The following is a 115,343-nucleotide window of genomic DNA, read 5'->3' as shown; positions in this document are numbered from 1 at the left end:
CGTGCAGGAGCACGACCAGGGGGCCATCGCCTTGCTCGGCGATGTGCAGCCGAACGCCGTTCACGTCAACCATGCGATGCTGAACCATGCGTACGAGCGTACGTGCCGTGATCTTCGGGCGGCGGCGCCGACACCGGGCCTGACGGGCACGCAACGGCCCTTCCCACGGTCTGAACGTCGCGGCAGCCGCTATCGGCACAGCCCCAGCACTACCCGGCCGACCCCAGCCGTGCGGTGAGCGCGTACCGGCCCACTACGCGAATCCGCCGTTGCTGAAAAGGAGTTGGCCGTTGATCCACTGACCCTCCGGTGAGCAGAGGAAGTCGACGAGGTGGGCGGTGTCCTGCGGGGTGCCGAGACGGTCGAGGGGCGTCTGGCGGAGCATGTGTGCGCGCCCTTCGTCCGTCATCCATCCGGTGTCCACCGGCCCTGGGTTGATGACGTTGGCCGTGACACGGAGGTGGGCGAACTCGTGCGTGGCGGCCAGGGTGATGCGGTCCAGAGCGCCCTTGCTCGCGCCGTAGGGGAGGTTGCCGACGGTGTGGTCGCTGGTGAGGCCGATGATCCGGCCGCTGCCGGGGGCGGCGGTGAACCGTCGGCCGTACTCGCGGATCAGCAGCCAGGTGGCGCGGGCGTTGACCGCGAAGTGCCGGTCGAAGCTTTCGACGGTGGTGTCGAGCAGCCCGGAGTCGACCGACTCGCAGTGACACATCACCAAGGCCGTCACGGGACCCAGGCCGCGTTCGACCTCGTCGAAGACACGGGCCGGAGCGTCCGGGTCGGCAAGGTCCGCCTCGACGGCCGTGGTGGCGGCACCCTGCTCGGCGAGGAGGTCGGTGATGGCTGAGGCCGCACCGGGCTCGGGGCCCCAGGGCATGCGCTCGTCGTAGGGAGTCCAGTAGGTGAAGGCGACGTTCCAGCCGGACGCCGCCAGCCGACGCGCGATGCCCGCACCGATGCCGACGGTGCGTCCCACCCCGGTGATCAGGGCGAGCGGGCGGGCAGTCGGGGCGCCGGTGCTCGTCATCATGGTGCGAGATCGTTCATGACGGGCACCGGATCGGCAACCGCCTTTTCCCGGGGGCAGGTCAGGAAGCCGGTGGCGGCGGGGATCCCGTACCACTCGTGCCCGGTGGACATAGGGCCGCTCGTGCGGTGCGGGTCGGCGACCCGGAATGCGATGAGGTTCCGCGGGACGGGCCGTCATCATTGAGCCATGGGGACTGTGACAGCGTTGTACCGGTATCCGGTGAAGTCGATGCTGGGCGAGGCCGTGATCGCCGTGGCGGTCACGGAGGGCGGGCTGTCCGGGGACCGGGTGTACGCCGTGCTCGACGAGGCGGGCGCGGTGGGCAGCGCCAAACACCCTCGAAAGTGGGGGGCGTTGCTGCGCTGCCGGAGCCGACTGGATGAATCCGGCGTGGTCCGGGTCGTGCTGCCGGACGGCAGTGCCGTGTCGGTGGAAGACCCCGACCTGGATCTGCGGCTGTCCAAGTTGCTGGGCCGCCAGGTGTTCGTCTCGGCCGCCGTACCGGAGCACGGCAGGCTGGAGCGCGCCGTGCCCGCATACGAAGGCGGTGTCCCGGAGGTTGTGCGGGAGTCGGCAGCCGTCGACGACACCGGGGAGAGCATCACGACGGGCAGCGTCGCACCCGGGACGTTCTTCGATTTCGGCCAGGTCCACCTCGTCACCACGGCGGCCCTGGCCCGGATGCGAACCGTGTACCCCGCCGGGGACTTCGACGCGCGCCGCTTCAGGCCGAACCTGGTCGTGGACACCCATGGAGCGCCGGGTTTCCCTGAGGACGCCTGGCTGGGGTCACGGTTGCGCGTGGGGGAGGCGCTGTTCCGGGTCGTGGTGCCCACGCCTCGCTGCGTGACACCCACGCTCGGCCATGACGAACTGCCGCCGGACCCCGGCATCATGCGTGCCGTTGCCCGTGACCACCGCATACCGGTGTTCGACCTGGGTCGGCTTTCGTGCCTCGGCGTGTACCTGGACGTTCTTGAAGCGGGGACGGTCCGAGTGGGCGACTCGGTCACGTCCCAGGAGGCCTCGTGACCACGTGCGGAACAGGTGAGTCCCTCAGTGGGGGTGAGCTGTCTGTGAGGGGTTCGGTGTCGCTGGTCGCAACGAGACGTTGAGCGGCAGATCTCGGTGGAAGACGGCCATGGCCCGGCCGGGGCCGTTGTAGTCGTCGACGATCTTCGTATCGAAGCCGAGGCTGCGATGGAAGGCGATCGAGCCGGTGTTCTCGATCGACGTGATCGCCTTCAACCGCCGTGCACCGTGACGTTCCGCCGCTTCAGCGAACGCCGTATACAGACGACGCCCGAGACCGGTGCCACGGGCGTCGTCCCGCGTGGCGATCAGATGTACGTACCCGGTGCCGTCCGGGGTGACGAACCCGAAGACGTACCCACGGATTCCGTCCTCGGCTCGGGCGACCAAGCAGGTGGAACCGAACTCCTGCACCAGTGCCAGAAGGTGCAGTGACCGAAGGTCGCGTTCGCCCCAGTAACGGGGGTGATCAGTCAGGACCTGGTGGAAGTCGGCCACCTCGGCCGATGCGATGTGTATCCCCATGATGACGATCATGGCAGGCGCTCCGGTCATCGCGGTGGGGCCACATCGGTGAGGTCGCACCCTGCCGTCGTCGTCCATGCGGCCGAGCGCCGCGCGCCCGGATTCGGTGAATGGCACCAGCTTTGTTCGCCGGTGTCCGGCTCATGAGGCACAACCGCGGCGACGTGGCCGCCTTCGAACGCGCGGTCGTCCAACTGCCCGAGGTGGTTCACGTCCATCACGTCACCGGCAACTACGACTACCTGCTTCAGGTCGAGGTCGCCGACCTGCCCGCCTACGAGGACTTCCACGCCAACCGGCTGGCCGACCTTCCCGGCGTCGCCACGGTGAGCAGCTACGTCACCATGAAGACGCTCTCCACCCACACCCCGTGAGTGCCGGGTCCTCATCCGGCCGACAGTGCGCGCTCTGAGGCATGACGTGGCCACGGCACAAACGATCCACTCAGGTACCCGCGGCAGTGGCGACCACCGCGTCGGCCGCGGCGAGTGCGTCGGCGACCAGGTCGGCCGTGTCCTCCGTGCCGGCGGCCAGCCGGACCAGGCCCGGCGGAACCGAGGCGGCGATCTGGTCCTCGTCGAGCATTCCCCGCCACATGGATGCGGGGTGCACGGCCAGGGATTCCACTCCGCCGAGGCTGGCCGACCGGCGGGCGTAGCGCAGCCGGCCGAGGAACGCGTCGGCCGCCTCGAAGCCGCCGGTGAACTCGATGCCGAGCACCCCGCCGAACCCGCTCATCTGGCTTGCCGCCAGCTTGTTCATCCTGGCGCTGCACGTCATCGGCTGGTTCACCCTCGTGGCGATCGTGGCCCCCGAGCACTACAGCCTGGGCAGCAAGACCTTCGGCATCGGCATCGGCATCACCGCCTACACCCTGGGTATGCGGCACGCCTTCGACGCGGACCACATCGCCGCCATCGACAACACGACACGGAAGCTGATGAACGAGGGGCAGCGGCCGCTGTCGGTCGGCTTCTGGTTCTCGCTCGGCCACTCCAGCATCGTCTTCGCGCTCGCCTTCCTGCTCTCCCTCGGCGTGAAGGCGCTGGCCGGACCGGTCGAGAACGACGACTCCACGCTGCACAGCGTCACCGGCTGGATCGGCACGACCGTCTCCGGGACATTCCTCTACATCATCGCGATCACCAACCTGATGATCATGGCGGGGATCTGGAAGGTCTTCCGGCAGATGCGCTCCGGCCACTTCGACGAGGCCGCGCTGGAGGAGCAGCTCAACAAACGCGGGTTCATGAACCGCATCCTCGGCCGGCTGATGAAGTCGATCACCAAGCCGTGGCAGATGTACCCGCTGGGCCTGCTCTTCGGCCTCGGTTTCGACACGGCCACCGAGATCGCCCTGCTGGTGCTCGCCGGCTCCGGCGCGGCGTCCGGACTGCCCTGGTACGCGATCCTGTGCCTGCCCGTGCTGTTCGCCGCGGGCATGTCGCTGCTCGACACGATCGACGGCTCGTTCATGAACTTCGCGTACGGCTGGGCCTTCTCCAAGCCCGTCCGCAAGGTCTACTACAACCTCACCATCACCGGCCTGTCGGTCGCCGTCGCCCTCATCATCGGCACCGTCGAACTCCTCGGCCTGATCGCCGAGAAGGCCGACCTGCACGGCGCCTTCTGGGACTGGGTCTCCGGCCTGGACCTCAACGTCATCGGCTATGTCATCGTCGGCCTGTTCTTCGCCACCTGGGCCGTCGCCCTGCTGGTGTGGAAGGTCGGCCGGATCGAGGAGAAGTGGACGGCGGGACTGGCCCAGCCCGGCGAACAGGGAGCCGAGTAGATCTCGGGTCGACGCGGCGCCACCTCCCAGGTCGGGGGCGGCGCCGCTTACTTTTGCAATGCTCGGGTGGCCGAGTCCTCGACGACGGGCGCCGGGATGACAGGGCTGACCGTTTCCCCTCGTCGGCCACGCTGACGGGCGGCCCGCGGCTGCGTACCGTTGCAGAAGGCGCCGTTCGCGGGACCGACGGGGGAGACGCTTGTGTCCACAACTGAGGAGCCCTGGGACGAGTTGGCGGGGGACAGCGGCCCGGTGCCGCACGCGGTCGCCGCGTCTCCGGGCCCCCGCCGGGGCGATGCGCAGCCCGCGCCGGCCGCGCCGGCCGAAAGTGCCCCGCTGTCGACGCTGCCCTCCTCCGTCGAGACCCCCTCCGCGGCGGTACTCCTACTCCTTGGGGTCGCCGTGCTGGTGTGCACGTCCCTACTCCTGGCCGTGGCGATCGCCGCGTCCGCCTTCCGCTACGCCTGGGGGCACGACTCCGGGACCGTCGGCCTCAACGTGTTCGCCTACGGGGAGGTGTTCGGCGTGGCCACGCTGCTCTATGCGGGGTTCGTCCTGCTCGCCGGCCTCGGCAGGAACAGGGCCGGGGTGACCGCTGCCGACGGGGTGATGGGCTGCTCCTTCCTGCTGCTGATCCCGGTGGCCGTGATCGGCTTGGGCTTTCCACGGCTGCTGGGGCCGGTGGCCGAGTGGGGCGAGGCGTTGGCCCGCTGGGCCTTGTGACCACCGCACGCGGTCGCCGCCGCGAACATGCGCCACCTGGGCAGCCGCGGCTCGGCGACGGTGCGGACGGGATCACTGCCTCAGGCGGGTTCCGGGCCGGTAGGCAGGTCTGGAAGGATCTCACGGTGACCGGCACCGATGACGCCACCCGACAGACGCTTCTCCGCCGCGGCTTCGTCCTGGAGTACGTCACGCTCGGCTGGAACGTGATCGGCATGGTGGTGCTCGCCGTCGCCGCGGTCTCGGCAAGGTCCGTTGCGCTGGCCGGGTTCGGCCTGGATTCTCTGATCGAGATCGGCGCCTCCACCGTGGTGATCTGGGAGCTGTCCGGTACCGGCGAGGAACGCCGACGCCGTGCCCTGAAGCTGATCGGTGTCGGCTTCGCGCTCCTGGCGGTGTACCTGCTCGTACAGTCCACCGGGGTGCTGGCCGCGGGCCTGCGGCCACACCACTCGCCCCTGGGCATCGGCTGGACCGCGGTGACCGCCGCGGTGATGTTCACCCTCGCCGCCGGTAAGACCCGCACCGGCACCGCGCTGGACAACCCGGTGCTGAAGACCGAGGGCCGGGTCACCCTGATCGACGGTCTGCTGGCCGCCGCCGTGCTGCTCGGCCTGCTGCTCAACTCACTGGCCGGCCTGTGGTGGGCCGATCCGGCCGCCGGGTACGTGCTGGTCTACTACGCGCTGCGCGAGGTCAAGGAACTCCTCTTCGGCGTGCACTGACGGCCCGGACCGAACATCAGCACAGTTCGGCTACGCCGCCCGACGGGCTCATGTGCGGCCCTCCTCCGGCCTCGGTAAGCGCGTCCAGCGTGCGGTGGACCGTGGCCGGATGGGCGGCGTTCCGGCCCGAGCCAGTTGCGCGCAGGCTTCCGCGGGGGAGAGGCGCGAGCAACAACGGAGCGGCGGGTGAAATGTCCGTGATCTGATCGGCCTTGCTCACCCCACAGCGAAAGCCCATCCGTGCCGCCTGGCTGATCACCTCTGCCAGCAGGGCGGACTTGCCGATGCCTGGCGGGCCCTGGAAGAACAGAACCCCGCCTTGGTCGGTTCGTACCGTGCGCCGCAGCAGCTTGAGACCTGACGTGATCTCCGCCGTCCGGCCCCGCAACACGACCTTCGTCATCCGAACCTCCGCACAATTGGACCGCGTGGCCCCGGCCGACGGCAGCTTGTCCCGATTATGCGAGCATCCTAGAGACAGCCTGAAGCGTGTGGCGCAAGGCCGTGATCAGGCAACCCGAAGCGCGCCGCAACAGCCCCGGTCACGCCGCAACAGCCCCGGCGAGGCCGTCCGCGGTGAGCGGCTCCTTCAGCACCCAGCGGTGCCCGAGGTGGGCTCTGGCCACGCTCCTGAGCCGCTGCGGCGCCACCGCACAGGCGACCCCGCTGAAAGCAATTTCTTCGCGTTAAGCTGAGTGTCATGAGTCCCCGAGCCTCCGTGCGCCCCGGCGGGCGCAGTGCGCGCGTCCAGCAGTCCGTCCATCAGGCCGTACGGGACCTGGAGGCCGAACGCGGCCGCGACGCTCTGACCGTTCCCCTGATCGCGACCCGGGCCGGGGTCACTCCTTCCACGATCTACCGGCGCTGGGGCGATCTGCGTGAGCTGCTGTCCGACGTGGCGGTGGAGCGGCTGCGCCCGGACGCGGCCCCTGCCGATCAGGGCAGCCTGCGCGCCGATCTGGAGGCGTGGGTCGAGCAGTTCGCGGAGGAGATGTCCGCGCCGACGGGGCGCACCTACATCCGCGATGCCCTCCTGGGCGATCCCGAGCAGGGCAATGCCGCCCGCTGCTCCGACTACGCCGCCGAGCAGCTCACTGCCATCAGTGTGCGGGCCGCCGGCCGCGGAGAGGCGGTGCCCGGGGTGGAGGCGCTGCTGGACGCCGTCGTCGCTCCGTTGATGTATCGCATCCTGTTCCGTCCCTCGGACATGTCGGCCGCATATACGCACGGCCTGGTCGCCGCGGCACTCGATCGGCGCTGAGGGGGCCGGAGTCGCGCCCGGGAGCGCAACGTCAGCGCATCCAAAAGCTAAGGGTTTGCGTTAGATGGAGGGCGGGTCTAGCCTCACTTAAAGCTAAGCACTTGCCTTAAGTCGGAAGACCTCATGCCCAGTGCCACAGCCCTACCGTCCCGTCCCCGTCCCCGCCACCTGCCTCGCCTCAGCCGCAGCGGCGCCTTCGCACTGCACACCTCCGTGCTGGTCGGCCTGCTGGCCGCATCCAGCGCTCCGACCCCGCTCTACGCCGAGTACCAGGCGCAGTGGCACTTCTCCCCGCCCTGACGGTCACCGTCGTCTTCAGTGCCTACGCGCTCGCGCTGCTCACCGAGGCCGCGTCCATGGCCGTCTTCACCACCGCGCAGGGGGTGACGGAGCTGATCGCCGCCCGGGTCGTACAGGGGCTGGCCACCGGTGTGGCCACCGGTGCCGCGGGCCTGCTGCTGCCCCCGGAGGCAGCCTGGCTGCGTCCCGACTTCGCCGACGTCGGCACGCTCCTACTGGCCAGCCACACCTTCGCCGTGGAAACCGGCGGACTGCGCATCCTCGTCGACACCGGGATCGGTAACGGCAAGACGCGCGCCAACCCGGCCTGGAACGGCCTCGGCACCGACTACCTGCAGCGCCTGACCGACGCCGGATTCCCACCCGATTCCGTGGACCTCGTCATCACCACCCACCTCCACACCGACCACGTCGGCTGGAACACCCATCTCGTCGACGGAAACTGGCAGCCGACCTTCCCTCACGCCCGCTACCTCACCAGCCGCACCGAATGGGGCCACTGGGCCAGGGCCGAGATGGACGAGGCGCGTCGCCAGATGTTCCGCGACTCCGTCGACCCCGTCCGCGACAGCGGACAGTACGACCCCGTGGACGTTCCCGACCAAGGACACGAGGTGGCCGACGGGATCCGGCTCGTCCCGGCCCCGGGTCACACCCCCGGGCAGGTCGCCGTGGAATTGCGCGGCACCGACCGCGCGGCCCTGATCACCGGCGACAGCATCCACCGCCCGGTACAGCTGTCCCACCCCCACCTCACCAGCTGCGTCGACACCGACGCACAACAGGCGGTGCGCACCCGAGCCCGCCTCCTGGAGCAACTGGCCGACACAGACAGCCTGCTGCTCGGCACGCACTTCCCCGATCCGACCGCCGGCACAGTTCGAAGCGACGGCGGACGCTTCCGGCTGTACCAAGAGCCAGGCACCGAGACCGAAGGGACCTACTAGTCCTGGGAAGACCAGCCCTCAGGGGACGGCAGGGCAGGAGAAGGTGAACCCGCACGCATTGCCGCTCGACGACTTCGCAGCCGAGGTCGTGGACTCGCTCTCACAGGACCCCACCCCTGACGAGATCCTGGTCGAGCGGGTTCTCGTGCACCGCTGGGCTGAGCGCGACGGCACGTACGACGACCTCGTCGCACAGCGTTCCCAGGCCCTGGCCATGCTCCCCGGCCGCCAAGGCTGACACACCCGTTCACCTGGCCTTGTGCACGAGTTTTGGTATTGGTCCGGTGGCGTTGGAATCGCCTGGCTGCCTCCAGGCGGATCGGGGCACCGGCGCCGGCCACCGGTTGGCTTCCAGCGCGAGCAGGAGGCCGCGCTGGGCAGCCGCACCGGCATCATGCCGGCCTCTCGGCGTCGCTGCTCCCTGCGCTCGTCAGAATCGCGCTCACGACGACATCGAAGAGGTGATCGGCACGTGGCGCGGACGCGGGTTGATCGTTGAGCCATGCGAGCGCCCCGGCCAGCGCGTACAGGTCGGTGCCGTCGATGTCGGTTCGCGCCGTGCCTTCGGCCTGGGCGCGGGCGAGGAGCCGCGTGCCGGGCGCGCGCATGGTGACGCACGAAGAGTGAAGTGCGGACTGCGTGTCCTCGATGGCGGCCATCATCAACGCCACAACGCCGCGATAGTTGTGCGCGCATCCGATGAAGTCGCGCAGCCACGAGACCAGCGCGTCATCGGGCGAGCTCGACGGGAAGGTGACGGAGCAGCGTCGCGAGCCCTACGTCGGACTCTGCGTGCGATGTCGCGCATCGACGCATCGGCGCCTTGCTCGGTGATGACGGCGCCCGCGACTGCGAGCAGGTGGTCGCGATTCTTCCTGGCGTCGGCCCGCATCCGCCCGCCCCTCCCGGCTATCCGGATCGGCGATCCACTTGACTATCCGGATCGATGGTCCATATATTCGGATCAGTGGTCCGGGTATGCGGATCACTGATCCGAATAAGCCTATCCCGCGGCGCGGGCAGGAGGAAACGATGACGACACACACGATGAGGGCGATCCGGCTGCATGAGCACGGCGGCCCTGAGGTGCTGCGTTACGACGAGGTGCCGATTCCCGTGCCGGGGCCGGGTGAGGTGCTGGTCCGCGTGCACGCGGTCGGCATCAATCCTCCGGACTGGTACCTGCGCGACGGGCTGAGCAACCTACCTCCGGAGGTGAGGCCGAAGTTCGACCTGCCGGTGATTCCGGGGACGGATGTGTCGGGCGTCGTCGAGGCCGTCGCTGCGGACGTGGAGGGCTTCTCCGTCGGTGACGAAGTCTTCGGTCTCCTGCGCTTCCCCAGCTTCGACGGCCAGGCGTATGCCGAGTACGTGGCCGCGCCCGCGTCGGACCTCGCACGCAAGCCGGCCGGCATCGATCACGTGCACGCAGCCGGGGCGCCCATGTCCCTGCTGACGGCGTGGCAGTTCCTGATCGAGCTCGGACACGATCACCCCTCGCCCTTCCAGGCGGCGCAGCATCGCCCGGTGGCACTCGACGCCGACACGACGGTGCTCGTCAACGGCGCCGCGGGCGGCGTGGGGCACTTCGCACTGCAGCTGGCGAAGTGGAAGGGCGCACGGGTCATCGCGGTGGCATCGGGTGCGCATGAACCGTTCCTGCGCGAGCTCGGCGCCGACGAGTTCATCGACTACACCAAGAGTCGTCCCGAGGAACTCGTCAACGACGTCGACCTCGTTCTCGACGCCGTCGGTGGCCGCGACAGCAGCCGCTTCCTGCGCACGCTCAGGCGCGGCGGCGCCCTGTTCCCGGTGTTCTTCGGCGAGTTCGACGACGCGGAGACCGCGAAGCTGGGCGTCACGGTCTCGGGCACCCAGGTCCGCTCGCACGGCGCGCAGCTCGCCGAAGTGGGTCACCTGCTCGAAGCGGGCACGGTCCGTGTCGCGATCGACAGCACGTTTCCGCTCGCGGATGCCCGGGCGGCGCACGAACGCGCCGCCCGAGGGCACATCCAGGGCAAGATCGTGCTCACGGTCGCTCAGTAACGAACGAGCCGTTTCGCAGGCGCGTCAGGCGGTCGTCCTCGGTCCGCCGCGGGAGATCACCGAGACGGTCGCATTCCTGATGCCTGACGACGCCGCGGGCTCCGCCCTCACAGCGCACGCCGGGTGGTCGCTTGCGCTGACCGCGCCCCATCTTCCACCCGACAACCGAGCACGAGAGAGGCATGACATGACGACAACTGCGGCTATCGGCTGGGGAAGCAACCACCTCGACGCGACGCCTGCGGGAGAGGTGAATCTCGACCCCGCAGGACAGCTCGCCGTCCGGCAGACGCTGGCACGCTACGCCTTCGCCCTGGACCACGGAGACCTGGTGGCGCTGGAGGGCGTCCTGACCGAGGACACCACCTGGACGGCCACAGTCGCCGACGAGACGGAGATCGGCCCGTTCGTCGGGCGCGCCGCGGTTCTCGACTTCGTACGGGGTGCGACGGAAGCGCAGACCGATCAGCGAAGGCACAACCTGACCAACATCGTCTTCCGCCGTGCGGACGCCGACACGGCAGTGGTGTGGGCCTACCTGACGCTGACGTCGAACGCGGGCGGGAACCCGACCGTGGTGACGACGGGCTTCTACACGTTCACGCTGCAGCACGCCGAAAGCGAGTGGCGTATCGCGGACCTGCTCATCGGTCTGGACAGCGAAGGCTCATGAAACCGTTCGATGATGTGGTTGATCGCGAGATCGTTGGAGAGGGTTGTCCGACAGTGCCTAGGGTCGGTTCAACGTCACCCGGAGCGTCGTCACTCCATCGGGGTGTGGGCCAGATCGCCACACCATCCGCGCCTCGCGGAAGAGTTCCGCTTCGTCGCTGCGCCCTCATCTGCTACCGCCGCTACACCAACTGAGCCGATCTTTAATTGGTTTGTCGCAGGCCGGCTCGGTCGGATAGGAAGCTTGCATGCTAAAGGGCAGCAAGGTCGGGCTGAGGGCCCGGCACGAGGACGACATCCCGGTCCTGCGGGCCGAGCTCTACGACGACGTGGTCAACGGCTCGCGGGCCGAAGGCCGGCCGTGGCGGCCGATCACGCCAGGTTCGAAGGACTCGCGGCTCGTAGTGGACGACAAGGAGCAGGGGCTCGTCCCGTTCTCCGTGGTGGAGCTGGAAGGCGGCACGCTGGTCGGCACCGCGACGCTGTGGGGCATCGACAATCACAACCGGTCCGCGCACATCGGGTTGGGGCTGCTGCCGTCCTCGCGCGGCAAGGGCTACGGCACCGACGTGGTCGCGGTGCTGTGTCACTACGGTTTCGTCGTGCGCGGCCTGCAGCGGCTGCAGATCGAGACGTTGTCGGACAACGCCGCGATGCTGCGTTCCGCCGAGCGCAACGGGTTCGTCCGCGAGGGTGTGCTGCGCTCCTCGGCCTGGGTGTTGGGCGAGTTCCTGGACGAGGTGCTGCTCGGGCTCCTCGTCCAGGACTGGAAGCCGGACTCGAAGGGTTAGTGCCGCGACAGGCAAGGGCGGGTCGCCACGTGGGAAAGGGTGCAGGAGACCCTTGCCGCCGTGGGCCACTCCGACGACGTCTTCGCATACGCACGTGATGGCGAAGACGTCGTCTGGACGCGGTACTACGACGGGGCTCAGCACCACGGAGACACGGCACATTCCCCATACGACCTCGCACGCGGGTCTGGTCAGACTCGAACACGGCGTCAGCCGTCGTCAGCCCTCGATCGCCATCCGAACACCAAGAAGGACCAGCACGGTGCCGGAGACCCGCTCGAGGCGCCGGCGTACCTCGGCTCGGGAGATGATCTTCTTCATTCGACCGACGAACCATACATACAGTCCGTAGTAGCCGACCTCGAAGACGGCCCAGACGGCCGCCAGGCCGATCATGGTGGGCAGATGAGGGGCGCCTGCGGGCACGAACTGTGGCAGGAAGGACATCGCGAACACTGCGGCCTTGGGGTTCGCGAGGTTCAGCAGCAGGCCCGAGCGGTACGAAGCCCAGCCCGAGCGCACTGCCTGTGCATCCTGGCTCTCCTCTTGTCCATGCCCGCCACGGGCGTCCAGCAGCGTCTTGATCCCGAAGGCGACCAGAGTCACGGCACCGGCGATCCGCATGGTGTCGTACGCCAACTGGGAGGCCGCGAGCAGTGCGGTGAGCCCGAGTGCGGCAACGGAACCCCAAATGAAGACGCCAGTCTCGTTGCCCAGCACAGTGAGGAAACCGGCACGCCGGCTGCGCAGGGACTGCCGGATGATCAGCATCGTGCTCGGTCCGGGCGAGGCCGCGATCAGGGTGCAGGCGCCGAGAAAGGCGAGGAGGGTGCTCAGCATGCGCCCCATCGTGGAGTCCCACCGCCGAACGTGTCCATAGGCCCCCGCCTGGGCGGACACGGGCCTGCCGCCGACCCGCAGGAAGAGGTCCTCAAGTTCTGCCGCCCACAGCCCAGTTCCAAGATCCCCGATCACACTCGGACCCTGGAACAGCGAACCGCTGCTGCTGGAGTACTAGGAGCAGCCGGGTACGGAGCTGGGGTTACCACAGTTGTTGGGCTGGTTAAGGGCGACGGGACTGACGATCCGCGTCACCGTGCCGCTGGCCTTGAAGATGCCGCCACCGTCTGCACCCGTTCCCAGCGCCCGGTTATTGGTTACCAGGCTATGGGTGAGAGCCACCGTGCCGGAGCCCGTATTGAAGATGCCGCCACCGCGGGAGTTCGTGCCGTTGGTCGTGTTGTCGGCGACCAGGGTGTCGGTGAGCTTCACCGTGCCGGAAGTATTGAAGATGCCGCCGCCCTGCGCATTGGAACCGGTGGTGGTGTTGCCAATGACCTCGCTTCTCTTCAGCGTCATGGTTCCGGCTTGCGCGATGCCGCCGCCCTGCGCATTGGTACCGGTGACGTCGTTGTCGGTGAGTCGGGTGCGGGTCAGCGTCACCGTCGTGCCGACGGCGGCGGCGATCCCGCCAGCCAGGATGGTTGCGTGGTTGCCGGTGATCCTGCTTCTGTCGACGGTCGCCGTGCCGGAACCTCCGAATGGGCTGACGAACACGGCCCCGCCGGCACTCGCCCTGTTGTTGTGGAGCGTGCTCCTGTTGACGCTCACCGCGCCATTGTCATTGTCGATGGCCCCACCGTAGGTGTCGGCGGTGTTGGTGGTGAGGCTGGTGTCGTTCAGCGTCAGTGCGGGACCGGTGCCACTGAGCCAGATGGCACCGCCCCGGCCGTTGCCAAGGCTGTTGGACGCGTGACCGTTGCTGAGGGTCAGGTTGTTGAGAGTGAGGTTTCCATTGGTGCCGTCGATTTCGAAGAAGCGGAAATTGGCCGCGGTTGCGGCTCGGGTGATGGTGTCGCCGCGTCCGTTGATCGTCACCTTATTCTTGATGACCGGCAGTCCGTTGTCGTCGTTGGGCGGTGCGGCGTCGGTGAGGGTGTAGGTGCAGCGGGGCCTGAGGTTGACCGTGCCGCCCACCGTGGCGACAGCGCCGATCGCGGCTTGCAGATCGCTCTCACTGCAGCTGGTCACGTTCACAATCAGCGCCTGGCTGGTGGCAAGACTGGTTTTGCTTGCCTCGGCGGGGGGAGTGCCGACCACTGGGTTGGTAGGCGCCGTAGCCGACTGCGACACGCCGAGTAGGTCCGGACCCGGTGTGGCAGCGTGTGCGGTGGCGGGCGACGTGACGACGCCAAAAGCGGCGAGGGTGAGTCCCATGGGAATGGGGGCGAGATGAGAGATGCTCAGACGCATCGGGGCTCCTTCTGGCGTATCGCGAGTGTCGTTCCCGTAAGTGGTACCGGAACACCGACAGAAATGATTCATGTCGGATCAATCGGCGGGAGGGCAACACGCCCAGCTACTATGACAATTCAACCGAGAGAACCTCGCCTGAATAGCCGTCAGTGACACACCGCACGCGCACTCACGGCGGCAGCCAGTTCCATTCCGACACCATTCGATGACGGTGCACTCGGAAGTGCTGAGCGTGATTCGCCGGGGTAACGATGCGTCAACCGTAACCAAAGTCCAACACAACCTGGATTCCAGAAGGCGGTTCGCGTGACGAGCGCCGCCGTCGGCTCTACTTGGCCAGCGAGGCCATGGCAATCGGCCACAGTGGCAGCGCCGCGACCATCGGGCGTCTGTTGCGCGGCCCGGGTTTCAGCCTGCTGGGCACCGTCAAGACCACCGAAGGCGCCAGCCATCCTGACCGCGCTGCCCAGTTCGCCCACCTGAACGCCACGGCCGCCGCCTTCCTCGACGACGAGCAGTCGGCGCCGGTCACCTCCTGCCCGAGCCCGCCGGCATCGGGCCGCCCCTGCTGCACCGCCTACCGCTAAGCGACAGCGCGTGACCCCATGGCCCCACTACAGTGGAGGGGCGTCCCTGCGGGCGCCCCTTGCACTTCTGCACCCCAGAGGCACCGCTCCCGCCGGGCCCGGTTGGGTTCCGTGTCGAAGGGGTCCTGTCGGCCGTCGCTCCGTACGCCAGGGGTGCGGGTGAAGAATCCGCGGGCTTGCGAGGACCAGCTGAGCAGGGACAGCGCGTGCTGCGGACGGCCGCCAGCAGCCGTCCATCGGCGTACGGGTGGTTCAGCCGTGCCGTGTCGGGCTTCGCGAGGCTGAACTGGTAGCTGGCCACGGATGTGTGGCCGAGCTCGGCCACACATCCGCCAGTGTCGACAGGCGGTCGGCGGCCCAGTTCGAGACGCCGATCCGGCGTGCGTGTCCGGCCTCCACGAGCCTCACCAGGGTGTCCGCGAGTTCCGCGACGGGCCGGGCGGGGTCGTCGCGTGTGCCGGTGGCGGCGTGGGAAGGCGGGCCTGGGTACTGCCTGGGGAGGCCGGGAAGAAGGGAGAAAACAACCATGCCGTACGCGGAGGTCAACGGTGCCCGCCTCTACTTCGAGGACAGTGGTGGTGAGGGCCCGGTCGTGGTCTTCAGCCACGGCAACCTCATGGACCGTGACATGTGGGTGCATCAGAGCCAGGTCCTGGCCGGGGACTTTCGGGTCGTCGTGTGGGACGAGCGGCTGCACGGCCGGACCGAGGACGACGGTAAGACCTACACCTACTGGGACTCGGCCGCCGACTTGATCGGGCTGCTGGATCACCTGGGCGTGCGGCAGGCGACGCTGGTGGGGCATTCGCAGGGTGGCTTTCTGTCGATGCGGGCCGCTTTGCTGGCGCCTGAGAGGGTCAAGGCCCTGGCGCTGATCGACACGACGTCGGTCGCCTGGCCGCTCGAGGCGCTGGCGCAGATGCGTGGTGTGTCGGAGGGATTCCGCGGCGCGGGTCCGGAGGCAGTGGCCCCGGTATTGCTGGGGATGCTGCTGGGACCGCCCGCAATCCACGATCAGTGGTTGGCGAAGTGGAGGGCACAGCCGCGTGAGCGGCTCGCCGACGCGGTGCAGGTGCTGATGGGGGTGGATGACATCACCGGCTGGCTCGATGAGATCACGGTGCCGGCCTTGGTCGTCCATGGCGACGCGGACCAGCCGATCCCGTACCCGTTGGGCCAGGCACTGGCCGAGAAGATCCCCGGTGCCCAGGAGTTGGTCACCGTGACCGGGGCCGGACACACGCCGAACCTCACTCATCCCGACCGCGTCAACCCGGCGTTGGCCGGCTTCCTTCGCCGGTATGCCTGACGGTCCCACACCCCCATGCGTGGAACCTGCGGCGGCGGTCAGTGCGGCGCCGCTGTCCTCTGCCCGCGGAGCATCCTGGCGGACATTCAAACGCGGGTCTCATCACCCGCCATTTCAACTGTTCAACAATCCGCACGACATCCCATTCTGAGAGGAACGATTAGTGGCGGACCATTGAGCGTTGTTCAACCTGAATTCGCTGGTCGTGGGGCTGGCGTGGGCAGGGGCTGAGATGCTCGTGCCGGTCGTGGGCGTGATCGGTAGCAGGTGATCATCCGGCACATTCCCGGTTCGCCGGAATCGCGATGCCCGGTCTGGAGTGCCTCGTAGGCTCCGAGGAGAGCCGGGGCCGTTGGCGGCGGGGTTCGGTCAGCTGCTTTCCCGGTAGTTCATGAACCAGTGAGTGTCGAAATAGCGGGTCATCGTGAACGGGTGGTTCGGATCAGTGAGTATGCGGCAGACGAACTCCGCGGCCTGGCAGTCGAAGAGGTCGTCCTCGCCGTCGAAGGACCGGACCACGACGGGCCAGCGGTCGGGGTCCTCACTGTCGGCCTTCCAGCAGTACAGGTCCTCGTGCTCAGTGCCCGCCCAGATGAGCAGACCGTCCTCCCTGAGACGCGTCCACGGCTCCTGGTTCAGGTCCAGGTATCCGTCGAAGGCGCCCTCGCCGAACGTCTCGACCATGCGCTTGTAGTCGCTCGGCAGCTCGCTGCCCAGACGCGACTCCACCTCCGCCCAGTCCACGTCCGGCCGCTGGGAGGGCTGTGTCCATCCGGTGATCCGTCTGAGCCGCTCCATCCAGTCGACGTCCTCGTCCGGAGCGACCGCCAAGGGTTCTGGCACCTCCCTGTGAGCGACCACCAACATCGGCCGCTCGGCCCCCTCGTCGTCCCGCGCCGTACCCGTGCCGACCCACTGATCCGCGTACGCCCACGCCCTTATCTTCACGGCCCGGTCCTCGAAGGGGACGAGAAGAGCCGCGCCCCTGGACTCGTCGACCGTCGGATCGGTGAAGCCGTCGAGGACAAGGGTGCGCGCGGCGCCGTACCTGCCGTCGAGCAGGTCGGCCAGGTCCTGCGGGTCCAGGTCGCTGGGCAGGTACATGTAGCTGTCTCCCGGGCCGAGTTGGGCCAGCAGGTCGTTGACGGTCGCTTGCGTGAGCTCCATGGCGGACAGTGAAGCGCACCGCACCGACAATAGGCATCGTCCAACCTAAAGCTGAAGGTCACGGGGCTGGAGTGGGCCGAGGCTGGGGTGCTCGCGCCAGCCGCGACGCCTTAACTTCGCGGCATTGGGTGATCGCCCGTCCTCGTTCAACCTCGGCATTCGTCAGCACGAGGAGGGCCCGCAGGAGCGTGGCCGCGTGGCGGGCGTTCGTGCGGATTTTGGTGAGGATTAGTTCTTCAGGTCGGCGAAGCCGTGCTCGTTGGCCGCGCGCTCGCGGCTGATCAGCTTGTTCGCTTCCTTCTGAGCGGTGCTGAGGGGATGGCCGCGGGTAGCTTTGCGGCCGGTGATGATCACTGGGTCGTCGGGATCATCGTCCAGGCCGGTGAAGCCGAGATCCGTCAGCGCCCCGTGGCCGACTCCCCGCAGCTTGGCTGATCTTGTTGTGCCGGGCGGTGGTCACCTCGCTTGAGCGGCCCGGCCTTGCCGCCGAGATCCACACCAGGTTGTCGCGCTCGTCGGTCAGGCCGGGAAACAGCAGGCCATGGGGCTTGTGCTTCCCGCTGAGTTCGGCCGGTTGGCATCCCCGATTCGCCTGCGAGTACGGACGAGAGTGCCGTCGAGCAACACAACGACGCCACGTTGCCGCCCCCCGAGTGTGCCATGCGCCTGTACCCGCGAACAGCACCCCATGGCCGGGTGCGCCCGGTCCTGCGCCGACCGTGCTGGTCTACCGCACCCAACCGCCCCACCCACGCAGAGATGGATCCTCGTGAGTGCCATTAGCATCGGTCAGGCCGTCGTCCTCGGAGTCGTCGAGGGAGTGACCGAGTTCCTCCCCGTCTCCTCCACCGACCACCTCAAGATCACCGAAGGGCTGATGAACATCCCGGTCGACGACACCTCCGTCGTCGGCTTCACCGCGGTCATCCAGGTCGGCGCGATCGCCGCCGTCCTCGTGTACTTCTTCAAGGACATCGTCCGGATCGTCTCCGCCTGGGGGCGTGGACTGCGCAACCGGGAGGAACGCCAGAACCACGACTACAAGTTCGCCTGGTGGGTCATCTACGCGACCATCCCGATCGTCGCCGTGGGCCTGGCCGCCAAGCCGCTCATCGAGGGATCCCTCGCCTCCCTGTGGGTGGTCGCCGGATCGCTGATCGCAGGCAGCGGCCTCATGTGGGCGGCCGACCAGATGGGCCGCCACAAGCGAGGCGAGGACGACACCACCCTCAAGGACGCCATGTCGGTGGGCAGTTCACAGATCCTCGCCCTGCTCTTCCCCGGCTTCTCCCGCTCCGGCGCCACCATGTCCACCGCCCTCACCGCGACCTCGACCGGGTGGCCGCCACCCGGCTCTCCTTCTTCCTCGGCATCCCGGCCCTGACCGGCGCGGGCCTGTACGAACTCAAGGACGCCGTCGGTGCCGGGGTCGGCGCCGTGCCGCTCGCGGTGGGCACGGCCGTGTCCTTCGTGGTCGCTTACGCTTCCATCGCCTGGCTGCTGAAGTTCGTCGCCGGGCACTCTTTCAACGCCTTCGTCATCTACCGGATCATCATCGGCACGCTGCTCCTCGCGCTGCTCGCCACTGGAGCACTCACCGCCTGACCAATCCGTGACTGGATGTAACGACTGATACATTCCTCCGTGTGACTATCGATTGGGCCGCTGTGCGCTGGGTGGTGCTGCTGGTGCGGCTGCCCAGCGGTCCCTCCCGCCACCGCGTCGCGGTCTGGCGGGAGCTGCGCCGGATCGGCGCGCTCTCCCTGGGCCAGGGCACCTGGACCGTCCCCGACGTACCGGTGTTCGCCGACGGCCTGGCGCGCGCGGTCGAGCTTGCCGACCGGGCCGGCGGGGAGGTCGTGACCCTCGATGCCTCTGGCCGCACGCCCGCCGATTCCGCACACCTCCGGTCGCTGTTCGCCGCTGCACGCCAGGAGGACTGGGCGGAGTTCCTCGCCGACTGCGGCAAGTTCGAAGAGGAGCTGGCCAAGGAGATACGGATCGCCAAGTTCACGCTTGCCGAGTTGGAGGAAGAGGAACACTCCTTGGAGCGGCTGCGGCGCTGGCATCGCGATCTGACCGCCCGGGACGTGTTCGGCACGGCGGACGCGGCCGAGGCCACCGAGCGCCTCAAGCAGTGCACGGCCGCCTGTGAGGACTACGCGGAGCGGGTCTTCCGTGCCCTGCACGAGGCACCGGAGCAAAGCGGATGACCCAGGCTCCGGAGGTGCGGACCGCGCCCGCCCGGCAGATGTGGCCGCTGTACGCCGCCGGATTCACCACCGCCTTCGGCGCCCACGGCATCGCCGCCAACCTCGGGGGCTTCTCCGACGACGCGGTCACCTCGCTGATGGTGCTGGGTGGCTTGCTCGCCCTGTACGACGGGGCCGAGGTGCTGCTCAAGCCTGTCTTCGGCACCCTCGCCGACCGCGTCGGCGCGCGCCCGGTGCTGCTGGGAGGGCTCGTCGCGTTCGCCGCCGCCTCCGCCGTGTACGCGGTGGCGGACAGCCCCGGCTGGCTGTGGGCGGCGCGCCTGGGCCAGGGCGCCGCCGCCTCCGCCTTCTCGCCCTCGGCGTCCGCGCTGGTCGCCCGCCTCAACCCGGCGGCCAAGCACGGCCGGGCCTTCGGCAGTTACGGCTTCTACAAGTCCATCGGCTACACCCTCGGCCCGCTGCTCGGCGGGGTGCTGGTGTGGGCCGGGGGTCTACGGCTGATGTTCACGGTGCTGGTGGTGCTCGGCGCGGCGGTCGCGGTGTGGGCCGCGCTCGCCGTCCCCGTCGTACCTCCGCTGCCCAAGGCCCGGCAGACGGTCCTCGACCTGGCCCGGAGGCTGACCCATCCCGCCTTCCTCCGCCCGACGGCGGCACTGGCCGCCGCGACCGCCGCTCTGTCGGTCGGCGTGGGCTTCCTGCCCGTCTCCGGCCGGGCGGCCGGACTGGGCACGGTCACCACCGGGGCCGCGGTGTCGGTGCTCGCCGCCTGCGCCGCGATCGTCCAGCCCCGCGCCGGTCGGGCCCTGGACGGCGGCCGCCTCACCGCGCGCGGCGGCATCACCGTGGGGCTGCTGATCACCGCCGCGGGTCTGGCCTGCGCGATGCTGCCGGGCCTGCTCGGCGTGCTGTCCGGCGCGGCCCTGATCGGCGTCGGAACCGGCCTGATCACCCCCCTCGGCTTCGCCGCCCTGGCCGCCTCCACTCCCACCGAACGGCTCGGCCAGACCATGGGCGCCGCCGAACTCGGCCGCGAACTCGGCGACGCGGGCGGCCCGCTCCTGGTCGCCGCCGTCGCCACGCTCACCACCCTCACCCTCGGCTACGCGGCACTCGCCGTCCTGCTCGCGATCGGCCCGGCACTCGGCCTCGCACGCCGCGCCTCTCGATGCCGCTGACCGGCTCTCAGCAGGGGATGTCGAGCGTGACCGTGGCCCCGTGAGGGGTGTTCTCGGCGTGGGCTGTGCCGTTGTGCGACGCGGCGACCGCGGCCACGAGGGCCAGGCCCAGTCCCGTACCGGGCGTGGTGCGGCTGGCCTCGGCCCGGCTGAAGCGGTCGAAGGCGTGCGGGAGGAAGTCCGGTGGGAAGCCGGGGCCCTGGTCGGTGACGGACAGGCGCAGGCGGCCGTCGTGGGTCTCGGCCTGCAGTCGGATCGCGCCGCTGCCGTGGCGCAGGGCGTTGTCCAGGAGGGTGCCGATGGCCGGTTCGAGCCAGCGCGGGTCGACGTGGACGGTGGCGCGGTCGTGTTCGACGGTGAGGGTGCGTCCGTCGCGTTCGGCGGCTGTCCGGTACGGGGCGCAGGCATCGTCGAGGAGGTGGCCGAGGCCGGTCTCAGTGCGCTGGATGCCTTCGCCGCTGCCGAGCTGTTCGAGGTCGAGGAGGGCGTTGGCCAGGGTGATCAGGCGGCGCACCTCGGTGTCGACGGAGCGCAGCGTGTCGGTGAGTTCCTCGGCGGTGCGCGGCCGGTGCAGCGCGACGTCGAGTTCGGCGCGCATCAGGGTGAGCGGGGTGCGCAGTTCGTGGCTGGCGTCCGCGATGAACTGGTGCTCGCGGGCGGCGGAGGCTGCCAGCCGGTCGAGCATGCGGTTGAGGGTGTGGCCGAGCCGGGTGATCTCGTCGTCGCGGTCGGTGGGTACTTCGAGGCGCAGGTCCTGGGCGCCGTCCGCGCTGTTGGCGAGGGTGGCGGCGCCGCTGCGGTAGCGCTCGACGGGGCGCAGGGCGGCGCGGGCGGTGCGGTAGCCGACGTACGAGGCCGCCAGCAACGTCAGCCCGGAGGCGAGGGCCAGTTGGGCGAGGAGCTCGCGCAGTGCCTCGTCGCGGTGGCCACGTTGGACGGCGGCGACCACGATGCGGGTCTGTCCGTCGGAGGTGACGCGCTCGGCTCGCAGCCGCAGGGTGCCGTCGGTGATGGGCAGCAGAGCCCCGATGTCGCGCCGGACGGTGGCGCCGCGTGCGACGGCTTCGCGTTCGGCGGGCGTGAGGAGCAGCTGATCACGGACGGTGTCGCTGGAGCGCAGCACCCGGCCGTCAGAGGCAAGGACCTGGTGGAGACTCCCGTCGGGACCGGTCGGCAGGCCCGCACCGGTGCCGACGGCCCGGTCCAGACTCTGCTGGTACGTGGCCAGGTCCTCGTCGAGCTGTCCGTCCAGGGCGGCTTCGACCCGCCAGTAGACCAGGCCCGCGGCCCCGGCCAGGACGAGGGACATGGCGAGGGCGACGGCCAGCATCAGGCGGGCGGCGACGGGCAGGCGCTGGAATCGTGCGGGCAGGCGCCCGGACCGTGTCACGGAGCGGTCTCCAGGCGGTAGCCCCGGCCGCGCAGCGTCGTGATGGTGGTGCGGTCGAAGGCCCGGTCGACCTTGGCGCGCAGCTTGGAGACGTGGACGTCTATGGCGTTGCTGCGCAGGTCTGTCTCGCCGTCCCAGACCTCGTTGAGGAGCTGCAGCCGCGAGACCACCCGGCCCGCGTTCTCCATCAGTACGTGCAGCACGGCGAACTCCCGCCGAGACAGGTCGAGTTCGCAGCCGCCCCGCCAGGCCCGCTGCTGCTCGGGGTCGAGGACGAGGTCGCCGATCCGGAGGCGGCCCGCGGGGTCGGCGCGGCGGCGTGAGATCGCGCGCAGGCGGGCGAGCAGCTCCTCCATCGCGAAGGGCTTGACGACGTAGTCGTCGGCGCCGGCGTCGAGCCCGGCGACCCGCTCGCTCACGGCGCCGCGCGCGGTGAGCAGGATCACGGGGACGTCGACGCCCTCACCGCGCAGGGTGCGGCACACCTCGACGCCGTCCATGCGGGGGAGCATGACATCGAGGACGACGGCGTCGAGGCGGGGATCGCGGGCGGCGGCGAGGCCGGAGGGCCCGTCGTATCGGCCTTCGGCCGTATGGCCGGACTCGCTGAGGTAGCGGACGACCAGATCGGTCAGGCGGGTCTCGTCGTCGACGACCAGGTAGTGCATGACGGTCAGGCTAACCGGGCGCGAGACCGCCCTGACGCCGGGCATCGAGAAGCCTTCATGGTCTGTTCATGCGCCATCCCTAGCGTCCTTCGTGTCGCGGTGCTTCGCGGACCGGGGCAGGTCCGCCGCTTGGCGCGCCGCCGGGAAGGAACTGCCATGCACGCGCTGGATACGGTGATATCGGTGCTCGCCGCCAAGGGGATCACGAACCAGATCGCCCCCATGGACCTGATCACGCGAGGCGGGCTCGACGTCATAGCCCTGCTGATCCTGGTCGGCTGGCTCTACCGGCGCCGCCGCAGCGCACCGGAGATGCCGCTCGTCCTGACCGCGCTGAACATCGGCCTGTTCGCCGCGATGGGCGTGATCAGCGCGGGCAAGTTCCCGACCGGGGTCGGCTTCGGCCTGTTCGGCATCCTCTCCCTGGTCCGGCTGCGCAGCGCGGCGTTCACCCTGCGGGACGTCGCCTACACCTTCGCCGCGCTGGTCATCGCCCTGTGCACCGGGCTGCCGCAGCGCGCGGGCTGGCTCGTCATCGTGCTGAACGCCCTCGTGCTCGTGGCGGTCCTGGTGGTCGACGACCCGCGCACGTACAACCCGACCCGGGTGGTGAAGCTCACCCTCGACCGGACCTACCCCGACCAGGCCGACATCCTGTGGGACGTCGCGGCCCGGTTCGGCCAGGTGCCCCTGTCCGTGGACGTCGACGAGGTCGACTACGTACGCGAGACGACCCGGGTCTCGGCCCACTACCCGGCCGAGCCGGGCGAGCCCGCGACCGTCACGGAGATCTCCGCCGTCACGGAGGTCGACGTCCCCGCGGCACGGGACGCCGGGAGGACGCTGTGATATCCGCCGCCTCCTTCGCCACCGCACTCGGTCTCTCCCAGTTGCCCGGCGCGACGCTCGCCGAGGTCGACGCGGCCGCCGCCCTCCAGCACCGCACCGACCGCAAGTACCTCGTCCCCCTCGACCGCACCCGCCGGTTCGTCGAGCAACTCGCCGACAGCCACCAGGTCCTGGACCTCGACGGACGCCGTACGACCAGCTACCACAGCACCTACTTCGACACCCCGCGGCTCGGCGCCTGGCGCGCCCACGTCCAGCGGCGCCGCCGCCGCTGGAAGGTGCGCACCCGGCTGTACGCGGAGGACGCACTGTGTCGGGTCGAGGTCAAGACCAAGGACGGCCGCGGCGCCACGGTCAAGCAAGCGCTGACGGTCCCGGCAGCGGCGTACGGCCAACTGGACGCGCAGGCGGCCGAGTTCGTGGACAAGGTACTCGCGGGCGCCGCGATCCCCGTCTGCGCCGCGGAGCTGTCTCCCGCCGCGGAGATCCGCTACGTCCGTGCCGCCCTCGCCGACCTGCAGCACGGTACTCGCGTCACGCTCGACGGTGTCCTCACCTGCCACCAGGGCGACGGCGACCGCACGGTCGCGCTCGACCCCGGCCATGTCCTCGTGGAGACCAAGGGAGGCGTCGGCCCCGCTCCCGCCGACCGGCTGCTCCTGCGCCTCGGCGCCCGGCCGGTGTCCCTCAGTAAGTACATCGTCGGGCAGGCGCTGCTGACCCCCGGCCTTCCCGACAACGACGTACGCCGTCTTGCCCGCAGCCACTTCCTGACCGGCCCGCATACGGCGCCGGCCAAGCTCCTCGAAAGGGACCACGCCGCATGAGCGCTCTGCGCAGCATCAAGTGGCCGTACGCCGTCATCGCGATCCTCGCCGTCGCGGCCGCCTCCTTCGGCCTGCTGCGGCCGCAGCTGACCACGGCCTCGGCCTCCGCCAAGAAGAATCCCGGTGCGACGGAGCGCATCAAGGAGAACCCGCCGCCCACGCTCTTCACCGACGCGGCGATCACCCCGCTCGGCACCCAGGTCACCGCCCAGCACAAGAAGGCCGACGACCTCTTCGCCCGGTGGAAGGCACAGCACGGGACCACACGCGACGACAAGGCGTTCGCCGCCTGGGCCGCCCGGCAGATCCCCGCACCGCCGTCCGCCAAGGCCCGCACCGCCGAACTGCACCAGGTCCAACAGCTCGCCAAGACCCGTACTGCCCGCGGGAAGAAGGCCGCCACCTGGCTGGAGCTCTACGGCAAGAAGGACATCTGGAAGCTCTACCAGCACGACCAGCGCGAACTGATCCCCGCCGCCCAGGGCACGGCGGAGAAGGCCCAGCTCAAGTCCGCCCTGAAGGTGGCCAAGACCATCAGCGACCAGCTCGCCGCCCGTGACAAGCAGCCCGCCCCGTTCGTCCTCGACCCGACCCTGCGCCCGGACAAGCACATCAAGGCAGGCGCCAAGGGCCCGTACTCCTACCCCTCCCGGCACGCCGCCCGGGCCGCTGCCGCGGTCACCGTGCTCAGCTCCCTCGCGCCGCATCGCGCCGCGGACTACCGGTGGATGCAGGACGAAGTCGTCTACTCCCGCGTCTACATGGCCGGCCACGTACCGAGCGACATCCTCGCGGGCACCCTGCTCGGCGACCTCATCGGCGACTACGAGATCGCGGTCAGCGGGAGCTGACTCCACTTGCCCCCTTCGGGGGACAGGGCAAGCGGAGGGCCCGCGGCGCCCGTATTCCCCTCGCACCCACCCGGCCTGCATCGCCGGGTGGGTCACCAGAGGGTGGTGGCCCCGCCCGTGATCAGCCCGAGTGCGGCGCAGATACCGAGTGCCTTGCTGGTGTCCCAGCTGTGGGCGGGACGGCGTGACAAGGGGGCGGGGGAGGAGGAACGCGAAGGCTCGGGATAGCCGGAGTCTGTCCGGCTGACGGTGTTTTTTCGGTTCTACGAGCGGACTTCATCAGATGAATGCGGCCGAGGGGAAAGGGCTTACGGGCGCGAGTGCGCCCGTCGAGGCGGCTCCGCGTGGGACCGACCGGCCTATTGGGGAGCGTCGGTACCGGTGTTCGGCCTGATCGTCCCCAGGACTCGGCTGCGCAGAGGTTCGGTCGTGAGTGAGTCGGCAAACTGCCAGGTGTAGTTGGTGACTTCCTCCTCCTGCAGTTCGACGGCGGTGTTCCCGGTGCGGAAGAGGAACCGGAAGTCGAAGTGCTGGTGCGCATCCTCGCCCTTGACAGGGTTGGCGGGGATCGGGTGGGCGTCGATGTGCAAGGGGATGCCACTGTCGAACCGGACCTGGTCGGCGGCGATGCCCGTCGCCTCGGCGAGCTCGCGCAGCGCGGCGTCCAGGAGAGAGGTGTCGGAGTCCTCGACGTGGCCGCCGGGGAAGAGCCAGGTGCCGAGGGCCTTGTGTTCGATCTGGAGGATTGGGCCGTCGGGACGGAGCAGGATCGCGCCGGCGGTGGCGTGGCCGCGGTACTTCTTGCGGGAGACGATCGAGTCGGCGGCCTCGTCGAGCACCTCGGTGAGTACCGCCAGCTGGTCCTTCTCGTCGGGACGCTGGGTGAGGTAGGCGTCGAGGGTGTCGCGTACGTGCTGTGTTGTGATGGGCATGGTGCTCCTCACCGGTTGAAATAGTTGAGCCACGTCGCGGCGATCGTGCTCCGGTCGGTGGCGTCGGCCTCGTGCATACCGGGGTCGAGGTCTCCTTGGGTGAGCATGCGGATTCCGGCGAGTATCTCGGCCTGCACGAGGTGGATGAACGGGCCCACGCTGGCGCCGTGGAGGAAGTTGACTGCGTTGCCGTCGTTGAGCAAGTAGAAGTAGTGGCCGGTGGTTCGGTAGCGGGTGACGTGGTCACCTGTGGGTGTGCCGGTGTAGATGTCGGGCAGGCCGTCGAGGTCGAGTTCCTCCTCGCTGCTGGTGACCGTGGCGACGTATGCCCCGTTGCGCAGGGCCGAGAAGTCCTCACCGCGGAGGGACACGGCCCCGGTGGCGCACAGGACCAGGCCGGCGCCCATGAGCGCCGCCTCGCGATCGCGGGCGACCGTGAACCCCTGCGACAGCGCCTGTGCCCGGCGAACCGGGTCGATGTCGTACACGGTGACGCGTACGGCTTTGGCGTGCAGCAGGCGGGCGATGCTGGAGCCGAGTTTGCCGAAGCCGATCACGAGGGCGTGGCGGCCGTTGAGGATGTCGCCCTGGTCGCGCATGAGGGCCTCGGTGGAGAACACCACCGACTGGCCGACGAGGAAGTCTTCGGGGTCCTTGAGCGGGGAACGAGCCACGGAGACAACCGGGCAGGGCAACTTGTCGTGCTCGGCGTAGCGCTTGTGGCCGTTCTCGGTGTCTTCGACCACGCCCAGGATGCGGCCGGAGAACCGGTCGTACAGGGTGTCCAGGGCTGGTGCGAAGTAGCCGCCGACGTCCAGCAGCGGGAGTGTCTTGTTCTTTGTGTAAGCCCTGGTACTGACGCTTCTTCTGTGTCGTGTGCTGTTGCTACTGATTCTCAAGGACGCGGTCGCCGTAGAAGCCGGCGAGGGTGTTGATGGCCTCCTTCCAGTTGCGGGTGCGGCCGGTGACGTTGGGGCGGTTGGGCTGTCGGTCGCGGATGACGAGGTAGAGCACCTTCAGAGCGGAGTCCTCGTCGGGGAAGTGCCCACGTCGGCGGGTGGCCTGGCGGAAGCGGGCGTTGAGGCTCTCGATCATGTTCGTCGTATAGACGATCTTGCGGATCTCGGGCGGGAAGCGGAGGAACATCACGAAGTGTTCCCAGTTGCGGCGCCACACTCCGATCAAGGCCGGGTAGCGGGTGCCCCATTCGGCCTCGAACTCCGAGAAACGGGCCTCTGCCGCGTCCGCGTTGGCGGCGGTATAGACGTGGCGGAGTTCCTTGGCGATCTGCGCCCAGTACTTGGTGGAGGCGTACTTCAGGCTGGCGCGGACCATGTGGACCACGCACAGCTGCACATCCGCCTGCGGCCAGGTGTTCTGGATCGACTCCGGCAGTCCCTTCAGCCCGTCACAGCAGGCGATCAACACGTCCTCCACCCCGCGGTTGCGGAGTTCGGTCAGCCAGGTCATCCAGGTCTTGGCGCCCTCGCCGCCCTTGCCGACCCACATCCCCAGCACGTCCCGCTCGCCCTCGAGATTGATGCCCACTGCGACGTAGACCGGACGATTGGCGACGGCTCCGTCCCTGACCTTCACGACGATGGCATCGATCATGACGACGGCGTAGACACGATCCAGCGGCCGGTTGCGCCAGGCTTCCAACTCCGAGCTGACCTGGTGCGTGGCCCGGGAGATCAGGTCGCGGGAGACCTCCACGTCGTAGATCTCCGACAGATGGGCCTGGATCTCCCCAGTCGTCAAGCCCTTGGCATACAGCGACAGGATCGCCGCGTCGAAGCCCTGCACCCGGCGGGAGTGCTTGGGCACGATGGCCGGTGCGAAGCTGCCGGCCCGGTCCCGCGGTACCTGAAGATCCACCGGCCCGACGTCGGTCAGGACCGTCTTCTTCGAGGTGCCGTTACGGGAGTTACCCGACCCGACGCCGGCCGAATCGCCCTTCTCATAGCCGAGATGCTCACTCATCTCAGCCTCCAGAGCCCCCTCCAGGACCAGCTTCACCAGCCCCTTCAGCAGCCCGTTCTCCCCGACCAGATTCACGCCTTCGGCGCGGGCCCGGGCCACCAACTGCCCGGCCAACTCCCGGTCCAGCTCCGCCAGTCTCGCCAACTCAGCCCCCGTACGTACGATGTTCGAGTCCTCGCGGGGGTGCTCGCTCTTGGTCCCCATGGTGATCCTTCCCGGCAGAGGTCCCACCTCATGCCATCTAGGTCACACCGGGGCATACACAATCTTTAGGACAGTCCCCCTCAAGGGGTTGCGGTGGAAAGCTCCAGCAGTGAGCGTTTTCAGCGTGGCCACTGATCGGGTGACGCCGGTTAGGTCGAGGTGAGGGCCGCAACGCACAAAGCCCCCGTGCCGTTGAGAGAGGTGTTCGACGTCTCAACCCACCGACACAGGAGCCCTGTTGGTTCCCCATCCTGCCGCACTCGACCTGCCCCACGCCCTGGTCGAGTGGGTCACCATGCTCATCGTCACCCGCGAGGGTGACCGACGGTGCAAACTCCCGCCGCACCAGCGTGCGCTCGTCGCTCTGGTGTACCTGCGCCGCCACGACACCCTCGCCCGGATCGCGGCCGGGTTCGGGATTCCGTCGGCACCGTCCACGCGTACGTCACCAGCGTGACCGACCTGCTCGCCGAACGAGCCCCTGGCCTACTCAAGACGCTGCGCGAGCACGATCCGGACTTCGTCCTCCTGGACGGCACTCTCGCTGAGTGCGACCGCGTCGGTGACAGCCGGGCCGACTACTCGGCCAAGCACCGCCGGCACGGCGTGAACGTTCAGGTCCTCACCGATCCGGCCGGCGAGCTGCTGTGGATCTCGCCCGCCCTGCCGCGTCGCACCCACGATCTGACGGCAGCCCGCACCCATCGCATCATCCGGATCTGCGAACGCCAGGGTGTCCCTGTCCTCGCCGACCGTGCCTACACCGGCGCCGGCCCCTGGGTCACCACCGGACTCAAACGGCCACCGGGCGGCGAGCTCACCCTCACCCAGCGCACCGTCAACCCGGCCCTGGCCGCAGCCCGGGCACCGGTCGAACGCGGCATGGCACGGCTGAAGTCCTGGCAGATCTTCCGCAGATCCCGCATCAGCCCGAACCGCATGACCGTCATCGCCAAAGCCGTCCTCACCCTGGAGAGGCAACGCTGAAAACGCTCAGTCAATGAGGAGGTCGATCCGGCCGCCGTTCCCAATCCGGCCCAGGTGCTTCGGCTGCTCGAGGCCGTTGCTCGCCAGCGGGGGCGGGGCCCTCATCTTGAAGCATTCTTCGGTTGCATGTACTTCGCGACTATGCGGCCAGCTGAGGTCATCCACCTCCGGATCGAGCAATGCCACTTGCCAGAGACGGGATGGGGATGCTGAACCGAGCAATGCTCAATACCTGTGGATCACTCCTGACGGAAGGAGGCGTACCTTCCCGATGGATCGATCGATAGGTCATCGAGCAAGGCCGACGTTGCCGCGTCGGTCGGGAAGGCACGCCGGTGCTTACCGTAGTCAACGAGGACGGAACCACGCCAAGCGGCAGTTCGCTGTTGGATGAGGTTGTTCGGGAAGGGGCACGGCGGATGCTGGCCGCCGCACTGGAGGCCGAAGTCAACGCCTAAATAGCCGAGTTGACTGATGAGCGCGACGCCAGGGGGCGCCGCCTGGTGGTCCGCAACGGCTATCACCAACCCCGGCAGGTCACCACCGCTGCGGGCGTGGTCGAGGTGAAGGCGCCGCGGGTGAACGACAAGCGCGTCGATGAACAGACCGGCGAGCGCAGGCGGTTCTCGTCCGCGATCCTGCCGCCGTGGTGCCGCAAGTCGCCGAAGATCAGCGAGGTGCTGTCCCTGCTCTACTTGCACGGCCTGTCCTCCGGCGACTTCGTGCCCGCCCTGAAGCAGTTCCTCGGCTCCTCCGCCGGGCTGTCGGCGGCGACGGTTACCCGGCTGACGACGCAGTGGCAGTCCGACCACGCCGCCTTCATGGACCGCGACCTGTCGGAGGTCGACTACGTCTACGTGTGGGCCGACGGCATCCACCTCAACGTCCGTCTGGAGGAGGCCAAGGCGTGCGTCCTGGTGCTCATCGGGGTTCGCGCCGACGGCTCCAAGGAGCTCGTCGCCCTCAAGGACGGCTACCGAGAATCCGGCGAGTCGTGGGCTGACCTGCTGCGGGACTGCGCCCGCCGGGGCATGCGCGCCCCGGTCCTCGCGGTCGGCGACGGCGCCCTGGGCTTCTGGAAGGCCCTGGCGGAGGTGTTCCCCGAAACCTGCGAGCAGAGGTGCTGGGTTCACAAAACGGCCAACGTCCTCGACTCCATGCCGAAGTCCGCGCAGCCGGGCGCGAAGAAGGCGATCCAGGACATCTACAACGCGGAGGACCACGACCACGCCGAGGTGGCGATCAAGACATTCGCCAAGCTCTACGGCGCGAAGTTCCCCAAGGCGGTCAAGAAGATCACCGACGACCAGGTGCAACTGCTGGCGTTCTATGGCTTCCCGGCCGAGCACTGGATCCATCTGCGGACCACGAACCCCATTGAGTCGACCTTCTCCACCGTCCGGCTGCGGACCAAGGTCACCCGTGGCGCTGGCTCCCGCACCGCCGCCCTGGCCATGGTCTTCAAGCTCGTCGAGTCCGCCCAGCAACGGTGGCGGGCCGTGAACGCACCCCACCTCGTCGCCCTCGTCCGCGCCGGAGCCCGCTTCGAACGCGGCCAGCTCGTCGAACGCCCCGAGGCGGTCGCGGCGTGAACCCCATCGCGGCCCAGGCCATCAGCACCGGGCGGCTGGACCTGCTGCCGCTGCACGTCGAGCACGCCGAGGAGATGGCTTCCGTGCTGTCCGACCCGGCCCTGCACACCTTCATCGGCGGCACCCCGGACACCCCGCAAGCCCTGCGTTCGCGCTACCAGCGCATGACGGCAGGCTCTCCCGATCCGGCCGTGTCCTGGCTGAACTGGGTGATCCGGCTCCGCGACGAGTCCTGCCTGACGGGCACAGTCCAGGCAACGGTCAGCCCCTCCGGCCACGGCCCCATCGCCGAGATCGCCTGGGTGGTGGGGACCCCGTGGCAGGGAAGGGGCATCGCCACCGAAGCAGCCCAAGGGCTCGTCGACTGGCTCAGCCGGCAGCCGGTGCACACCGTAATCGCCCACATCCACCCCGAGCATCGCGCATCCGCTGCCGTCGCCACTGCCGCCGGGCTCACACCGACCGACGAATGGCACGAAGGCGAGATCCGATGGCACCGGAGCATCAGCCGATAACTTCACCGATCCACAGGTCTTGACTATTACTCTCGACCGTGCCCGTCCCGGCTCAAAGCACCACCTGATTGTCGACCGCAACGGTACCCCGCTGGCCGTCACGCTCACCGGCGGCAACCGACACGACGTCACCCAGCTCCTGCCGCTGGTGGATGCGGTCCCATTGATCCGGGGCCTGCGAGGGCGGCCGCGCCGTCGGCCCCGGCGACTGTACGCCGACCGGGGCTACGACTTCGACAAGTACCGCCGTCAGCTGTGGAAGCGCGGCATCAAGCCGCTGATCGCCCGACGCGGCATTGCTCACGGCTCCGGACTCGGCAAGGTGCGCTGGGTCGTGGAGCGCGCGTTGGCCTGGCTGCACCAGTTCAAGCGCCTGCGCATCCGCTACGAGCACCGGGCAGACCTTCACCAGGGGCTCCTCGAACTCGCCTGCTCGATCATCTGCCTGCGGCGGCTCTCGCGATCATTCTGAAACGATCAGTTAGGCGCCTGAGGTGTCTATGTGGTCAGAGCACTAGCTAGACCAGTCGCTCCACCACCATCGCCATTCCCTGTCCGCCGCCGACGCACATGGTTTCCACGCCCAGCTGCTTGTCGCTCGTCCGCAGGTTGTTGATCAGGGTCGCGGTGATGCGCGCGCCGGTCATTCCGAACGGGTGGCCGAGAGCGATCGCCCCGCCGGAGACGTTCAAGCGATCCTCATCGATGCCCAGCTCGCGCGCCGAGCCCAGGACCTGCACGGCGAACGCCTCGTTGATTTCGAAGAGGTCGATGTCGGTTATGGACAGTCCCGCGTGCTTCAGCGCGTTCCTGGTCGCTTCGATGGGGCCGAGACCCATGATCTCGGGCGACAGCGCTGAGACACCCGTCGATACGATGCGCGCGAGCGGCGTCAGCCCCAGTTGGTCCGCCTTGGTGTCGGACATGATCACAAGCGCCGCCGCGCCGTCGTTGAGGGGGCACGCGTTGCCCGCGGTGACGGTGCCGTCGGGACGGAACACCGGAGCGAGCTTGCTGACGGCTTCGTACGTCGTGCCGGCCCGGGGGCTGTCGTCCTGGGCCACCACGGTCCCGTCCGGCAGGGTGACCGGTGCGATCTCGCGGGCGAAGAATCCGTTCTTGAGGGCCTCTTCGGCGCGGTTCTGACTGAGGACCGCCCAACGGTCCTGTTCCTCACGGCTTATACCGGTGAACTGGGCGACGTTCTCCGCGGTCTGCCCCATGGCGATGTAGGCATCCGGCAGGTCTCCGCCGTCCCGGGGATCCGACCACGTGCGCCCTCCGGCGGCCAGCTCCGCCGTCCGGGCCTGGGCATCGGCGAAGACAGGGTTCTGAGTATCGGGAAGCGAGTCGGAGTTCCCCTTGGTGAACCGGGACATCGCCTCGACACCGGCCGAGATGAAAGCGTGCCCTTCGCCGGCCTTGATCGCGTGGAAGGCCATGCGAGTCGTCTGCAGCGAGGACGCGCAGTATCGCGTGAGGGTCGTCCCCGGCAGCGTGTCATAGCCCAGTTGGACTGCCACGTTGCGGGCCATGTTGAAGCCCTGCTCGCCGCCGGGAAGGCCGCATCCGAGAATGAGATCGTCGATGCCGGCAGGATCGAGCGCCGGCACCTTGTCCAGTGCGGCTCGAACCATCTGCGCCACCAGATCGTCCGCGCGCATGTCGACGAGTGAACCCTTTCGAGCTCGTCCTATGGGTGAGCGAGCGGTGGCAACTATGACGGCCTCAGGCATTGCGTATGTCCCTTGTCTGTGAAGTGGTCGGGGGATTTCGGGGTCGGCTTCGTGGGTCTTCGAATTTAGTGGGGGTGTGCCTCCCGTCGGCTTCGCCGGGTGGTTGCGCAGCGTGAGCGGAGGCGTTGGTTCGCTCGGTTGCGGAAGCCGAAGGCGTTACGCGCTTCGAGCTTGATGAGGCGGTTGTTGCCCTCCGAGGCGGCGTTGGTGATCCCGGTGGTCAGGTAGGTCTCGATGCCGTCCCACCACTGCTCGATGGTCTCGGCGAGGGTGACGAGTTCGGGCAGGTGAGCGTGGTCGGCGACGTGGGCGAAGAAGCGGTGGCGGGCGGTGGAGATCGCGGAGTGGTCGGGGGTGACGTGCCTGCGGGTGACGGTCAGGCCCAGGAGGTCGCGCAGGAGTTCCTTGCCCTGCCAGGCCGCATAGATCTGTCGGCCGTAGGTCCCCATGTACTCCAACTCGGTCTTGAGGAGCTCGCGTTGTTCGTCGGTGAGGTCTTCCTTGTTGCGGCGCAGGAGCTTGCGGACGCTGTAGATGCTGTCGCCCTTGCGGGCCCGGCGGCCGTGCTGTTTCCAGGTGAGGCGTCGGCGCAGGTCGGCGAGGTGGCGCTGGGCGAGTTGCACGATGTGGAAGCAGTCCACGACCACCGCCGCGTGCGGCAGGGCACGGTGGACGGCGGCGCGGAAGGTGGAGCACAGGTCGATGGCGACGTAGCGGACCTGCTCGCGCCAGGCGGCGGGCCGGGCCGTCAGCCAGTCGGCGACGGAGGCGGAGTTGCGGCCCTCGACCTGGCCGAACAGGCCGCGCCCGCCGATCGCGTCGACGAAGCCGATGTGCCAGGCGTCCGCGACCAGCTCCCACTTCTCCGTGTCCGGGTTCTGCTCCCACACCGGCTTACCCCGCCGGGTCTCGTCGATCCCGATCGCCTCGGTCACCGGCGGCTCCTCGGGCAGGACCTTCGCGGCGTAGTCCTCGAAGCAGTGCTGCACGATCGGCCAGGACAGGCCCAGATCCCGGCCGGCCTGCACCACCGATCGCCCGCCGTCACACACCGCGGCCCCGGCCGCCCGCCGAAGCGCCCCGGTCGTACGCATCCGCGCGGGTACCTGGCCTATGGACTCGGTGAACGAGCGGCGGTCGCAGTCGAGTTCGGTGCAGTGCCAGCGTGCCTTGCGCCACCGGATACTCACCGGGCGCCCGCCGCAGGACAGGTGTCTGGGGGCGGTGGTGCGGTAGTCCTTCAGCCGGGTGGAGAAAACCCCGCACGAGGGGCAGGCCCTCGCGGACTCCTCGTTCGTCACGACGTATACCGTCGATCCGCCTGCCTTGTCGTCCTTGACCTGCGTCACACTCACCCCCTCCAGCCCAAGCAGTCGCGTCGCAGCCTCGTTGGTCCCGGTATCGTCGATGCTCAAGCCCGTGGGTTCTTCATGATCGGTTGCCTAGACAACAACCATGATCACGAAGACCCGCGGGCTCCTTGCGTCCAGGCCACCCACACCCCAGGCCCATCACGCTCGGTGACTGAACGTCAGGCCGTCACCGCCGCACCCCCACTAAATTCGAAGACCCGGCTTCGTGCGGTCAGGTCTGTCAAGGACGAGGGGGCCTGAGGTCGGCGAACCAGCGCAGAGCCGCCACATCGTCAACGGATCCCGGGTCGACGACATCGTTGAGCGCCGCACCCTGGAGCAACCGCTTGATGGGGATCTCCAGCTTTTTTCCGGTCCGTGTGTGCGGAATGGAAGGCACCTCGATGATCTCGTCGGGCAGGGCTCGAGCGGATACCTCTTCGCGGATTTCCTTGCGAATCCGGTCGCGGAGATCCTCGTTGAGGCCGACGCCCGTGCTCAGGACGACGAAGAGAGGCATCCAGTACGAGCCGTCCGCATACTCGGCGCCGACAACCAGTGCTTCACTGACTTCGGGCAGACGCTCAACTGCCTGGTAGATGTCCGCGCTTCCCATACGCACGCCGTTACGGTTGAGCGTCGAATCCGATCTTCCGTGAACAACGAGCGACTGCCGGTCAGTCAGGGTGATGAAATCGCCATGTCGCCACACCTCCGGGAAAAATGACAGATAAGATTCCCGGTAACGGGACTTGTCATCGTCGTTCCAGAGGTGAAGGGGCATGGAAGGCATCGGCTTGGTGATCACCATCTCGCCGACCTGGCCGATTACGGGTGCCCCGCCGTTGTCCCAGGCTTCCAACGCCGCGCCGAGCGATATCACCGGGATCTCTCCGGCGTGGACCGGCTCGACCGGCACCGCGCCGGCGAACGCGCTGACAACATCCGTGCCGCCTGTCACGGACACCACCTGCACCTGCTGACCGAACTCACCGGCGACCCACCGGTAGGAGTGAGCGGGCAGGACAGAACCCGTGGATCCGAGAACGGCCAGTGCGGAGAGGTCGTGTCGCGCACCGGGCGAGATACCCGCGGTCTCGGTGGCGTTGAGATATGCGGGACTGGTTCCCAGGGCTGTCACCTTGAGCCGCGCGGCCAGTTCCCACAAGGCGTCAGCGTGCGGGAAGGAGGGGCTTCCGTCGTAGCACACGATGGTGGCGCCCGTGAGAAGGCCCGCTATCTGGAAGTTCCAGACCATCCAGCTGGGGGATGTGTACCAGAAGTAGACGTCGTCAGGTCCGAGGTTCAGGTGGAACGACATCTGCTTGAGGTGTTCGAGCACGACGCCGCCGTGGCCATGCACGAGACCCTTCGGCTTGCCGGTGGTTCCGGAAGAGAACAGGACCCACAGAGGATGCTCGAACGGAACCGCTACGGGCACCGGTTCGGCGTCTCCGGCGGAGACCTCGGCCCAGGACAGGGAATCGGGGACGGGGGCGTGTCCCAGCCGCGAGATCATGATGGTGTGCCGCACGGACGGAATGGCCGAGCGAATCTTCTCGGTCGCATCGCGGCGGTCGTGCGCCTTGCCGCCGTAGCGGTATCCGTCGGCCGCGAAGAGGACCACGGGCTCCAGCTGGCCCAGTCGGTCGACAGCGGCCGAAGGAGAATAGTCCTGGCCACACGACGACCACGTCGCGCCGATCGAGGCGCTGGCCAGGAACGCGACGATCGCCTCGCTGACGTTCGGAACATAGCCCGCCACCCGGTCGCCCTGGCTAACCCCGAGACGGTGCAGGGTCTGCGCCACCGCCCCGACCTGCCTGCGCAACTCCCGCCAGGTCAGGTGCTGAATGGCCGGGCCGCCCGGCTCGGCCACGTCGATGATCGCGATTCCGTCCTGATCGGCATGGCGCAGGACTTGGTCGACGTAGTTCAGCTCAGCATCGGGAAACCAGTGGAAGTCCGGCATCGGACCGCCGGTGAGAACCGTCTCGGTATCGCCCTGGAGCCGTACGTCGAAGAACTCGGCCATCGCCCGCCAGAAACCCTCGATGTCGGCCACGGACCACGCGTGCAGGCTGTGGTAATCGCTGACCTGGAGATTTTTCCGGGCCTGCACCCAGAGGCGGAACGCTTCGATGTTCGCCGACTCGACGACAACTCGCCGGGGTGTCCACACCACTTCCCCCGAGCCGGCGACGGACGCGGCTCCGTCCAGGTGCTCGTCACCACTTCTCATATGTGTCCTCCGGACAGCTGCGCGCGACGGCAGTACGCCGCGGGGCGCGTCACAGGTCGACCGTCACAGCCGCGATGGGGCAGACCCGAGCCGCGGTCCTGACCGTGGCTTCGAGTTCCGCGGGGATCGAGGTGACAAGTGTTCGGGCCAGTCCCTCCTCGTCCACTTCGAACACCTGCGGCGCTACGTCCTGACACATTCCGTGTCCTTCGCAGCGTTCGCGATCGACCGATATCTTCATGGGGAACAGCCGCCTTCCGTTTCTCACTCTTGCGGGACGCTCGCGCGCGGTTACGCCGTGTGCGCGATTTCGAGAGGGTGAAGTCGCACCGGCAATGCCGCGAAAGCATGGATCAAGTTGTTGACAGACCGGGTCGGCTCTGACAGCAGCTCGATGTGGTCAACGCGACGGATCAGAGCGCGGAGCATCGACTGGATTTCGAGCCGGGCAAGTCCCTGTCCCGCACAGCCGTGCAGACCGTGGCCGAAACCGACGTGCTCGGCGGCATTGTGGCGGCGGACGTCGAAGCTTTCGGCGTCGTCCCCCCAGAAGCCTTCATCCCTGTTCGCGGAGGCGAAGAAAACTATGATCCGCGTGCCGGCCGGGAGCAGATGTCCCTCGATGGTCGCATCAGCCGCCAGGACGCGGGAAAACGCGCGAACGGGTGACTCCAGACGCACGACCTCCATGACGGCGTTCGGTACGAGCTGGGGATCCTCCTGGACCGCGCGCCACTGGTCCGGATGCCGGCTGAAGAGCCACACCATGCTGCCGATCGCGCTGATGGTCGTGTCCAACGACGGTGCGAGGTAGTCGACGACCATGGAGATGGCCTGACGGGTGGAGATCTTCTCCTCGTCCAGTGCGTCGAGCATCTCCGCGGCTGCGCTTCCGGGGAGGACGGTGCGTTCCGCGACCACCGTCGAAGCGAACTCGAAGAGTTCCTGCACCTTCGGCATGGCCTGCTCCGCCCTGGCGTTCAGCGGGCCCTGGGCATCGAAGGCGGCAGCGGCCCACTGCAGCATGTTGTCCCGTTTGTCCTCCGGCCACCCCACGAGGTCGGGCACGATGGACACAGGCAGCGCTCGCGCCAGATCGGTGACCGCATCGATGCCGCTCTTGTCGGTCAGACTCTCGACGAGTTCGTTCGCGCGGGTCTGGATGGCGTCGGCCATGGGCTTGAGCGCATGCGGGCGCAGCCGCTGGTTGAGAATCCGGCGCTGCGCGTCGTGGGCCTCGCCGTCGCTGTGCAGGGTCGTGCCCTTGGCTATCTCATTCACGAGGGGATTGAGTGCCACGCCTTCGCCGGAGAGGTACAGGTCGTGATCGGCGAGTGCCCGGCGTACTCCCTCGTAGCGCGTCAGTGCGTACATGTCGTGGGCTTCGAGCCGGATGAGTGGCCCCAGCCGCCGCATGGCGCGCAGGTGAGGTGCCATGTTCACGAGGGCGTCGGCAGTGAAGATGTCGTGAGGGTAAGAGGGCAGAGTCGCCATGGATGGTCTCCGTTGACTATCGGCGGGGAAGCGGGAGGACTGCCGTGGTGGGGGCTGCCGGCGGGGAAGGTGGCTGCAGAATCTCGGCCGCGCCTGCGACCGACTTCGTCAAGGTCGTCCACCTGCCATGACGCGTGGAGCGGTTGGTGGATCCGATGGCGACGTGGCCGAGCCGTCGAGGCCTCACCCCGTCTCTCAGGACTCCAGGCGCCCGAGTAATCCCTCTGGGCGCATGCCCGAGGAGGTTGTACGCGACCGGAAGCGGTGAGGTTCGCGTCAGCTGCTGGGTGACCATGGTGCTCACCCGGTTCGACGGCCGCGAGCATCCCCTCGGGGCACGCGACTTCGAGTCCGAGCGCATCGACATGGCGGGCTGTGCGGCTGGGATCATCCGGGCAGTCGGCGTGGGCAGGGAGTTGCATGGGGCTCCGGGCTGGACCAGGAATCAGGCGCAACCGGCATCCGCCCTCGGCTGTATTCAGCCACCCGTCCGAGGTGTCGATGAGGCCGAACCCCTCGTGGCGGGCCCGAGGGGCAGTCGCATCCGGGACGCCGATCGTGAATGCGTCGAGTCGGTGCAGTGGCATGTCAGCTCCTCAGGACGGCGCAAGCCGTCTTCGACGCCACAAGGGGTGGCTGCGGAGTCGATCGTGGTCCGGATGCGCCGGCCATGGGATTTCGCTCGCCACTTCACCTCTGGCTCGCCGCCCACGGATGTCCGTGCCGTGGCCGTCTGACCGGCGTGGGCAGGCTAGCTCCAGAATATTGGAAGAAGCAAGAGATAATCGAAATTATGTCAGATTCGCGACTTGGCTGGACTGCCCGGACGAGGACAGCGGCGCGCACGCCGGGTCCGACGGGTAAAGCGGGGGACGGCGACGGGGGGACTGCCCGGCTGCGCCCGCAGGTGACCATGGGGGGTGGATCGTTCTGCTGAGCTGTCCCGAGTCCCGTAGGCCCCGGTGATCTTGTTCTCGGGCGGACTGTGGGCTCGCTCCTGGCTTCGCCGGAAGTGGCGTGCGCACCCGGAGGGCGGTACGTGGTCGAGGGCGGAGTGCGGGCCTTCGTCGTACCGGGTGACCCACTGGAAGATCACCCGCTCGACCTGGACGACGCCGTCCAGAGCCCGACCGAATCTGGCACCCGGCCCTGGGGCAGGACGGATTCCTGCGCGGCTCAGCCGAGGTCGCCGAGCTGACCGGCATGGTCGACCTGGCCGGATTTCCTGACGGCACCCGCCTCATCGTGAGAAGTGAGCGCCCGCATCCCCGCGCCCAGCTCTCCCTGTTCGACCTTGACGAGGGCATGCGCCACCAGGTCTTCCTCACCGACACTCCCATCGCGGGCGGCGGCGGATCCATCCAGCACCTTGAGGTCCGCCACCGCGCGCACGCCCGCGTCGAGAACCGCATCCGGTGCGGCAAAGCCACCGGTTTCGACCGCTTTTCCCTCCCGGCTCTTCCAGGTCGACGCGGCCTGGTTGGAGCTGTCACTGACCGCAATCGACCTGCTCGCCTGGACCCGCGCCCTGCTGCTGAACGGCGAACTGGCCACCGCAGAGCCGAAGAAGCTCCGCTACCGGCTGGTGCACGCAGCCGCCCGCATCACCCGTGGAGGCGCCACCTCCACCCGCGGATCGCCGCCACCTGGCCCTGGCGTCATGAGCTGGCGAACGCTTTCGCCTGCCTCGCGGCCCTGCCTAGTACTGCAACCGCATCTGCCGTGACAGGTGCTGGGTTGGCTCGTTGTTCCGACTGTGCGATGAATCGTTGACGGTTGAGCAGGTCGAGTCGTGGTCCGAGGGGATAGCCGGGTTCCATGCCCGGTTCGCCCACCGTTTCGGCAGGTCGGAGCCCCGCGAGCGGGCGTCGGACTACCTGAACGGGTTGCTCGCGCCGCTTGAGAAGAAGAACGGGTGGACGCTGTCGGAGCAGGTCGGGCAGTTGCGCCCCGACGGCGTCCAGCGCCTGCTCAACCACTCCGACTGGGACGAGAACGCGGTCCGCGACGATGTCCGGGACTTCGTCGTGGAGACCATCGGCGCCAAGGACGCGGTGCTGATCGGCGACGACACCGGCTTCCTGAAGAAGGGCACCAAGTCCGCCGGCGTCCAGCGGCAGTACACCGGCACAGCCGGCCGCACGGAGAACAGCCAGATCGGAACATTCCTGGCCTACGCCTCCGCCAGGGGGCGGGCGTTGATCGACCGCGAGCTCTACATCCCCGTCTCCTGGACGGATGACCGTGACCGCTGCCGCGCGGCCGGGATCGACGACGAGGTCCCCTTCGCGACCAAGAACGAGCACTTCAAGTGGATGCTGCAACGCGCCATCGACGCGGGTGTCCCGTTCGCGTGGGTCACCGCTGACGAGGCATACGGGCAGGTCAAGCACCTGCGAGTGTGGCTGGAGGAACGTCGGGTCGCGCACGTGCTGGCCACGAAGGTCAACGACACTGTGATCACCACGCACGGGGCGGACACGCGGGTGGACCAGTTGGTCGCCGCGCTGCCCCGCCAGCGGTGGAAACGAATCTCCGGCGGGGCCGGCGCGCACGGTGAGCGGATCTACGACTGGGCGCGTGTCGCGATCCGCCCGTCCTGGGAAAACGGCTTCGGGCACTGGGTGCTGGCCCGACGCAGCGTCAGCGACCCGAGCGAGATCGCCTACTACGTCTGCTACGGCCCGGTCGCCTCCCGACTGAAAGACCTGGTCAAAGTAGCTGCCGCGAGGTGGGCGGTCGAGGAGTGCTTCCAGACCGCACTCTCCCTTCGCGGTCTGGACCACTACCAGGTGCGGCTCTACCGGGCCTGGTACCGCCACATCACCCTGGCCATGGCCGCCCTTGCCTACCTGACCGCCGTCCGCGCCGCAGAAGCCACAAAGGGGCACTCTCGACGACGAGCAAGACCTCATACCCCTCAGCGTCCCGGAGATCCGCCGGTTGATGGGCCACGTCGTCGTCACGCGCCACTGTCACAGCAACGAGCACCATCTGCACTGGTCACGCTTCCGACGACGCAGCCAAGCCCGAGCCCGCCGCTCCCACTATAAACGCCGAGGCCACATTCTCCAGATGCGGTTGCAGTACTAGGCCGGCCACCTGACCAATAGCGCTGCCTCTGTCCACCCACAACCCGAGGGACCCGGAGCACCCCGACCCGAGCGCCGGGCCCCCGGCATACCCACCCACCGAAAGCCACGGCCCACCACAGTCAGCCCAGCTCGGCCAACCCAACTGAAACGGGGAGGCTGGGGCTTCTGGCTTTGCTGGTCGGTCGGTCCGCGCACGCACGGGCTCGCCACTGCGCCTCCAGTGGCCGGACCGGACGTCATCGCACCTGGGTTGGGACCGAGTCCGCTGCGCGGGCTCTGGAAAGGTTTGCCCCGCACGGCCGGACCGCGCGCCGCGGCCCTGGGGCGCGTTTCGGTCAGATGAAGCGCCGTCCCCCTTGAGTTGGCGGCAGCGTAAGTAGGATCATCGCAGAGATGCTCGACAGGGATTCAGAATATCGATAATGTGGCCGTTCGCTTGATCCCTTGTACGTCACCCGTCGCTGGTTCGGCACGGGGGAGACGCGTCGCGCCCTCGATCGACAGGCTCACGCAGGGCGAGCCGTGCTCGCATAATCGCACGCAAAGGAGCGTTCGGAATGCGCATCGGATTTATCGGAGCAGGCAGGCTGACCGAGATCATGTCACGGCACCTTCTCAAGGCCGGACATGAAGTCGTCATCAGTAATTCAAGGGGCCCTGAAACGCTCACGGACTTCGCGGCCAAGCTCGGCCCGGGTGCCAAGCCCGGCACCAAGGCAGACGCCGTGAAGAGTGACATCGTCATCCTCGCTGTCAACTGGGTCGACGCGGAGAAGGCGTTGGAGGGAATCGAGTGGGACGGCCAGATCCTGATCGACGCCACCAACGCTCACGCAGGCTATCCGGTCGACATCAGTCTGGAAGGAGTCATCAAGTCGCGTGCGGTGCTCGCCCAGACCGGACAGACCTCCAGCGAGCTGGTTGCCGACTGGGCTCCTGGAGCCCGGTTGGTCAAGTCCATCAGCAATGTCCCGATGGAATGGATCACCGACTTCAGTGACGACAAGCCCCGAACCGTTCTGTTCGCCTCCGGTGACGACGTGGAGGCCAAGCGCGTCGTCATCGACCTGCTGAACGGGCTGGGGTTCGCCGCGATCGATCTCGGATCGCTCGCGACCGGCGGAGCGCTGCACGAGGTCGGGGCGCCACTGTCCGGACTTGAGTTTCACTTCGTCAGGCGGATGAGGCCCGAGGCGCGTTGAGCCGGGCGAAAGGTCTCTGAGCAGACAGGTGGGGGCCGCTGGCACACGGTACCGGCGCGACGCCGGCCGTTGTGTCCCGCGGCCCGGGCTCTGTACACGCATCGGGCGTCCCCCCATGGAAACGCGGTGCGGCAAAGAACGGCTGGAGTCAAAATGTCATCCCGGATTCCGCAGCATATCGTCATCGTAGGCGCCTCATTGGCTGGAATATCCGCCGCACAGTCTCTTCGCACCCACGGTTACACTGGGAAAGTCACGGTGATCGGCGACGAGATCCATCAGCCGTACGACAGGCCACCCCTCTCCAAGGACTTTCTGCTCGGCACCATGGAAGAGGCCGATCTGTCGCTGATCCCGAGTACAGAAGAGGGCGAGGACATCGAATGGCGGCTCGGGACACCGGCCGTCGGCCTGGATGCCGACGATCGGCCGAAGATCCACCTGGGTGACGGACGAGCTGTGGTGGCCGATGTCGCGATCCTGGCGACAGGGGCGCGGGCTCGAGCGCTTCCCGTCCGGAGCGACCTCCGTGGAGTGTTCACTCTTCGCGGTCTGAGCGACGCCGTGGCACTCAGGCACGCCCTGGCCATGGCCAAGAAGGTCGTGGTCGTCGGCGCCGGCTTCATCGGTGCGGAAGTCGCGTCGAGCGCGGTGCGCCTCGGCCTTGAGGTGACCGTCGTCGAGGCGACCCGGTCACCGCTGGCGAATGTGCTCGGCACGGAACTGGGTGCCCTCTGCGCGGCTCAGCATCACCGGAACGGGGTGCGGCTCATGGCCGGTGTGACGGTTGAGGAGCTGATCGGGGACGACTGCGTCGAAGGCGTCATCATGTCCGACGACACCTTCCTGCCGGCGGACGTGGTGGTGGTGGGGGTCGGCGCCACGCCCAACGTGGAATGGGCAGTCGGCAGCGGGCTGTCCGTCGACAACGGCTTCCTGACTGACGCGTCGTTTCGAACGAACAGGGACAACGTGTACGCCGTGGGCGACTGTGCCCGCGTCTACGACGAGATCAGCGGGGCGCACGTGCGCCACGAACACTGGAGCAGTGCCGCCGGCCAGGGAAACGCCGTGGCGAGGGTCGTCCTCGGCCTTCCCCCGCTGCGGAGGCCGGCACCGTACTTCTGGTCCCATCAATACGGTCACATGCTCCAGTACGCGGGCCGTCACCACGACGCCGACCACTTCGAGATCGTCGAAGGAGACCCCGCGGCAGGAAAGTTCGTCGCTTGCTTCAGCGATACCGCAGGGAAGCTGAAGGCCGTCTTTGCCATGGACAGCTCCAAGGTCTTCGCAGGCTACCGTCGCACGCTTGGGTGATCCGGGCCGCCACGGTGGCATCGGCAGTGGTGTGCCCCGCACGCACTGCCTGTCCGGAGCCCTGACCGGGTTCCGCGTCACTTCCGTTCGTGCGCCGCGGCCGGGCGGACGTGCCGTCGGGCCACTGTCCACGCTGGAGGCCCGAACCTGGTCGGCGCGTCGACCACGCCCGTGTCCTCGCCGGTGCCGGCGAGGAGCGCGTCGGACTGCGACGTCTTCTCACCGAAGCGGTGAACGCGGACCCCGGTCGACCTGTAGGAGCACCGTTGTGACCGCATGACCGGGGACGCCGGCAGCCGCAAGTGTCACGCGTGGCTCTGAAGGCATCCCCGAACATGTCGCAGACGTCCTCCAGGGTGCTTGTCACTCCGGCGACGACCGATCACTCAGCAACCGTGATCGGCGGTCGAACCGCGATCCCGGCGGCCGACGGGCCGCAGTGCCGTGAGGAGACCATCCGCCAGGCGCACGGTGGACGGTGAAGTGGTGCCCGTCGCCGCGGTCCCCGCGACGGCCCGGACGACGGCACGGACCTGGGCGCTGGGAAAGGTCTCCGTGTATGCCTCGCAGCTGTCGGTCGCGTACGCGTACGCGTGTGCCAGTGCCAGTGCCTCGCCGAGCGCCTGCGCGTGCGACTCCGCGAAGGCGCGTGCGTTGGCGCCGCTGCTGAGGCGTGCGTATTCGTGGGCGTAGGCGTCGGCCTCCGTAGCGGAGAAGCCGTTGGCCAGTGCGAAGTCGCGGGCGGCCGTATGGGACTGGGCGTACGCGCTCGCCCGGTCGTAGGCCGCGTCGTGCAGGCGCAGGAGGACGGGGGTGAGCGCGGTTAGCCAGGCGTCCTGGCCCGTTGGTGTGCCCCGCGCCGCCGAAGTGTGCAGGTCGGCCAGAGCGGTGACCGCGGCGGTGTCCCGCGCGTGGCTCGTGCGGGCCGGCAACGGGAGGACCGTGCCGGCCTGCCAGCGGTGTACGGCGTACAGGCCCCGCGTGGGCGATTGTCCGGTGAGGAGTGTGTGCAGCCGGGCCGCCCAGTCGTCCGCGACATCGGCCGGCAACAGGTCGTGAAGAGCGGCGGCGAGGTGCCATGCCCATGCGGGCAGGGACGCCCCGGTCACGGTGACCAGGTGTGGCGGTTCGGCGGCTTGGGCGCGTAGCGCGGCACGGAACGCGGTACGGCCGGCGGTCATGGTCACAGGGCACCTTCGCTTTCGTCGGGGACTTGGTCAGCCCTGCAGACGGCTGCCTTCGATGGCGACGCGGCGCCCTTCACGGGTGTGCGGGAAGTAGTCCCATACCGCGTCTTGCTGCACGCTGCGGTTGTCCCGGAACACCAGCGTGCGTTCCTGTCAGCGGACCCGGCAGTGCAGCAGCGGGGTGCGGGCGATGTGCGCGTACAGCATCTCCAACCGCGCGTCGCTCTCGGCGCGCGACAGCTGGGTGATGTGCGAGGTGTAGGGGCCGTTGACGAACAGCAGCCTGCGGCCGTTCTGCGGATGGCGGACGACGACCGGGTGCTCGGTGCGCGGCACGTCGTACTCGGGCGGCGGGGTCTGCCCGGCCGCGGTCCAGGGCAGGGCGCCGTCGTGGAGCGCGGTCAGGCCGTCCAGGAAGCCGCGCAGGGTGGGAGAGAGAGCACGTCGTAGGCGAGGTGCATGTTGCAACAGGGTGTCGCCGCCGCTGCCGCCCTCGGGGATCCTCGTGACGTACAGCACCGAGCCGAGGGACGGCTCGGGGTCGGCGGTGCCGTCGGAGTGCCAGCCGTTGCCCGCGACGGCCTTGGAGTCCTTGCCCGCCCTGATCTCCAGGACATGCGGGCCTGACCCCTGGGGCGCGAGGGCGACGGGATGCAGCTCGCCGAAGGCACCCGCGAAACGCTTGTGTTGCTCGGGGGTGATGTCCTGGTCACGGAAGACCAGCACAGGGTGGGTGCGGAAGGCGTGCTTCGCTCCTTCTTCTGCTGAGGCGTCAGCTCCCGGGAGAGATCGAGGCCGCTGACCTCGGCGCCCGGCACCGGGGTGATCGGGGTGACGGAGAGGGTGTCACAGGGCTCGGCGGTGCGGGTGGTGAGCCGCTCCACAGCTTGCAGGGTGTAGCCCTCCATGAGGGACCTCCATGGTGACGCCGGTGGTGTGGGGGCCGGGAAGGGGGGCGCGGGGGCCCGCGGACCGGGGTGGTCACACGCCTCGGTCGAGGAGTTCGGCCACGACGAGGCGGCCGAAGGCGTCGTTGCCGTGGATCGTGTCCTCTTTCTGGCAGAAGGCGGGTCGCTGATGTCCCGAGCCGTCGGTGACCCGGGCTCGCAGGTCGACCGTCTCCACGCCGCTGCGCCGATGACCTCCTGGGCGGCGAAGAAGACGTCAGGGTCGGACATGCCGGGGACGCGTTGCGGCGGCAACGGGGCCAGCACCCGTAGCCCGAGGGCGGCCGTGTGGTCGTAGAAGGCCAGCGCGCCGCGCACGCCGGCCAGGACCAGGCCGGCGAACAGGCCGCTGCGCAGGAACCCGCCGGGGACGGTGCCGTTCCGGTCGCGGTGGATGTCCCAGTTCTGTCGAGTGGCTGTCGTGTGCGCGCTGAGCCCGAACGTGCACACGAGCGGCACCTTGAGCCTGTGGGGCCCGGTCGTCTCCAGCGCGCCCAGGAACTCCTCGAACAGCCGCTGCGCGTGCACGTCCCGGAAAGCGACCGAACCGCCGTCGACATCGGAGAACGGTCCGAGGAAGTCGCGCCCCGAGCCGACCGGGCCGCCCACGAAGGGCAGACCGGCGTCCCGGGCGGCCCGCCCGATACATCCGGCGTGGGAGTCACCGAGCAGGAGGAACCGGGGTGCGGGGGTTGTAGTAGTCGAGCACGGCGTCGTCACACCATTGGTCCTCTCCGCCGGTGACGGGGGTGGTCGGGTCCGGCGCGGGCTGCGCCGGATCGGGGTCGCCCTCAAGAGCCCGGAAGAAGTGCCGCATGACGAAAGCCACCCCGTCGGGGCTCACGGTGCGGAGATTGGGTTCGTAGAACGTCGCCCGGTAGGGGAAGCCGGTGACGATCTCGTACGAGGGGAAGTAGTCGACCCAGTCGCTCTCGTCCGCGAGCTGGCCCGCCGCCGCGCGCAGCACCGACTTGGAGTGGGTGGTAGCGGTCAAGGCGTGGCGGCCGGTGGCGGTCGCCGTCAGCGGGACCGATGAAACCGTGAGGACCGTGCGCAGCCGGGAGTCGACACCGCGTGCCAGGGCCAGGACGGCCGTCAGGTCGTCAAGGACCCGGGCCACCGTGTGCTGGTGCAGGACGTGCCGGGACGGCTCGAAGGTGCCATGGACAGTGCCTGGGCACATCGGCAGCACGGTGCCTGTCCCGGTGTCGTGCCACGCCTCGGTCAGGCCGAGAGTGAAGACGAGGACGTCGGCCCTGACGAGGGCGGTGCGGATGGCGGCCAGGGTGATATCGCGGGACGCCAGCAGGTGTTCCCGGGAGGCGAAACCGTCCGGTTCCACCGAGGGACGATAGGGATCGTGGAAGGCTCCTCCGTCCTCCCACACCTCCTCGGGAGGTTTCTCCTCGTCGAGCGCCCAGGCGACCCACTGGCGCAGCGCCGCCGCGGTGTAGATGTTGCCGGTGCGGAAGGAGAAGCGGCGGTAGCCGCGGGCCGACTGTTGCGCCCGGGTCAGGCCGGGCGGCGGGAGTTCGGCGTCGTACCAGTGCATGCCCTCGTTCAGCAGAGCGCGTCCGATGTGGGCGGCGAAGCAGGACCCGGCGGTGACGACAGGGGCGTCGGCGCCGATGGCGAACTTCGGTGTCCACAGGTCGGTGATGTCGAGTGGGTCGGGTTCGGCGACGGCGGTGCGCCAGAAGGACCGTGCGGGCAGGCGGGTCTAGGGGTGGGACACGGCGGCCTCCTCATTTCCGTCTGGTGGGGTGGGGCAGGCCGGCGCGCGGGACGGCCGAAGCCGCGGCGAGGGCGGCGGCGATCGCCTGTACACGGGGAGGCGCGAAGAGCCCGTAGTGGTCGACGTCGGTGCCGTAACGGCGTTTCACTCTTCGAGCAACTCCAGCGGGGTGAGCGAGTCGGGCCGCCATCGAGGAGCAGTAGAGGGCCTAGTCCGGGCCATGGTCGGCGATGAGCCGTTCGACGAGCGGCGCACCACGCAGTTTGTTCGCCGTGGTACGCCGGGCGGCGGCGGAGTCGCGGCGGGCGAGGAGTCCGCCGGCGGCCGTGCCGACGGCATGCACGACGCCGGCCAGCCCCGCGAGGTGCGGCGACCTTGAAGAAGCTGTCGCTCACACCGATGTCCGGGTGGAGCAGTATCCGCTGCCGGATCCGGTACAGGGTGTGCTCGAGTGGTCGCGTGGGCCGGCGGTGTTGACCTGGGTGGTGGTGCGCTCGTGCACGAGCCGCAGCAGTTCCGCCCGGTCGGCCTTGCCGCCGCGGTTGAGGGGAGGGTCTCCAGGCTGACGACGACGGCGGGGATCATGTACTCGGGCAGTCGGCGGGCGAGCGCGGCGCGCAGGTCGTCGCCGGTCTCCGAGGTACTCGCCCTGCCGACCGGGCCCTGTGGACTGACAGTCGCTGGCTCGGGTTGTCGACAGAGACCGCATGCGGATGAGACGGACCTGCTTTTCCGAGGCGGCCTTTGCACTCCTTTCGCATCCGAGTCCCTTCGGTCTCTGGCGGCGGCATCCTCCCGCGTCGGGTGTGTGAAGTGATCGGACCGGCAGAAGAGACGAGGACGATTCCCGCGCCCCGTGAAAATGAGAGCCGCGACGGTGCGGTCACTGACGGCCCCGGTTCGTCGAGCGCCGTCGCACGCTGGTGTGCCGCCCAGGGCCGGCCGGTCCATCCTCTGGCCTCCGGGCGGAAAACCCCCGTCCGGAACTGCCTCTCCTGCGCAGGCGATCGCCATGAATCCTGACCACGCTCGGCATCCCTGTCGCCGCATGGTGTGGCATCATGCTCGCGGACCTGGCACTGCGCCGCCGCGACTACGACGAAGGGGCCCTTTACCGCCCTGGGGGTCGCTACGGCGATGTCCCCCTTGCACCCCTCCTGCTCACCCTCTGCGCCACCGCGGTCGGCTGGGGCCTGGTCACCAACACGGCCGCGAGCTGGCTGGAGTGGCAGGGCTACCTGCTCGCCCCCGTCGGTCTCGGCGGCAAGTCCGGCTCCTGGGCATACGCCAACCTAGGGGTTCTGGCTGCCCTCGCGCTCGGCTTTCTCGGCACACTCGCCCTGGCCCGTAGACGCGTGCGCCAGCAGGAGGAGCAAGCTCCGAGCACGGCCGTCGACGACAACGAAGCGGTGCTCAGCATATGACCGACGGCACTGGCCTGCTCGCCGTCATCGACATGCAGCGCGTCTTCGCCGACCCCGCCAGCCCGTGGTTCACCCCGCGTTTCGAGGAGGCGGCGGCAGGCGTACGACGGCTGCTGCCGTCCTTCGGCGAACACGTCACGTTCACCCGCTTCCTGGCCCCCGACAAGCCCGTTGGAGCCTGGGGCGCCTACTACGAACAGTGGCCCTTCGCGCTCCAGCCACCCCACGCGCCCCTGTGGCGGTTGACGGAAGAGTTCGAGGTCGAAGCGAGGCACTTGGCGGACGCCACGACCTTCGGGAAGTGGACTCCGGAACTCGCCGAGCGCGTCGCCCCGTACGACCGTCTGGTCCTGGCGGGGGTCAGCACCGACTGCTGCGTCCTGTCGACGGCCCTGGCCGCCGCCGACGCCGGAGTGGAGGTGCTGGTGGTGTCCGACGCCTGCGCGGGCGTGGACGACGCCTCGCACGCCAAGGCGCTGTACGTCATGGACCTCTACCGCCCGCTGATCCGGGTGGTCACTCTCGCCGAGGTGCTGGAAGGGCGGCCGTGAACGAGGTCCTCCTCAAGTACCATCGGATCACCGAGGCGCTCGCCAAGGAGATCCGCAGTGGCACCCGCCCGGTGGGCGAACGACTTCCCGGCGAGCACGCCCTCGCCGAGCGCTTCGGCGTCAGCCGTACGACGGTCCGCTCGGCGCTCGCTGAACTGAACGAGGCCGGACTGATCGCCACCCGCGCCGGCGAGGGCTCCTACGTCCTCTTCGACGGCCGTCCGCTCGACGGCCGCCTCGGCTGGGCCCACGCCCTCGCCGACCAGGGCATCGACACCCGCGTGCGGACCCTCGCCGTCACGGAGGAGCACGACGAACGGCTCGCTGCCCGACTCGGCCTGTCGGAAGCGTTGTTCGTGTGTGTCGAGCGGACCCGTGAGCTGCTCGCGGACGGGGCCGTGGTCTCCTACGAGCGGAGCTTTCTGCCTCCAGTCCCGGGTGTGCGTGAGCTGCTGTCCAGGGCACCGGCGGACGGAGAGTCGCTCACCGACATCATGCTGCGTGCCGGGCTGCGCTCTGACCACGGTGAGCAGCGGCTGGCTGGGCGGCGGATAGACGTTCGGGAGGCGGAGCTGTTGCGCAGACGGCAGGGTGACTGGTTCCTCGACACCCGGCTTACCAGTCGGGCGGCAGACGGCTCGCTCGTCGAGCACGTCGTCAGCCTCCTCGACCCCGACCATTTCCAAGTGGCCCTCGAATTCGGCTGATCGGCCGAACACTCGATGACTCGGTGCACGGATTCGCCTCGGTGACGTCCTCGGTGTGCCGTCCAGCTGCGGAGACCGGTTTGCGTCACCTCATCGGCGCTTCTGACGTCATGCTCCCTTGAGAGTAGGGACTCACCGCGGCAAGGTTGCCTTCCGTGAGGGCTTGCGAGGGCAGATCGTCTGGTGCGGCCGTCGTGTTGATCTCCTTCGAGCCTTCGACATCTCGAAGACCAGCCGGTGGCCGTGCCTGTGTCCGGGCACGGCCACCGACGCCGGGGCGAATGCCCGGATCGTGTGGGAGCCGGCACACCACCTCTTCGGTCGCGACACCGCGTGACTTCGCTACGCGTCCTTCGCTGGGTGGTGGGCGGGACTCGTCCTGGCCGTCGCCGAGATTCCGTGCCCCAGCCTGCTGCTCTCACGCCGCCGCCAGCGTGTCCGCCAGCCGGCGCCGGGCCGCACGCGCCGCCGGCAGTGCCGCGAGACCGGCCGCGCCCAGAGAGGTGGCCGCCCCGAAGAGCACCAGGAGCAGCACCGGCGGGTCCTGGGCGATGCCCGCCCCGATACCACTCGACCTGCCCTGCGTGTCGATCAGCCAGCGGGCGGCAGGAGTACCGAGCGCCGCGGCGGCGGCGAAGGCAGCCAGGGCGGTACAGCCCATGGCCGTCATGGTCACCGCGGTGATCTGGCGGGGGGACATGCCGATGGCTCTCCAGGCCAGCAGGTCGCGCTCGCCCTCTCGGACGGTGCCGCCGATCGCCGTCAGCACCTCGACGAGTCCGATCAGGGCCAGTACGAGGATGAGGCCCGCCACGACCCCGCGCAGCGGGGACAGCTCGTCGGCCGGGTTGGCCGCGGCACGTACGTCCAGCCGGTCCTGTCCGGCTGCGGTCAGCCGGCGTGCGACGGTGCTCGGGTCGGCGCCGGGTCGCAGACGGAGCTGGTAGAGGGTCGGGGTGAGACGCGGGTCGTTGTCGCGAAGAGTGTCGAGCGAGGTGGAGATGACGCGGCCCGCGTTCTCCGGTTCGATGACGCGGCCCACGATGTGCAGGATCTGGGGCTGGTCGCCGACCGTCATGCGGACCCAGTCGCCCACGTGCACGTTCAGCAGGTCGAGGAGACCCTGACCGGCGACGGCTTCGTCGCTCTCGCGCGCCGCGCGTCCTTCGGCGACGGTGTAGGGGTAGGGGGAGCGGCTGCTGCCCAGGCCTCGCAGGGCGATCGTGGTCGTCTGGCCCGGCACGAGTGCGGCCACTTCGACGCCCGGATACGCGGACACGACTTGCGGGTCGCGTTCCAGCAGGGCGCGCAGGTCCTGGTCGCCCGGTCCCCCGTGGGCGCGGACGGTCAGAGCGGCCGGTACACCGATCCGCTCGGGGTCCCTGTGAAGGCGGTCGAGGGTCGTCCAGGCGCTCATCGCCACGACGATCAGCAGCAACGGCAGCGTGAGGCGGGCGACGGTGGCGAGGGAGCGCGCCGGGCGGGTGAGGGTGCCGTGCAGGCCCAGCACCAAGGGGGCGGGCACTCTGATCTCCAGGGCTCGCCGCATCAGTGCCGGGAGTCGCTTTCCCGACGCAATTCGTTCCGCCCGCGGTTCGTGTGCCTCGTGTGCGCCGGCCGGCCGGCCCCTGGGCACCGGGGGGACGCGTCCGGCGCGCCAGGCCGCCAGCCCCGTTGTCGCGGCGATGAACAGCACGGCCCCCGCCGGGACGGCGAACTGGGTCAGCGTGTGACCGGGCAGCACCTGCCACAGGCGGACGGCGTCTCCCAGCCGGCCCGGGACTCGGCCGCCCAGTGCGTCCGTCACCGTGACCGCCCCGACGGCGCCGAGGAGGGCGTACGCGATGTGCTGCGAGAGGAAGACGCGGACGAGCTGGCTGGGGGTGAATCCGATGGCCTTCAGGACGGATATGTCGCGCAGGTGGCCGCGGATCCGGGTGGCGATCGCCCCGTGCACGGCGAACCCGGCGGCTATGAGCGCGCCGAAGCCGAACAGACCCAGCACCTGGCCCAGGAGACGGTTGTCGCCCTGGGCCTCTGCGCGTGCCTGCTGCCAGGTGGAGACCTCGCCGATGGCACCGGCGCCCAGGGCGGTGACGGCCCGCTGGACGGCGTAGTCCGTCTCGGCGGGGTCTACCAGACGCAGCCCGATGATCTGGCCTGTGGGATGGCGCAGGGCGGCGGGCAGGACCCAGACGAGACCGGGCTGTTCCCCCGGGCGGTAGCGGGCTTCGGCGGTGTCGGCGACGCCTACGACCGTGACCTTTCCGGTGCCGTCCGGCAGGGAGAGGGTGTCCCCGGGGCCGGCGAGCAGGGCGCGGGCGAGGCGGCTCTCCAGGACCACACCCTCGGGTGTTCTCGGGTCCAGCCAATGGCCGGCGGTGAGGAGGGGGCGGCCCACGGAGGGGGCTGACGGCGTGGCTCGCAGTTCCACGCTGGCACGGGTTCCGGGTGCGGTGAGGGTGGTCGCAGCGGTGGCGTAGGGGCCGGCGACGGCTTCGATCCCGTCCACGGTCGTGAGCTTCCCGAGGTCGGTGGAGGTGCCGGTGTGGATCCACACGTGGGCGCCGTGTGTCTGGGAGAAGACGCGCTGCCAGGGGTTGGTGGCATAGCCGAACAGCGCGCCGGCCAGCAGCAGCGATATGACGATGCCGGCGGTGGCGAGCACGAGGAAGAGTGCCTCGCCGCGGTGGGTGCGCAGGTCGGAGTGTGCCCAGCGCAAAGTGGCGCGCATGAGAGCCAGCCCTTTCGGGTGTCGTCGTACGACCGCGGGTCAGTCCTTGAGCCTCAGCACTCCGGACGCCCCCGGCCGTCGGGATGGGGTGGTGTCGAGTTCCGCGTCGTCGGCGATCCGGCCGTCGAAGAAGCTGATCACCCTGTCCGCGGCGCTCGCCAGCCGGGCGTCATGGGTGACCAGGACGATCGTCTGTCCCCGGTGGTGGAACCGGGACAGCAAGCGCATCACCTCGCGGGTGCCCTTGCTGTCCAGGCTGCCGGCCGGTTCGTCGGCCAGCAGCAGCGGCGGATGGTTGACCAGGGCCCGCGCCAGGGCGACTCGCTGCTGTTCGCCGCCGGACAGTTCGCCCGGCATGCTGCGTTCCTTGCCTGTCAGGCCCAACTCGGCCATGAGGGCTTCGCGTTCGGTCCGTGCACGCTTGGGTGACACACCGGCGAGGAGAGCCGGCAGTTCCACGTTGTCGGCGACCGACAGGCTGGAGACGAGGTTGAAGAACTGGAAGACGATGCCGATCCGTCTGCGGCGCTCCACCGCCCAGCGGGACTCCCGCCACGTGTCCGTGCATTCGCCGTCCAGCCAGATACTGCCGCTGTCGGGCCGCTGCAGGCCGCCGAGCAGGTGCAGCAGAGTGGACTTGCCCGCCCCTGAGGGGCCGGTGATCGCCACGAACTCGCCCTGCCGGACACACAGGTCGACGCCGCGGACGGCGTGCGTCGGCCCACTCTCGCCAAAGTGCGTCCTGACCAGGCCCGCGGCGCGTACTACGGAAGCGGGGCCATCGCTCACTCCAGCTCCTCCAGCTCTTCCTGGCACCGTTCCAGCCAGTCGAGGTCCGCCTGGAGGTGCAGCATCGCGCCCTCGATCAGGAGGTGCGCGATTCGGTTGTCCCGGTCTTCCGCGGCAGCCAGCTTCGACAGGTCGCGCATGGAATTGAGGTACTGGCGCCGCTGTTTGTTGATCAGGGCGATCTGGTCGGCGATGCCGGTCCGCGGGGTGAGGGCCAGCTTCATGAAGAAGTCGTCCCGCACCCGCGGCTCGTCCTCGGGCCGTTCGAACCAGGCGCGCAGCTCTTCCTGCCCGGACGCGGTCAGGCGGTAGACCTTCTTGTTGGGCCGGCTGGACTGTTCGATGTCCTCGCCCTCGATGAGTCCCTGCTTCTCGAGGCGCCCGAGGGTCACGTAGATCTGGCCGACGTTCGGCTGAGGGTACGCGGAGCCCAGCAGTTGCTCAAGGCCCTGCTTGAGCTCGTAGCCGTGGGCAGGTCCCCGCGCCAGGAGCGCCAGGAGGGGCAGGCGCACTACTGTGGTCCTCCTGTCCTCATAATGGGTCCCTGGCCCTAGTATCGCCCATAGTTAACGGGTATACATGGCCGAGCCGTGTGACGATTCCGGTGGTCACCGGTGTACAGGGAGGGACCTATGCGGTGGATGCGAGCCGCCGGTAGGCGCCTCCTCATCCTGGGGATCGTACTGACCGGGTGTGTCTCGTCGGCTGGGCCGGTCGGCGGAGACGAAGGCCGGGGGCCGCTGACGCTGGCCACCGCCGGAGACCTTACCGGGTATCTGGACACGGTACTCGGGGGGTGGAACCGCACGCACCCGGGAGAGAGGGTGACGCTGGTCGAGTTGCCCGACTCCGCTGACGAGACGCATGCGCAGATGGTCACGGACCTGCGTGGGGGAGACCGCAGTCGGTTCGACGTCCTCAACATCGATGTCACCTGGACCGCGGAGTTCGCGGCCGCGGGCTGGATAAGCCCGCTCGATCGCAGTCGCTTCCCGCTCAAGTCCTTCCTGCGGCCGGTCGTGGACACCGCGACCTATGACGGACGCCTGTACGCGGTCCCGTACGTCACCAACGCCGGACTGCTGCTCTATCGCAAGGACGTCCTCGACAAGGAGGGCGTCCCGCCACCGCGGACCTGGGCCGAGCTGGAACAGGACGCGAAGACCATCGCGCCGAAGTACGGACTGGCGGGCTACGCCGGCCAGTTCCTTCCCTACGAGGGCCTTACCGTGAACGCCGCCGAGGCGGTCTACTCGGCGGGTGGCACCATCCTCGGGGACGAGGGCGACCGGGTCACCGTGAACTCCTCGGCGGCGCGGGAGGGGATCGACTTCCTTGTGCGGGGTGTTCGGGAGGGCTGGATTCCGAAGGCGGCCCTGTCGTACAAGGAAGAGGAGTCCAAGCAGGCGTTCCAGGAAGGCCGGCTGCTCTTCCTGCGCAACTGGTCCTACGCGTACGCCGTCGCGTCGGCCCCCGGCTCCCCGGTCGCTGGGAAGATCGGGGCCGTCCGGCTGCCGGGCCCTGACGGGCAGGGCACCAGCGTGCTCGGCGGCTCTGACCTGGCGGTCAACACACATGCCCGGCATCCCGATTCGGCTGCTCGCCTCATCGCGTACCTGACCAGCGAGGCGGTTCAGCGGCAGGTGCTCACACGCGGCGCGCTGCCCCCCGTGCGGGCGGCTCTGTACGAGGATCCGGACCTCGTGAAGAGGTTTCCCTACCTGCCCACGCTGCGCTCCAGCGTCCTCTCCGCCGCTCCGCGGCCGAAGAGCCCGCGCTACGACCAGGTCAGTCTGGTGGTACAGGCGGTGGTGCATGACGCGATGACCGGACACGAGACGTCCGAGGCCGCGGTCAGGCGGCTGGCCCGGGAACTCGACGCGATCTCATCGCGATAAATACCTGTTAGGTAGGCGTCCGAGATCCGCGGTGGCCTGTATTGGGCGATTTGTCCCTGTTTGGGTCGCGAATTTCCCGCTGTCCATGCAATTTTCGTTGACACGTTCCGGACACGAGTGCTTAACATGCATGCATAACCACTGAGCACCAGAGACAGGCAATGGGTTGAACATGCACCGTTGGTGGCGCGACGCTGTCATCTACCAGGTGTACGTCCGCAGCTTCCTCGACAGCACCGGAGACGGCATCGGCGATCTCGCCGGAGTCAAGGCCGGACTGCCGTACCTGAAGAAGCTGGGCGTCGACGGGATCTGGCTGAGTCCCTTCTATCCCTCGCCGCAGCACGACCACGGTTACGACGTGGCCGCCTACTGCGACGTCGACCCGACCTTCGGCGACCTCGCCGAATTCGACCAGCTGACGGCGGCGGCCCGCCGGCTCGGCATCCGTGTCCTCCTCGACATCGTGCCCAACCACTGCTCTTCCGAGCACCCGTGGTTCAAGGCGGCACTCACCGCGGAGCGCGGCAGCGCGGCCCGCGCCCGCTTCCACTTCGCCGACGGCCGTGGCCCGGACGGCGCCGAACCTCCCAACAACTGGCATGCCATGTTCGGAGGCCCCGCCTGGACCAGGATCACCGAGCCGGACGGTCGCCCCGGCCAGTGGTACCTGCACATGTTCACGCCCGAGCAGCCCGACTGGAACTGGCGCAATCCCGAGATCGGCACCGAGTTCGACCGCGTCCTCCGCTTCTGGCTGGACCGGGGCGTCGACGGCTTCCGTATCGACGTCGCCGCCGGCCTCTACAAGCACCCCGAGCTGCCCGACTCCCCGGACCCCGAGGCCGACGCCCGCACCCGTGACTCCGTCAACCCCCTCGCCTGGAACCAGCCCGAGGTGCACGACGTCTGGCGGCGCTGGCGGGCGATCTGCGAGGAGTACGCGGCCCGCGACGGCTGCGAACGCCTCCTCGTCGGCGAGGTCTCCGTCCCCACCGCCCGCGAACACGCCCGGTACGTCCGCCCCGACGAACTCCACCAGGCGTTCTTCTTCGACCTTCTGAGCGCCCCCTGGGAGGCGGACGCCTTTCGCAAGGTCATCACCGACGCCATGCAGGACATCGCCGGCACCGGCTCCACGGTCACCTGGGTCCTCAACAACCACGACCAGGTCCGCACCGTCACCCGCTACGGCGAGGCCGCTCCCGAGGGCAGCGGCCTCGGCCCCGCCCGGGCCCGCGCCGCCGCGCTGCTGATGCTGGCGCTGCCCGGAGCCGCGTACATCTACCAGGGCGAGGAACTGGGCCTGCCCGAGGTCGTGGACCTGCCCGACGACGTCCTCACCGACCCGATCTTCCGCCGCACCGGTAACCGTGCCCGCATCCGCGACGGGTGCCGCGTGCCACTGCCCTGGTCCGGACAGGCATCTCCGTTCGGCTTCACCTCCGGAGCCGAGGGCACCAAGCCGTGGCTGCCGCAGCCGGAGTACTTCGCCGAGTACGCCACCGACCGCGCCCTCGCCGACACCCGCTCCTTCTGGCACCTGTACCGCGACGGCCTTCAACTGCGCTCATCACTCGACCAGTTGGGTGAGGGATCGCTGTCCTGGCTGGACACCCCGCCGGGCGTGCTGGGCTTCGTCCGCGGCGACGGCCTCGTCTGCGCCGTCAACTTCGGCACAGCTCCCACCCCCGCGCCCGTCTCCGACACCCCGCTGCTCTCCAGCGGCCCCTGCCCGGCCGGGGTGCTCCCCGGCTCGACGGCCGCCTGGTGGATCAACAACCTCTGATTTTTTCGCAGTCAACAGCATTCGAAGGGACATCAACGATGATGCGACGACGTACCACCCTGATCACGAGCTGCACCGCCCTCACCCTCGCTCTCGGCGCGACCGCCTGCGGCGGCAGCGGCCCCGCCACCGCGGGCGGCGGCGACAAGGCACTCAGCGGCCAGACGGTCACCGTGGCCGGGGTCTGGTCCGGCTCCGAGCAGAAGAACTTCCAGAAGGTGCTGGACGCGTTCAGCGCGAAGACCGGGGCCAAGACGCAGTTCGTGTCCACCGGCGACAACGTCTCCACCGTCATCGGCAGCAAGATCGAGGGCGGCAACGCACCGGACGTCGTCATGGTCCCGCAGGTCGGCGTGCTCCAGCAGTTCGCCAAGCAGGGCTGGCTCACCCCACTGTCGGCCACCACCGAGAAGTCCGTCGACGCCGGCTACGCACCCGTCTGGAAGAACTACGGCAGCGTCGGCGGCACCTTCTACGGCCTCTACTTCAAGGCCGCCCACAAGTCGACGGTCTGGTACAGCCCCGACGCGTTCAGCCAGGCCGGCGTCACGCCGCCCACCTCGTACGACGACGTGCTCAAGGTCGGGCACACGATCTCCGACTCCGGCCTCGCGGCCTTCTCGGTCGGCGGCCAGGACGGCTGGACCCTGACCGACTGGTTCGAGAACATCTACCTCTCCCAGGCCGGCCCCGAGAAGTACGACGCCCTCGCCGCCCACAAGCTGAAGTGGACCGACCCCTCGGTCATCCAGGCGCTCACCACCCTCGGCAAGCTGTTCAAGGACAAGGAACTCGTTGCCGGCGGCCAGAAGGAGGCCCTCAACACCGACTTCCCGAGTTCGGTGGAGAAGGTGTTCGGGCCCAAGCCCGACGCGGCCATGGTCTACGAGGGCGACTTCGTCGCCGGCGTGGCCCACGACCAGTTCGGCAAGACCATCGGCAAGGAAGCCGACTTCTTCCCCTTCCCCGCCGTCGGCGGCGGCAAGGCCCCGGTCGTCAGCGGCGGCGACGCCGCGGTGGTCCTCAAGGACGGCAAGAACAGCAAGGCCGGTATGAAGCTCCTGGAGTACCTCGCCACCCCCGAGGCGTCGGCCGTGTGGGCGAAGGCGGGCGGCTACCTGTCCCCGAACAAGAACCTTCCCCTCGACTCCTACAGCGACGACGTCACCCGCGCCACCGCCCGATCCCTCGTCGAAGCGGGCGACTCCGTCCGCTTCGACATGTCCGACCAGGCCCCCGCCGCATTCGGCGGCACCAAGGGCGCGGGGGAGTGGAAGCTGCTGCAGGACTTCCTGCGCGACCCCTCCGACCCCAAGGGCACCGCGGCCAAGCTGGAAGCGGCCGCGGCCAAGGCCTACAAGGGCTGACGCGTCATGACATCCACCCTGGTCAAGGAGACGGTGAGCCCGCCGTCCGCCGGACCCGCCGAAAGGGCCCGCCGTTCCCGGCGGCGGGCCCGGGCCGTCGCCCTGCTCTTCGTCCTCCCGGCGCTGCTCCTGCTGGGCGCCCTCGTCGTCTACCCCGTGCTGTTCTCCGTCGGCCGCAGCTTCTTCGACGCCTCCGGCGACCGCTTCGTCGGCGCCGACAACTACACCGAGATGTTCCGCGACCCGGCCACCCTCAAGGCCGTACGCAACACGGCGATCTGGGTCGTCGTCGCGCCGACCCTGCTGACCGGCCTCGGCCTGGTCCTGGCCGTCCTGGTGGAGAAGGTCCGCTGGGCGACCGCCTTCAAACTGCTGCTGTTCATGCCGATGGCCGTGTCCTTCCTCGCCGCGGGCATCGTCTTCCGCCTCGCCTACGACGAGGACCCCGCCAAGGGCGTCCTCAACGCGGCCGTCGTCAGCGTCCACGACGCGTTCAAGTCCACCTCCGAGTACCCGACGGCACGGGCCCGCGACGGCCACGGCCTCACCGCGGACCGGGACGGCTCGTACCGCACGGACCGGCCGGTGTCACCAGGCACCGCCGTGGACCTCGGCATGGTGGGCGTCGCCCCCGGCGACGTCCCCGGCGACGCGCGCCCGGCGTACGCGGCCGCACAGCGTCCCGCGGCGGCCGACGAGGTCAGCGGAGTCGTCTACCTGGACTTCACCCCCGGCGGGGGAGGGGAACAGGGCAAGGTCGACCGCGCGGAGAACGGACTGCCGAGGATGCGCGTCGAGGCGGTCGCCGCGGACGGCACCACCGCCGGTACGGCGACCACGGCCGCCGACGGCTCCTACCGCTTCACTGGCCTGAAGGCGGCGGCCACCTACACCGTGCGCCTCCCCGCCTCCAACTTCGCCCAGCCCTACCAGGGCGTCTCCTGGCTCGGCCCGGCCCTCGTCACCCCGGCCATCATCGGCGCCTACCTGTGGATCTGGACCGGCTTCGCCATGGTCCTGATCGGAGCCGGTCTCGCGGCCCTGCCGCGCGACGCCCTGGAGGCCGCGCGGATGGACGGCGCCAACGAGTGGCAGATCTTCCGGCGCATCACGGTCCCGCTGCTGGCACCCGTCCTGACCGTGGTCTTCGTGACGCTGGTCATCAACGTGATGAAGGTCTTCGACCTCGTCTACATCATCGCGCCCGGACCGGTGCAGGAGGACGCGACCGTGCTGGCCACGCAGATGTGGCTGGTGTCGTTCGGCGGCGGCAACAACCAGGGCCTGGGCAGCGCGCTCGGCGTCCTCCTCCTCCTGCTGGTCGTCCCGGCGATGGCCTTCAACGTCCGCCGCTTCCGAAGGAGTCAGCGATGAACGCGATCCGCCGCGGCCTCGGCAACGGCCTGGTGCAGGCCTTCCTGGTGGTGATCGGCCTGGTGTGGCTCACCCCGCTGGCCGGCCTGCTCCTGTCGTCCCTGCGGTCGGCGCAGGACACGGCGAAGGGCGGCTGGTGGACGGTGTTCTCCAGCCCCGGGCAGCTGTCCCTCGACAACTACACGGCACTGCTGAAGAACTCCGGCATGACGCAGTCGCTGTGGAACACGGTGCTGATCTCGGTGCCGGCGACGTTCCTGGTCGTGGTCATCGCGGCCCTGGCCGGCTACGCCTTCGCCTGGCTCGACTTCCCCGGCCGGGACGGCATCTTCCTGGTGGTGGTCGCCCTCCTGGTCGTCCCGGTCCAGATCGGCCTCCTGCCGGTCGCCAAGCTCTTCGGACAGCTGGGCCTGTTCGGCACGATCCCCGGCGTGGTGCTGTTCCATGTGGCTTACGGCCTGCCCTTCGCTGTGTTCCTGCTGCGGAACTACTTCGCCGAGATGCCGAAGGAGATGCTGGAGGCGGCCCGCATGGACGGCGGCAGCGAGTGGCGGATCTTCGTCCAGCTGGTACTCCCCGTGGGCCGGCCGGCCATCGCCAGCCTCGCCATCTTCCAGTTCCTGTGGGTGTGGAACGACATGCTGGTGGCCCTGCTGTTCGCGGACAGTTCCTCGCAGCCGCTGACCGTGCAGCTCCAGTCCCAGATCCGCCAGTTCGGCAGCAACATCGACGTTCTCGCACCAGGCGCGTTCGTGTCCCTGGTGGTACCGGTGGTGGTGTTCTTCGCCTTCCAGAAGCATTTCGTGCAGGGGGTCATGGCGGGGTCGGTCAAGTAGGCCACCCCACGAGATACGGGCGCGACAGTCAGCGTGACTGGCGCGTCTGCTTCTGCCCCGCGAGTGCTCCACCCGAACCGCGGCTCGACGACCACCGCCGCGGCTCGCCGGAGCCCACGGCCTTCACCTTCCCCGGGTACACCGCTCGCGGCCAGGTGGAAGGCCGTCGCGAGGACACGGGCTCTCTCAGCGACACCCCGCGTCCTCGCGCGCCGGCGCCTGACCGCGTGCGCCGTGACGGTCCGCCGGGCAGAACGACAAGAGCCGTACAGGGGGCGGCTTTTCCACACGGTGTGGTGAGAGCCGAGGGGGAGATCCCCCTCGGCTGCTCGGCAAGGCAGCGGAATCCGCGGGTCCGCGGCGGCGGCCCGGCCGAACCGGGGATTCGGCTCGCCTCAGCAGGGCACCTCCGGGCCGCTGCCTCCGCGGAGACCGTCAAGGGCCCCGGACCACTCACCGGGCGGCGCGGTCGACTCCCGCACCACCAGTTCCGGCGGGGCGATCACCGGCGCGCTGTCGGCGCCGCTCTCGCCGAGCCGGGCGAGGAGGTCGAGGGCGGCGGCCCGGCCCAGCCCGGTCAGATCCTGGCGGATCGTCGTCAGACGGGGATGCAGCAGTGTGCCGATGGGCAGGTCGTCGTGTCCGATGACCGACAGGTCCCTCGGCACGTCGAAGCCGAGCCGCTGCGCCGCGGACATCCCCGCCAGAGCCATCATGTCGTTGGCGAAGACGATGGCCGTCGGCGTCGGCTCGGAGCGCAGGATCTGCTCGACCGAGGCACCCGTGGTCCGGCCGGCGAAGTCCGAGGCGAGCAGATGGCTCGGGGACAGCTCGTGCCGGGCGAGCGCCGACACGAAGACCTGCCGCCGGTACCCGGTGTGCACCCGGTCCTCGGGGCCGCTGATGTAGGCGATGCGCCGGTGCCCGAGGGCCACCAGGTGGTCGGCGGCGGCGATCATGCCCTGGTCCTGGTGCTCGGCCTTCACGGTGCTGATCGCGTCGTCCGTCCACGGCGTGCCCACCAGCACGGCGGGCAGGCCCAGTTCCCGCAGCAGCGCGAAGCGGTTGTCGCCGATCCGGCTCTCGGTGAGGATGACGCCGTCCACCCGCCGGTCGTCGGACAGCCGCCGGTAGGCGCGCTCCTCCGCGCTCGGCTGCTCGCCGACGATGTGCATGAGCAGGCCGTAGTCGCGCGGAGCCAGTTCGCTCTCGATGCCGGCGATCAGCAGCGTGAAGTGCGGGTCGGCGTTGAGAACGTCCGGTGAACGCTTGGAGATCATGCCGATGGCCCGGGTCTTCGCGCCCCGCAGTGAGGCCGCGGCGGCGGAGGGCGCCCAGTTCAGCCGGTCGACGGCCCGCAGTACCCGATCCTGGGTGGCCGGCGGAAACGACCCCTTGCCGTTGACGATCTTGGAGACGGCCGACACCGACACTCCGGCGAGGGCGGCCACATCCGCGATCGTCGCGCGGTCGCTCTTGCCTCGGGCCACGTCTCCTCGTTCTCGGCGGGGTACCGCCGCCGGGTCCCGCCACGTTCTCGCGCTGCCGCTCACACCTTGACGGCGCCGCCCATCAGGGCGCCTTCCATCCGCCGTTGCAGCACGCCGTAGACGATGTAGACCGGAAGGAGCGTCACCACGGTACCAGCCGACAGCACGCCGAAATCGGTGGAAAGCGTGGAGCGCAGGGTGGGCACGGCCACCTGGATCGTGCGCTGCGCCTGGTCGGGGCCGATGATCACCAGCGAGTACAGGTACTCGTTCCAGTACGCCAGGAAGCTCAGGATGAGCACCGTGACGATGCCGGGGACCACCATCGGCAGGTAGATGCGCAGCAGGACGGTCCAGTTGCCCGCGCCGTCCATCCGGGCGGCCTCCTCCACCTCGTCGGGCACCGTCCGCATGAACTGCGTCAGCAGCACCACGGCCAGGGGCAGCGAGGTCGCGGGGAGGAACAGCACGATGAAGGTGCGGGTGTGGAACAGGCCGAGCTGCGCCGCCAGCAGGAAGGTCGGCACCAGCGCGGCGAAGGCGGGTATGAGGAACCCCAGCGCGAAGACGCGCTCGATGACCACCGCCGCGCGTCCGCGGGCCCGCGCCAGCGCGTAGGCGGCGGGCACCGCGAGCAGCAGCACGACGACGAGTGCACCGAGCGTGACGATCAGTGAGTTGGCGATGGCCAGGTCGAGGCGCGCGTCGTGCACGGAGGTGGAGAACTTCCCGAACGACAGCCGGGAGGGCAGGCCGAGGGGGTCGGAGAAGATCTCGTCGTTGTCCTTGAACGAGGAGACCAGCAGGTAGTACAGGGGCAGCAGCAAGGCGAGCGCGTAGGCCCAGGCACCCGCGTGGCTGAGCACGCGACCGGGGGTGAGGCGGCGCCGGCGGGGCCGCGGGTGGCGAACAGGAGTCATGACCGGTGTCCTTGAAGCCGAGGGGTCGGGGCGGGTCGGGTCAGTGGGCGGGGCGGAAGACACGGCGGATGAGGAGCATGCCGGCAAGGCCCACGAGGAAGAGGAGTACTCCGGCGGCCTGGCTGTAGCCGAGGTCGGACTGCACGAACGCCTTCTGGTAGACGAGGAAGGACAGGTTCGTGGAGCTGTTGCCCGGACCGCCCTGGGTGAGCAGCAGGACGTTCTGCGCCGAGGTGAACAGGGTCCACAGGAACTGGAGCATCACGGTGACGCCCACGAAGTCGCGCACCATCGGGTAGGCGATGCCCCACATGCGCCGCCAGTGGCCCGCGCCGTCGATCTCCGCCGCCTCGTACACCGAGTCGGGCAGGGCGTCGAGCCGGGCCGCGTACAGGGTGGCGGTGTAGCCGATGCCGCTCCAGACGTCGATGGCGATGACGCAGCCGAAGGCGGTGGAGCTGTCCGCGATCCAGGCGTGCTGGAGCCCCTCCAGCCCGACGCTTCCGAGCAGCTTGTTGATCATGCCGTTGGGTGCGAACATCCCCCAGAAGATCATGGCCTTCGCGGAGGCGGAGATCAGTGCCGGCGTGAAGATCACGACCTTCAGGAACCGGTACCCGCGCGGCTTGGTGGAGAGGAAGTAGCCGAGCATGAAGGCGCCCACGATCATCACCGGCAAGGCGATCGCGAGTTGCACGGCGCTGTTGCGCGCCGCGTCCCAGAACAACTCGTCGCCCAGCACCGCGCGGTAGTTGCCGAGCCCGGCGAAGCCGACCCGGGCGAGCATGCCCGGCCAGTCAAGGACGGAGATGACGAAGATCGCGCCGATCGGGCCGACCATGAACACGCCGTACCAGAGCAGCGCGGGCACGGCCATCACCGTGGTGCGCGGCGACCGGCTGGAGGAGCGGCGTGGGCGGGGCGGTGCCTCCACCGGCCGGGACATCGTTGTCGTGGCCATCTCGGGTCTCCCGGGTCAGCTGCGGTAGGCGGTGTCGAGGGCCTCGCACATCGTGGTGGTGCTCGTGTGCGGGGTGTAGGCGACGGACGTCGCCCGGTTCAGCGGGGCGGAGACGGCGGCGGGCACATACGCGTCCGGCATCACCACCTCGCTGACGTCCGGACCGTGCGACACCACGACCGAGCGGCTGACCAGCGGCAGCTTGGACGAGGGGCGCTGGTCACGCAGGTTCATCACATAGCCGGAGTCGTCGATGAACTGCTGCACCACGTCTTTGCGGTACAGGAAGGAGATGAACTTCCGGCTCACCGACAGCTTCTCGGTGCCGTTCGGGGTGAGCCAGATGCCGGTGGAGGTGAGCCCGTTGTAGAGCGAGGGCCGCGGGTAGGCGCCGTCGGCGGGCACCGGGAAGCCGGTCACCTCCGTGGCGGCCTCCACCTTCGCCGGCACGGCCGCGATGGTGGAGGAGATGGCGGGCATCATCGCCGCGCGCTGCTCGAAGTAGTCGGCGTTCATCTGGTCCGCGCCCAGGCCCTGGGCGCCCTTGACGAACAGCCCGGCGTCGCGCAGGCCGGCGAACAGCTTCAGCCCCTTCATCGCCTCGGGCTCGTCGCAGTACCCGCCCTTCGCGAACACCCTGCGGGCCGCCCCGGGGCTGAGGTAGCCCTGCATGACCTGCATCAGGAACTTCTGCCCCGACCAGTCGTTCCCGCCGATCGTGAGCGGGGCGATGCCGTGGGCGCGCAGGGCGCGGACGGCGCTCAGCAGTGCGTCCGTGGTGCGCGGCACGTCGGCGACACCGGCCTTGCGCAGCAGGTCCTTGTTGACCAGCAGCGGCCAGGTGAACCCCATCCACGGGAAGGCCCGCAGCCGCCCCTTCTCGTCCGTCCACGCCTTCAGCGCGGCCGGCTGGACCCGGCCGGTCAGGTGCCACTCGCGCAGGTAGCGGCCGACCGGGGGAGTGGCGCCGAGGTCGGTCCAGGAGAGCGACTTGTCGTAGAGGTTGATCAGGAGGACGTCGGCTTCCTTGTGCGCCAGACGGGACGTCTCGAAGGAGTTGAAGATGTCGTCGCCGCTGAACACGTTCTTGATGTGCAGGCCGGGGTTCTCCCGCTCGAACTGCCGTACCACGCGGGCGTAGACGGCGCCCCCCTGGGTGCCCGCGGAGAACCGGCTGTGCACCACGAGGGTGTCGGGGTCGTCGGTGCGCGGATCCAGGGGACCCACGCACGAGGTGGCCAGGACTGCGGCCACGGCCAGGGCCCCGGCGCTCAGCCAGCGTTTCATCGAGGGCTCCCGTACTCGCAGGGACGCGTCGGTAGCCGACGCCGGACAGGAAAACGATTGACCTGTGCTGGTGGCGGACCTTAACAGTGCTGTCACCCACTAGCAATGTCTCGACATCCGTCCAGTCAATCGATATACCAGTCGCCATCACCGAGTTCGACGACAGGACTTCCATGCATCGCAACGCGGCAAAGCTCGGCACACCGGACCGCCCCACGATCTGGGTCGGCGTCAACTACTGGTCCCGCACCGGCGGGCCCCTGATGTGGCGCTCCTACGACGGCACGGTCGTCGACGAGGAGCTGCGCGTCCTCGCCGCCCACGGCATCACCCTCACCCGCAGCTTTCTGTACTGGCCCGACTTCATGCCCGAGCCCGACCGCCTCGACCCGGTCATGCTGGGCCGCTTCGACGACTTCCTCGACCGGCACGCCCGGGCCGGCATGACCAGCATCCCGACCTTCCTCGTCGGCCACATGTCCGGCCAGAACTGGGACCCCGCCTGGCGCGAGGACCGCGACGTCATCGCCGACGACTGGTTCGTGGACCGCCAGGCCTGGTACGTCCGCGAGTGCGCCCGGCGCTGGAAGGACCACCCGGCCGTCGCCGGCTGGCTGCTGTCCAACGAGATCCCCATCTACGCCGACTGGCGCTCGCGCGGCATCGGCACCCTGGACCACCGCCGGGTCACCGCCTGGGCGAAGACCCTCATCGGCGCGGTGCGCGAGGCCGGCGCCGAGCAGCCCGTGTCCATCGGCGACGGCGCCTGGGGAGTGGAGATGACCGGCGCCGACAACGGCTTCCGGCTGCGCGACCTCGAAGAGCTGGTCGACTTCCAGGGGCCGCACGTCTACCGCATGGACGACGACCAGGTCCGGCAGCACCTGGGCGCCGCTTTCACCTGCGAACTCGTCGGCACCGGCGGCAAGCCCGTGGTCATGGAGGAGTTCGGCGTCTCCTCCGACTACACCTCCGAGGAGCACGCCGCGCACTACTACCGGCAGACCCTGCACCACACCCTGCTGGCCGGCGCCACCGGCTGGATCCCCTGGAACAACACCGACTACGACGCCCTCGCCGACCAGGAGCCCTACAGCCACCACCCGTTCGAGATGCACTTCGGGCTCACCGACGACACCGGCGCCCCGAAGAAACAGCTCCTGGAGGTCCGCGACTTCGCCCGGACCCTCGGCGAGGTGGACTTCGCCCGCCTGACCCGCCCCGACACCCGGGTCAGCCTCGTCGTCTCCTCCTACCTGGAGAAGCTCTACCCTTTCACCCAGCCGGAGGACACCGCCGCGGTGCTGTCCGCGACCCGGCAGGCCTACGTCGCCGCCCGCGAGGCGGACCTGCCGATCGGCGTGGCCCGCGAGGCCGACGGCCTGCCCGAGGACAGTGCCCTCTACCTGGTGCCCAGCACCAAGCAGCTGACCGCGCCGACGTGGCGGGCGCTGCGGGCGGCCGCCGAACGCGGCGCCACGGTCTACGCCTCCTGGTTCGCCGGCACCCACATCGTGCAGCGCGGCGCCTGGTGGCCGAAGCTCGACGAGACCTTCGGGGTCGCCAAGCAGCTCCGCTACGGCCTGACCGACCGCATCACCGACGACACCCTGCACCTGACCTTCGTGCAGGACTTCGGTGACCTCCCCGCCGGCACCCGCCTGGCCTTCGCGGTCGCCGGCACCGAGCACTCCCGCACCTTCCTCCCGGTGGAGCCGCGCGGCGCCGAGGTCGTCGCCACCGACGCCCACGGCCGCCCCGCCCTGCTGAGCCACCGCGTCGGCGCGGGCCGCCTCGTGCTCGCCACCTACCCCCTGGAGCACATGGCGGCCGTCACCCCCGACGTGAACCCCGAGCCGACCTGGCGCCTGTACGCGGCCCTCGCCGCCGAGGCCGGGGCGCGCCCCGAGGTGTCCGTACCGGACGGCCGGGTGGTGACCGGCGAGATGGAGCACGCTGACGGGCACCGCGTCGTGTGGTTCCTCAGCCAGCACCCCGAGCACCTGACCGTCACTCCCCGGGTGAACGCCGGAGTGCTCAGGGACCTCGACGGCAAGGAGATCACCAGCGTGGACCTGCCGCCCTTCGGCGTGTTCGTGGCCCGACGGAACCCGTGAGCCCCGTACCCCTGACCGACGGGAGGACGCCATGAAGATCACCGCCGCCGATGTCGTCGTCACCAGCCCCGGCCGCAACTTCGTCACCCTGCGCATCACCACCGAGGACGGACTCACCGGCCTCGGCGACGCCACCCTCAACGGCCGGGAACTCGCCGTCGAGGCCTACCTGCGCGAACACGTCGCACCGCTGCTGATCGGACGGGACGCGCACGCGATCGAGGACACCTGGCAGTACCTGTACCGGGGCGCCTACTGGCGGCGCGGCCCGGTCACGATGGCGGCGATCGCGGCCGTGGACATCGCCCTGTGGGACATCAAGGGCAAGGCCGCCGGTCTGCCCGTACACCAGCTGCTCGGCGGACCCTGCCGCGCCGGCGCCCTGGCCTACGGACACGCCTCCGGCCGGGACATCCCAGAACTGCTCGACTCGGTCCGCGAACACCTGGCGGCCGGTTTCCGCGCGGTGCGCGTCCAGAGCGGCATCCCCGGCCTCGACTCCGTCTACGGCGTCGCCGCCTCCGCCGCCGGTGAAGGGGAGCGCTACGACTACGAGCCGGCCCGCCGCGCCGGCCGCAACCGGGCCCGGCCCACCGAGGAGACCTGGGACACCCGCGCCTACCTGCGCCACATGCCCACGGTCTTCGAGGCCGTACGGCACACCTTCGGGCCCGAGCTGCCGCTGCTGCACGACGGCCACCACCGCATGACGCCCATCCAGGCGGCCCGGCTCGGCAAGGATCTCGAACCCTACGACCTGTTCTGGCTGGAGGACGCCACCCCGGCCGAGGACCAGGGTGCCCTGCGGCTGATCCGAGAGCACACCACCACCCCGCTGGCCATCGGGGAGGTCTTCAACTCCGTCCATGACTACACCACGCTGCTCCAGGAGCGGCTGATCGACTACGTCCGCTCCGCGGTGACCCACACCGGCGGCATCACGGCGGTGCGCAAACTGCTCGACATGGCCGCGGTGTTCGGCATCAGGTCCGGCATGCACGGCCCCACCGACATCTCGCCGGTGGGCATGGCGGCCGCCCTCCACCTCGACCTGGCCATGCACAACTTCGGCATCCAGGAGTACATGCGGCACGCGCCCGAGACACTGGAGGTCTTCCGCACCTCCTACCGCTTCACCGACGGCCTGCTGCACCCGGGCGAGGCCCCCGGTCTCGGCGTCGAGTTGGACGACGCGGCGGCGGCGCGCTTCCCCTACCGGCGCGCCTACCTGCCGGTGAACCGTCTGGCGGACGGGACGGTGCACGACTGGTGAGACGGGCCCCAGGCCCGCGTGCCCAGCCGCGCGGCGGGGGTGCGGTTCAGCCGCGCGGCACCAGGCTGGGCACCCGCGCGGTGTGCGGAACAGCCTCCCGGCGCACCATGACGTCGAACGGTGTTCCGGTGACGTCCGCGGCGAAGGAGAACACGTCGTGCTGCATCGCCGGCAGCGTGGGCCGGGTCACCCGGCGGAGCTGGGAGTCGTCCCAGGCGAGAAGCGACAGGTCCCGCGGCACGGACAGGCCGAACTCCGAGGCGACGCCCAGCGCCGTGACGGCCGTCAGGTCGTTGTCGAGGACAGCCGGCGGACGCCCGGTGGCAACGGGAGTGCCGGCCCCGCGCGCCGTGGCTCGGGGCCGTCCGAGCGGCGTGCTCCGACGGCCCCGAGGGAACGGTCCGGCTGTCAGGCGGGGAGGTGCCAGACTTGCCAGGCGTTGGTGTTGCGGTCCCAGATCTGGAGACGGTTGGCGTTGGCGGTGCTGCCGCCGGGGGCGTCGAGGTAGCGACCGGACTGGGGATTCCTGAGATGGCCGTCGGACTCGGCGGTCCACTGCTGGGCGCCGGAGCCGTTGCAGTCCCACAGTTGGAGCTTGGTGCCGTTGGCGGTGCCCTGGCCGGTCACGTCCAGGCACTTGCCCAGCGCCCGCAGGGTCCCGTCCGTGCCCACCGTCCACTTCTGCGCGGCAGTGCCGTTGCAGTCGTAGAGCTGCACCGCCGTGCCGTTGGCGGTGACCGAGCCGGCGACGTCCACGCACTTGCCGCCCACCCCGGTGACCGGTCCGGTACGGCCCGTCGGCGGCGTCGTGGGGCCGCCCCCGCCGGGGAGGGTGACCTGGCCCTGGTTCAGGACCCGCGCGCTGTTGAAGGCGGTCTGGAGCCCGGAGGCGGAGTTGGCGGAGGTCAGGTAGTCGGCCCAGATCATGAACCAGGCCCAGCGCGGCTGCGCGGCGAGCTGGGACGGGGTGGGGACGGTGCCGACCTCGGCCAGCGAGATGGGCTTGCCGTGGGAGACGTCGACCAGGGCCTGGTACCAGTCGCTCGTCGGGTAGCCCTTGTTCCACGGGTCGAGGCTCGCGACGTCGACGTAGTCGTCACCCGGGTAGAAGCCGGACACGCCCGCGGAGCCGTTGTTGGCGTCGGTGTCCTTGACGTTCCAGACCCAGACGATGTTGTTCAGGCCCCGCGACGTCAGATAGTCGTGGGTGATCCGGAACAGCCGGGCGCTGCCGTTGGCGCCTGAGCGGCCGCCCCACCAGGCCCAGCCCTCGTTCATTTCGTGCAGCGGCCGGAAGAGCACCGGGATCCCGGCGTCCTTGAGCTGCTGGAGGTAGGGCACCGCTCCCTCCAGCTTGTTCTTGTAGGCGGTGTTGAGCGGCGTCCCGTCGGTGATCAGCTGCTGCCACTCGGCGTCCGACAGCCGGCTGCCGTCAATGCCTCCGTCGAACTCGCAGCTCGACACGTCCGGGCGGCACATGTGCCAGGTGAGGCTCACCAGAGAGCCGTTGTCCCATTCGGTCTCCGCCTGGTCGACCAGGGTCTGCCGGTCGGCCACGTCGTCCGCGCGGAAGCCCAGTTCGCCGCCCCACAGGCCCGGCCACTTGCCGGTGAGGGAGTGCGCCTGGGCGGTGTACTGCGACGGGTTGCTGAGCGGCTCCTTGTTGTGGACGCCGCTGACCACGTGGTTGCCGCTGATCTGCCGCAGGTAGTCGACCACCGCCTGGGGCGTGGACGGGCCGGCCGCGGCGGACGGCGCGGGGGCGACGGCGGCCCGGGAGGGAGGGGCGGCCAGCCAGCCGGCGGCTGCCAGGGGGAGGACCGTGAGTGCGACCAGGTGCTTGCGCGTGAAGATCTTCGACCTCAAGGGGAAGACCCCTCTCGTGGGGGGCGCATGACATCGATGTCGTGAGCGGTGAGTGGGGGATCGACGCCTGGAAGTTAGAGCGATGTTCAGGACATGTCAAGAGAGACGGTGCTTCGCATGGAACGTCAGGGGGACTTCTTCCAGCGGCACCCCTGGCGTGGCCGCCCGGGCCGTGCCGCTCGAAGGCTCTGCCCGAGGGCCCGCGCCCCCATGTCCTGCGCCGGGAAGCCGCGACTGCTTGGCGGCGGGTCCCCGGCGCAGGAACGAGAGTGCTTCCGTGCGGTTCCCACTCGGCGTGCACGGTGACGCCGGCCGGGACGGATCAGGTCATTCCCGGCGCGGGGTGTGCGGTCTTCGCGGGCTCGCTGTTGCCCTCTGTCCCGGTGCGGCGCACGACGTCGGCGCGGTCCGGGGTCGAGCCGGCGAAGCTACCGGCTTCTACTTCGCGTTTCCCGGAGCCTCGTCGTCACACCCCGCTGCCACGCCCGGCTTGTCGGGGTTCGCGGTCTTCAGGCCGCCGGGAACGCTGATGACAGAGGACCCCGTGACGCTCCCCTGAGGGACGGCCGGAGCCTCGTCGGCACACCCCGCAGCGACGCCCGGCTTGTCGGGGTTCGCGGTCTTCAGGCCGCCGGGAACGCTGATGACAGAGGACCCCGTGACCTTCGCCGGAGCGTGGGCGGGGACGGGGCTGGCGGACGCGGAGGTGAGGCCGATCGTGGCCGCGGCCGCGATGGAGGCCAGGCCGGTGGCCGCGTAGATCATGACCTTGTTTCGCATGGGATTCTCTTTTCCGGAGTGTCGGTTGTGCTGACGGGGAAAACTGTGGCCCACCGTTGCTGAAGGCAAGCTGAAGTCACCTGAAGTCTTCTTCAGGTGACGTCCGGGATACTGCGGCGCATGCGGTTGCTGGTGGTGGAGGACGAGAGGCGTCTCGCGGTGTCGCTGGCCCTGGGCCTGCGGGCCGAGGGCTTCGCCGTCGATGTGTCGTACGACGGCCGCGAAGGCCTGCACCTGGCGGGGGAGGGCTCGTACGACCTGGTCGTCCTGGATGTCAACCTGCCGGGGATGAACGGCTACCACGTGTGCGCCGCCCTGCGTGCGGCGGGCAACAACGTGCCGATCATGATGCTCACGGCCAAGGACGGTGAGTACGACGAGGCCGAGGGGCTGGACACCGGGGCGGACGACTACCTGACCAAGCCGTTCTCCTATGTGGTGCTGCTCGCGCGGATCAGGGCTCTCCTGCGGCGCCGGGGACGCGAGGCGGCTCCGGTGGTCCGGGTCGGCGAACTGGCCGTGGACCGGGGAGCGCGGCGGGTGCTGCGCGCCGGGGAGCCGGTCGCCGTCACGGCCAAGGAGTTCGCCCTGCTGGAATACCTCCTGCTGAGGGTCGGCGAGGTGGTCTCGAAGCGCGAACTCATCGACCACGTGTGGGATATGGCCTACGACGGCGCCCCGAACATCGTCGAGGTATATGTGAGCGCGTTACGCCGGAAGCTGGGGGCTGAAGTGATCGAGACCGTGCGCGGGGCCGGATACCGGCTGGCGGCCGGTGCGTAGCGCGCTGTGGTCCGTGCCGGTGCGCGCCGCGGTGGCAGCGACCGCTGTGGTGGCGACGGCCCTGGCGGTCGCCTGCCTGGCCCTGCTGTGGGTGCTGCGCGCCGACCTGCGCGAGACGGCCACCTCGCAGGCCACCACCGACGCGCGGCAGCTCGCCGCGGTGATCGCGGCGGGGCGTCCCCGGACGACGTCGTCCGGGGACAGCCGGTGGGGGTGGTGGTCGTGGACCTGCGGGGCCGGGTGCTCGCCCGCAACGCGGACGCGACGGCCGGATCCGCGCCGCTCGTCGTGGACGTGCCCGCCGCCGCAACGGCGTCGCCCACGAACAGCGCAGCCGCCGGCGCCGGTTACGAGCTTGCGCCCGACGCCGCCCGACCGCGAGCCACCGTGCTGGCCTTGGGTCCTGAGGCCGCCAAGGCGCCCACCAAGGTGAACGGCACACCCGCCATGGTGTACGAGGCCGTCTCGGGCATCACCGAGCGCAGCGCGCTCGCCGCGGCACTCGAGGCGATGCTGATCGGCGGCGCGCTGCTCCTGGCGGTGGTGGCGGCGGTGACCTGGCGGGTCACCGAGCGGGCGCTGCGGCCCGTGGAGCGCATCCGCCACGAACTGTCGGCCATCATGAGCAGTTCCGATCTCTCGCGGCGCGTCCCGGAACCGGCTGCGCGGGACGCGATCGGCCACCTGGCACGGACCACCAACCAGACCCTCGCCGCGCTGGAGACGTCCCTGGAACAGCAGCACCGGTTCGTCGCCGACGCCTCCCACGAACTGCGCAACCCCATCGCCTCGCTGCGCACCCAGCTCGAAGTCGGCGCCGCGCACCCTGTGCTGCTGGACCTTTCCGGCGCGGTCAAGGACGTGGCACGGCTTCAGCAACTGGCCACCGACCTGCTGCTGCTGGCCCGCCTGGACGCCGGTGAGCGTCCGCCGGCCCAGGCCCGGGTGGATCTGGGGGAACTGGCCCGTAAGCAGGTGGCCCTGGCCCGTCCGACGGGCGACGGCGGCCGGGTGCCGGTGCGTACCGGCCCGCTGGCCGATGCCGAAGTCACCGGTTCTGAGCGGCAACTGGCCCGCATACTGGCGAACCTGATCGCCAATGCCCAGCGGCACGCCGCGACCGAGGTGGTCGTGTCCGTACGGGCCACCGGTGACGGCAGGGCGGTACTGGAGGTCGCCGACGACGGCGACGGCGTGCCCGAGGACCAGCGCGAGCGGATCTTCGAGCGGTTCGTACGGCTCGACGACGCCCGCAGCCGCGACGACGGCGGAACCGGCCTCGGCCTGGCCATCGCCCGGGACCTGGCCCGGCAGCACGGTGGCACGCTCACCGTAACCGCCCGCCGGGGCCGCGGCGCCGTGTTCACCCTTGAACTGCCGCTCGGGCCCGGTCGGATCGGCTCGATCCGCTAGGGGCACAGATCCGACGAGGGCTGCTGTTGGTCAGGCCGCGACAGCGTGCGGCGGCTGACCGGCCGGCGTCCGCGGGATCGGCCACCGCGCGACGGGAGGATCGCGGTTGAGGGAACCCATCAGGTCACCACGCCACCCCTCCACCAGCACCGTGCGGTACAAGCTGACGCGCGAGCGCGGTGGGGCGAGGTGCTGACCGGGCGACGGCAGAGGCACCTCGACCGTCCCACTGGCCGGTCCGGCAAGCTCATCCGGCGTTGCAGGCCGACGACCCGCCGGACCGCGGCGGTCGAGTGTTCCCCTACCTCTGTTCGCCGGCCGGCGACGCCCCGGAACGTGGCCCGTCCTGGGGTCAGCGGTACTGCAGGCGGGCCTGGTGGGGAATTCGGCCGAAGTCGCCGCGGTGAAAGTCGCGGAAGGCCTGCTCGATCTCGGCCCTGCTGTTCATGACGAAGGGCCCACCCATCACGACGGACTGGCCGATCGGTTCTCCGCTGTAGACCATGACCACGCTGTGTTCGCCCCCGTCACCCGTTTCCAGCCTGATCGTCGAGGCGGGCGCGTGGGGGAGGGGATCGGACCAAGCGGTCTGCCCGGCACGGACGGATCGTCCGGCGATGGTCACCGTACCGGACAGCACATGGAGGAACGCGCGGTCGCGGCCCGGAAGCAGATGGTCCAGACGCCGGTTCGGCTCCAGCGTGATCACCGCGCCGGAGATCGGCCAGTTGTTCAGTGCGGGTCCTCGGACACCGCCGGCCTCGCCCGAGACGAGGTCGACGCGGGTGCCCTCCCCCTCGATGACGGGCCGTCGAGCGGCGAGCACGTCCTGGTAGCGGGTGTCGACCATTTTCATCTCGCCCGGCAGGTTCACCCACAGCTGCAGGGTGTGTGCCCGTTCGTTGCGAAACGCGAGTTCGCGGTGGATGATTCCGCGCCCCGCGGTCATCCACTGCACGTCGCCCGCGCTGAGGGCACCGACATGGCCCGCGTTGTCGCCGTGTTCCAGGACACCGTCGACGACGAGCGTCACGGTCTCCACGCCCCGGTGCGGGTGCCACTCGAAGCCGGGCGAGGAGAACCAGTCCTCGCTCAGCAGGAGGAACGGGTCGGTGAGGTCCGGCCGTGTCGGCGCGAAGACCACGTATCTGTCGTCGACCTGTGTGTCCGGCCCGGAGTGTGTCTTCTCCTCGATCCGGGCGATGCTCCGTACCACGGCGTCCTGCAGCGCGTCCATGATGGGTTCCTTTCCGTCCGACCCATCGAATTGATGCGTCACCCGACGGTACGCAGAACAAGTTTAAGGGTCAACCAACGGTCCGAAAGGAGACATGGGACAGGCAGGACGGGGAAGCCGTGGGGCCGGCCTCGCCGTACGGACCCCGCACCGGGTGGTCGGCTCAGGAGTCGGCGGCCCCTACCAGGGCGTGATAGAGGCGCTGCAGCTGATCGAGCATGTCGATGTCCCGGTCCAGCAGCCACCGCGCCTGGAGTCCGTCCACGGCGGCGAGGAGCACACTGGCCTTCCACGCGTTCCCCGGCGACGTGGGCTCGGTCCCTGTTGCCCCGGCGAGGACCCGCTGCAGGCCCCCCTGCATACGGGCCGTGCGCTCGACGAAGAACGAATGCGCCGCGTGGTCCGGGTCGACGGCGGCCGCCGCCATGTCGACGAACAACCGAACCAGGCCGGGTGTCCTGATGTTGTGGGTGATGACCTGGCTTGCCGTCTCCAGGAAATCCTCCGGAGCACTCCCGGCGAGGGCCCCGGCCGCGTCTCTGGCCGCCAGGACCGCGACCAGCAACTCGTCGCGGCTGCCGAAGTAGTGCGTCAGCCCCTTCTCGCTGAGGCCGACCCGGTCCGCGATCTGTCTCAGTGAGGGAATCCGGCGGTCGCTCTCGCCATACGCGTCGAGCGCCGCGTCCAGGATCTGCCGACGCCTGGCGACTCCCTTGGCGTACGGGCCCCTGGCGGCGTTGGCGTTCATACCGGGAACCTACCCGAACGCCGTGCGCGTACCGCGGGCAGCCGTGGTCCCCGGCTTCGCCAGGGGTGGGGCTGTCAGGCCATGACCGTGGGCCCCGTGCCCGAATGCCGTCTTGAGCGCGGCTCGAGGTCCGGTGCGGCCCCCCGGTACCCGGATGAATGCCATGGTGAAGAAGAACGCGAGGCGGGTGCCCCTCGGGCGGCGCGGGGTCCCGCGGCAGACCGAGGCCGTCGTGCGTCGTGCCGGCGGCCCCCGTACGCCGACCGGGGGAACCTGTCGGCGACGCGACAGCCGGGAACGCCGCTTCGGCCGGCTGGGGGATTTCGCTCCACCGCCACCCGCTACGAGAAGGCCGCTCCGCCCGGGAAGTGGTGGCGGAGGTCACACGGTCTGATTCCAGGTGCCGTGTGCCTTATGTGGGAACCAACACCAGATCACTAACTAGTTTATGTGTGAACCAAGCGCTACCATTGAACCCATGAGTAGTCCTCGGTGGCTGGACGCGCGTGAACAGCGGGCCTGGCGCGGCTGGATGACGATGCAGGTCGGGCTGGCCCAGTACATCGAGCGGCGGTTGCGCACGCAGTGCGGGATCTCAGTCGCCGACTACCATGTGCTGGTACATCTGTCAGAGGCGCCGGACGGGCGACTCAGGGCATGGGTGCTCGGCAAAGCCATGCGGTGGGAGAAGAGCCGCCTCTCCCAGCACCTGACCCGTATGGAAACGCGCGACCTGGTGAACCGAGAACGCTGTCCGACAGACCAGCGCGGTGCCGTCGCGGTCATCACCGATCAGGGGCGCGAGCTGGTCGACACAGCCGCACGGCTCCACGTCGCCGATGTCCGCGACGCGCTCATCGACCAGCTCACCCTGGCGCAGTTGGACACGCTGTGTGAAATCGGTGACCTGGTGCTGCGACGGCTGGCGGAGACCCCGCCGAGCCCGTGAGGCCACTCATCCGCAGACGGGACCGTTGGGGCTGCCTGTGTCGGCCCGGCTCGGCCGTGTCCGGTCAGCGGCCGCGCCGTCCGCTTCGCCGTGGCCCGCGCAACCGCCGGTGCGGTAGACGATGTCGTTGCCATCAAGCCGCACGGCATCGGGTGGACCGCTTCCGCTCGGCCGTCCGGACGCTTCCGCTCGGCCGCCGCCGGGACCGCGGCCCGCGCGCCCGTAGCCCCCTGGGGGCGCCCAGGCGGCTCTCGGAGGGCCGCCGGTGACGCCGGCGGCCGGGATACCTTGATCTCCGAGTCCGCCGCCAAGGCCGAGGGGCTCGCCGAAGGCAGCCGGCTGCCACGAAGGGGCCGACCTGAGGGCGAACATGGCGGAGAGTCGTACGGCCCCACCACGATCACGGGACCGGCCGCCGCAGCGCGTCGCGCAGGGTGTGGGCGGCGTCGAGGAGCGCCGTGTGGGCGGCAGGGCTCAACGCTGCGAAGGCGGCGTAGGCGTGCGGCAGGGAAGGAAACGCGCGAGCGACGAGCGGGACCCGTTCAGCACGCAGCAGCCCGGCGAGTTCGTCCGCTTCGTCACGCAAGGGGTCGAAGCCGGCGATGGACAGATAGGTGGGCGGCAGGCGGCCCAGATCCCCGCGCCGTACGAGGGCGGGGCCAGGCGAGGCGGCGTCGTACCCGTCAGGCAGGTAGTGCTGTTCGAATTCGTTGATCGCTTCGGCCGTGAGCCCCATTCCCTCGGCGAAGAGGGCGCGTGAGCCTCCGGTACGGCCGATGTCGGCGACGGGGTAGAGAGCCAGGGCGAAATCGGGCCCCGGCCGGCCGTACGTGGCGATGGCGGTCTCCAGAGCGAGGTTGCCTCCGGCGGAGTCGCCGCCGACGGCGATTCCCTCCTCGGCGCCCAGCCCCAGCCGGACCCGGTTCTCGAGGACGTGACCATAGGCGGTGACCGCGTCGTCGAGCCCGGCGGGGTAGGGGTGCTCCGGAGCGAGCCGGTAGCCGACGGAAAGGACCCGGACGCCGGCGTGATGGGCGAGCAGGCGGCACAGAGGGTCGGCGGAGGCGAGGCTTCCGGTGGTGAAGCCGCCGCCGTGCAGGAACACCAGGAGCCCGTGGGCGGCCGGCGGTCGGTACAGACGCGCGGGCAGCACCCGGCCGTCGGGGGCGGGAATGTCCATGGCCCCGGTGGTGACGGACGTCGTTTCCGGGGCGAGCAGCAAGGGGGCCGCGTCGTCGGTGAGTTCGCGGCGGACGGCCAGCGGCGTGCTGGTGCCCCATGCCCGGCCGCGCGCCAGCAGGCGCCCGCCGAACTGGAAGTCGAGATCGAGGCTGTGCTCTCCGCAACGGCGGGGCGGACCGGCCAGGGCTCGCTTGAGGGGGCGGGGTAGGGCGAAGAGGGAGCGCAGTACGGCGCGGGCGACGGTGGGCTGGGACGCCATCCACGGACCCTTCGTGGTTGCTCGGTCGGGCACGGTAGCTCATCGGGGCGGACTGCTGACCTCGGGGGGTCAGCTCCCTTCACCGGCACGGGCGTCGACCGCCTCGGGAAGGCGTCCTGACCGGGCCACGGCTCCCAGCCATGCCAGGGAAGGCTTCGGGGTGCGCACGAAGGTGGAGCGGTCGACCGCGACAAGGCCGAAGGTCGGTTCCCAACTGCCCCACTCGTAGTTGTCCAGCAGGCTCCAGTGGAAATAGCCGCGCACGTCGATCCCGTCGTCCATCGCCTTGAGCAGGGAGGCCAGGGCGGTGTGCGTGTAGTGGATGCGGCGTGTGTCGTCGCCGGTGGCCACCCCGTTCTCGGTGATGATGACGGGGACCGCGCCGACGGCCGACGCGGCCTGCCGGACGGCACCGCCCAGGGCGGCGGGGTAGTACTCCCAGCCGGTCAGGGTGCGTTCCGCCGACGCGTCCGGGCTTCGCCGCACCGCCTGACCGGCTTCGGTCCCCAGGCGGACACGGGTGTACGTCTGCACCCCGATCCAGTCGTCGCCGCGGGCCGTTTCGAGGAACACCGTCTGGCGGCGCCGGACATACTCGGCTGCTTCCTGCTCCGCACCGCTTTCGACCTGGAAGTCCTGGACGGCCACGGACCAGCCGACCTGCAGACCGGAGTGGGCCTCGTTGAGGATCCTCCGCGCTCCGTGGTGGGCTTCGATGAGCGCCGCGGCGCAGTCCGGGTCCGGCTCCGGTATCCCGTCGTTCAGTGCTTCCGGGCCCCGCTCGGCGATCACGGGGAACACGGCCACCACGTTCGGCTCATTGATGGTGCACACATGTCTCACGCCCTGCAGAATGTCGACGACGTAACGGACGTAGCGGGTGAAGCGGTCCACCGCGCCGGGGGCGTTCCAGCCTCCGCGAGCGCTGAACCAGAGCGGGTTGCTGAAATGGTGGAGGGTGACCATGGGGCGCAGGCCTCGTCGCAGAGCTCCCTCGACAAGCCGCCGGTAGTGGTGCAGCGCGGCCGGGGAGAACGTTCCCTCGGTGGGCTCGATCCGGGCCCACTCGATGCTGAAGCGGTAGTCGGTCAACCCGGCCTGGACCATGAGGTCCATGTCCTCGTCCCAGCGGTGGTAGCTGTCGACGGCGTCCCCGCTCGGCTCCTGGCAGAAGGTGTCGGGCTTGTGCTCCAGATACCACCAGTCGCTGGCGACGTTGCCGCCCTCGGTCTGGTGCGCGGAGGTCGAGGCTCCCCACAGGAAGTCTTGGGGGAAACGGTTCACGGCATATCTCCTCGGTTCGTGTTGTCGACTGGTGTGCCCATGGCCCGAAGCGCGTTACCGGACCCTTCGGATCAGCAGGATCAGGACGGCCCCCACGGCGGCGGCCAGCCCCCCGCACAGGAACAGGCCCGGATACCCGACGAGGGTGACGAGCAGTCCGGCGGCGCCGGGAGCGAGTATCTGGGGCAGAGCGTTGGCGGCGTTGAGGAACGCGAGGTCCTTCGCCCCCTCACTGCCTTCGGGGAGCACTTCCACCATCAGCGCCTGGTCCACTGCGGTGTAGGTGCCGAACGCCACGCCGGCGGCGAGGAAGAACAGCAGGTAGGCCCAGGCCTCGGGGGCAGCCGCCGGGGCCGACACGGCGAGCAGCACCAGGAGCGACGCGCCGGCCACGAACGGCTTGCGCCGCACACGCCGGTCCGACCACGGCCCGGTGGTCCCCGCGGCCACGGCGGCGGACGTCACGAACACCAGGATGGCCGCCGACATGAGTCCGCCTGCTGCCTTGGTGGTCAGACCCAGGTAGTCGGTGACCAGGTAGAGGTTGTACGCCAAGACCATCTGAAAGGAGAATATGAACAAGAAGCGTCCGCCGAAGGCCAGCCAGAAGTCTCCGTCCGACGGCGGCCGCAGTGAGCGCAGGAGTTCTCGTCCGCTCACCGGCAGGCGAGGCCGGTCGAGCGACGAACGTCCGGGGACGAGCAGGGCGACGAGGACGGCGCACAGCACGAAAATCCACGGGAGTACCGCCAGCCCGAGCTCGGGCGTGGTCAGGAAGGCCGCGGCGGCGAACGTGCCTGCGGACTGCCCGAGGAGATAGCCGAGCCCGGCCACGCCGGACGCGCTTCCGAGCTGCTTCGAGGCGAGCCGGTCCGGCATGAGGGCGAACAGCGCCCCGACACTGGCGCTCTCGCCCATCTTGTACAGGGCGAACAGGGTGATGATCCACAGCTTGCTGTGGGACACGCCGATGAGCGCCATGGCGCAGGCGGCGAGTACGGCGCCGCCCAGAATCCAGGGCTTTCGCCGTCCGAACCGGCTGCGGGTCCGGTCCGACAGGGCCCCGGTCACGATCATGGTGGCACTGGCGCACACCCCTCCCGCGGTCGACATCGCGCCGAAGAAGACGATCTTGTTCGCAGGATCGATCCTCTCCGCCAAGGCCTGAAGCAGCGTAGCGGCAGCCGCACTTGGGGCGGCCCATCCCAGATGCCCGAGGAGGAGCGCCGGCGCGTACCTGCCCAGGCGCGCGACGCCGTCCCGAGCGGATCCCGGACACCTCGACGGCGGGAGGCCGGCCGGGGTCGGGCCGGAACCGGGTTCTTCCGCCTGGCTCCCGCTCACGGCGACTCCTCACTCGCAGGTAGGCCCGCACGCCCGGTCCCGGTCCGGAGGGCGTCTCGCAGGAGCACGATAACCAAAAACCCGGTGGCGCGCGGTTTTTAAGGGAAGGTGGATTTTCTCGTATCGGTCAAGGACCTGATCCCGCGTCTGCCGGGACCGCGGAACGTGTACGCCACGCCCCTGGGGGCGAGCGAGGAAGCCCGAGTTTGTGAGGAACCGGCGGTGGGCGGTGGACTTCAGTGCGACGGTTCGTAGGTTGATACCTGCCCCTCACGACCCCGAGCGGGCGGACGCCGTTGCCGGGCTTCTCGTCAAGCCGGGCCCACAGGAGATCGGAGCGATCTGGCCGGAACGTCGTCGGCGGTTCCCTCGCACGCCGCTGAGCTCGGCCTCGATCAGCTCCTGCAGCATGCGCTCGGCGACGTCGCGCACGAGCTCGATCCCGTCCGCCGTGCGTGGTGACTCCAGCAGGCGTTGTAGGTCAGACTGGGACAAGGCCATCGGGCACCACCAGGGTTGAACTGGCCTTTCACCAGGGAGATTTGCACGGTGGCCTGCCCTGTGCGCAGGGAGCGGAGACCGTCACCGGGTGCACGCCCCGGGCACCCGCCCGCGCACACCCGCACGGTGATCGCCTACACCATCACGCGGGACGCCATCGGTGGCAGCGGTCCTCGCGCCGCCGGGCACGGGTCTGTGCTCGAAGAAGATCAGGATCGCGGCGAGGGCTCAACCATTCGTCGGCACCGCTGAGTTCGGCTCCCTTGACGCCCCTGCTCCGTCCGCCGTAGGTCGCACTGTCGTGCCCGGAAAAGGAGGCTGAAAGAACGCGCTCAGCATGCCTGTGCGTACGACCTCGAAGCCCTCGTCCCGTCGCCAGCCGGTGAGGGCGCGCCTCAGTTGCCGGACAGCTCGGCGACAGGCGTCCGGGTCGGCCGTGGCAGCCTCGTCCGGGCCGAGTTCCCGGAGAAAGACGGCGTTGCGCGCCCCCGCATCCACGGCCAGCGGCGCGAAGCGAACCCCGGGAGGGAACATCACCACATCTGGGTCACCGGCCTCCAGGAGTGCCGTGCGGCGCCCGCCGGACGAGAGGATGACGAGATCCGTGTTGCCCGACTGTCCCGGCCATCCGGTCATGGTGCCGGCGAACCAGTTTGACGCCGTGACCGTGCCGCCTGCCTTGTACCGGGCCAGGTCGCTTTGGTCGAGCTCGGTACGCAGGGCCACGGGGCCGGTGTAGGCGGGAAGTCTGTGCAGCCCCGACGCCAGCAGTCGGCCGAGTTCCTGAGCCGCGGTGTTGCCGGCGCCGGCCTTGGAAAGAAGGATGGGAAGGTCCCCGTCCCGCAGAAGGTGCAGACGCAGCACTGCCAGTTCCACGACCGGGTCCCCGGATGACTGATCGCCACGCAGGGCCGGGTGCCGGCGCACCAACTCCGCGGCGAAGGCGATGCAGGAGTCGTATTGTTCGCCGCAAAGAGCCCTGAGGTGTTCGGAGACGGTGCGGGGGGCGGTTCGCGCGGTTTCCGGCCGGGACGGCTCGTGCCCCTCGGAGCTCGCCTGTGCCGTGGCGATACCCGTTCGATCGGGCGCGTCCAGGACGGTGGGTCGGATGTCACCGAACGGTTCGGGCTCGTTTCGGCGTGCCGCCGAGTGGATACCGGTCACCTGGAGAGGGACCGTGTTGTCGGCGGCCACCCGGCGCGCGATGTCCTGGGCAAGTTCCCGCAACGACGGAGCGGTCTGGGGGTCCCCGCTGTCGTACAGGACCATCTCGTTCGCCTCGTCCATCGGCAGGGAATGCGGCTCGGCGTCCACGGGCTCGACGGCGTTGCGTACCCACAGACCACAGCTCAGCACCTCCACCACGGCGTCGGGCCCGTGCCGGTAGACGCCGGGACGGATCAGGGGCAGGGTGTCGACCGGCCACCGGTGATTCGTCACTACCGGGTAAGTGGGTCCGCCATCCTGCGACGGCGGGAAATGGGCGACCTCTCGGGCCATCAGTGTCCGGCCCAACGTCCCGTCGGGGCGCACTACGACGACGGGTTCCTCGGTGGGGATGTGTGCCGTGGAACTGACGGGCAGCCCGGTGTACGACCGCACTGTCGCTCCCACCGCGGCGGCCAACGCCTCTCCGAAGGTGGTTCCGGCCGGCAGGACGACCGGGCCGAAACAGCTGAACCGGGTATGGGGCCGCAGGTGTTCTGGCAGCCCTGTCCAGAATCGGGCGACGTCCGCGAGGGGAACGGCTAGCGAGCCGGGGGCGCCGACGACCACGGTGAGTGCCTCCGGTCTGCTTCGCAGACGCGTCATCAGAAACGAGCGGTGCGTGCGGAGGGAGTCCGATGCCTCGCTCGGACGTAGCCACAGGCCGGCTGCGAGGGGTTCGGCGTGTGTCCACTCCGATATGTGGGCAGGCAGATCGCCGAGATCGCTTTCCCAGACGGGGTGAGGAAAACGCCATCCCATCCACCGGGTTTCACCGGTCGGGGCGTAGCGGGTCCATCCCGAGCCTCTGTCCGGACTGACGAACAGGGCACCCTCGGCGGTAGGCCATGGACGACCGTCCGCGGTCACCATGTCCCGTCCTGTCCGTGCGGCCAGCCACTGCGCGGCCCGCGCGCTGCCTCCGGCAGGCGTCCGGCCGAACAGCAGCCGCAGCCCGGTCTGCCCGGACGGCAGAGCACGTGCCACGGCGTCCAGGAGGTCCGGGGAGTCCTCCTCGGGAATGTCGATCACCACCACGGTGAACTCGGCGTCCCGAGCCAGGCCGGCGGCGTACATCCAGGACCGGTGATCCAGCGCGCCGACCGGATGAACGAGCCAGGCTTCACCGGCGCGCCGGGCCACCATGCGGGGTGTCCCCGGCGATCTCCGGGAGCGTGACGGCGGTGCTGTCACTGATGCGTCGGTCGCTTCTCGTGTTCCGTGGGCATGCTTCGGTGCAGCCGTGACCGCGGTACGCTCCTCCCCCGAGCGCTGGCTCAATGGCCGGTGCCCGTCTGCCAGAGCACGGTGCTGCCGAGCCGGATCTGCACGTTGCCGTTGTAGGTGATCGCCAGGACCGCTCCCGGATTCCCGCTGGTGTACGACGACCAGTGGACTTTGTGCTGCGCGTCATAGACGGCGAGGAGGCCGTCGTTCTGGAACACCGTTTGGAGGTCGGAGCCGGAGGTGTGCGTCGCCCAGCGTGTCACGTTTCGCTCATCGGTCACGACCAGGTCGCCGGAGGAGGTCATCGTCAAAGTGGCCTTGCCGTACTCAATGGACTGGCCCGGCTGGATGACCGCGGTGGCTTGGATGACATAGGGGTCCGCCGTGGAGGTCGGTGTCGAGCTGGGCGTCGGCGTCTTCGCGGGGTGTGGCTGCGCGGTGGCGGACGGGGCGTGCGTCACCCCGGGTGCGTGGGCCGGCGTACTTGTCACGCTGGGCTGCGCGGAGGCGCTCGCGCCGCGGGACTGCGAGGGCTGGGCGCCGGTGCGGGACGGGCTGGCCGAGAGCGAACGAATCACGGAAAGGTCCGCACCGGTCGGCGTCCCGGTCACCTGGTAGGGATCGGCGCTTCGTGCCACCACCGCATTGCCTGGTCCGTCATGGTCCGTCCGGCTGGATATCAAAGTGGCTGCTACGACGATTCCGGCGCACGCGGCGGTCGTCAGGGCGGCTGCTCGTACCCGGCCGCGTCTGCGGGACCTCTTCTCCGCCGAGGCGTCGCCGCCTTCCGCTCCGAGGAGCACGAAGTCGCTTTCCGGCTCCGCGGCCTGGCGGGGGAATTGGAGCATGCTGGTGGAGCCGTCGGCGAAGGATGTGTCGACGGGCACCGGGTCGTGTGGCTCAGTGGGCCGGTCGGCTGAGGGCGTGCCCTGTTCGGCCGACGGGTGCCGCGCGGAAGAGGAGTCGCCCGTCCCCCCGACCTCGTCGACCCAGGGCAGTGCCTCTCCCCACAGGGTCGGCTCGCCGTTGGTGTGCTGATTGGCCAGGGAGCTTTCCGCGCCAACTGCCGGCTGGTGTACCTCGTCCGGCCCCGGTGCCTGGTTGACACTCATGTATCTCACTTCATCATCGCGGTCCGCTAGCCAAGGTGTCAGCGGATGTGCATGGCACGCCTGAAACGCACATGTACCTGAAACGCTTCGCTCTCACGTCCTCACGACCGCTCTGCGCGGAGACCGAAGCAGAACAGCGGGGTGAAGTTCAGTGGATGAGAGACGACAGCACGTGCGAGCGCAGGCGCACGCTAACACACGAGCTGACGGCATGAAATACCCGAAAAAAGGGCGCGCGTGAGCGTGAATTGCGCGGGGCCGTCATGCTCGGCATCGGTTGCCCGACCCGTGTTCCCCAGGTGGGCCGCTTACCCGGGCAGCAGGACCACTGCCGGCGAGTCCCGTCGGCAACGAGAGCCTTCGACGTCTTGGAGGCCTGCGTCTTCAGCCGGTCCCACGCCACGATCGGCGCCGTCAGCTTGACCCTGTCGGGGATCTTGGAGTTCTGCGGTGCGGCAGCATGGTCAACCGGCATGATCGGGTAGCTGCTATGACGGACGCACCGGTCGAAACCTGTTGTCCCTCTGCCCGCTTTCCGGTGAGCAGGCCCCGCCTCTGACTGTGCGGGTCGCGCGGGCGGGCAACCGGGGCGGCACGACGGCGATATGGGTGCGCGCGACCGGCTGGATGGGCCGGGGTGCGAGGAGGACTTCGCCGTCGGTGCACGGGTCCGGCTGGAACGGCTCGTGGAAGGGGCCGGGCTGGTCGAGGGCAAGCCGGGCAGGTTCATGCTGTCCGCGCTGGAGCAGCGCGCCGGTGTCCACTCTCAGGGCTCAACCCCTCTGGCCTCTCTCGTCGTCAGGCTGCGCGGGGCGCGCTGCTCTTGGCCGTGGACCCCTCGGGGGTACTCCTCTGGAGCACCATCTGTGCGCGGTTGACGAGTTAACCATCCCCCATCTACGGTATAGGTAACATGTTAACCATAGGGGGTTGTGCCGTGTCATGTGTCGACGCCGTCATCGGCACGTCGATGCTCGCTACCTCTCTGGGTGCGGGCACTCGCAAGGGTCTCCGGAGTGATGCCCTCGTCAGCCGGACTGGGGATCAGGGTCTCCCGGACGAGGCGCCTTTGCCGGCTCCGGCCGCTCTGGGGCTCGTCCCCGCCGGGGCCGTCGCCGCCTGGCGGCTTGGGATCGTTTTAGCACCAGAACGAATCGGTTCGGCGGTGTAAGTCTGCCGTTGTGAGCCACGCCGTCGGCCGACTCCCACGCTCTCTTGGGGTCCGGCGTCCTGCCTGGCGCGTGTGTCCGCGTGACCGGCTCACATCCGGCCGCGCCGTGCGGGTCGTGCTCGGATGACGGACACGGCCGCTCGGGCCATCATGGCCGAGAAGGTCGCCCGGCCCGGGGCGTTGGTGCGAACCCTCCCAGCGGGGGCCCAGCTCGCTCCCCGCTGCGCACTGGAGTGTCGGCGGCCAGCCCACGAGCCGGTACGGCGCGGACGAGATCCGGTCCGCACATCGACCCATCTCATCGACACCAGATGTGTTGTGCTGACGACGGAGATCGGGGCGCCCCCAAGGCCTGCCGTCGCGCCATACCCACCATTCCATGAAGTTTCCGGCCGCGCGCCGTGAATATGTCATCGATCCCCGTGTTGGATCCTCAAGGAGCAAGGCGTGTTCAACCGGATCCGAAGGCTGCGCCGAACGGCGGCAGCCATGGCCGTGTCGCTGGTGGCAGGATGCGGAGTCCTGTCCCATGGAAGTGCCCCGATCGTCGTCGGCACCACAAGTTCCCCGAGCACGTTGGACCCAGCTGAGTCCTGGGACAGTTCCTGGGAGCTGTTCCGCAATGTGTACCAGACACTGTTGAGTTACCCCGACGGCGCGGGGGATCCCGTGCCCGATGCCGCTAAGAGCTGCGGATTCACCGACAAGTCAGACCTGATTTACCGCTGCACCCTGCGCACCGGACTCACCTTCTCAAACGGCGACGAGCTCGACGCCAACGCCGTGAAGTACTCCATCGACCGAATAGTGCGGATCAACGCGTCCAGCGGTCCGGCGGGTCTGCTCGGGAACCTGGACCGGGTCGCCACCACCGGCGACCGCGAGGTCGCCTTCCACCTCAAGAGCCCCGACGCCACCTTTCCGTTCATCCTCACGACTCCGGCCATGTCGATCGTCGACCCTGCCGACTACCCCGCCACAGCCATCCGCGAAGACGGTCACATCACCGGTTCCGGGCCGTACACCCTGCGGTCCTACGAAACAGGTGAGAAGGCCGTACTCGTCGGCAACGAGCACTACCAGGGTGCGGCCGAGCGGAAGAACGACTCGGTGACCATTCGCTACTTCCACAGTTCCGCCGACCTCGCCGACGCTCTGAAGAGCCGGAAGATCGACGTCACCTACCTGGGTCTTGCCGCCTCCGACGTCATCGCCCTCCAGAGTGGGCGCTTCGGCGACGATGTCTCGGTCAGGGAGAACGCCGGCGTCGACATCAACTACCTGGTCTTCAACCCGTCGGATCGGTGGTCCGGGCAGCTTGCCGTCCGCAAGGCCGTGGCCCAGGTGGTCGACCGGGCCGCAATCGCCCACAACGTATACGCGGGCACGGTCGAACCGCTCTATTCCATGGTCCCCGCCGGACTGACCGGGCACACCCCGTCCTACTTCGACGAGTTCGGTGGCCCCAGCGCCGCCAAAGCCCGCAAGATCCTCACCGCCGCGGGTATCAGCGAACGCGTCCCGCTGACCTTCTGGTACACCACCGACCGGTACGGCTCGGAAACCGCGCTCGAGTTCCGCGAGCTCAAGCGCCAGCTCGAAGCCTCGGGACTCTTCACGGTGACGCTCAAAGGCCGTCCCTGGAAGACGTTCGTGGACGGCTACGAGAAGGGCGAGTATCCGGTGTTCGGGCGTGGCTGGTTTCCCGACTTCCCCGACGCCGACAACTACATCAGTCCCTTCGTGGGCGCCCAGAACGCCCTTGGGGTCCCGTACAAGTCGCCGCGGATCACCGGCAAACTGCTGCCGGAGTCGCGGCGTGAGAGCAATCGCACCTATGCGGTCCCACAGTTCAGGGAGGCCCAGCAGATCCTCGCGGGTGACGCCCGGCTGATACCGCTGTGGCAGGGAAAGCAGCACCTTGCGGCCTATAAAGACATCGTGGGTCTACAACGAGCGCTGGACCCGTCGTCGATCATGATGATGTGGGAGCTCGCCCATGGTGGCTGAACCCTTGCCACAGGCCACGTATTCACACGCGAAGCCAAGCTTGGCGTTGGTCGTTCGCAGTCGAACAGGATCTCGAACTTGCCGACGGTTGCGGCTGAGAACCTGACCCTCTGCTCCGTCACAGAGGCACTCGACCAGTATGAAAGTCGTGGCGATGGTCTGCTCCAGTGGGATGTCCCGTGCGATGCGTTTGTCGAACTGTCATGATTCCGGTCGGAGTTCTATGCGTGCCTGACCCAGTGGACCCGACGCCCTGTTCGAGCTGAGTGATGCCTTGCTCTGCGCGGACGGCTCGAGGACGCTGGTCGGTTTGCCTGAGACAGCCGGGCAAGGCCGTGGCGCGGGAGATACCCGTTCTCGGCCGTCACATGAGCGGCAGGGCGACCTGCGTAGACATGTTCGACCAGCAGCCGCCTGCGATGAGTAGTCAGTCAGGAGTGGCGGAAGGCCCGGAAGACCTCCGTGCGATGAAGACTCAAGACCCCCACCGCACCGGAGGTTTTCGCCGTGGCCAAGTCCGGCGGTGTCGACAATGCTCGTGATCAATGCAGCCGATACGGCCCGTGAACGCCTGGGAAGCAGCTCAACCTGCAGGCCTACTGATAAAGCCTGTCGGACCAAACGAGAGCTGAGTGGTCGATGTAGCCCCAGAGATTCGGGCGCGCCGGCCGAAGTGATGTCCTGGACCACAGGGGGAGGAAACCGAAAAGATGGCCGACGGAGGGAAAGAATCCAGCCAAGGCTACCAACTCGTAGCGCACGGTGAGTTGGATTGTTCGCGCGGCTTCTCCCGCTACGCACGCGGCATGCACGCCTGTCCGGCCGCTTCACTCCGTGCCCGAAAATTGCTCCGAACTTTCCTTGCCTTCAGGTCATCTAACAGAACAGTGACTCAAACACCTTGCATAACAGGTATCCGTTCACTGTCCCTCGCGCCCCCCCGCGCGGAATACCAGCCGTGGTGAGGAAGAAGACATGAGTGCTACGCACGTGGCGGTGTACTCCGAGGACCCGCTCACCCGGGCGGGTCTGATCTCCAACATCGAACGCTCGCCGCAACTGGCGCTGACCACGATGAGGGAGTCCACCACCGCCGTAGTGGCGGTGGGGAGCGCCGACAGTTTCGCGATGAGCCTCCTGCGCAGTCTGTCCACGCCGGCGAACACACGGTTCGTGCTGGTGGTGGAAGGCGGTTGGCACGTCGAACCGTCCGTCGCCGCCGAACACGGTGTACGCGCCGTGCTGTGGCGCGCCGAGATCAGCCCCGCGGTTCTGCTCCAGGCGGTGCAGGCGGTCGCAGCGGGCCACGCATGGCTTCCACCGGTGATCCAGAGGGAGTTGCTGGAGCAGATAGAATACGTCCAGCGGGTGGTACTGCACCCCCGAGGTCTGAGCGCCTCCGGACTGACCTCCCGGGAGATCGACGTGCTGCGCCTGGTCTCGGAAGGCCTGGACCTGTCCGAGATAGCGGTCAAGATGAGCTACTCCGAACGAACGATCAAGAAGATTCTCTCCGCCGTACTGCGCCGCCTCGGCCTGCGCAACCGCGTACACGCGGTCTCGTACGCCATTCGCGCCGGCATCATCTGATCCGCTCGTGTCAGCGACCGCGAAGGCCCCGGGGAACAGACAGGCATATGCGGGTCCTTCCCGGTCCTCCGCGAGCCATGACAGGTCCCGGCATCCGTCGCCAGACGTAGCGTACGCACCGCGGCGGAGGGCCTTCCAGCTTTCGGCAAACGCGACGAGAGAAGTGCGCCGGGACCTACGCGCCCTCGAGCCGCCGTCCCGCCCCTGATTTCCCTAACAGACGAGGACTCTCGTGAACATTGACACCGCCAGCGGGTCAGCAGTCGACGGCGGCCCCGAGACCGGTCCAGGGACACACACGCCCGACGACCCCGTCGACCAGTCCGTGTACGCCACCGAGCAGCAGTCGGACGAGGGGGAACCAGGGGGGTTTCGGCGTTCTTTCGCGCCGCCTCCCCAACCGACCGAGGAGCTTCGCCAGGCCGCCGCCCTCGCTCCCGATCATTGGCTGGGCATGGTCGACCCCGCCTGGCAGGGTGATGGGCCGCCCCCCGCATGGGCGTTGATCGGCCGGTGGCGGTCCGGGCCGACCGGAAAGATCGAAGAGTGGCAGGACAACAGCGACTACCGCCCTTCTCCGGAAGCACTCGGCTGGCCGGAGCCGACCGACGACGTGGACGCCGCGGTACAGCTCGCGAGTACGGGCTACGGCTCCGCCGACGACGTTCCCCGGACCCTCGCCGGGGCCGAGGTCGCGGTCCTGATCAGTCACGACGGCATTCCGCTGACCGCCACCGCGCCGGACGGCACGCCGGTACTGCCGGTCTACACCTCCCTGACACACGTTCAGGCGGCCGGGCGACTGGCCTACGATCTGGTGACGGTGGCGGACCTGGTCGAGAGACTGCCCGAGGAACATCTGCTCTACCTGAACCCGACCGGCGCGGTGAGCATGCTGGTCGAGACCGAGCCACTTCTTGAGGCACTCGCCGCCTTGGAACAGGCGGCGGCGGAACCGGAGACATCGCAGGAGAACACGGCCGCGGACGCACCGGACGGGGCCGGCGTACCTGTGGGCGCCTCGGCCGACTCACCTGATGACACTTCGGGGCAGGCAACGGCCGAAGACCCGGACCACGCTCCGCGGACGACTCATCGCGGGACCACGGGAGCCCCCGAAACGGCTGATGCCCCCGAAGCGGACCCCCTCCACCCCATCCCGGGCATGGAGCCCGAGTCCCACGTCACGAGATGAGCGAGTAAGGGGCGGGAGCACCCCCGACCTGAACCGAACCCGAACCGCGGCCACGCCCCACACAAGGTTTCCACCCGGCCGCGGGCTACTGGGCGTAGAGCCGGGGCGAGCCGAGCGAGGCTGGGAGCAGTGCACGGGATATGCCGCTTGTGGCCCCCGGCAGCACAGGTTCCCTGCAGAAACGGAGGCGCCTCTCCGGCCTCCATGAGGCCGGAGAGCGGTTCCGGACGGCAAGCTACGGTCCGCGGAGATCGGCCTCCCTATGTGAGCCTTCTCGCGCACCACTGCCTTCGCTATGTGAGGAACACGATGACGGAAAGCAGCGCGAGTGCCATCACGGCGGTGGTACGGGCTCTGGGGCCGCAGGTGGACGCGGAGCGCCTGAGACGCCACGTGCGGATCCTTGCAGGGGAACCGCACAGCCGGCGGCGGTCACCCGAGGCGATGGGGCGCGCGGAGGCGTATGTGGACGGAGAACTGCGCGCGTCCGGCTGGCAGGTCGATCGACGGCCGTTCGACGTACGGTGGCAGCTCGGCTCCACAGACCGGCACGGCAACCGTGCTCTCCCCCTCAAACTCCGTCTGCACCCGAGGCTGAGGGGCGCCAATCTCATCGCCGATCTTCCTGGATCCAGGACCGAGGAGCGCCCGACGGTGGTGATCGGGGCACATCTGGACACGGTCGACGGCAGTCCTGGGGCCGACGACAACTCCTCCGGGGTGGCCGCGATTCTCGAAATCGCGCGGCTGTTGGGACGCTTGTCCACCCCTCCGGCAGTCACGCTGGCCTTGTTCGACATGGAGGAACTCGGCCTGATCGGATCCCGGGTCGTGGCCAGGGAGCTGAGCAGGGCCCGGCCCATCGCGGGCATGATATGCCTCGAGTCGGTCGGCGTCTTCTCGGCCAAGCCTGGCAGCCAGCGGCTTCCGCCGGGATTCTCGCGGGCCTTCCCTGACGCGGCCAGAGCCGTCCGCGCCATGGAATATCGGGGCGACTTCACACTCGTGGTGCACCGCCGGGCTTCTGACGCGGCAGCCGAACTGTGGCGGCGGACCGCTGCGGAGGCCTCGCCGGCACTCCCGGGCATCACGCTGCGCGACCCTCGCCCGGACGGAGTGGCGGGCGTCCTTCTCGGCCTGGCGGTACCGCCGTTGAACCATCTGGGCCGCAGCGACCATGCGTCCTTCTGGAACCGCCGCATCCCCGCACTGATGCTGACCGGGACCGCGAACTTCCTTAACCCTCACTATCATCGGCCCACCGACACGCCTGAGACGCTCGACTACCCACGACTGGCATCGGTCACCCTGGCCACGGCGGTCACCGCGCTGCATTGGCCCCGCTCCCGTTGACGCCGCGTCTCACACGGACCCGGCGACAACCGAGCCGGAGGACAACGGGTTCGTAGCCGAGTACCGCACGCTGCGCCGCCGTGGTGCCTTCGTCGAAGTCACGCAAGACGAGCATGAGGGCACCCTCATGCCGCTCACCACGCGGCTGAGGCCGCCGGTGGAACGCGGAGCAGAAAGAGATACGGCCGCTCCTCTTTCGAACCCTTGACGTCCCCGGGCCGACCACTACCTCAGTTCTTCCTCAGCTCCCACTCACCTGAAGAACAGATCCTGCGGGCCCCCGACGGCCCACTGGCTGTCAGGCGGCGCGGGAATCAATATTCGCGCTGCAGATTCCCGTCAATCCGAGCGGGCGTACAAGACTTCGGAAGGCGTTATGCAAACTCTTTGCTCCTCGACCACTCCTGTCAACCGCGCCGAGGTGGTCGCCTGGCTACCGCCCGACCCCGCGATCGTCGGTCATGCCCGCTCGCTCACAGCCGCGGTACTGACCGGATGGGGTCTGAGCGAGCTGGTGTACACCACCAAGCTGATCGTCAGTGAACTCGTCACCAACGCGGTTCTGCACGCTCCCCTTTCCGGGGCCCGGTTCCGCCTGGCGGTCGGTAACAGCACCCTTCGCTGCGTCGTCTCCGACGACGGCAGAGGCATTCCGCGCGTCGTCCAGACGCAACCTGACGAGGTCCACGGCCGTGGCTTGCTCCTGGTATCCGAACTAGCCGACCGGTGGGGCGTCCGGGCCACCGAAAACGGTAAAGCGGTCTGGGCCATGCAGCGCATCCCCGTACGCGGTGGACCGTCGCGCTCTGCGGGGGAGTGTACATCTGACGGCGGGTCCGACGATCACGAGAAAGACCTCAAGTGACGGATACATCAGTGGGGTTGGGGATCACGAAGCCGGTCGGGAGTGCCCTGCTGGGCCGGCCTGCACCCGTGTCGGGCGAGCAACTGATCGCGATGCTGGTGGGGCGTGGCCGGTCGTAGGGGCTGCGGCTGACCGGGCCGGGCGGCCGGCTGCATCGGAGATCGCCGAGTGGCCCTCGGCACACCCGTCCCGGCGACGTGATCATGGCGGCCCCGGGGACATCGGGGAGTGATCACGGACCCTCGGCCAGCCAGGACCTGATGGCCCTGCGTGCTTGATGCAGACGGGACTTGACAGTACCGAGCGGAATTCCGAGCCGCTCCGCGACCTCCGCGTAATCCAGTTGGCAGAAGTCGCGGTACACCACAGGATCCACGAGGTGGGGGTGTTCCCGCTCGAGACGGTCCAGTGCCTCCAGCAGATCGACGCGCGAACCGGCGATCACGCTGGTCGTCCGGGGGTCCGCGTGTAGCAGCTCGTCCATCGTCAAAGGCTCTTCGGCCCCGCGCCGCTTCAACTCACGGTACTTCTGGCGAACGCAGTTGACCACCACCGGGTGCAGCCAGGTGGTGAAGCGGCTGCGCCCCTGAAACGAGGTGATGTTCCGGGCTACCTGAAGCAGCACTTCCTGCGCTGCTTCCTCCGCGTCCTCGCGGCACGGAAGAAATCTGCCGCAACGCCTGATGACCTCCGGACCGATCAAGTGGAGCAGAGCTTCCAGGTCCTGCCTGTCACCTGCGGCGGCCCGCACAGCGAGCCGTTCGATCTCCTCCGCGCGCTGCACAGATGCCTCCATTGGTGTATGGTTTATGTGTTAACTGTAGCGCGGATAACGCTCTCGTACCTGATGCAGACGCCACTCGGCCTCCGCCGCTCGTCCATGACGCCCCGCCGTCACCAGGCCTGGCACCAGGAGCAGCCCTGTCCGTTCGCTTCGCCCTCGGTTCCGTGCGCGTGGGCTCAGGCAACCCGCCGGTCTGCCGAGGCGGCGGCCCGCGGAAGATGGCAGCCCTGCGTGAGTCCTCGCGCCCGGTGACCCGTCGCCGCAACTCGTTCCCGAGCGCGTGCCACCACGCCCGCGGCCCTGAGGAGCGTTTCGCCCTGCCCTTCTGCCCCCTTCGGGCTGGGTGCCCCTGTCGGCAAGCCGATCGGCTTGATCGGTTCCGCTGGTCGTCAGTACCGCGGTGCCTGAGCTCATGAGGCCGCTGCGGCTGTGCGCGATGTGTGCTCGCGGACATCTCCTTCTCCCTCCCGAACTCCCCGCCGCGGTTCGCCGCAGCGCATTCCTGACGGCCTTTTATTCTCTTCCGGGTTCACAAGGTTCTCCGCGTTCACAGGCTTCGGCTGCACACCTCGGTCACGAAGGTAGGTACACCTCATGAGCACTATCAGCATCATCGGGCTGGGGAACATGGCCCATGTCCTCGGCGCCCGCGCGGTCGCCAGTGGCCATAGCGTCCAGGTGATCGGCCGTGACGCGGCCAAGGCCGCCGCTCTGGCCGACGAACTCGGCGACAACGCCACGGCCGGAACGCTCACCGATCCCCCTTCCGGTGACATCGTCGTCCTCGCGGTGCCCTACGCCGGCGCGGCGTCCGTCGTCGCTCACTACGGAACCGCGTTGACCGGCAAGGCCGTCGTCGACATCACCAATCCCTTCGATCTCGCCACCTTCACCGACCTCGTCACCCCTGCCGACAGCTCGGCGGCCCAGGAGATCGCCAGGACTGCCGCCCCGGGCGTGCACGTCGTCAAGGCGTTCAACACGCTCTTCTCCGGGGTCCTGGCCGCCGGGGAAGCCGGAGGCCGACCGCTCGACGTCTTCATCGCGGGCGACGACGCCGGAGCCAAGGCGTCGGTGGCGTCGTTCATCGAGAGCCTCGGCCTGCGCCCGCTGGACACCGGCGACCTGAAGATGGCGCACTGGCTGGAGGGCGCCGGCCTGCTGATCCTAGGGCAGGCCAGCAGGGCCAAGGACTTCTCCCTCAGTATCAAGATCGTCGGCTGAGTGCCGGCGACAGGCCGCTCTCGCGGAAGATCACCTATGGTGGCAGGAGCGTCGATGAGGAACACGCGCCGCGTCACTCATCTCGTCGCGGGGCCACCCGCGCCCCGCGGTTCCGAAGCGCGGCGGCCGCCACGATCCTTCGTTGCCGGTCGGCGCGGACCCGGCGCGCCACGTGCCGCGCGAGTACCACGAGTCCGTGCGGACGCCGCGTAGCAGCGGCAGGAACAGCCAAGCACCGGCTCCGGCCACTCTTTCAGGACTCCGGCAAGGACAGCGGAGTCCTGCGGACGGCAGGGCAGGCCGTCGGAGATCCACTGCCTGTGCGCGCGAACGATGTGCCGTAGTCCGGAAAGTGAGCAGATGTCAACGAAAGCCGCGTCGGCGATTCCGAAGCAGACGACATCACCCCCTCCTGACCCCGCCTCGCGGTACACACGAGGCGGCGGGCTGACCCGTGAGGAGCGGCTGTCCCGCCAACAGCTCCGCATGGAAGCGGCCGGGTGGTTCGACCGAGGAGAGAAGAGCTCGGTGATCGCTACGGAGTTCGGCGTTCACGTCCGGTCCGTGGAGAAGTGGCGACGGGACTGGCGGGGCGGCGGAGCCAAGGCGCTGCATGCACAAGGCAACCGAGCAGCGAGGCGTCTGAGCGATGCCGAGTTCGCCGCCCTGGAGGCGGCTCTGGTCGACGGCCCGATGCCGCAGGGCTGGCCGGACCGGAGGTGGACCCTGTCCCGGATAGCAGCTGTGATCGAGCGTATGTTCCAGGTGAGCTACACGATCCAGGGCGTACGCAAGCTCCTCCTCCGCCATGGATACTCCCACCATCTCGGCGGCCGGCAAGCGGCTGAGCCGTGCCATGGAGCCGTCACCGGATGGGTCAAGGACACCTGGCCACCGGCGCGCACAGCAGCGGCCGACGGAGAGCGCGCCGAGGCCGAGGCCTGAGCGGAACGGACACGTCTGCTTGAACCGTACGCCACGCGCGCGCTGCTTGGTCACTCTGAGTGGTCAACCGGGTGCGGCGCCGGGTTCGGCGGCGGGTTCGGCGGCGCATCCCCTGACCGCCGGCACATCCGGGAGATATCTTTGTCTTGTATGCCGCCTGACCATCCACGGTAGGTGAACCATGAGCCTGGACGACGGTGCCGGTACCGAAGCCCCGCCGGTTGACACCGAACCGCCGACAGTGAGGCCCAGTACTGCCGCGGTCGGCGTGAACGGTCCGGGCGGCTATGAGCTGCTGCGGCTCGGCCTGGAGCAGGCGGTGGCCGTGCTCGGCGGGCTGGGCAGCATGCTGCATCTGGGCGTCCTGGGGAGCGGCTCTCTCTACCTGGTGGCGAGCAGCGGGCTGCCCGGCGCACTGGTGCGGGAGTGGGCGGAGATAGGCCGCGGGGAGCAGGTCCCGGCCGCCCGCGCGGTGCGGGAGAGCACCGCGGTGTGGATGCCCGCCGATGCGCCGGGGGATGCTGGAGTCGTGCCGGGGCGGCCTTGCCGCGGGACTGGAATACTGTCGGTCCCGCTGACCGCCCCCGGGGGGCCGCAGGGCGCGGTGTCCGTTGTCACCTCCGCGCCGGGTGAACCGGGGATCGAGGCGCAGCGACTGCTTGGCGCCGTCACCGAGTGGGCCACCGACTGGCTGCGACGGTGCACGGCGGTGCCGGGCGCGGCCGACACCGGGTGGTACGGATACGGTGAGTCGCTGACCGGCCCGGAGGTGATGGTCCCCTGGGGCTGGGACTTCACCGACGGCGTGGTATTGGGGGACCGGTCCGCGCTGGGGATCCTCGGCCTGGATCAGGGCACCTTCGACGGTCGGATCGGCACCTGGCGGCGCCTGGTTCACCCGTGGGACCTGCCGCCGCTGCTGGCTCGTATGGACGAGGCGATCCGGGCCCGCTCGGCGTACAGCCTGGAGTACCGGCAGCGGGGACAGGACGGGAGCTTCCGCCGACTGGAGGCATGCGGGTATGCCCTTACCCAGCCGGACGGCACATCCGTCCGGCTGATCGGCACGCTGAGGGACATCACGGGCACCGGTCTCGCCCCGTCCTCGGTCAGCCGGGCCCTGCTGAACATGAGCGACGGACTCCTGGCCGTCGACAGAGGGTGGCGGATCACCTTCGCCAACCCGGCGGCCGAACGCCTGCTCGACCCGTCAGGCCCCTTGCCCGGCCGCCTGCTGTGGGAGGCGGTCCCCGACCTGCTCGATTCCCGCGTGGACACCTGCCGCCGGGCACTCGACGACGGCCGACCGGTCGCCTTCGATCTGCGGAGGCCCACGGACGGGCGGTGGCTGCACGTGCGGCTGGTTCCCGTGCCCGAAGGCCTGACCCTCTCCTTCACCGACGTCACCCGCGTCCGACGCCTGGAGGACCAGCAGGACGCGGAGCGCACCGCCCGGATTGCGGAGTTGACCCGCGCCCTGGCGTCGGCGGTCACCGGACGGGACGTCGTCGACGTCGTCGACGCATACATGCTGCCGCTGTTCGGCGCGGACGGAGTCGGCGTCTGGGTTCAGGAAAACGAGCGCATCTTCGCGGTGGGCACGTCCGGGTACCCGGCGGAGTTCGTCAGGCGGATCGAGGGAATCCGCGTCGAGGACACTCCACCGGTCGCCCAGGCCTTGATCGACTGTGTCCCCAACTTCATCCCCTCGGCGGAGGAGTTCATCCGCCGCTATCCCGCGATGGCCGACACCCCGGCCGCGGACGGCAAGAAGGCGTGGGCGATGCTGCCCCTGGTCGCCTCCGGGCGCTCCGTCGGATGCTGCACCCTCTCCTACAAGCGGCCGCACGCCTTCACGCAGGAGGAACGCACCCTGCTGACCGCGCTGAGCGGACTCGTGGCCCATGCCCTGGAACGCGCCCGGCTGTACGATGCCGAGCACGGCAGGGCCCAGGAACTGCAGCGCGGCCTGCTGCCCCGCACACTGCCCTCGTTGGCCGCCGTCACGGCGGCGGCCCGCTACCTGCCCGCCGGCGAAGGCATGGAGGTCGGCGGCGACTGGTACGACGTCATCCCGCTCTCCGCGGACCGCGTCGCTCTGGTCATCGGGGATGTGATGGGCCATGGCCTGTCCGAGGCCGTCACCATGGGCCGTCTGCGGACCGCCGTCCGCACGCTGGCCGACCTCGAACTGCCACCGGAAGAGATGTTCATCCATCTCAACGAACGGGTCAACGGCCTTGGCGACGACTTCTACGCCACCTGCCTGTACGCCGTGTTCGATCCGACCAGCGGGCTCTGTTCCCTCACCACGGCAGGCCACCCGCCACCGGCGGTCGTCCATCCCGACGGCACCGCCTACTTCCCCGACCTCCCGCTCAACCCGCCACTCGGCGCCGCGACCCCGCCCTTCGACACGACTGTGATCCAGCTGCCGGAAGACAGCCTGCTGGTCCTCTACACCGACGGCCTGGTGGAGTCCCCGGACCGCGCGCTGGACCAGGGCATGGGCCACCTCGCCCAGACCCTTCGCACCGTGTACCGAAACGGCGCCACCGACCCCGAAAGTCTGTGCGACGCTCTCGTCGCCGCCTTGCTGCCTGATCCGCAGCGCGCCCTCGACGACACCGCGCTGCTGGTCGCCCGCACCCATGCGTCGGCCCCGGCGGACCTGGCCTGCTGGTCGCTCCCGACGGATCCCAAAGCCGCGGGCCAGGCCCGCCACCACATACACGACCAGCTCGACGCCTGGGACCTGCAGGAGCTGGCGATGCCGACCGAACTCATCGTCAGCGAGCTCGTCGGCAATGTCGTGCGGCATGCCAAGGGGCCGGTCATGCTGCGTCTGCTGCGCAGCCGGACGCTGATCTGCGAGCTCGCCGACGGCAGCGCCACCATGCCCCGTATCCGCCGGGCCTCGGACATGGACGAGGGAGGACGGGGACTCCAGCTGATCGCCGCGCTCACCGACCGCTGGGGAGCCCGCTACACCCCGTCCGGCAAATGCATCTGGACCGAGCAGTCCCTGCCCGTCGCTCACTAGCACCGCCCGACGGCGACGACAGACCGTCGCTTCCGGACCCCTTGCGGACGCTGCCGGTGGCCGGGCAGTGGCGCTGGACGACGGACACCCGCGCCCCGATTCATGGTCTCCTGCGGAAGACCCGCGTGCGGGCCCGTTGGGGTACGTCCTCGGGGGCGGAAAGGCACGCTGCCCCAGGAACGGTGGGCTGACGGCGGGCGGAGCGATTCAGTTGGGGATGAGCTCCGGGATGGGGGCGAACGCTGAATCGTCACGGGCCCGCTTCGCCGTGGCTCGTGGTTGCCGAGGCGTTGACGGAAAGGGCGGTCGGTGATGAGCGAGACGGTCAGGAATGACGCTGAGGCGATGGCCCGGGTGGGGTCGGCCCTGGGTGAGCTGGGTGAGCGGTGGAAGGATCTCGCGGACCGGCTCCAGGCGCGGACGCGGGAGCTGGGCTCGGGGGATGTTTTCGGTGATGGTGAGGAGGGCCGGCAGTTGAGGGAGAGTTTCCTGCCGGCTCAGCAGGGGCTGGTGGAGGCAATACAGGGTCTGGGTCCGCTGGGGGCGGGTTCGGCGGACGCGGCGCACGGCACGGCGGGTGTGTTCCAGCAGGTGGATGAGACGACCGGAAAGATCGCCGCCGATCTCAGAGACAGCTGACCGTGGACACCATCGAGTTGCCGGGGGCGTTGGCCGCGCTGGCGCCGGTCGTGATCGGTGACCGGTGACCGGTGGCCGAAGGTCAAGGAGGGGCTCCTGTGGGAGCTGGGGCAGCTGGATCAGGAGGCGGCCCGGCTGCTGGCTGAGATCCTTGAGGCGTTGCGGCGTGTGATTCCTGGTGCGGCTGCCAGTGCGACCGGTCCGGCCGGTGAGGCGATGACGGATCTGCTGGACCGGCTGTCGTCCGTGATACCGGATCTGGTGGAGACGGCGACCGCGCTGGGGGATTCGGCGAAGTCGACCGCGGCGGAGATCCAGTACGGCAAGTTGATGATCATCGCGGTGATGATCTGGCTGGCGGCGTTGCTGCCGTGGTCGTGGGTGCCGGGTGTTTCGGCGTTGATCGAGGCGGTGGAGGCCGCGGCGGCGGTGGTGGCCAGGACGCTGCTGGGCCGGATTCTGCGTTCGGTGGCCGCGCGTGCGTCGTTCTCGCGTGCGTTGCAGGCGGCGGGTGCGGCTTCCGCGAGCCGGATCGCGCAGTTGCTGGAGCGGCTGGGTGTGGAGAAGGGTGTGGCGCGTTCGGCGGGTGAGCTGGGCGGCAGGATGGTCAACGGCGCGCTGGCGGGTACGGCTTTCAACGTGGGTCTGGACGTGGGGATCCAGGCGGGTCAGATGGCGGCGGGGGTGCGGCGGTCGTGGAACACGCAGAGTACGGCGTTCGGCGCGTTGACGGGTGTGGCCGGTGGCATGCTGGGCGCGGGTCTGATCCATGGGGTGCAGTCCGCGGTGGCCAGGCTGGGGGAGAAGTTCGGGGCGCGCAGGGCTGACGCGGAGGGGCTCGCGGGCGCGGAGCGGGTCCACCGCGTGGCCGAGATCCGGCAGGAGATGACGAGCTGGGTGACGCCGCCGGCGGTTACGCGGCCGGCGTGGAAGGCGGAGAGTTTCGCGGAGTGGAAGAGTGCCGCGGGGCTGAGGTCGCTGCCGGCCAGGGCCGCGGTGGGCGGGGCGGCGGGGCTGGGTGCCACGGTCCTGGGCAATGTCGTGTCGGGGTATGGCAGCAGTCTGCCGTTCGGGTTCATCTCCGGTGCCGTCGGTGTCATGGCGGAACGGCCCCACATCCACGTTCCCCACAGGGTGCGTTTCTTCTTGAGGGACGAGAAACACCTGGTCAACGCGTTGGCCCTCCGGAAACCGCGTCACGGTAGATCGTGTCGTTCTTCCCGGAACGACCACGTCCGTACTGGTCACCGACGAGGTCCCTCCAGAAGAAACGCACCCCCCCGCCGTCCCGCCCCGCCGCTTCAAGAGCCTGCTCTGCACCGCCCCCGATCAGCTGAAGGACAAAGACCGCGAGCTCCTCACGGCCCTGACCGGGTCCTGCCCCGAGATGACCGCTCTGAGCGGCCACATCCGCACCTTCGCAAACCTCCTCAAACCCGCCGCGGACAACAGCCGTCGCCTCCACGAGTGGATCTCCCACGTCCGCGAAGACGACCTCCCCCACCTGCACGCCTTCACCCGCGGCCTGGAACGCGACCACGACGCCGTCGCCAACGGGCTCACCCTCCCGTTCCACAACGGCGGGACCGAAGGCGTCAACAACAAAACGAAACTGATCAAGCGCCAGATGTACGGCCGGGCCGGCTTCCGCCTCCTCCGCCACCGCATCCTGCTCAACTGATCCATCCAGGCAAGCGATCAACAGCTACGAAAATCTTGGCAGAGCCAACTTCAGGACAGTCCCAACGGCCGTTCAGGGCCAGGCCGGGGCCTGTTTGGGGTACTTCCTGGGGGGTGGAAGGGCAGGCTGTGTCCGGGATGGTGGGCCGGTGGCGGCCGGAGCGGTTGAGTTGGGGATGTGCTCCGGGGTGGGGGGCGAACGCTGTGTCGTCGCAGGTCTGCTTCGCCGTGGCTCGTGGTGGTGGCCGGGGTGTTGACGGAGAGGGTGGTTGGTGGTGGGGGAGACGGTCAGGAATGACGCTGAGGGGATGGCCCGGGTGGGGGCGGCTCTGGGTGAGCTGGGTGAGCAGTGGGGGGAGCTCGCGGGCCGGCTCCGGGCGCGGACGCGGGAGCTGGGCGATGGGGATGTGTTTGGTGATGGTGAGGAGGGGCGGCAGTTGAGGGAGAGTTTTCTGCCGGCTCAGCAGGGGCTGGTGGAGGCAATACAGGGTCTGGGTCCGCTGGGTGTGGGTTCGGCGGACGCGGCGCACGGTACGGCGGGTGTGTTCCAGCAGGTGGATGAGACGACCGGGAAGATCGCCGCTGATCTCAGGGAGAGCTGAGCGTGGACACCATCGAGGTGCCGGGGGCGTTGGCCGGGCTGGCGAAGATCGTGGTGGGTAGTGAGTGGCCGAAGGTCAAGGAGGGGCTCCTGTGGGAGCTGGGGCAGCTGGACCAGGAGGCGGCCCGGCTGCTGGGTGAGATCCTTGAGGCGTTGCGGCGTGTGATTCCTGGTGCGGCTGCCAGTGCGACCGGTCCGGCCGGTGATGCGATGACGGATCTGCTGGACCGGTTGTCGGCTGTGATACCGGATCTGGTGGAGACGGCGAACGCGCTGGGGGATTCGGCGAAGTCGACCGCGGCGGAGATCCAGTACGGCAAGTTGATGATCATCGGGGTGATGATCTGGCTGGCGGCGGAGCTGGCGGCGTTGCTGCCGTGGTCGTGGGTGCCGGGTGTTGCGGCGTTGATCGAGGCGGTGGAGGCCGCGGCGGCGGTGGTGGCCAGGACGCTGCTGGGCCGGATTTTGCGTTCGGTGGCCGCGCGTGCGTCGTTCTCGCGTGCGTTGCAGGCGGCGGGTGCGGCTTCCGCGAGCCGGATCGCGCAGTTGCTGGAGCGGCTGGGTGTGGACAAGGGTGTGGCGCGTTCGGCGGGTGAGCTGGGCGGCAGGATGGTCAACGGCGCGCTGGCGGGTACGGCTTTCAACGTGGGTCTGGACGTGGGGATCCAGGCGGGTCAGATGGCGGCGGGGACGCGGCAGTCGTGGAACACGCAGGCCACGGCGTTCGGCGCGTTGACGGGTGTGGCCGGTGGCGTGCTGGGCGCGGGTCTGATCCATGGGGTGCAGTCCGCGGTGGGCAGGCTGGGGGAGAAGTTCGGGGCGCGCAGGGCTGACGCGGAGGGCCTCAAGGGCCCGGAGCGGGTCATTCGTGTGGCCGAGGTCCGGGCGGAGATGACGAGCTGGGTGACGCCGCCGGCGGTGACGCGGCCGGCGTGGAAGACGGAGAACTTCACGGAGTGGAAGAGTGCCGCGGGGCTGAGGTCGCTGCCCGCCAGGGCCGCGGTGGGCGGGGCGGCGGGGCTGGGTGCCACGGTCATCGGTAACGCGGCCTCGGGTTATGGCGGTGGTCTGGGACTGGGTTTCATCTCGGGAGCGGTCGGTGTCATGGCCGAACGCCCCCACATCCACGTTCCCCACATCGACCTCCCCCATGGTGAGGGCGGTGGCGGGTTTACGGACCAGGACTTCAAGACCGGCGACACGAAGGAGAAGCCGGAGGCGGCGGGAGCCGGGTCGACGGTCCCGGGAACGGGGGCGGGGTCGGCTGGAACGGGAACGACGGGGTCGGCTGGAACGGGAGCGGCGGGGTCGACGGGAACGGGGTCGACGGGAACGGGCCAGGCTGGAACGGGGTCGGGGGTTTCGTCCGGCGCGTCACGGTTCGCGTCGTCCGGTGTACCCGTGAATGCCGATGTCCCCTCCGGCCTGGCCGGCCAGGCCGGGCCGCCGCAGGCGCAGGCGGGGCCGGTGGCGGCGGGCGGGACGGGTCCGGTCGCCGCTCCCGGGACCGGGGCTGGGACCGGGGCTGGGGCCGGGGCTGGGGCCGGGGATGTCACGGCGTCCGGGCAGGTTCGGGCTGAATCGGGACTGCCGCGAGCCGGGACGTCCGCGACCGGGCCGGTCGCGGCGGGTGGCGCGGCCGTGCCCGGTGGACTGCCCGGTTTCCACACCGTGCTGCGCAGCGAACATCCCGGGACGGAGCCCGCCGCTGTCGCTCCTGGTACCGCGCCTGGTGCCGGTAGTACCCCTGCCGGTGTCTCTGCCGGTGCCGGTACCCCTGCCGGTGTCTCGGGCGCCGGTGCTGCTGGTGTTGTTCCGGCTGCGGTGCGGACCGCGGCGGGTGTGGGGTCCTCTGGTGCGGTCATTGGGACCGAGGGCGGGGGTGCGGGCGGGGCGGCGGTGTCCGGCGGGGTCCGTGCCGCGGGGGCCGGCGTCGCGGGGGCCGGCGTCGGGGGTGTTTCCGGCGCTGATCCGAAGAGTGCCGGCGGGGTGTCCACCGTGGCGGCCGGGGCGGGCGGGACCGTGGAGGGCCGGCCACAGCCGTCGGCTGCCGGTGCCCCTGTTTCCTCCGGTGCCTCTGGTGCCTCTGTTTCTTCTGGTGTCCTTGCTGCCGGGCGTGGCTCGGACGGGCCGTCGGTGACGGGTGGTGTTCCCGGGCGGGAGGGTGCTGCCGCGTCTGCACCGGCCGGCGGGTCGGACCGGGCCGGCGGGGTGTCCTCGTCCGGTGGGGTGTCCTCGTCCGGTGGCACGGTTCGCAGCGGGCCGGGTGAGGGTGCCGGTGTGGGCGGGCAGGCCGTCGTGGGGCCGGAGCGGGCGGCCGACGCGAGTCCTGGCCCGGCCCGGAGTCCGGAGGTGTCCGTCGGGCGGACCCCGGCCGGTGACGGCTCCGTAGACGGTGCCGGGCGGGCCGGTGACGGCTCCGTAGGCGGTGCCGGGCGGGCCGGTGACGGCTCCGTAGGCGGTGCCGGGCGGTCTGAGGAAGGAGGGGCCGGTGGTGGTGCTGTTCCGGAGGATCGCCGGTCGCGGGGTGCGGCCGGGTCCCGTACCGTCCCTGACGGGGTACGTGGTCCGTCTGTGGATGAGCTGGTGGATCGTCTGGTCCGGGCACGGGACGGGGGAACGCCCCTGACCGCCGTCCCGCACCGGGACACCGACCGGACCGCGGGGGAACCAAACCCTGCCCGACAGCGCGGTGGGCCTTCTGGAGTGACTGGTTCCGGTGTGCGCGGCATCTCGCGTGACGGCAGGCTCGCGGCTGCGGGGTCCAGGCCCTTCCCTGCCGGTCCCCCGCAGGCTCCTACGGCGCCGTCGCCGGGGGAGCGGCGGCTCAGCACCGCCGGGCCGGAACGTCCACGGCCCGTCGGCACTGGCGGACGCGAGGCGAGCACGTCCGCGAGCGGCGGCGGATCCTTCTTCTTCTCCCGCGATCGCGGCACCAGCGCTTCCCTGACGCCGGCAGCCTCCCAGCCCCCCGCTCCCGCCACCCGTCCCGCTTCGGCCCTGGGCGGGGGCCGTCCCGCTTCGGCCCTGGGCGGGGCCCGCCCCGCTTCGGCCGCCTCTTCCTCTGCGGGCAGGTCACCCGGAGAGCCGATGCGTCTGACGGGTGGCAGCGGTGACCGTCCGTCGCTGCGTGGTGTCGCGGACCGGTTCCAGGCGCGTATCTCCGGTACGGGCCGTCCGGCGGCCGGGCCTTCCGGTGGCCGGGACACCGGCACCCCGGTGCCGCAGCGGCGTCCCGCCTTTCCTGAGGACTATCGGGGTTTCGGTGATGACCGTGGTGTGCCTGGTGAGGGCGTGGGCTCTTTGGCGGGGGGAAGTGGCCACCCAGTCTCCGGGGGGCGGCGGTCGGCCAACCCGGCTCCGGACCCGGGTGGTGTGACACCGGTGACAGGGTCTGAAGGTCGGCCGGGCGTGGGCGGGATATCGGCGCGGTTCTTTCGTATGCCCTCGCTTGCGCCGAGGGCGCGCGGGCCGGTCCCGCCGGAACCCAGCCGGAGGGGGTCCGTACGCGCGTCGGATTTGCTGGCTGCGCATGGTGTGAACTCTGGAGCTATGTCAGCTCCGACACCAATCTCGGAGGCATCCGGGGCTGCGGGACCCGGGCGTGTCAATTCCGACAAAGGTGGGCGTCTGGGTGACGGTAGCCGTTCGTGGTCGGGGAGGCGGGTGCCGAGTCCCTCACCGGGGAGGCTGGGTACGGGGCCCACCGAGGCCGATAGCTACCAGGGAATCACTCCTACCGGTCGTCGGGTCTCACTGAGGGGCCAAAGCTCCGCCTCCCTGACGGGGGCTACGGGCTATCCGGCTGCGTCGTCCGGTGGCGTGGCCACGGGCAGCGGCGAGACTGGTCGCCGATCTTCACTCATTCTTAGGGCTGCAGACTCCCTGGCGAGAGCGGTAGGTTCACGACGTCCCTCGTCGGCGGCCGGCCACCCGGTCGCTGCGTGGGGCGTTGTGCCTCCAGGCAGCACGCCAGCCACCCGGCCTCTGCCGAGTAGAGGCAGTGCGGTACCGAACCATGGGAATACCAGCATGCCGACCGGTCTGCGGCGGGCGCCTTCGCCTAGTAGGGACGGTTTCGTCAGAGGGGGAACCGGTATACCAGGAGGAGGGCGCGGGCCGGACCGGACGTTCAACAGTAGTTTTCCCGTTTCCGCTGGCGGTGCTACTGGTTCCGTCGGCGTCAGCCCGAGCATGGGACGTGTATACGCGCAGCCAATCTCGCGTCCGCGCGTGGCATCAGGTACAGGTGTGCGCGTAGCGGGCGACGCTGAGCTTTCGGCCGCGCGCGGTTCGCTCAGCGAACTTCGCTTGGTCGACAAGCACTACCGTACCGACCAGCCGAATGCTGTCGTTGGCCGGCCCACAGTCCGTGCTGGGGGTGGTTTGCCGATCACGAAGCCGAAACACGAAGAGTTGGGGCTGATCGAGCGCTGGATGCGGGATGTCTTCGGCAGTGATGTAGAGGGCTGGCCCGACTATGGCCGACTGCGTAGAGGCACGCTCGCCATAGACCGTATGCGAAGGGCTGAACAAGGAATCCAGCATCGGTTTTCGACAGCCCTAATAGACATTCTACTAAAAGACCAAGAGGGCGACAATTCATTCGCCCTGACTTCCCCTGAAAGCCGAAAGGCCGCACTTTTTCGATTGACTGACCGCGCACACCTCCACGTAGCGGAGCACCCTAATTCGACGTTGGGCGAGTTCCGCGATTGGCTCCTATTGCGGCGCGAGCGGTTCCTTGCAGTACCTGCGCGCGGTCCGAGAATGCAAGGCGGAGAGAATCTTGCGGAGGGCACCGAGGCTGCCGTGACCGATGCGCAACCCCCCGACGGCGGGGCCGTACGGGAGTATCCTCGTATAGTTCCAGAAGGCGCGTCCGCCCTCAGTGGCCGAGACCGTCGGCGTGACGACTTCATTGACTGGAACAAGCTTGTGGATCAGGATGGTGTCTCATCTCGCCCTCCGGTGCGGATTTTCACTCGGCGACAGGACGCCCATAACTGGGGGAAGCTGCACACCCCGAGCGTTGCACACTTGGATATGCAGGCGCGCGAGGCCATTAGCTCGTACATCAATTACGGGGGGCAAAGGTTCAGGCTTCCTTTCAAGCCCGGATACGGCGACATCAACCAATCACTCCGAGGGCTGCTCGAGAAGTGGCTGAATGAAACTCATTACACGGAAATCAGTCCGAAAAAAATATACGATGTCTATGTTTCCGAGGAAAATGAATCCGCTCCGCCGGCAGAGCAATTCGCCGTGCGGAAAGAACAGATGTCCGGCGAAGAGTACCTGAGGAGGGTCTTGGAAAGCACGGATGAAAATATCGCCGCGCTTGACCGTGCATTCTCCCGACCAGGAAAAACCGGATTGGAGCCAGCGTACACTCGCGAACCCATTGTGGTAACACGAAATGTCCATGGGGGGTTCACGCCCGAAGAAATTCCGAAACTGCCGGGGCGAGTGCTTCGGGAAGCCGGATTCATGTCCACCACCCTCGATCCAATCACAAGCTTTCACGGGAGATTCCGTCTGCATTTATTTCTCCCCAAGGGTACGACTGCTCTTTACATCTCGGACAAAGAATCAGAACTTCTCCTTCCGCGCGACACGCTGTGGCAGGTTCTCCACGTCGAGTTCGACGGTGACTGGCGGTGGAACATTTTCGGCAGGGTTTTATTGTAAACATTCAGAAGGTTGCGGGCGGGCTCGTTGCCTGACGATGTGACAGGTTGTGGGTAGGTGCGGCAGGATCTGTGGTCATGTCGTCGGGGTTGGAGTCTGCGTCGCGGGAGGATCTCCTCGCGATGATCGGACTGCTCCAGCGGCAGAACGCATGGGCGGTGACAGCGCTCGTCTGGTCGAGTTCCGGCCGTCGCCGACCGCAGCCGGCTGGCAGAGCTGGCTGCGGGGATCGGGATGCGGTGGCCCGGAGCCGAACCACCCAGCGACCACTGGCGCGAGGACACCCTCATGGGGTTGGTGCGGTTCCTGCGTCACGTCTTCACCGCGGCGGTGGAGGACCGGGCGGACTACCAGTTCCTGCTGGAGGGCGCCTGGGCCCTCGAACGCATGCGGCTCAACGATCCCACGCAGCGTGAACAGCTGCTCAGCTGTGTTGAGCCGGTCCCACACCAGCACGATCGGCGCCTTGACGAGTTGGCCTCATGTATTCAGCTGAACCCTTGAGCTGACGCCCCGACAGCAGAAGGGTGCCTCTCACCTGCGATGATCTGGATTGTCGAGATCAAAACCGTCGCAGAGAAGAGGCACCCAACGGGTGAAGAGTACCGAATGGGATCACCGGCTTGCCGTGCGGGCCGACGGCAAGAACCTGATCGGCCACGCGGGCGTGGTGCTGCTGCGGAAGGTCGCCGACCGCGTCGGCCTGGCCGCCGCGCTGAGTGCGGCGTTGCCGAAGGGCACCGGGCCGGGCTGGCGGGACCGGGGCATGGCGCTGGTCCAGCTGGCCTGTGCGATCGTGCTCGGCGCGACGAACGTCCTGGAGGCCGAGCAACTCCCGTACCACTGGCGTGCGGTGTTCCCGCGCCCGGTTTCGGACAGCACCCTGCGCCGCGCCCTGGCCGCGATCGACGCCCCGGTCGCGGCCAGGGTGGAACGCGCCCGTGCCGCGATACGCCGCGTGGTGTGGACGCTGCTCGCCCTGCGGCCCGGCGGTTTCCCCTGGATCTCGGTGTGCGGCCGGGAGCTGACCGGCTGGTACGTCCTGGACCTGGATGCGACCATCGTGACCTGCACCAGCCGCAAGGAAGGCGCGGCGGGCACCTTCAAGGGGACCTTCGGTCACATGCCGCTGGGGGCGTGGGTGGCCAACACCCGTGAGTGCGTCGCCATGCTGCTGCGGCCCGGCAACGCGCCACCGAACGATGTCGCCGACCACAAGAGCGTCCTGGCCTCGGCGTTTCGGCAGCTCCCGCTCCCGCTGTGGTCGAAGCTGCTGGTGCGGATCGACGGCGCGGCCTTCAGCCACGAGGTCCTGGACCATCTCCAGAGTCTGACCACCAGCCGGCGCCGGGTGCGCTGGGTGACCGGCTGGGCCATCAACGCCACGGACGAGCGGGCCATCGCGCTGCTGCCCGAGAACGTGTGGACGGCCGCACTGCGGCAGGACGGCCAACTCCACGAGATCAAGGGACCCGATGGGGAATGGGTGTCCTACCAGGTCGCCGAGCTGACCGGGGTCCGTGACCTGACCGGCTGGCCGGCCGGGATGCGGCTGATCGCGCGCCGGGTCAAGCCCTCGCGGCGGGATACGAAGAAGCTGACCGCGTTCGAGAAGCGCACCGGCTGCCGCTACCAGATCGTCGCCACGAACATCCCCGCCCACCAGGGGCTTTCCGGGGTGCCCGGCTCCGGGCAGGTGTGGTTCGTCGACGCCCTCTACCGTGATCACGCCGAGGTCGAGGACCGCGTCAAAGCGATCAAGCGGGTCGGCCTCGGGCTGCTGCCCTCGAAGTCCTGGCAGATGAACGCCGCCTGGCTGCCGGCCGCCACGATCGCCGCCGACCTCGACGCATGGACCCGGCTTCTCCTCCTGCACGACGAACCCGAACGGGTGCGTTTCTTCTTGAGGGACGAGAAACACCTGGTCAACGCGTTGGTCCTCCGGAAACCGCGTCACGGTAGATCGTGTCGTTCTTCCCGGAACGACCACGTCCGTACTGGTCACCGACGAGGTCCCTCCAGAAGAAACGCACCCAGAAACGCACCCAGCCGAGAAGGAGCGCTTGGCCGGTGATGCCGAACAGGCCGAGCGCGCTCCTACCGACGGAGCCGAGCTGATCGCTCGACTGCAGTCCGCGACTATCTGGAAGCTCACCGTCCCTGATCCGGGCCCGCAGACCCGGGGGCGGTGGCGGGCGGCCTTCTACGACGCGCTCCATCACGATCACGTGCCAGGCGAGCTCAAGCTGCGCTGGACCGGACGGCAGCGTGGCGACTGCGTCTTCACGTTGGTCGACGAGGAAGCCGAGAGAGCTGCGCAACCGCCGCCGGTACCGACCATCGACGTCCCCGACGTGCTGGGCCGTCCCCATCAGCTCGTCCGTGCCACGTGCAAGGCCCTCGGCAGGTCCAAGACCGTAGTCGACACCCGCGGGACGCCCGAGGTCATCCCTCTGCACGTGTCGCGGGAGCGGGCCGACCGTGCCCTGCGGATCATGCACGCGCTCCTTACCGAGGCGGAAAGCCGCGGCTACCAGGTGGAGACCCGGACCGATCTCCATCGCGGCCAAGCCGAACACCAGATGGTCATCGTCATCCGCGGACACGCGCTCCCGCTCGCGATCACAGAGCAGACGACCAAGGTGCCACACGAGCCGACCAGGGTGCGTTTCTTCTTGAGGGACGAGAAACACCTGGTCAACGCGTTGGCCCTCCGGAAACCGCGTCACGGTAGATCGTGTCGTTCTTCCCGGAACGACCACGTCCGTACTGGTCACCGACGAGGTCCCTCCAGAAGAAACGCACCCTTCCCCACATCGACATCCTTCATGGTGAGGGCGGTGGCGGGTTTACGGACCAGGACTTCAAGACCGGCGACACGAAGGAGAACCCGGAGGCGCCGGGAGCCGGGTTGACGGTCCCGGGAACGGGGGCGGGGTCGACCGGAACGGGAACGACGGGGTCGACGGGAACGGGCCAGGCTGGAACGGGATCGGGCCAGGCTGGAACGGGGTCGGCGGGAACGGGGTCGGCTGCTGGAACGGGAACGGCGGGGTCGGCGGGAGCGGGCCCGGCCGGCGCGGGGTCGGCTGGAACGGGGTCGGCGGCACCGGGGGCGGCGGCACCGGGGTCGGCTGCAACGGGCCTGGCGGGAACGGGGGCGGCTGGAACGGGCTTGGCTGGAACGGGGGCGGCGGCACCGGGGTCGGCTGCAACGGGCCTGGCGGGAACGGGGGCGGCTGGAACGGGCTTGGCTGGAACGGGGGCGGCGGCACCGGGGTCGACGGGAACGGGGTCGACGGGAGCGGGGTCGGCTGGAGCGGGAGCGGCGGGGTCGGCTGGCACGTCACGGTTCGCGTCGTCCGGTGTATCCGTGAATGCCGATGTCTCCTCCGGCCTGGCAGGCCTGGCCGGGCCGCCGCAGGCGCAGGCGCAGGTGGGGCCGGTGGCGGCGGGCGGGACGGGTCCGGTCGCCGCTGCGGGAGCCGGGGCCGGGGCCGGGGCCGGGGCTGGGGCTGGGGCCGGGGCCGGGGATGTCACGGCGTCCGGGCAGGTTCGGGCTGAATCGGAACTGCCGCGAGCCGGGACGTCCGCGACCGGGCCGGTCGCGGCGGGTAGCGCGGCCGTGCCCGGTGGACTGCCCGGTTTCCACACGGTGCTGCGCAGCGATCATCCCGGGACGGAGCCTGCCGCTCCCGCTCCTGTCCCCGCTGTCGCTCCTGGTACCGCGCCTGGTGCCGGCAGCACCCCTGCCGGTGCCGGTACCTCTGCCGGTGTTTCGGGCGCCGGTGCTGCTGGTGTGGGGTCCTCTGGTGCGGATGCTGGGACCGACGGCGCGGGTGCGGGCGGGGTCCGTGCCGCGGGGGCCGGCGTCGGGGGTGTTTCCGGCGCTGATCCGAAGAGTGCCGGCGGGGTGTCCACCGTGGCGGCCGGGGCGGGCGGGACCGCGGGGGACCGGCCACAGCCGTCGGCTGCCGGTGCCCCGGTTTCCTCCGGTGCCTCCAGTGCCTCCGGTGCCTCCGGTGTCCTCGCTGCCGGGCGTGGCTCGGACGGGCCGTCGGTGACGGGTGGTGTTCCCGGGCGGGAGGGTGCTGCCGCGTCTGTGACGCCGGCAGCCTCCCGTCCCCCCGCTCCCACCACCGGTCCCGCTTCGGCCCTGGGCGGGGGCCGTCCTGCTTCGGCCGCCTCTTCCTCTGCGGGCAGGTCACCCGGAGAGACGATGCGTCTGAGGGGTGGCAGCAGTGGCTGGACCGGTGGCGGGTCCCTGCGCCGTGTCATGGACCGGCTGCTCTCCCAGTCGGGGCACTCGGCGGCAGGGTCTTCCGGTTCTGCGGTTGGTTCCGGGGGCGATTCGGCCCGAGAGGTTGATGGTGCCGGTCCGTTGCGTCTGCGTGGGGGGTCGGGCAGGCGTGCGGGGGGTTTCTTTTCTTCGCTGTCCGGGCCGTCCGGGCCGTTCGGGTCGTCGGGGGGTGGCGGTGACGGGCGGAGTGGTGCTGGAGGTGTCGGGGGGAGTGGGCGTCGTTCTTCATTGGGTGTGCGGGATTCGTCTGCTGGTGCTGGTGCCGTCGTGGGGCGGGCAGAGTCTTCGAGGTCTGGTCTGTCGGGCCCGGGCCCGGGGCGTGACGTGGTCGGCCGGCGTTCTGGTCTGGTCGGGACGGCCGCCGCTGTGGGCGGGCTTCGGCGTTCGGCGACACCTGGCGCCACGGAACGCCCGGCCTTTCCTGGCGGTACCGGTGGTCCGGACCGACTTCGCGGTTCTGTTTCTCGTTCCTCCTATGCCGCACCGGTGGTGGGCGGCGCGGTGGCGCCGGTTGTGCGGGCGCCCTCGGCCGGGCCGTCTGGGCTGTCTGCCGCCGTTCCGGGGCGGGGTGTCGGGCCCGTCGGCGTCTCACCGGGCACGGCCGCTGGGGCGCGGGCACCCATCGACCTCACCGGCGCGTTCGGGACCGAGCAGCGCGATCAGGCGCGGGGCATCCTGGACGGACTGCTGAGGAAGAGCGCCGATGCGGGTGTCCAGGTGGGCCTTGAGCAGGTGACGGGCTGGGTGCTTCACCTCGACCCCCGCACGCGTCCGGGTGAGGTCGAGTACGAGAGGCTGTTGCGGCTGGTCGAGGACGCGCGCCGCTCCGGTGTGTCCGAGGCGGCGTTGGCTTCTTTTGCCGCGTTGAGCTGGTACTACCTGGCGCGTTCCGGGCTGCTGGGACGGCAGTCGGAGATCCCTGGGCCGCCGGGTCGGCCGGGCGGGCTGGCCCAGGGGCGTAACTGGACGTCTAGCTCCATCACTGGCTTCGACCTCTCCACCGTGCTCACCCCCAGACGTGGGGATCCCCTGACGCCGAGCTCCGACGAGTTTGTTGCTGCGCCGTGGAGTCGTGAGAGCCATGACCCGTATGTGGTGCTGGCCGAGGTCGAGCACGGTCGTGTGGTGCTGCGCAACCCGGCCGTCCCGGGCGACCGGCTGTATCTGACGTATCATCATTTCGCTGGTCTGCTGGCTAAAGACCCCCTGCTGGTCGGGAGGCTACCCGACGAGGTTGCCGTGCTGGCGGGATCGCACATGGGTGCGGGGGGTCAGGACCTGGCGCGCACGGTCGCCGCGGTGACCCGCCGTCATGTCTTTGCGAGTACCGGCGAGGTCCGGCTGCTCACCGGCGCCGGCAGGGTAGCGCGCCTTGGCCCGTACGTGGGTGACCGCAGCCGGCAGGCGCCCGGGATGTTCGTACGCATCCCGTACCCGGGGCCGCCTCCCTCGCGGGACACCCCGCAATCCTTTGCCCAGCCCGGGCGGCAGGCAGCGAACGTCCCCAGGGCCGGCGCTGCCCCGGCTCCGCGGCGTGCGGTGACTCCGGTGGTGGCTCCGCGGCGTGCGGTGACTCCGACTCCGGTGGTGGCTTCGCGGCGTGCGGTGACTCCGACTCCGGTGGTGGCTTCGCGGCGTGCGGTGACTCCGACTCCGGTGGTGGCTCCGCGGCGTGCGGTGACTCCGGTGGTGGCTCCGCGGCGTGCGGTGACTCCGGTGGTGGCTCCGCGGCGTGCGGTGACTCCGGTGGTGGCTCCGCGGCGTGCGGTGACTCCGGTGGTGGCTCCGCGGCGTGCGGTGACTCCGGGTGGAGGAAGGCCGACCTTTCTGGGGGGCGGCCGGACCGAGACTTCGATGGGGCCGGTACCGTCGTCTTCGCGGGACCCGTTCCCCCCCTCCCGGCCGCGAGATGTCCGGGGTATGGCCACGGCGCATGCGGACCGATTGACGCAGAACCTCGCCGCCGGTCGGCCCCCGTGGGGTATGGCCACCCTCAAGAACAGCTTGACGCGGACAGCTCTGCTGATGGAAGAGGGCGACGTCGGGGTGGTCGAACGTGCATGGGACCGTCTGATCGATTTGATCGAACAGGCGATCCTGTCTCGTGATTTCGAGGCCCTCGCGAATTCCGACACGCTGCGCGCATACAAACTGAAGCTCATTCGAGCTGATCTTTACTCGAAGGAGCCGGTTCTTCGAACCGGCGGCGTCTCCGCGCGATGGTGGAGCAGGAGCCCTCTTCAAAAGGCGCCGTTGGACGCTGGGAGAGTACTCGTTCCGAATTGGCCCAAGGCCGTGGCCAGAGATGTGTTGTGGTATGACCCCGGCAAAGATGTCCTTTCCCCTGCGCTGTGGCGAGGAGACAGGGTCTACCTGGTGGCCGCCGACCACGACGTTGCCCTCGGGCGGGTCTCGTTGCGTGCTTCCGGCCACGACTACTGGCTGACCAGGGAGGAATTCGGCGACGTGGTGGCGGGGGATCCCCTGCTGGCATCGGCGGATACCGTGGTGCTGGCGGGACATCACACTGCCACCGACTTCCTGGCTGATCAGATAGCTGCTCGCACGGGGCGCACGGTCTACGGCTTCACCGGTTCGCTCTCTCAGAAAGTCCGTGACGGCCGCACCTTCCTCGCGCCCATCCAGAGGATTCGGACCTCTCTTATGGCCGGCACATGGGCACGATACAAGCCTGGGCATCAGACGGAGCAGGGCATCCGACGAGCAGCGCAGAGGCTCGGCAGCTACGTGATGGAGCCACTCACCGACGACAGTGGTGAGGTCTTCGGCTATGCCAGCGAGGAGGATATATGGAACGATCAAAACCATGAACGTTTGATAGCTGGTCTGCGGGACGTGTGGATCAAGTCCGGGGGTGGCGCGCGGTTCGAATTTTCGGGTCGGGTGCCATGGGACCCGGTGAACAGTTATTTCATCTCTATGCACGGCTCAGGCAGGCGAGGAGTTGTTGCCGTTCACCAGAAAAGCGGCCGCGACATCCTCATGAATGGAACGGATCTGGCCCGTGACGTGCTTCTGCACTTGCCGGGTTTGACCTCGGTTCGGGCGAACCAACTGGTGCTCGTGGTCTGCCACGCCGGAGAGGCGGCGGGCACTCCGCCCGATCCGCTGCGTAACGTGGCTCCGGCGCAGGGGGTAATTAACGTGCTGAAGGACCACTTCGC

General features: G+C 69.2%; 96 protein-coding genes and 13 pseudogenes (1 of these 109 running past the window's edge). 58 read left to right on the top strand and 51 right to left on the bottom strand.

Translation table 11 applies throughout. The features are described from left to right. Together OG819_RS00545 and OG819_RS00540 are read right to left on the bottom strand one after the other, a co-directional pair. Positions 1 to 88, bottom strand: the 5' portion of a protein-coding gene (locus tag OG819_RS00545) for an alpha/beta fold hydrolase (RefSeq protein WP_266647417.1). The gene continues 875 nt to the left of window position 1, outside the view; only the first 88 of its 963 coding nucleotides appear in the window; it begins with the start codon at positions 86 to 88; its stop codon lies off the left edge, out of view. 165 nt (positions 89 to 253) lie between these two features. After that, positions 254 to 1,030: an SDR family oxidoreductase gene (locus OG819_RS00540; RefSeq protein WP_266647415.1), complete on the bottom strand. Its 777-nt coding sequence runs from the start codon at positions 1,028 to 1,030 to the stop codon at positions 254 to 256. 186 nt (positions 1,031 to 1,216) lie between these two features. Between OG819_RS00540 and OG819_RS00535 the strand changes: the two genes are divergently transcribed. Further along, a complete protein-coding gene (locus OG819_RS00535) occupies positions 1,217 to 2,062 on the top strand; it encodes an MOSC domain-containing protein (protein ID WP_266647413.1) in 846 nt (281 codons plus the stop codon). Between the two features lie 24 nt (positions 2,063 to 2,086). On the opposite strand, the gene OG819_RS00530 is transcribed toward OG819_RS00535, so the two are convergent. Next, positions 2,087 to 2,599 (bottom strand): GNAT family N-acetyltransferase, encoded by a 513-nt coding sequence (locus OG819_RS00530; RefSeq protein WP_266630264.1) that lies wholly within the window; start codon positions 2,597 to 2,599, stop codon positions 2,087 to 2,089. Between the two features lie 131 nt (positions 2,600 to 2,730). Here OG819_RS00530 and OG819_RS00525 point away from each other — a divergent pair, with 131 nt between their 5' ends. Beyond that, positions 2,731 to 2,961: an Lrp/AsnC ligand binding domain-containing protein gene (locus OG819_RS00525; RefSeq protein WP_266630266.1), complete on the top strand. Its 231-nt coding sequence runs from the start codon at positions 2,731 to 2,733 to the stop codon at positions 2,959 to 2,961. A gap of 70 nt (positions 2,962 to 3,031) precedes the next feature. On the opposite strand, the gene OG819_RS00520 is transcribed toward OG819_RS00525, so the two are convergent. Further along, entirely contained in the window at positions 3,032 to 3,349 is a 318-nt protein-coding gene (locus OG819_RS00520) for a PLP-dependent transferase (protein WP_266630269.1), read from the bottom strand. On the opposite strand from OG819_RS00520, the gene OG819_RS00515 reads away from it, so the two are divergent. The 3 genes from OG819_RS00515 (at position 3,297) to OG819_RS00505 (ending at position 5,827) form a co-directional block, all read left to right on the top strand. Beyond that, positions 3,297 to 4,379, top strand: a complete 1,083-nt coding sequence (locus OG819_RS00515; RefSeq protein WP_266647412.1) for a HoxN/HupN/NixA family nickel/cobalt transporter — start codon at positions 3,297 to 3,299, stop codon at positions 4,377 to 4,379. The genes OG819_RS00520 and OG819_RS00515 overlap by 53 nt on opposite strands. Positions 4,380 to 4,580: 201 nt before the next feature. Then, positions 4,581 to 5,102: a hypothetical protein gene (locus OG819_RS00510; protein WP_266630271.1), complete on the top strand. Its 522-nt coding sequence runs from the start codon at positions 4,581 to 4,583 to the stop codon at positions 5,100 to 5,102. 125 nt (positions 5,103 to 5,227) lie between these two features. Beyond that, entirely contained in the window at positions 5,228 to 5,827 is a 600-nt protein-coding gene (locus OG819_RS00505) for a cation transporter (RefSeq protein WP_266647411.1), read from the top strand. Between the two features lie 16 nt (positions 5,828 to 5,843). On the opposite strand, the gene OG819_RS00500 is transcribed toward OG819_RS00505, so the two are convergent. Further along, entirely contained in the window at positions 5,844 to 6,230 is a 387-nt protein-coding gene (locus tag OG819_RS00500) for an ATP-binding protein (protein ID WP_266647409.1), read from the bottom strand. 297 nt (positions 6,231 to 6,527) lie between these two features. Between OG819_RS00500 and OG819_RS00495 the strand changes: the two genes are divergently transcribed. The 4 genes and pseudogenes from OG819_RS00495 to OG819_RS00480 all read left to right on the top strand — a co-directional run. After that, a complete protein-coding gene (locus OG819_RS00495; RefSeq protein ID WP_266647408.1) occupies positions 6,528 to 7,088 on the top strand; it encodes a TetR/AcrR family transcriptional regulator in 561 nt (186 codons plus the stop codon). A 123-nt stretch (positions 7,089 to 7,211) separates the two neighbouring features. Next, entirely contained in the window at positions 7,212 to 7,388 is a 177-nt protein-coding gene (locus tag OG819_RS00490) for a hypothetical protein (RefSeq protein WP_266647407.1), read from the top strand. Next, positions 7,367 to 8,335, top strand: coding sequence for an MBL fold metallo-hydrolase (locus OG819_RS00485; protein WP_266647406.1), 969 nt, complete (start codon positions 7,367 to 7,369; stop codon positions 8,333 to 8,335). The genes OG819_RS00490 and OG819_RS00485 overlap by 22 nt, the downstream gene beginning before the upstream one ends. 25 nt (positions 8,336 to 8,360) lie before the next feature. Next, a pseudogene (locus OG819_RS00480) lies at positions 8,361 to 8,573 on the top strand (oxidoreductase); the annotation flags it as partial. A 154-nt stretch (positions 8,574 to 8,727) separates the two neighbouring features. On the opposite strand, the pseudogene OG819_RS00475 reads toward OG819_RS00480, so the two are convergent. Further along, positions 8,728 to 9,227, bottom strand: a pseudogene (locus OG819_RS00475) (TetR family transcriptional regulator). A gap of 140 nt (positions 9,228 to 9,367) precedes the next feature. Here OG819_RS00475 and OG819_RS00470 point away from each other — a divergent pair. From OG819_RS00470 to OG819_RS00460, 3 genes are all read left to right on the top strand, one after another. After that, complete coding sequence (locus OG819_RS00470) at positions 9,368 to 10,381, top strand: NADP-dependent oxidoreductase (protein ID WP_266630277.1); 1,014 nt, start codon at positions 9,368 to 9,370, stop codon at positions 10,379 to 10,381. A gap of 187 nt (positions 10,382 to 10,568) precedes the next feature. Further along, positions 10,569 to 11,054 carry a nuclear transport factor 2 family protein gene (locus OG819_RS00465; RefSeq protein ID WP_266647405.1) on the top strand — a complete coding sequence of 162 codons (486 nt, stop codon included), beginning with the start codon at positions 10,569 to 10,571 and terminating at the stop codon, positions 11,052 to 11,054. 247 nt (positions 11,055 to 11,301) lie between these two features. Further along, complete coding sequence (locus tag OG819_RS00460; protein WP_266630279.1) at positions 11,302 to 11,844, top strand: GNAT family N-acetyltransferase; 543 nt, start codon at positions 11,302 to 11,304, stop codon at positions 11,842 to 11,844. Positions 11,845 to 12,063: 219 nt separating this feature from the next. Here OG819_RS00460 and OG819_RS00455 read toward each other — a convergent pair whose 3' ends face one another. Together OG819_RS00455 and OG819_RS00450 are read right to left on the bottom strand one after the other, a co-directional pair. Then, the gene (locus OG819_RS00455) at positions 12,064 to 12,684 is read right to left on the bottom strand and encodes a LysE family translocator (RefSeq protein WP_266630281.1); all 621 of its coding nucleotides are present in this window, start codon (positions 12,682 to 12,684) and stop codon (positions 12,064 to 12,066) included. Between the two features lie 174 nt (positions 12,685 to 12,858). Then, positions 12,859 to 14,097 (bottom strand): hypothetical protein, encoded by a 1,239-nt coding sequence (locus tag OG819_RS00450; protein WP_266630283.1) that lies wholly within the window; start codon positions 14,095 to 14,097, stop codon positions 12,859 to 12,861. Positions 14,098 to 14,432: 335 nt separating this feature from the next. Here OG819_RS00450 and OG819_RS00445 point away from each other — a divergent pair. Both OG819_RS00445 and OG819_RS00440 read left to right on the top strand, forming a co-directional pair. Further along, positions 14,433 to 14,618: pseudogene (locus OG819_RS00445) on the top strand (ISAzo13 family transposase); the annotation flags it as partial. 595 nt (positions 14,619 to 15,213) lie between these two features. Beyond that, the gene (locus OG819_RS00440; protein WP_266647404.1) at positions 15,214 to 15,996 is read left to right on the top strand and encodes an alpha/beta fold hydrolase; all 783 of its coding nucleotides are present in this window, start codon (positions 15,214 to 15,216) and stop codon (positions 15,994 to 15,996) included. Positions 15,997 to 16,365: 369 nt separating this feature from the next. On the opposite strand, the gene OG819_RS00435 is transcribed toward OG819_RS00440, so the two are convergent. Then, on the bottom strand, positions 16,366 to 17,163 hold the full coding sequence (locus OG819_RS00435; RefSeq protein WP_266647402.1) for a hypothetical protein: 798 nt from the start codon (positions 17,161 to 17,163) through the stop codon (positions 16,366 to 16,368). Between the two features lie 228 nt (positions 17,164 to 17,391). Next, on the bottom strand, positions 17,392 to 17,517 hold the full coding sequence (locus OG819_RS00430; protein ID WP_266647400.1) for a hypothetical protein: 126 nt from the start codon (positions 17,515 to 17,517) through the stop codon (positions 17,392 to 17,394). Between the two features lie 415 nt (positions 17,518 to 17,932). Here OG819_RS00430 and OG819_RS00425 point away from each other — a divergent pair. The 3 genes and pseudogenes from OG819_RS00425 to OG819_RS00415 all read left to right on the top strand — a co-directional run bounded on the left by OG819_RS00425 (position 17,933) and on the right by OG819_RS00415 (position 20,551). After that, positions 17,933 to 18,768, top strand: a pseudogene (locus OG819_RS00425) (undecaprenyl-diphosphate phosphatase). A gap of 41 nt (positions 18,769 to 18,809) precedes the next feature. Further along, the gene (locus OG819_RS00420) at positions 18,810 to 19,376 is read left to right on the top strand and encodes a Chromate resistance protein ChrB (protein ID WP_266647398.1); all 567 of its coding nucleotides are present in this window, start codon (positions 18,810 to 18,812) and stop codon (positions 19,374 to 19,376) included. Positions 19,377 to 19,414: 38 nt separating this feature from the next. Beyond that, on the top strand, positions 19,415 to 20,551 hold the full coding sequence (locus OG819_RS00415; protein WP_266634796.1) for an MFS transporter: 1,137 nt from the start codon (positions 19,415 to 19,417) through the stop codon (positions 20,549 to 20,551). 7 nt (positions 20,552 to 20,558) lie between these two features. Here OG819_RS00415 and OG819_RS00410 read toward each other — a convergent pair whose 3' ends face one another. Both OG819_RS00410 and OG819_RS00405 read right to left on the bottom strand, forming a co-directional pair. Continuing rightward, a complete protein-coding gene (locus OG819_RS00410) occupies positions 20,559 to 21,941 on the bottom strand; it encodes an ATP-binding protein (protein ID WP_266647396.1) in 1,383 nt (460 codons plus the stop codon). Further along, complete coding sequence (locus OG819_RS00405; protein WP_266630296.1) at positions 21,938 to 22,609, bottom strand: response regulator transcription factor; 672 nt, start codon at positions 22,607 to 22,609, stop codon at positions 21,938 to 21,940. Before OG819_RS00405 ends, OG819_RS00410 begins: the two co-directional genes overlap by 4 nt. Positions 22,610 to 22,765: 156 nt before the next feature. On the opposite strand from OG819_RS00405, the gene OG819_RS00400 reads away from it, so the two are divergent. From OG819_RS00400 to OG819_RS00390, 3 genes are read left to right on the top strand one after another with little or no spacing between them, the layout of a single operon-like run. Then, entirely contained in the window at positions 22,766 to 23,458 is a 693-nt protein-coding gene (locus tag OG819_RS00400) for a DUF4956 domain-containing protein (protein ID WP_266630298.1), read from the top strand. Further along, positions 23,455 to 24,285: a polyphosphate polymerase domain-containing protein gene (locus OG819_RS00395; RefSeq protein WP_266647394.1), complete on the top strand. Its 831-nt coding sequence runs from the start codon at positions 23,455 to 23,457 to the stop codon at positions 24,283 to 24,285. Before OG819_RS00400 ends, OG819_RS00395 begins: the two co-directional genes overlap by 4 nt. Then, the gene (locus OG819_RS00390) at positions 24,282 to 25,136 is read left to right on the top strand and encodes a phosphatase PAP2 family protein (protein ID WP_266647393.1); all 855 of its coding nucleotides are present in this window, start codon (positions 24,282 to 24,284) and stop codon (positions 25,134 to 25,136) included. The genes OG819_RS00395 and OG819_RS00390 overlap by 4 nt, the downstream gene beginning before the upstream one ends. Positions 25,137 to 25,495: 359 nt before the next feature. Here the strand turns inward: OG819_RS00390 and OG819_RS00385 are convergent, their stop codons facing one another. From OG819_RS00385 to OG819_RS00375, 3 genes are read right to left on the bottom strand one after another with little or no spacing between them, the layout of a single operon-like run. Further along, positions 25,496 to 26,068 carry an NUDIX domain-containing protein gene (locus OG819_RS00385; protein WP_266647391.1) on the bottom strand — a complete coding sequence of 191 codons (573 nt, stop codon included), beginning with the start codon at positions 26,066 to 26,068 and terminating at the stop codon, positions 25,496 to 25,498. A gap of 8 nt (positions 26,069 to 26,076) precedes the next feature. Continuing rightward, positions 26,077 to 26,961 (bottom strand): adenosylhomocysteinase, encoded by an 885-nt coding sequence (locus OG819_RS00380; RefSeq protein WP_266652506.1) that lies wholly within the window; start codon positions 26,959 to 26,961, stop codon positions 26,077 to 26,079. After that, a complete protein-coding gene (locus OG819_RS00375) occupies positions 26,954 to 28,255 on the bottom strand; it encodes an IS256 family transposase (protein WP_266647389.1) in 1,302 nt (433 codons plus the stop codon). Before OG819_RS00375 ends, OG819_RS00380 begins: the two co-directional genes overlap by 8 nt. Positions 28,256 to 28,493: 238 nt before the next feature. Between OG819_RS00375 and OG819_RS00370 the strand changes: the two are divergent. From OG819_RS00370 to OG819_RS00350, 5 genes and pseudogenes are all read left to right on the top strand, one after another. Further along, a pseudogene (locus OG819_RS00370) lies at positions 28,494 to 29,242 on the top strand (transposase family protein). A 9-nt stretch (positions 29,243 to 29,251) separates the two neighbouring features. Further along, positions 29,252 to 29,449 (top strand): annotated as a pseudogene (locus OG819_RS00365) (integrase); the annotation flags it as partial. Positions 29,450 to 29,577: 128 nt separating this feature from the next. After that, a pseudogene (locus OG819_RS00360) lies at positions 29,578 to 30,834 on the top strand (IS256 family transposase). Beyond that, positions 30,831 to 31,349 (top strand): GNAT family N-acetyltransferase, encoded by a 519-nt coding sequence (locus tag OG819_RS00355; RefSeq protein WP_266647387.1) that lies wholly within the window; start codon positions 30,831 to 30,833, stop codon positions 31,347 to 31,349. Before OG819_RS00360 ends, OG819_RS00355 begins: the two are co-directional and overlap by 4 nt. A gap of 34 nt (positions 31,350 to 31,383) precedes the next feature. Beyond that, positions 31,384 to 31,821: pseudogene (locus OG819_RS00350) on the top strand (IS5 family transposase); the annotation flags it as partial. 46 nt (positions 31,822 to 31,867) lie between these two features. On the opposite strand, the gene OG819_RS00345 reads toward OG819_RS00350, so the two are convergent. The 5 genes from OG819_RS00345 to OG819_RS00325 all read right to left on the bottom strand — a co-directional run bounded on the left by OG819_RS00345 (position 31,868) and on the right by OG819_RS00325 (position 38,173). Beyond that, entirely contained in the window at positions 31,868 to 33,085 is a 1,218-nt protein-coding gene (locus OG819_RS00345) for an acetyl-CoA C-acetyltransferase (protein WP_266647385.1), read from the bottom strand. Positions 33,086 to 33,150: 65 nt separating this feature from the next. After that, positions 33,151 to 34,500: an ISL3 family transposase gene (locus OG819_RS00340; protein ID WP_266647383.1), complete on the bottom strand. Its 1,350-nt coding sequence runs from the start codon at positions 34,498 to 34,500 to the stop codon at positions 33,151 to 33,153. 178 nt (positions 34,501 to 34,678) lie between these two features. Beyond that, positions 34,679 to 36,622, bottom strand: coding sequence for an acetoacetate--CoA ligase (locus OG819_RS00335; protein WP_266647381.1), 1,944 nt, complete (start codon positions 36,620 to 36,622; stop codon positions 34,679 to 34,681). A 106-nt stretch (positions 36,623 to 36,728) separates the two neighbouring features. Further along, a complete protein-coding gene (locus OG819_RS00330; RefSeq protein WP_266647379.1) occupies positions 36,729 to 36,920 on the bottom strand; it encodes a ferredoxin in 192 nt (63 codons plus the stop codon). Between the two features lie 50 nt (positions 36,921 to 36,970). Further along, complete coding sequence (locus tag OG819_RS00325; RefSeq protein WP_266647377.1) at positions 36,971 to 38,173, bottom strand: cytochrome P450; 1,203 nt, start codon at positions 38,171 to 38,173, stop codon at positions 36,971 to 36,973. A 1,137-nt stretch (positions 38,174 to 39,310) separates the two neighbouring features. On the opposite strand from OG819_RS00325, the pseudogene OG819_RS00320 reads away from it, so the two are divergent. From OG819_RS00320 to OG819_RS00305, 4 genes and pseudogenes are all read left to right on the top strand, one after another. Continuing rightward, positions 39,311 to 39,874 (top strand): annotated as a pseudogene (locus OG819_RS00320) (transposase); the annotation flags it as partial. Between the two features lie 104 nt (positions 39,875 to 39,978). Next, positions 39,979 to 41,040, top strand: a pseudogene (locus OG819_RS00315) (IS701 family transposase); the annotation flags it as partial. A 785-nt stretch (positions 41,041 to 41,825) separates the two neighbouring features. Continuing rightward, positions 41,826 to 42,470 (top strand): NAD(P)-binding domain-containing protein, encoded by a 645-nt coding sequence (locus OG819_RS00310; RefSeq protein WP_266647375.1) that lies wholly within the window; start codon positions 41,826 to 41,828, stop codon positions 42,468 to 42,470. A gap of 126 nt (positions 42,471 to 42,596) precedes the next feature. Further along, positions 42,597 to 43,790, top strand: a complete 1,194-nt coding sequence (locus OG819_RS00305) for an FAD-dependent oxidoreductase (protein ID WP_266647373.1) — start codon at positions 42,597 to 42,599, stop codon at positions 43,788 to 43,790. Positions 43,791 to 44,176: 386 nt separating this feature from the next. On the opposite strand, the gene OG819_RS00300 is transcribed toward OG819_RS00305, so the two are convergent. From OG819_RS00300 to OG819_RS00275, 6 genes and pseudogenes are all read right to left on the bottom strand, one after another. Then, a complete protein-coding gene (locus OG819_RS00300) occupies positions 44,177 to 44,971 on the bottom strand; it encodes a hypothetical protein (protein ID WP_266647371.1) in 795 nt (264 codons plus the stop codon). 36 nt (positions 44,972 to 45,007) lie between these two features. Next, positions 45,008 to 45,885: pseudogene (locus OG819_RS00295) on the bottom strand (TauD/TfdA dioxygenase family protein). Between the two features lie 73 nt (positions 45,886 to 45,958). Further along, on the bottom strand, positions 45,959 to 46,102 hold the full coding sequence (locus tag OG819_RS58505) for a hypothetical protein (RefSeq protein WP_323139391.1): 144 nt from the start codon (positions 46,100 to 46,102) through the stop codon (positions 45,959 to 45,961). 483 nt (positions 46,103 to 46,585) lie between these two features. Then, entirely contained in the window at positions 46,586 to 47,638 is a 1,053-nt protein-coding gene (locus tag OG819_RS00285; protein WP_266652504.1) for a GSCFA domain-containing protein, read from the bottom strand. Between the two features lie 31 nt (positions 47,639 to 47,669). Beyond that, on the bottom strand, positions 47,670 to 47,807 hold the full coding sequence (locus OG819_RS00280) for a hypothetical protein (protein ID WP_266647369.1): 138 nt from the start codon (positions 47,805 to 47,807) through the stop codon (positions 47,670 to 47,672). A gap of 60 nt (positions 47,808 to 47,867) precedes the next feature. Continuing rightward, positions 47,868 to 48,002, bottom strand: coding sequence for a hypothetical protein (locus OG819_RS00275; protein ID WP_266647367.1), 135 nt, complete (start codon positions 48,000 to 48,002; stop codon positions 47,868 to 47,870). A 676-nt stretch (positions 48,003 to 48,678) separates the two neighbouring features. On the opposite strand from OG819_RS00275, the pseudogene OG819_RS00270 reads away from it, so the two are divergent. The 3 genes and pseudogenes from OG819_RS00270 to OG819_RS00260 form a co-directional block, all read left to right on the top strand. Next, positions 48,679 to 49,083: pseudogene (locus OG819_RS00270) on the top strand (allantoin permease); the annotation flags it as partial. Further along, the gene (locus tag OG819_RS00265) at positions 49,080 to 49,634 is read left to right on the top strand and encodes an isochorismatase family cysteine hydrolase (protein ID WP_266647365.1); all 555 of its coding nucleotides are present in this window, start codon (positions 49,080 to 49,082) and stop codon (positions 49,632 to 49,634) included. The pseudogene OG819_RS00270 and the gene OG819_RS00265, both read left to right, overlap by 4 nt. Further along, complete coding sequence (locus OG819_RS00260; RefSeq protein WP_266647363.1) at positions 49,631 to 50,341, top strand: GntR family transcriptional regulator; 711 nt, start codon at positions 49,631 to 49,633, stop codon at positions 50,339 to 50,341. Before OG819_RS00265 ends, OG819_RS00260 begins: the two co-directional genes overlap by 4 nt. Before the next feature lie 418 nt (positions 50,342 to 50,759). On the opposite strand, the gene OG819_RS00255 is transcribed toward OG819_RS00260, so the two are convergent. From OG819_RS00255 to OG819_RS00245, 3 genes are read right to left on the bottom strand one after another with little or no spacing between them, the layout of a single operon-like run. Continuing rightward, positions 50,760 to 53,075, bottom strand: coding sequence for an FtsX-like permease family protein (locus OG819_RS00255; protein WP_266647361.1), 2,316 nt, complete (start codon positions 53,073 to 53,075; stop codon positions 50,760 to 50,762). Positions 53,076 to 53,114: 39 nt separating this feature from the next. Continuing rightward, complete coding sequence (locus tag OG819_RS00250) at positions 53,115 to 53,864, bottom strand: ABC transporter ATP-binding protein (RefSeq protein WP_266647359.1); 750 nt, start codon at positions 53,862 to 53,864, stop codon at positions 53,115 to 53,117. After that, positions 53,861 to 54,376, bottom strand: coding sequence for a PadR family transcriptional regulator (locus OG819_RS00245; RefSeq protein ID WP_266647357.1), 516 nt, complete (start codon positions 54,374 to 54,376; stop codon positions 53,861 to 53,863). The genes OG819_RS00250 and OG819_RS00245 overlap by 4 nt, the downstream gene beginning before the upstream one ends. A 120-nt stretch (positions 54,377 to 54,496) precedes the next feature. Between OG819_RS00245 and OG819_RS00240 the strand changes: the two genes are divergently transcribed. From OG819_RS00240 to OG819_RS00220, 5 genes are all read left to right on the top strand, one after another. Further along, positions 54,497 to 55,762: an ABC transporter substrate-binding protein gene (locus tag OG819_RS00240; protein ID WP_266647355.1), complete on the top strand. Its 1,266-nt coding sequence runs from the start codon at positions 54,497 to 54,499 to the stop codon at positions 55,760 to 55,762. A 172-nt stretch (positions 55,763 to 55,934) separates the two neighbouring features. Next, the gene (locus OG819_RS00235) at positions 55,935 to 57,551 is read left to right on the top strand and encodes a glycoside hydrolase family 13 protein (protein WP_266647353.1); all 1,617 of its coding nucleotides are present in this window, start codon (positions 55,935 to 55,937) and stop codon (positions 57,549 to 57,551) included. Between the two features lie 38 nt (positions 57,552 to 57,589). After that, complete coding sequence (locus OG819_RS00230) at positions 57,590 to 58,918, top strand: ABC transporter substrate-binding protein (RefSeq protein ID WP_266647351.1); 1,329 nt, start codon at positions 57,590 to 57,592, stop codon at positions 58,916 to 58,918. Between the two features lie 6 nt (positions 58,919 to 58,924). Continuing rightward, positions 58,925 to 60,292, top strand: coding sequence for a carbohydrate ABC transporter permease (locus tag OG819_RS00225; RefSeq protein ID WP_266647349.1), 1,368 nt, complete (start codon positions 58,925 to 58,927; stop codon positions 60,290 to 60,292). Continuing rightward, complete coding sequence (locus tag OG819_RS00220) at positions 60,289 to 61,128, top strand: carbohydrate ABC transporter permease (protein ID WP_266647347.1); 840 nt, start codon at positions 60,289 to 60,291, stop codon at positions 61,126 to 61,128. The genes OG819_RS00225 and OG819_RS00220 overlap by 4 nt, the downstream gene beginning before the upstream one ends. A 395-nt stretch (positions 61,129 to 61,523) precedes the next feature. Here the strand turns inward: OG819_RS00220 and OG819_RS00215 are convergent, their stop codons facing one another. From OG819_RS00215 to OG819_RS00200, 4 genes are read right to left on the bottom strand one after another with little or no spacing between them, the layout of a single operon-like run. Further along, positions 61,524 to 62,618 (bottom strand): LacI family DNA-binding transcriptional regulator, encoded by a 1,095-nt coding sequence (locus OG819_RS00215; protein ID WP_266647345.1) that lies wholly within the window; start codon positions 62,616 to 62,618, stop codon positions 61,524 to 61,526. 59 nt (positions 62,619 to 62,677) lie between these two features. After that, positions 62,678 to 63,538 (bottom strand): carbohydrate ABC transporter permease, encoded by an 861-nt coding sequence (locus tag OG819_RS00210; RefSeq protein WP_266647343.1) that lies wholly within the window; start codon positions 63,536 to 63,538, stop codon positions 62,678 to 62,680. Between the two features lie 40 nt (positions 63,539 to 63,578). Next, entirely contained in the window at positions 63,579 to 64,499 is a 921-nt protein-coding gene (locus OG819_RS00205) for a carbohydrate ABC transporter permease (protein WP_266647342.1), read from the bottom strand. A 15-nt stretch (positions 64,500 to 64,514) separates the two neighbouring features. Then, positions 64,515 to 65,786: an ABC transporter substrate-binding protein gene (locus OG819_RS00200; protein ID WP_266647340.1), complete on the bottom strand. Its 1,272-nt coding sequence runs from the start codon at positions 65,784 to 65,786 to the stop codon at positions 64,515 to 64,517. 173 nt (positions 65,787 to 65,959) lie between these two features. On the opposite strand from OG819_RS00200, the gene OG819_RS00195 reads away from it, so the two are divergent. Beyond that, positions 65,960 to 67,903 carry a cellulase family glycosylhydrolase gene (locus tag OG819_RS00195; protein ID WP_266647338.1) on the top strand — a complete coding sequence of 648 codons (1,944 nt, stop codon included), beginning with the start codon at positions 65,960 to 65,962 and terminating at the stop codon, positions 67,901 to 67,903. Between the two features lie 31 nt (positions 67,904 to 67,934). Next, complete coding sequence (manD, locus tag OG819_RS00190; RefSeq protein ID WP_266647336.1) at positions 67,935 to 69,176, top strand: D-mannonate dehydratase ManD; 1,242 nt, start codon at positions 67,935 to 67,937, stop codon at positions 69,174 to 69,176. 46 nt (positions 69,177 to 69,222) lie between these two features. Here the strand turns inward: manD and OG819_RS00185 are convergent, their stop codons facing one another. The 3 genes from OG819_RS00185 to OG819_RS00175 form a co-directional block, all read right to left on the bottom strand. Beyond that, positions 69,223 to 69,588 carry a substrate-binding domain-containing protein gene (locus OG819_RS00185; protein ID WP_266652502.1) on the bottom strand — a complete coding sequence of 122 codons (366 nt, stop codon included), beginning with the start codon at positions 69,586 to 69,588 and terminating at the stop codon, positions 69,223 to 69,225. Beyond that, positions 69,585 to 71,042 (bottom strand): glycosyl hydrolase, encoded by a 1,458-nt coding sequence (locus OG819_RS00180; RefSeq protein WP_266647334.1) that lies wholly within the window; start codon positions 71,040 to 71,042, stop codon positions 69,585 to 69,587. The genes OG819_RS00185 and OG819_RS00180 overlap by 4 nt, the downstream gene beginning before the upstream one ends. A 438-nt stretch (positions 71,043 to 71,480) precedes the next feature. Continuing rightward, complete coding sequence (locus OG819_RS00175; protein ID WP_266647332.1) at positions 71,481 to 71,822, bottom strand: hypothetical protein; 342 nt, start codon at positions 71,820 to 71,822, stop codon at positions 71,481 to 71,483. Positions 71,823 to 71,942: 120 nt separating this feature from the next. Here OG819_RS00175 and OG819_RS00170 point away from each other — a divergent pair, with 120 nt between their 5' ends. Continuing rightward, positions 71,943 to 72,605, top strand: a complete 663-nt coding sequence (locus tag OG819_RS00170) for a response regulator transcription factor (protein ID WP_266647331.1) — start codon at positions 71,943 to 71,945, stop codon at positions 72,603 to 72,605. Between the two features lie 207 nt (positions 72,606 to 72,812). Continuing rightward, a complete protein-coding gene (locus tag OG819_RS00165) occupies positions 72,813 to 74,018 on the top strand; it encodes a HAMP domain-containing sensor histidine kinase (protein WP_266647329.1) in 1,206 nt (401 codons plus the stop codon). A 352-nt stretch (positions 74,019 to 74,370) separates the two neighbouring features. On the opposite strand, the gene OG819_RS00160 is transcribed toward OG819_RS00165, so the two are convergent. After that, positions 74,371 to 75,255, bottom strand: coding sequence for a pirin family protein (locus OG819_RS00160; protein ID WP_266426588.1), 885 nt, complete (start codon positions 75,253 to 75,255; stop codon positions 74,371 to 74,373). A 163-nt stretch (positions 75,256 to 75,418) separates the two neighbouring features. After that, entirely contained in the window at positions 75,419 to 76,003 is a 585-nt protein-coding gene (locus tag OG819_RS00155) for a TetR/AcrR family transcriptional regulator (protein ID WP_266647326.1), read from the bottom strand. Between the two features lie 478 nt (positions 76,004 to 76,481). Here OG819_RS00155 and OG819_RS00150 point away from each other — a divergent pair, with 478 nt between their 5' ends. Then, positions 76,482 to 76,952 (top strand): MarR family winged helix-turn-helix transcriptional regulator, encoded by a 471-nt coding sequence (locus OG819_RS00150; protein WP_266426584.1) that lies wholly within the window; start codon positions 76,482 to 76,484, stop codon positions 76,950 to 76,952. A 400-nt stretch (positions 76,953 to 77,352) separates the two neighbouring features. Here OG819_RS00150 and OG819_RS00145 read toward each other — a convergent pair whose 3' ends face one another. From OG819_RS00145 to OG819_RS00125, 5 genes are all read right to left on the bottom strand, one after another. Continuing rightward, on the bottom strand, positions 77,353 to 78,393 hold the full coding sequence (locus OG819_RS00145) for an alpha/beta hydrolase (protein ID WP_266647324.1): 1,041 nt from the start codon (positions 78,391 to 78,393) through the stop codon (positions 77,353 to 77,355). Positions 78,394 to 78,462: 69 nt separating this feature from the next. Beyond that, entirely contained in the window at positions 78,463 to 79,677 is a 1,215-nt protein-coding gene (locus OG819_RS00140; protein WP_266647322.1) for a family 1 glycosylhydrolase, read from the bottom strand. A gap of 54 nt (positions 79,678 to 79,731) precedes the next feature. Further along, positions 79,732 to 81,021 carry an MFS transporter gene (locus OG819_RS00135; RefSeq protein WP_266426575.1) on the bottom strand — a complete coding sequence of 430 codons (1,290 nt, stop codon included), beginning with the start codon at positions 81,019 to 81,021 and terminating at the stop codon, positions 79,732 to 79,734. 729 nt (positions 81,022 to 81,750) lie between these two features. Further along, on the bottom strand, positions 81,751 to 83,874 hold the full coding sequence (locus tag OG819_RS00130) for a hypothetical protein (protein WP_266647319.1): 2,124 nt from the start codon (positions 83,872 to 83,874) through the stop codon (positions 81,751 to 81,753). A 131-nt stretch (positions 83,875 to 84,005) separates the two neighbouring features. Beyond that, positions 84,006 to 85,067, bottom strand: coding sequence for a hypothetical protein (locus OG819_RS00125; RefSeq protein ID WP_266647317.1), 1,062 nt, complete (start codon positions 85,065 to 85,067; stop codon positions 84,006 to 84,008). A 1,618-nt stretch (positions 85,068 to 86,685) separates the two neighbouring features. Here OG819_RS00125 and OG819_RS00120 point away from each other — a divergent pair. From OG819_RS00120 to OG819_RS00100, 5 genes are all read left to right on the top strand, one after another. Continuing rightward, positions 86,686 to 88,248 carry an ABC transporter substrate-binding protein gene (locus OG819_RS00120; protein WP_266647315.1) on the top strand — a complete coding sequence of 521 codons (1,563 nt, stop codon included), beginning with the start codon at positions 86,686 to 86,688 and terminating at the stop codon, positions 88,246 to 88,248. A gap of 975 nt (positions 88,249 to 89,223) precedes the next feature. Continuing rightward, positions 89,224 to 89,838: a response regulator transcription factor gene (locus OG819_RS00115; RefSeq protein ID WP_266426564.1), complete on the top strand. Its 615-nt coding sequence runs from the start codon at positions 89,224 to 89,226 to the stop codon at positions 89,836 to 89,838. 232 nt (positions 89,839 to 90,070) lie between these two features. Further along, positions 90,071 to 91,033, top strand: coding sequence for a type VII secretion system-associated protein (locus OG819_RS00110; protein ID WP_266647312.1), 963 nt, complete (start codon positions 90,071 to 90,073; stop codon positions 91,031 to 91,033). Between the two features lie 309 nt (positions 91,034 to 91,342). Beyond that, positions 91,343 to 92,386 (top strand): M28 family peptidase, encoded by a 1,044-nt coding sequence (locus tag OG819_RS00105; protein ID WP_266647310.1) that lies wholly within the window; start codon positions 91,343 to 91,345, stop codon positions 92,384 to 92,386. A gap of 421 nt (positions 92,387 to 92,807) precedes the next feature. Beyond that, on the top strand, positions 92,808 to 93,251 hold the full coding sequence (locus OG819_RS00100; RefSeq protein WP_266647308.1) for an ATP-binding protein: 444 nt from the start codon (positions 92,808 to 92,810) through the stop codon (positions 93,249 to 93,251). 232 nt (positions 93,252 to 93,483) lie between these two features. Here the strand turns inward: OG819_RS00100 and OG819_RS00095 are convergent, their stop codons facing one another. Beyond that, positions 93,484 to 94,047 carry an RNA polymerase sigma factor gene (locus OG819_RS00095; RefSeq protein ID WP_266426554.1) on the bottom strand — a complete coding sequence of 188 codons (564 nt, stop codon included), beginning with the start codon at positions 94,045 to 94,047 and terminating at the stop codon, positions 93,484 to 93,486. 582 nt (positions 94,048 to 94,629) lie between these two features. Here OG819_RS00095 and OG819_RS00090 point away from each other — a divergent pair. The 4 genes from OG819_RS00090 to OG819_RS00075 all read left to right on the top strand — a co-directional run bounded on the left by OG819_RS00090 (position 94,630) and on the right by OG819_RS00075 (position 99,886). Then, the gene (locus OG819_RS00090; RefSeq protein ID WP_266647305.1) at positions 94,630 to 95,259 is read left to right on the top strand and encodes an NAD(P)-binding domain-containing protein; all 630 of its coding nucleotides are present in this window, start codon (positions 94,630 to 94,632) and stop codon (positions 95,257 to 95,259) included. 360 nt (positions 95,260 to 95,619) lie between these two features. Continuing rightward, positions 95,620 to 96,204: a winged helix-turn-helix domain-containing protein gene (locus OG819_RS00085; RefSeq protein WP_266647303.1), complete on the top strand. Its 585-nt coding sequence runs from the start codon at positions 95,620 to 95,622 to the stop codon at positions 96,202 to 96,204. 181 nt (positions 96,205 to 96,385) lie between these two features. Next, on the top strand, positions 96,386 to 99,247 hold the full coding sequence (locus tag OG819_RS00080; RefSeq protein ID WP_266647301.1) for a SpoIIE family protein phosphatase: 2,862 nt from the start codon (positions 96,386 to 96,388) through the stop codon (positions 99,245 to 99,247). A gap of 312 nt (positions 99,248 to 99,559) precedes the next feature. Then, entirely contained in the window at positions 99,560 to 99,886 is a 327-nt protein-coding gene (locus tag OG819_RS00075) for a hypothetical protein (protein WP_266647299.1), read from the top strand. A gap of 119 nt (positions 99,887 to 100,005) precedes the next feature. Here the strand turns inward: OG819_RS00075 and OG819_RS00070 are convergent, their stop codons facing one another. Both OG819_RS00070 and OG819_RS00065 read right to left on the bottom strand, forming a co-directional pair. Next, positions 100,006 to 100,524 carry a hypothetical protein gene (locus OG819_RS00070; protein WP_266647297.1) on the bottom strand — a complete coding sequence of 173 codons (519 nt, stop codon included), beginning with the start codon at positions 100,522 to 100,524 and terminating at the stop codon, positions 100,006 to 100,008. A gap of 30 nt (positions 100,525 to 100,554) precedes the next feature. Further along, the gene (locus tag OG819_RS00065) at positions 100,555 to 100,986 is read right to left on the bottom strand and encodes a hypothetical protein (RefSeq protein ID WP_266647295.1); all 432 of its coding nucleotides are present in this window, start codon (positions 100,984 to 100,986) and stop codon (positions 100,555 to 100,557) included. A 185-nt stretch (positions 100,987 to 101,171) separates the two neighbouring features. Here OG819_RS00065 and OG819_RS00060 point away from each other — a divergent pair. Together OG819_RS00060 and OG819_RS00055 are read left to right on the top strand one after the other, a co-directional pair. Continuing rightward, positions 101,172 to 101,567: pseudogene (locus OG819_RS00060) on the top strand (transposase); the annotation flags it as partial. Between the two features lie 268 nt (positions 101,568 to 101,835). After that, positions 101,836 to 102,168, top strand: a complete 333-nt coding sequence (locus OG819_RS00055) for a hypothetical protein (RefSeq protein ID WP_266647294.1) — start codon at positions 101,836 to 101,838, stop codon at positions 102,166 to 102,168. Here the strand turns inward: OG819_RS00055 and OG819_RS00050 are convergent. From OG819_RS00050 to OG819_RS00040, 3 genes are all read right to left on the bottom strand, one after another. Next, on the bottom strand, positions 102,155 to 102,811 hold the full coding sequence (locus OG819_RS00050) for a hypothetical protein (RefSeq protein ID WP_266647293.1): 657 nt from the start codon (positions 102,809 to 102,811) through the stop codon (positions 102,155 to 102,157). The genes OG819_RS00055 and OG819_RS00050 overlap by 14 nt on opposite strands. A 30-nt stretch (positions 102,812 to 102,841) precedes the next feature. After that, entirely contained in the window at positions 102,842 to 103,204 is a 363-nt protein-coding gene (locus tag OG819_RS00045; protein ID WP_266647292.1) for a hypothetical protein, read from the bottom strand. Positions 103,205 to 103,541: 337 nt separating this feature from the next. After that, a complete protein-coding gene (locus OG819_RS00040) occupies positions 103,542 to 103,856 on the bottom strand; it encodes a hypothetical protein (protein ID WP_266652932.1) in 315 nt (104 codons plus the stop codon). A gap of 2,544 nt (positions 103,857 to 106,400) precedes the next feature. Here OG819_RS00040 and OG819_RS00035 point away from each other — a divergent pair. The 4 genes from OG819_RS00035 to OG819_RS00020 all read left to right on the top strand — a co-directional run bounded on the left by OG819_RS00035 (position 106,401) and on the right by OG819_RS00020 (position 110,773). Beyond that, a complete protein-coding gene (locus OG819_RS00035; RefSeq protein WP_266647291.1) occupies positions 106,401 to 107,858 on the top strand; it encodes an ADP-ribosyltransferase in 1,458 nt (485 codons plus the stop codon). Positions 107,859 to 108,092: 234 nt separating this feature from the next. After that, a complete protein-coding gene (locus tag OG819_RS00030) occupies positions 108,093 to 108,362 on the top strand; it encodes a hypothetical protein (protein WP_266647289.1) in 270 nt (89 codons plus the stop codon). A 91-nt stretch (positions 108,363 to 108,453) separates the two neighbouring features. Further along, entirely contained in the window at positions 108,454 to 109,932 is a 1,479-nt protein-coding gene (locus OG819_RS00025) for an IS1380 family transposase (protein ID WP_266647288.1), read from the top strand. Further along, complete coding sequence (locus tag OG819_RS00020; protein ID WP_266647287.1) at positions 109,922 to 110,773, top strand: hypothetical protein; 852 nt, start codon at positions 109,922 to 109,924, stop codon at positions 110,771 to 110,773. Before OG819_RS00025 ends, OG819_RS00020 begins: the two co-directional genes overlap by 11 nt. Before the next feature lie 431 nt (positions 110,774 to 111,204). Here the strand turns inward: OG819_RS00020 and OG819_RS00015 are convergent, their stop codons facing one another. Then, entirely contained in the window at positions 111,205 to 111,531 is a 327-nt protein-coding gene (locus OG819_RS00015) for a hypothetical protein (RefSeq protein WP_266647286.1), read from the bottom strand. Between the two features lie 1,215 nt (positions 111,532 to 112,746). Then, on the bottom strand, positions 112,747 to 112,911 hold the full coding sequence (locus OG819_RS00010) for a hypothetical protein (protein WP_266647284.1): 165 nt from the start codon (positions 112,909 to 112,911) through the stop codon (positions 112,747 to 112,749). Between the two features lie 1,230 nt (positions 112,912 to 114,141). On the opposite strand from OG819_RS00010, the gene OG819_RS00005 reads away from it, so the two are divergent. Then, positions 114,142 to 115,343, top strand: a 1,202-nt coding sequence (locus OG819_RS00005) for a hypothetical protein (protein WP_266647282.1), incomplete at its 3' end; no start/stop codon positions are given.

Source organism: Streptomyces sp. NBC_01549 (assembly GCF_026339955.1).
Classification (GTDB): Bacteria; Actinomycetota; Actinomycetes; order Streptomycetales; family Streptomycetaceae; genus Streptomyces.
Note: the sequence above shows the minus strand (reverse complement) of the source record. Positions and strands in the feature narration are given on the sequence as shown.

Excerpts from the sequence above, each read along its gene's own strand:
- OG819_RS00540 (WP_266647415.1), bottom strand. The coding sequence starts at position 1,030 with ATGATGACGAGCACCGGCGCCCCGACTGCCCGCCCGCTCGCCCTGATC.
- OG819_RS00535 (WP_266647413.1), top strand. The coding sequence starts at position 1,217 with ATGGGGACTGTGACAGCGTTGTACCGGTATCCGGTGAAGTCGATGCTG.
- OG819_RS00530 (WP_266630264.1), bottom strand. The coding sequence starts at position 2,599 with ATGATCGTCATCATGGGGATACACATCGCATCGGCCGAGGTGGCCGAC.
- OG819_RS00525 (WP_266630266.1), top strand. The coding sequence starts at position 2,731 with ATGAGGCACAACCGCGGCGACGTGGCCGCCTTCGAACGCGCGGTCGTC.
- OG819_RS00515 (WP_266647412.1), top strand. The coding sequence starts at position 3,297 with ATGCCGAGCACCCCGCCGAACCCGCTCATCTGGCTTGCCGCCAGCTTG.
- OG819_RS00520 (WP_266630269.1), bottom strand. The coding sequence starts at position 3,349 with ATGAACAAGCTGGCGGCAAGCCAGATGAGCGGGTTCGGCGGGGTGCTC.
- OG819_RS00500 (WP_266647409.1), bottom strand. The coding sequence starts at position 6,230 with ATGACGAAGGTCGTGTTGCGGGGCCGGACGGCGGAGATCACGTCAGGT.
- OG819_RS00495 (WP_266647408.1), top strand. The coding sequence starts at position 6,528 with ATGAGTCCCCGAGCCTCCGTGCGCCCCGGCGGGCGCAGTGCGCGCGTC.
- OG819_RS00490 (WP_266647407.1), top strand. The coding sequence starts at position 7,212 with ATGCCCAGTGCCACAGCCCTACCGTCCCGTCCCCGTCCCCGCCACCTG.
- OG819_RS00470 (WP_266630277.1), top strand. The coding sequence starts at position 9,368 with ATGACGACACACACGATGAGGGCGATCCGGCTGCATGAGCACGGCGGC.
- OG819_RS00465 (WP_266647405.1), top strand. The coding sequence starts at position 10,569 with ATGACGACAACTGCGGCTATCGGCTGGGGAAGCAACCACCTCGACGCG.
- OG819_RS00460 (WP_266630279.1), top strand. The coding sequence starts at position 11,302 with ATGCTAAAGGGCAGCAAGGTCGGGCTGAGGGCCCGGCACGAGGACGAC.
- OG819_RS00455 (WP_266630281.1), bottom strand. The coding sequence starts at position 12,684 with ATGCTGAGCACCCTCCTCGCCTTTCTCGGCGCCTGCACCCTGATCGCG.
- OG819_RS00450 (WP_266630283.1), bottom strand. The coding sequence starts at position 14,097 with ATGCGTCTGAGCATCTCTCATCTCGCCCCCATTCCCATGGGACTCACC.
- OG819_RS00440 (WP_266647404.1), top strand. The coding sequence starts at position 15,214 with ATGCCGTACGCGGAGGTCAACGGTGCCCGCCTCTACTTCGAGGACAGT.
- OG819_RS00435 (WP_266647402.1), bottom strand. The coding sequence starts at position 17,163 with ATGGAGCTCACGCAAGCGACCGTCAACGACCTGCTGGCCCAACTCGGC.
- OG819_RS00415 (WP_266634796.1), top strand. The coding sequence starts at position 19,415 with ATGTGGCCGCTGTACGCCGCCGGATTCACCACCGCCTTCGGCGCCCAC.
- OG819_RS00405 (WP_266630296.1), bottom strand. The coding sequence starts at position 22,609 with ATGCACTACCTGGTCGTCGACGACGAGACCCGCCTGACCGATCTGGTC.
- OG819_RS00400 (WP_266630298.1), top strand. The coding sequence starts at position 22,766 with ATGCACGCGCTGGATACGGTGATATCGGTGCTCGCCGCCAAGGGGATC.
- OG819_RS00390 (WP_266647393.1), top strand. The coding sequence starts at position 24,282 with ATGAGCGCTCTGCGCAGCATCAAGTGGCCGTACGCCGTCATCGCGATC.
- OG819_RS00385 (WP_266647391.1), bottom strand. The coding sequence starts at position 26,068 with ATGCCCATCACAACACAGCACGTACGCGACACCCTCGACGCCTACCTC.
- OG819_RS00375 (WP_266647389.1), bottom strand. The coding sequence starts at position 28,255 with ATGGGGACCAAGAGCGAGCACCCCCGCGAGGACTCGAACATCGTACGT.
- OG819_RS00345 (WP_266647385.1), bottom strand. The coding sequence starts at position 33,085 with ATGCCTGAGGCCGTCATAGTTGCCACCGCTCGCTCACCCATAGGACGA.
- OG819_RS00330 (WP_266647379.1), bottom strand. The coding sequence starts at position 36,920 with ATGAAGATATCGGTCGATCGCGAACGCTGCGAAGGACACGGAATGTGT.
- OG819_RS00325 (WP_266647377.1), bottom strand. The coding sequence starts at position 38,173 with ATGGCGACTCTGCCCTCTTACCCTCACGACATCTTCACTGCCGACGCC.
- OG819_RS00310 (WP_266647375.1), top strand. The coding sequence starts at position 41,826 with ATGCGCATCGGATTTATCGGAGCAGGCAGGCTGACCGAGATCATGTCA.
- OG819_RS00300 (WP_266647371.1), bottom strand. The coding sequence starts at position 44,971 with ATGACCGCCGGCCGTACCGCGTTCCGTGCCGCGCTACGCGCCCAAGCC.
- OG819_RS00265 (WP_266647365.1), top strand. The coding sequence starts at position 49,080 with ATGACCGACGGCACTGGCCTGCTCGCCGTCATCGACATGCAGCGCGTC.
- OG819_RS00255 (WP_266647361.1), bottom strand. The coding sequence starts at position 53,075 with ATGCGCGCCACTTTGCGCTGGGCACACTCCGACCTGCGCACCCACCGC.
- OG819_RS00240 (WP_266647355.1), top strand. The coding sequence starts at position 54,497 with ATGCGGTGGATGCGAGCCGCCGGTAGGCGCCTCCTCATCCTGGGGATC.
- OG819_RS00235 (WP_266647353.1), top strand. The coding sequence starts at position 55,935 with ATGCACCGTTGGTGGCGCGACGCTGTCATCTACCAGGTGTACGTCCGC.
- OG819_RS00230 (WP_266647351.1), top strand. The coding sequence starts at position 57,590 with ATGATGCGACGACGTACCACCCTGATCACGAGCTGCACCGCCCTCACC.
- OG819_RS00225 (WP_266647349.1), top strand. The coding sequence starts at position 58,925 with ATGACATCCACCCTGGTCAAGGAGACGGTGAGCCCGCCGTCCGCCGGA.
- OG819_RS00220 (WP_266647347.1), top strand. The coding sequence starts at position 60,289 with ATGAACGCGATCCGCCGCGGCCTCGGCAACGGCCTGGTGCAGGCCTTC.
- OG819_RS00210 (WP_266647343.1), bottom strand. The coding sequence starts at position 63,538 with ATGACTCCTGTTCGCCACCCGCGGCCCCGCCGGCGCCGCCTCACCCCC.
- OG819_RS00205 (WP_266647342.1), bottom strand. The coding sequence starts at position 64,499 with ATGGCCACGACAACGATGTCCCGGCCGGTGGAGGCACCGCCCCGCCCA.
- OG819_RS00200 (WP_266647340.1), bottom strand. The coding sequence starts at position 65,786 with ATGAAACGCTGGCTGAGCGCCGGGGCCCTGGCCGTGGCCGCAGTCCTG.
- OG819_RS00195 (WP_266647338.1), top strand. The coding sequence starts at position 65,960 with ATGCATCGCAACGCGGCAAAGCTCGGCACACCGGACCGCCCCACGATC.
- manD (WP_266647336.1), top strand. The coding sequence starts at position 67,935 with ATGAAGATCACCGCCGCCGATGTCGTCGTCACCAGCCCCGGCCGCAAC.
- OG819_RS00175 (WP_266647332.1), bottom strand. The coding sequence starts at position 71,822 with ATGCGAAACAAGGTCATGATCTACGCGGCCACCGGCCTGGCCTCCATC.
- OG819_RS00170 (WP_266647331.1), top strand. The coding sequence starts at position 71,943 with ATGCGGTTGCTGGTGGTGGAGGACGAGAGGCGTCTCGCGGTGTCGCTG.
- OG819_RS00160 (WP_266426588.1), bottom strand. The coding sequence starts at position 75,255 with ATGGACGCGCTGCAGGACGCCGTGGTACGGAGCATCGCCCGGATCGAG.
- OG819_RS00155 (WP_266647326.1), bottom strand. The coding sequence starts at position 76,003 with ATGAACGCCAACGCCGCCAGGGGCCCGTACGCCAAGGGAGTCGCCAGG.
- OG819_RS00150 (WP_266426584.1), top strand. The coding sequence starts at position 76,482 with ATGAGTAGTCCTCGGTGGCTGGACGCGCGTGAACAGCGGGCCTGGCGC.
- OG819_RS00145 (WP_266647324.1), bottom strand. The coding sequence starts at position 78,393 with ATGGCGTCCCAGCCCACCGTCGCCCGCGCCGTACTGCGCTCCCTCTTC.
- OG819_RS00130 (WP_266647319.1), bottom strand. The coding sequence starts at position 83,874 with ATGGTGGCCCGGCGCGCCGGTGAAGCCTGGCTCGTTCATCCGGTCGGC.
- OG819_RS00125 (WP_266647317.1), bottom strand. The coding sequence starts at position 85,067 with ATGAGTGTCAACCAGGCACCGGGGCCGGACGAGGTACACCAGCCGGCA.
- OG819_RS00115 (WP_266426564.1), top strand. The coding sequence starts at position 89,224 with ATGAGTGCTACGCACGTGGCGGTGTACTCCGAGGACCCGCTCACCCGG.
- OG819_RS00105 (WP_266647310.1), top strand. The coding sequence starts at position 91,343 with ATGACGGAAAGCAGCGCGAGTGCCATCACGGCGGTGGTACGGGCTCTG.
- OG819_RS00095 (WP_266426554.1), bottom strand. The coding sequence starts at position 94,047 with ATGGAGGCATCTGTGCAGCGCGCGGAGGAGATCGAACGGCTCGCTGTG.
- OG819_RS00090 (WP_266647305.1), top strand. The coding sequence starts at position 94,630 with ATGAGCACTATCAGCATCATCGGGCTGGGGAACATGGCCCATGTCCTC.
- OG819_RS00085 (WP_266647303.1), top strand. The coding sequence starts at position 95,620 with ATGTCAACGAAAGCCGCGTCGGCGATTCCGAAGCAGACGACATCACCC.
- OG819_RS00080 (WP_266647301.1), top strand. The coding sequence starts at position 96,386 with ATGAGCCTGGACGACGGTGCCGGTACCGAAGCCCCGCCGGTTGACACC.
- OG819_RS00075 (WP_266647299.1), top strand. The coding sequence starts at position 99,560 with ATGAGCGAGACGGTCAGGAATGACGCTGAGGCGATGGCCCGGGTGGGG.
- OG819_RS00065 (WP_266647295.1), bottom strand. The coding sequence starts at position 100,986 with ATGACACCGACGGCACCGGAGATGAACCCGAACGGCAGACTGCTGCCA.
- OG819_RS00045 (WP_266647292.1), bottom strand. The coding sequence starts at position 103,204 with ATGACCGTGGCACCCAGCCCCGCCGCCCCGCCCACCGCGGCCCTGGCG.
- OG819_RS00040 (WP_266652932.1), bottom strand. The coding sequence starts at position 103,856 with ATGTTCGCTGCGCAGCACGGTGTGGAAACCGGGCAGTCCACCGGGCAC.
- OG819_RS00030 (WP_266647289.1), top strand. The coding sequence starts at position 108,093 with ATGCGGTGGCCCGGAGCCGAACCACCCAGCGACCACTGGCGCGAGGAC.
- OG819_RS00015 (WP_266647286.1), bottom strand. The coding sequence starts at position 111,531 with ATGATCGCTGCGCAGCACCGTGTGGAAACCGGGCAGTCCACCGGGCAC.